Here is a 113,268-nt window from a genome sequence, read left to right as displayed (position 1 = left end):
GCGCTCGCCATAATCATCCGGCGAACCGAGCCTCACCACGCCGACAATCTCGGGAATGATGAACTTCGACACCACCTCGCGGTTGATCGACAGCAGCCGGCGGGCATAGCCGAGCAGCATCTCGCCATCCGTGGTCAGCGACACCGAGCGGGCGTCGCGCGCGAACACCGAGCGGCCAAGAATGTCCTCCAGCTTCTTGATCTGCATGGAGACCGCGGACGGCGTGCGGAAGACGGCATTAGCGGCCGTGGTGAAGCTGCCGGTCTCGGCAATCGCCACGAAAGTGCGCAAAACGTCGAGATCAAGCAGCGGCAGTGGATGATTGAGTGGGGCGTTCATGGGAACTGACCTTCAATTTTTCTGATACAAAGCATCATTCCATTTCGTTTGATTGAACACCGGATTGGGAGGATAGTCAACTCCATCGAGGCAGGTTGCTGCCACAAGCAGCCTCGAAACGACCACGTCACAGACCTGCAATCGACATGAAATGGGGTTGAAACACGCCTCGTGTAAGGCCCCACGCATCAAAGGCCGGAATGTCTCCGGCCCGTCACAAAAGGAGAATGAAATGTCTATCCTGTCGTCCCTCGGTCGCATCGCGACTGAATTCAGCGCGGCCCGCGCCCGCTACCAGACCGAACGCGCCATCCGCTCCCTGCCGATCGAACTGCAGAAGGATATCGGCTGGCCGGAGGCTTCCGACACCAAGTCTGGCATTCGCAACGGCGTTGGATCCTGGGCTGGAGCGAAGTAAACCGTGTGTACCAAATGCTGAAGGCCTGCCGCGTGGACCCAGCCCGGCAGGCCTTCTCTATTTTGCCCAGGCCTTCCACATTTTTGTTTGCATTCAAATGAGTTTGGAAGCCATGTCGCCAACGCATGGCGCATATGAGCAAGCCGCATAGCGGCTCTGATTTCGAATTAATGCCTTGTAAACAATCATAAATTTCGAGCAGATTGCCCAAATTTGTCGCATTCGGTGTCGCATTTCATATCAAGCGCTTCGCTTTTGCGATTTAGTTTCACGCAGCACAAGCCTATATGACCACCAGCAAACGAGCTGCCCCACTCCATCAAGCGAAGGCGACCCGTCTGAGCAACCGATTGGAGATGATCATGAAGCTTTTTGCCCGCCTCTTCGCCCGCCGCGAAATGAACCTGACGACCGCTCTCGAGCGTCAGCGCCTTGCCAACACCATGCCCGGACAGACTGGTGCGATGGCTGCGGCGCGCCTCGGCTTCGTCGCCTGACCATTTTCCGGGGCAGCGCGTCCCTGCCGCTGCTTCAAGACTGTAACGCCGCCTGGCTCCAGCCACGGCGGCGTTTTTGTTTTGCCTTTGCACATTTCGCCTATCGCTTGAACAGTTGATACTGCTCCCTCGGAACATGACTGCATGTTCCCGAGAGCATTGCGGCCAGCAATTGCCCATTTGCGACCCATGTCGCAAATTTTGTCTCGTCAAGGCAGCGTAGCCAATTGACAGCCAAGGTTTTTCCTGATGTCGCTATGCTATTCGCGACATCCTGTTCGCGTCATGGCCAGATGAGGTTCCCGTGAACGCCGTCAAGCATCCGATCAAGCGATCGTTTGTGTTCTTCCTTGTTCCCGATTTCACCATGATCGCTTTTGCGACCGCACTCGACCCGCTGCGCTCCGCCAATCGCATGCTCGGCTACGAGGCCTATCGCTGGCGCCTGGCCAGCATCGACGGCAAGCCGGTGCGCGCCTCGAACGGCGTCGAATGCGCGGTCAACACCTCGCTGGAGGAAGAGCGCAAGAAGATGGCAGGTCCCGACCGGCCGAACATGGCCATCGTCTGCAGCGGCATCAATGTCGAGCGTTACCAGAACAAGTCGGCCTTCGCCTGGCTGCGCGAAGAATATAATCGCGGCGTCGCCGTCGGCGGCCTGTGCACCGGCGCGCATATCCTGGCCGCAGCCGGCTTGTTGTCGAACAAGCGCTGCGCCATCCATTGGGAGAACCTGCCGGGCTTTTCCGAGGCGTTCCCGAAGGCCAATGTCTTTGCCGACCTCTTCGAGATCGACCAGAACATCTACACCTGCGCCGGCGGCACTGCCGCGCTCGACATGATGCTGAAGCTGATCGGCGACGATTTCGATGAGAGCCTGGTCAACCGCGTCTGCGAGCAGGTGCTGACCGATCGCGTGCGCAGCCCGACCGACCGCCAGCGCCTGCCGCTGCGCGCGCGCCTCGGCGTGCAGAACTCGAAAGTGCTGACCATCATTGAGCTGATGGAAGGCAATCTCTCCGAGCCGCTGTCGCTGATCGAGATCGCCGACCATGTCGACCTGTCGCGCCGCCAGATCGAGCGGCTGTTCCGCACCGAGATGGGCAGATCCCCTGCCCGCTACTATCTGGAAATCCGCCTCGACCGCGCCCGGCATCTGCTGATCCAGTCGTCGATGCCGGTGGTCGAGGTGGCGGTAGCCTGCGGCTTCGTCTCGGCCTCGCATTTCTCCAAATGCTACCGGGAGCTCTATGCCCGCTCGCCGCAGCAGGAACGCGTCGACCGGAAGCAGTTGCTGGCAGCCTGATCGCCGGTCAGTTCCCAGCCGGCTGCGCCTGAGCCGTGCGCATCGCCTCGACGCGGATATCCTCGGTCAGCCGCGCCTTCAGGCCTGAGAATTCCGGACTGGTCTTGAGCGTGTAGTGGCGCGGATGCGGCAGGTCGATGGCGACATCCGACTTGACGCGGCCGGGCCGCGCCGTCATCACGATCACACGCGAAGCCATGAAAATCGCTTCCTCGATGTCGTGGGTGACGAATAGCACCGTCTTCTTGCGCCGTTCCCAGATGCCGAGCAGCAGTTCCTGCATCAGCCCGCGTGTCTGATTGTCGAGGGCGCCGAACGGCTCGTCGAGCAGCAATATCTCGGGATCGTTGGCAAGTGCCCGGGCAATCGCCGTGCGCTGCTGCATGCCTCCGGACAGTTGCTTCGGCCAATGGTTCTCGAAGCCCTTGAGCCCGACGAGGTCGACATAGGACGCGACGATCCCGTCCCGCTCCTTTTGCGCCATGCCGCGTTCGCGCAGGCCGAAGGCGATGTTTTCGGCGACCGTCAGCCACGGGAACAGTGTGTAGGACTGAAAGACCATGCCGCGGTCCGGCCCCGGTCGGGTCACCGCCTTGCCGTCGAGCAGCACGCGGCCCTCGCTTGGCGCCTCGAGACCGGCGACGATCCTCAGCAGCGTCGACTTTCCGCAACCGGACGGCCCCAGAATGGTGATGAAATCATTGGCGCCGACCGCCAGGTCGATCGGCATCAGCGCCTTGACCGGCGGTCCACCGCGCACGCCGGCAAAGGTGCGTGAGACGCCCTCGATAAGAAGCTTGCTCACGCCAGGCTCCATGGAAAGAGCCAGCGGTTGAAGGCCTTGAAGGCAAAATCGGACAATAGCCCGATCAGCCCGATGACGATGATGCCGAAGATGATCTGCCCGGTCGCCAGCCGCGACTGGCTGTTGATGATCATGTAGCCGATGCCCGAGGACGAGCCGATCAGTTCGGCGACGATGACATAGGTCCAGGCCCAGCCCAGCACCAGCCGCAACGTCTCGGCGATTTCTGGCGCATTGGCCGGCATGATCACCCGTTTGACGATGCCGTTGTTGGTCGATCCCAGTGTATAGGCGGCCTCGACCAGGTCGCGCCGCGTCGACCCGACCTTGACGGCGACGATCAGGATGATCTGGAACACCGAGCCGACGAAGATGACCAGCAGCTTTTCCAGTTCGCCGATGCCGGCCCACAAGATGAGCAGCGGAATGAAGGCCGAGGCCGGCAGATAGCGGGCGAAGGAGACGAAGGGTTCCAGGAACGCCTCCACCGGCTTCCAGGCGCCCATGGCGATGCCGATCGGCACCGCGACGACCGAGGCCAGCACGAAGCCACCGAAGACGCGCCAGATGGTGATCAGTATGTCGAGCCAGAAACGGTCCTCGACCAGCAGCCGCCAGCCGTCCCGCAGCATCGACAGCGGATCGGCGAGGAAGATGCGGTTGACGTGGCCGCCAAGCGTGATCCAGGCCCAAAAGGCTATGAACAGCACGAAGAAGGAAATGCCGAGCACGGTTCTGATACCCGGCGAGACTGCATGCAAGGGGCGCATATTCAAATCGTCCCCATCTTCAGATCGTCACTTGTCCAGGGGAAAACGGCGGCGCCAGGCGCCGCCGCAGGATGGGCAAAGGCGAGGCTTCAGTTCGACACCGCGCTGGTGTCGGCCAGCGTGGCGACATCTGGCGCTTCCTTGATCAGCCCCATCTGCAGGAGCAGATCGCCGGCCGTCTTGGAAAAGTCCTGGAATTCCTTGGTGAAGAACTGCTTGTTCTCGGCCTTGTCGGCCCATTTCAAGTACTTCGCCGAATCCTCGAATTCCTTGGCCGACTGTTTCACATCAGCGCCCATGATCTCATAGGATTTCTGCGGATCCTTCTTGATCAGGTCGAGCGCGTCGAAATAGCTGTCGGCAAGCGCCTTGGCGGCGTCGGGATTGGCCTTGAGGAATTCGGGCGTGCAGCCGACCGTGTCGAGAACCATTGGGTAGTCGAGCGTTGTCGCCAGTATGTGACCCTGGTCGGCCTTGTCGCGCACCGCCGAAATGAATGGCTCATAGGTGACCGCGGCATCGTTCTGGCCGGCCAGGAAGGCTTGCGCCGCCGCGTCCGGCTCCAGATTGACGACGGTGACGTCCTTGGTCGACATGCCGTTCTTGTTCAGCACCCAGGCGAGCATAAAATAGGGCGATGTACCGGGCGCCGAGGAGGCGACGTTCTTGCCCTTCAGATCGGCGACGGTCTTGATGTCGTTGCGCACGACGATGCCGTCGGCCCCGTAGGATTTGTCGAGCTGGAAGATCTGCTTGGTGGTCACCCCGCTGGCGTTCCACACCAGCCAGGTCTCGACCGTGGTGGCGGCGCATTGCAGGTCGCCGCTGGCAATGGCGAGCGGACGGCTGGCCTGCGGCACCTTCTTCAAGGTCACGTCAAGGCCATGCTTCTCGAAGAGCCCTGCCTGCTTGGCAAGCGTCAGCGGTGCAAAGCCGGTCCAGCCGCTGATGCCGATGGTGACCGATGTGGCGGCCATCACCGGCGCGGACAGACCGGCGGCAAGCGTCAAAGTCGCGGCAAATATGGCGGTCCGGTTCATGTCAGTTCCCCTTTTGTTTCTCTTGAGGGAAATTGTTCACAGACGCCAATCGGCTTGTCAATCAACAGGAACGTGTTCGCCGGCACGGCCAGCGCGGCTACCTTGTTACCGACGCTCGGCCGGGCTGAAGCCGTGCCCGTCAATAGCCGTCGCAGACGCACTCGGCGGACGAGATCTGATCGTTCCAGTCGCCCAACTCGCGGGCCCGGCGCCTGATCTCGATCGAACCGCCGCCCATCCGCGTATCCTCATAGGCTATGAGCGTGCAGCCGCGGCGAACGAACACCGACGACACACGATCGTTCCAGAACTGACCGCCACGAAAACTTACCGAATCATCGGGCGCCATTTCGATGGATCGTCCGCGAAAATTCGCGTGCTCGAACATGACGCAGGCAGGCTGGTCGTTGTATTGGGCGCTGGCGCCGTCGGCAAAAAGCACGGACGCGACAGCTGTCAGGATGGCAAGGCGTTTCATCTCACATTTCCTCGGTTTCGACCGCGGTCCCCCACCGTTGGATAGCGCGGTCCGGACCGTTTGCCAATGCTCCAGCCCGCAGCCCAAGCTAGCGGCTGTCCAGCATCCAGTTGCGGTTGCGCCACATTTTCTCGCCGATCTGGCAGTCGGCGGGGGGCTCGTCCTGCGCCAGCACCACAGGCGGATGATCCGCCTCCTCCGCCGCCCATTGCGGTGACGCCGGACCGGCAAGTTCCAGCACCAGCTTGCGACGTATGGCTTCGGGAAATTGCGTCCAGTCGTTGACGGGGATCATGAAGGCTCCGGGGCCGCCGATGACGCAGTCGCTGTAATAGCGGTCGAGATCGTTGACGTCGTAGGCGCCGGAAAAGCCGCCTCGGGTCATCAGCGGCAGACCGTTTATGATGATGCCTTGCCTGACCACACCATCGCGGGTGAGATTAACCGGCGCGCCCTGATTGTTGGGTCCGTCGCCCGAAATGTCGATGACCCGTTTGGTCCCCTGGTAGCCGCTTTCGGCGAAAAGGTCGCTGCCGAACTCCAGCGCACCGGAGATCGAGGTACGTCGTGCGCTGTTCGGCGGCTGCGCGGACAATTGCGCGACCACCCGCTCCGCATCGGCACGGTTGGCGATCACCGTCCATGGCACGATGACGCGCTGCCATGTGGTGCCGGCCCATTCGACATAGGTGACGGCGATCTTGCCATAGGCGCCATCGGCGATCGCCTGCAGCACATTGTCATGCGTCAGCGCCGCCGCGTAGCCGTGACGCTGGATCTCGAGCTCGTCCGCCGACATCGACAGCGAAACATCGACGGCCAGCACCAGCTCGACATCGACCGGCTCGTCCGCCTGCGTCGCCGGCGCCAGCCAGAGCATCAGCGCCAGCGCAGCACCACTCGACAGGACATGTCTTGCGCAAGAGGAAGCAGACATGCCGCAAGGTTAAGCGAAAATCGCCTGCTGACAAAGGAAAAAGCCCGACCGAAAGCCGGGCTTTTCTTTCACATCTCACCGAGCGCCAAAGGACGGGACTGTGTCGCCTACTTCTTGACGTTTTTCTTTCCGGCCGCGCGTGACACTTTGAACGAAGCGACAGGAGTAGACTCCGTTGGCGCCGGCGCCACGACGCCTTGCGGGGCAGCACCACCGCCGGCACTTCCGGGCGTAACGATGTCAGCGATCCGACGGCTGACATCGCGAGATGCCGTCAGCGAAGACACAGCCTGGGCCCAGAATGGCGCGCCCAGCCCTACCAGCAGGCCGCCGAGCAACAACCACAAGATGCTTACGATCGAAGGACGGGTCCATCTGGTGTCGAAGGCGGTGAATGCGCAGTCCGTGGTGCCGATGACCACGGCGCATTTCTCCAATCCGGAATTGTCCGGCCAACCGACTGCGGCGCCCAACGTCTTCAGTTCTTCCATTTTCGCTTTGGAGTCATCGAGTTCCTTGTCGAGCGCTGAAATAGCCGCTTTCAGGTCGTCGGCACTTCCCGCACCGGCTTGCTGTTTGGCGGCCGCATCCAGTTTCGCCTCCAGCGCGGTATATTGGGAAGCCTTGTCGGCAACCGCCTCCGCGATCTCGGGTGACTTGAGATAGGAGACGGCAAGTTTGTAAGGATGGACGTAGAACATCCATGCCACCGCGAACGCGACGACGACCGAAAACAGCCGCGCCCGGCTTTCGAAATACATGCTGGCTTCCTTGCCGAAGGCCTCGTACTTCTGCGAAATATCCTTGACCACCTCGTCCGTCAGGACGTTCGCGGCACCGACGAGCCGGCTGGAGGCAAGTTTCTGCGTGAACACCTCCACCGGAATGTCAGTCACCACAGCCCAATCGACAAACCAGCGCAGGAAGCGGCTCACAAGTCCGTCGGACGGCTTGCCCTTCTCGGCAACCGCACGGTTCTCCATGATCAAAGCGGCGAATTCCTCAGGAGTCAGCAGCGCTGGCTCACCCGGTTTGGGCGCGGGCAATTTCGGCAGGATGACACGCGAATACAGATTTTTGAGCATGAGCTGCAGGCCGCTGGCTCGCAGCTTCCAGATGCGATGGATCATTTCCACCAGCGTCGACACGATGATTGCAAACATAAGCATCGTCGTGGCGAAAGCCAGCAACGCGGTTAGCCATTGCATGATTGCCCCCCCGAGCAAATATCCGCAGCTCCATGGCTGCGGATTTCGCTAAAAGATTACTCTCTATTTCGGGAAAGACAACAGATTTGAAGTTGCTCAAGAATTCGTGACAAGCCTGTTTCGCGACCTGCCAAAAGAGGTATCTCCTAGAAAACAAAAGCCCGACATTGCCGGGCTTTTGTTTTCATGTGTCCTGCAAGCTGTTTGTCAGCTACGCGGCTTGAGGTTCTCCGGGTCGTAGAGCGGCTTGTAGCCAACGCTTGCGACCTCGACCGGATAGGTCTCGCCGAAATATTCGACATTGAGCTTGCGGCCCTCTTGCGCATACGCCCGCGGCAGATAGGCAAGCGCGATGTTCTTGCCGATGGTCGGGCCATAGGCCACCGAGGTGGTGAAGGAGCGGCGGCCGAGTTCGTCGACCAGCGTCTCACCGGTGGCGGGATCCAGCACCGGCATGGTGCCGACGGGATAACGCGCCACGCCCTTGGAATCGGTGTTTTCGGTCATCACCAGCGTGCACAAAGTCGCCGGCTGATGCTCGCGGGCGCGGTATTCGACATGCTTGGCTTTGCCGCAGAAATCGTTCTCCTTGACCTTTGGGCGCGCGAGATCGGCTTCCAGCAGGTTGTACTCGGTCAAGAGGTCGGCGTTCTGAAGCCGCAGGCTCTTTTCCATGCGCCGCGTGTTGGCATAGGTCTCGACACCGAACGGCATGACGCCGGTCGAGCGCAGCGCGTCCCAGACGGCCAGGCCATCCTCGTAGCGCATATGCAGTTCCCAGCCCTGCTCGCCGACATAGGAGATGCGGAAGGCCGTGACGTCCTTGCCGCCGATCCTGACCGGCTTGATCGCCGCGAACGGGAAATTCTCCGGCGACAGGCCCTCGGGATTCTCGACCACCTTTTGCAAGGTCGTGCGGGCATTCGGCCCCCAGATGCCGATGGTGACGTATTTCTCGGTCACATCGGTGATCGTCGCGTCAAAGCCTTTGTCCTGCGCGGTGCGCTGCATGTAGCGGAAGTCGCGCGGGCCGGCGTCGGCGCCGTCGATGACACGACAGCGATCGGCCATGCGGATCACGGTAAAGTCGGCGCGCACCATGCCTTCCTCGTCGAGGAAGTGGGTGTAGATGCCCTTGCCGATGTTGTTGTCGCCGCCGATCTTGGCTGCGCACAGCCATTCCAGCAGCGCGACATGGTCGGGTCCCTCGACGTCATACATCGAGAAGTGCGACAGGTTGACGATGCCGCAATCCTCGCTCATCGCCAGATGCTCGGCGTTGGAGACGCGCCAGAAATGGCGGTTGTCCCACTCATTCTCACGCACGGGAACCCGGTTGCCATACTTCTCCAGCAGGTGCTCGTTGGCGGCATAGCCGTGGGCGCGCTCCCAGCCGCCCAGTTCCATGAAATAGCCGCCGAGCTCCTTCTCGCGCTCCCAGAACGGCGAGCGCCTGATGTTGCGGCCCTTGGAGAACGGCTCGCGCGGATGCACTGCCGGATTGTAGACCTTCATCGCCGTTTCGGTGCAGCGATCCCAGATGAACTGCTCCTTGGTCTGGTGCGGATAGAAGCGCGCATAGTCGATGGCATGGTGGTCGATCGCCGTGCGGCCGTCGGTCATCCAGTCGGCGATCAGCTTGCCCATGCCGGGGCCGTCCTTCACCCAGATGGCGACGGCATACCAGAGGCCCCTTACCTTCTGGCTTTCGCCCATCGACGGGCCGCCATCGGCAGTCACCTGCAGCAGGCCGTTGAAGGAATGGCTTTCGTTATAACCGAGTTCGCCCAGGATCGGCGTCAGTTCCATGGCGCGTTCGAGCGGCGCCAGGATCTGCTCCATGTCGAGGTCGCGCTGCGACGGCGACAGCCGCGCTTCATGCTTTTCCAGCAGGTCGCGCGGATGGCAAAGGCGCGGATTGTTTTCTTCGTAGTAGCCCCATTCGATCTGGCCGCCCTCGGCGGTCTTGGGGTCGCCGGTGTCGCGCATATAGGCCGAGTTTCCCTGGTCACGCAGCAGCGGCCAGCCGATCTCCTTGCCGGTGCCGGCGAACTCGTTGTACGGGCCGAAGAACGTCAGCGGATGGTCGATCGGCATGACCGGCAGGTCCTCGCCGACCATTTCGGCGATCAGCCGGCCCCAGATGCCAGCGCAGACGATGACATAGTCGGCCTCGATCGTGCCGCGGTCGGTCACCACGGCGCTGATGCGGCCGTCCTTGACCACGAGCGACCTGGCCGGCGTGTTGGCGAAGGATTTCAGCTTACCCGACGCTTCCGCCTGGTCGACCAGCTTGCCGGCGACAGTCTGCGAGCGCGGGATGACGAGGCCGGCATCCGGATCCCACAGGCCGCCCTGCACCATCGCTTCTTCGATGAGCGGGAATTTCTCCTTGATCTCTGCCGGCTCGATCAGGCGCGCGCGTGTGCCAAAAGCCTTTGCCGAGGCGATCTTGCGCTTGATCTCGTCCATGCGGCTGTCGTCGCCAACGCGCGCGACCTCGAGACCGCCGATGCGGGCGTAATGGCCCATCCTCTCGTAGAAATCGATGGAATAAAGCGTCGTCCAGCAGGACAGGAAATCGTGGCTGGTGGTGTAGCAGAAGTCGGAAGCATGCGCGGTCGAGCCGATGTCGGTCGGGATGCCCGACTTGTCGATGCCGACAATATCGTCCCATCCCCGCTCGATCAGGTGATGGGCGATCGATGCGCCGACAATACCGCCAAGGCCAATGATGACGACCTTCGCCTTTTTCGGAAACTCTGCCATTGCCCGCGACTCCAAAGTGATAAAGCGGGCGGACTATAGGGCGGAGCGACGGGCCGGATGAAGCCTGTTTGCGACATTGGCAAAAAGCCGAGCGACCAGATGGCAGAATGCCTCCCTTAGACAGCTCCTGCGCAGAGCCGGACTAGCCATCCTTGCCGGCTTATGGCTAGGCTTTGGCCGCAGCAATCCGGTGCAATCGATATGGCAAGCAAGAACGACGGCCCGCAATCGATCGAGCGCGTGGCGCGCATCCTCGAATGCCTGACGGCGGAGCCCGTCGTCGGCGAGCGGCTGTCCGACATCGCCGACCGTTGCGGCTATGCCAAGCCGATCGCTCACCGGACGCTGAACGCGCTTGTCGATGTCGGCTATGTCGAGCAGGATCCAGAGACGCGCCGCTACCGGCTGGGGTTGGAGATTTTCGCCCTGGCCGCCGCGGCCGGCAGCCGCATCAGCATTCTCCACCTCGCCCAGACCGCGATCGCCCAGCTTGCGGCCAAGCACGGCGACACGTTTTTCCTCTATGTCCGAAACCGCACCAACGCTGTCTGCATAGACCGCATCAGCGGGTCTTTTCCGATCAAGGCGCAAACCATCAATGTCGGCGACCGTGTCCCCCTGGGCGGCAGCGCCGGCAGCCTGGCCATCCTGGCGAGCGTCAAGGAAGACGAGCTCGACCGGCTGATCGACATCAACATGCCGATGCTCGGCCACCTGTCGAAATTCGACCCGTCGCGGCTGCACCAACTCGTGGCTGAAACGCGCGAGCGCGGCTACGCGCTGTATGAAGGTGCGATCGTCCCCGGCATGAGTGCGGCGGCGCTGCCGATCCATGATGGGCAGCGCAATGTCGTCGCCTCGATCAGCATTGTCGCGCTCTCCGATCGGCTCACGCGTCAGCGTCTGCCGCAGATCATCGACGATATGGCGGAGGCCGTCCGCCTGATCGAGCAGCGTGCCGGATACAGCCGGCTCTGAGCAAGGCCAAGATCATGCGCAGCGCGTGCTGAGGCCGCCGTCGACCACCAGCAGATGGCCGGTAATGTAGCGGGCCTCGCGGCTGGCCAGGAACACGCCCGCATTGGCGACATCCCACGCGTCGCCGGTAAACCCCATCGGGCAGAGCGCCGCGCGTTCGCTGGCGGCGGCCTTCTCGTCGCCGCCGTAGCGCTGGGCCAGCTGGTTCTGCACCAGCGAGGTGTGCAGCAACCCAGGCACGATGGCGTTGGCGCGAATGCCACGGGCGGCGTTCTCAAGCGCCAGCTGCACAGTGAACTGGTTGAGTGCCGCCTTCGATGCTGCATAGGCGGCGTAAGCGATGCCGGGGTAGCGGATCGAGCCGACGGTCGAGATGTTGGTTATGACACCCCCGCCCGGCTGCGCGAGCATCTGCCGCAGCGCAAGCCGGCTGGCAAGGAATGGCGCTCGGGCGTTGATCGCGAATGCCCGGTCCCACGTCGCGGTCGTCATCGCATCGATCGCCGCGACGTCGGCGATGCCGACATTGTTGTGCAGGATATCGATCCGGCCGAACGTTTCGAGCACGCACTCGAACACCCTCTCGACTTCCGCCTCGTCATCAGCCCGCGCCTCGATCGCCAGCGCATGGCCGCCGGCAGCCTTTACCAGTGTTGCCGTGGCCTCGGCCCGTTCCCGATAGAGGTCCACCGCGACGACGATGGCACCGGCGAGAGCATAGGCCAGTGCCGCCGCCTGGCCGTTGCTCAGAATGTTGCCGGACGAGCCGGCCCCAAAAACGACGGCTATCGCGCCGACCAGACGGTCGGACTGTTCTGGCGCATGCGCCGGCAACGCTACCTTGCCGGCCAATCGGTCGCGCTGCACCGATCAGTCCCGGCGGCTCAGGAACCGCGCGACCGCGGCGTTGAACGGTTCGGGCCTCTCGAGGAACATGAAATGCGCCCCGCCATCCTCGGCGTTGGTGATGACAAGCTCGACATCGGCGATCTGGCTGGCGATCCAACGCTGTGATCGCACCGAAACGTGGCTGACCATGCCGCCGAAGACCAGCACAGGCCGGTCGATCCGCCTGAAGATATCGCGCCAGTCCAGCGATGCATGATCGATCAGCAGGGAGGCGGCCGCTTGCGGCGTCACGCGCAGGTTCTCGGCAACGATCCAGCGGTGCAAGGCAGGGTCGATTGCCTTGGTGACCATCGAGCCGACAAAAGCCTCGCGCACTGAAGCCCCGTCAGCTCCAACGATCTGGGCGGCAATGGCGCCCAGCGACGTTGCATCGAAGATGGCGCCGGCATCGGCGACCGCTTCGTCGTCCATGCCGGGCTGGTGCATGACCGCCGCCGGCTCGTCGACGAAGATCAGGCTGCGCAGTCTGGCCGTGCCGAAGAGGTCGATATAGCTCCACAGCACCGAAGCGCCCATCGACCAGCCCAATGCCGATAGCGACGCGATCTCCTCATGGTCTAGCAATTCGTGCACATCTCTGGCGAAGCGCGAAACGCGGTAGCCATGGTCGGCATCCGCCGACTGGCCATGACCGCGAAAATCGAGCGCGATAACCCGGTGCGATTTGCTGAAGGTGTCGATCTGGTTGCGAAACATCGCCGCCGATTGCGACCAGCCCGGCAGCAGCAGAAGCGGCGATCCCTCACCTGTAACGCTGTATACCAGATGCGCGCCGTCCGACGTCTGGAACGTCCTGTCCATCATTCCTCCCGAAAATGCTGTCGTCCCGGTGTTGGCCCTGCCCCACGCGCCTCCACGCGTGTCCTGCATCGCGGCCGCCACCGTGGAACTGCAGGTGGCGGAACAAAGCCATTACCAACGTCGCACAGACTTTTTCGTTGAAGAATATCCGGTTACCGATTTGCGCCTCAAGACAGCGAAAATATTTCAGAAACAAGCCAAAAAGTGGCCTGTTTTTCACCTGTCGGGAATACGAATTCTCACAGGCGTAACATGGCCTGAAAGTCATGCTGCCAGCCGGGCCTGTCGGCGCGAAAACCAACGATGCGGCTGCATCGTCGTCCGGTGAGTTACTCGACTCTGGCAGTTGGCTTCAGGCGAAAGCCCAGATGTCCTCGGCCTGGAAGCCGACCTGGTAGCCTGCTGTCTTCAGCTTGACCACGACCTGGCCGATCTCGGTCGCCGGCAACGCACCGACTTCCACCTTGATCATGCCGGGGCGGTAGCGCTTGAGGTCGAGCTGTTCGAAGACGATCCAGTCGGCGCCTTCGCAATCGACAAGAAAGGCATCGATATGGCTGATGCCGTTGCGGTCGAGCAGCGTTTGCAGCGTTTCCGACGGCACTTCGATGTCCTTCAGATGCGGCGCGAATTTGTTGAAATTGGCGTCGGCCTCGCCCCAGGCATTCTTGCCGGACATCAGATTGGTGTCGGTGACCGAGGAGCAGCCGATGAACTCGATCGGCAGCGTGCCGGCCTCGAGCGCGGCGGCATCGAACGTGTGGACGGTGATCGTGCCCTTGGTCCTGGTGACAGCCACCGGCTCGATGATGAAGCGGTCCGTATCGGGATAGTTGGCGCGCAGCCGCTTCTGATTGTAGGGGATCGGCTCGACCAGCATGGCGCGGGCGCCGGCAATCCTGTGCAGCCACGGCGTCACATCGTCGAACAGCGCACCGTCGCAGGCGCCGACATTGACCATCTGGAACGGCTGCCCCGACCCGCCGAAGCGCGCCTTCAGCGCCGCCTTGGCGAGGAACTTCGTACCGCGCAGCGACGGCCCGCGATCGAGCAGGCCGGAGGGAAGGCCGAGCGACAAGGCGATGCGCGCCAGGCTGGAGAGTGAACTCATGGCTTGTCTCCGGGAATGACGTGCAAGGCCGCGCGGTTTTGGCCACGAACCGAGGCCGCCCACAGCGCCATGAACGGCGTTGCCAGCAGCAGGAAGGGCGGGATCAAATGCGGGAAATAGATGCGCGTATCGTGGATCGGAAAGACCGCGAACTTCGCCAGCGCGCCGAGCACCAGCGCCGCGAACAGGATGCCGGCACGGCGGTCGAGGCGGAAGCCGGCGCGGCCGGCGGCGAACCAGCCGGCCAACGCCAGCACCGAGACGCCGACCCAGCTGTTCAAATTGACCGCGCGCAGCAGCGAGGCCGCAAACGCCTTGAGATAGGCGGTGACCGAGAAGGCCGGCTCGAACCCATCCATATTGTAGTGCTGTTCGATGCTGGAGAACCACAGATGCGGCCACCAGCCGGGATGCTGAGCCCAGTGCGAAATGGCGAAATAGGCGACGAAGGACGCAGCAAAGCCGGCCAGCGCGCCCCAGGCCCTCTGCCGGAAGGCGACCAGCAGCACCGCGAATATGGCAAGGAAAACAATATTGTCCGGCCGCACCATGAAGGCGAGAAAGAGCAGGATCGCCGTCGCCACCTCGCGGCCTCTGGTATAGGCAAAAAGCCCGCCGAGCAGCAGCGCCGACGTCAGCATATCCGGTGTCGAGGCGCGCGCCGCATCGCCGAAATCGGCCACTATCAGCACTGCTCCGACCACCGGCGCCAGCGCCAAGGCCTTTTCGGCGCGCAGCCAGAGCAACACAATCGTGCCGAACATGAGCACCGAAAACACCTGCACCAGGTGCATAGCCTGGACCGGCGACATCACCGCGCTCAGCGTCGACAGGATTTCGGCGTAGAGAAATTTTATTCGGTACATGCCGAGCAGCGAATGGAAATCGGCGGCATTCTCCGCCATGTGGCTGCGGAAGCCGCCGCCATCGTCGGTCAGCGCCTTGTAGTCGCCGGCCGACACGCCCGCCTTGACGGTACTGTAGGCATAATCATGCAGCGCCTGCGCATCGGGATAGCTGCCTTCCTCGGATATTGCGAGATAGGGCAGCATGTCCCAATTGGCGTCTGGCATCACCCAGGCTGTGAACGCCGTCAGAAGGATGTAGAGCCCGAACGCCGCCGCGCCGATCGGTGCCGCCAGCCGCGCATAGGTCCCCTCGCCCCACGCCAGACCGGCTTCGTTGAGCCGGTCGAGCGGGTTTTTCGCAAGGGGAGACTTGGTCAGCATCTTTTTGTGCTCAGCGAACTTTCTTTTAGCGGACTTGGCTTTTGACGAAGTCCCTCACGATCGAAACGATGCCGCGTGACAGCAGGCTGTCGAAGGCATCGACGAAGCGGTCGACATGCTCGCGCTGGCAGATCAGCGGCGGCTCGAGTCGGATGACGTTGCGGTTGTATTCGGTGAAGGCGACGAGCACGTCGTAGTCGCGCAGCAAGAGCGCGCCGACAAAACCCGACAGCGAACCCTTCAGCTTGTCGTCGAGCACGCTGACGATGGGCCTGAGCACCATGGGCAAGGTCTGCGAGAAGTCGTGGAACTCCAGGCCGACCATGAAGCCCTTTCCGCGCACATCCTTGATGATCTTCGGGTATTTGTCCTTGAGCGCTTGAAGCCGCTGCAGCAAATAATCGCCGGTCACGGCGGCGTTGTCGATCAGCCCCTCGTCATAGAGCACGTTGAGTGCCTCGATGGACGTGACGCAGGCCTCGCCCATGCCGCCGAAAGTCGCCATGGCATGGATCATCGCTGTCTTCGGCGTGCCATAGGCCTTCATGTAGACCTCGCGCCGCGCGATCATCGCGCCAACCGCCGCCTTGCCGCCACCAAGCGACTTGGCCAGCGCCGTAACGTCGGGAACCACGCCATAATGCTCGAAAGCATAGAAGCGGCCCGAGCGGCCGTAGCCGCACTGCACTTCATCGGCCACCCACAGCACGCCATACTGGTCGCACAGCGCCCGCAGCTTCTGCCAGTACTCGCCTGACGCCTGGATGATGCCGCCGCCGCCCTGGATGGTCTCGAGGACGATGACGCCAACCTCCGGATCGCTGCGAAACAGGCGCTCGACCGCCTCGATGTCGCCGAAGGGAATGCGCACCGTATTGTTCGCCATCTTGAAGTCGGCGCGATAGAGCTGGCCGTCGGTGATGCCAAGCACGCCCTTGGTCTTGCCGTGGAAGGAATTCTCGGCATAGACGATTTTCGGCCGCTTCGGTCCGGCCGCGCGCTCGGCGAGCTTCACCGCCGCTTCCATCGCTTCCGAGCCGGACGAGCCCAAAAACACCATGTCGAGATCGCCGGGCGAGCATTTGGCGATGTTGTGCGCCAGCGCCGCCGCATATTGCGACATGAAGGCGATGGCGATTTCCTGGCGCTTCTCCTCCTGGAATTTTCTGCGCGCTTCCAGAATCCGTGGGTGGTTGTGGCCGAAGGCCAGCGAGCCGAAGCCGCCGAAGAAATCGAGGATCTTGCGGCCGTTCTGGTCGATGTAGAACATGCCCTCGGCACGCTCGATCTTGATCTTGTGGAAGCCGAGCAGCTTCATGAAATGCAGTTGGCCGGGATTGAGATTCGCCTTGAACAGGTCGGTCATGCGGGCGACATCCATCGCCTTGGCCTGCTCGACGCTGATCAAATCGGGCTTGGTGATGGTGGCGGGCGACAGCGCCGGCGCGCTCACCATGGTACGCGCACTCGTCTGTTCTGGCTTGGCCATGACGGTCATTTCAATCTCCTGTCCGCGCCACGACCAGCGTCGTGCGCCATAAAAATGTTTGGCGGGCGCCGCTATTCGGCGGGCACATGTTTGGTGGCGATGGCGTGACCGGCCTTCTTGGCGCGGTATTCGCTGTAGGCGGCGATCAGCATGTCCTCGTCGCGATAGTGCGGCACCCAGCCGAGCTGGCGTTCGGCCTTGGACACGTCGAGCACGCATTCCTCGTCGGCGATCAGATATTGCTCCGGGTCCATGATCGGCATGTTCATCAGATCGAGCAGGTCGAGCGTGCGCTTGACCGCCCAGCCCGGTGTCGGGATCAGGATCGATTTAGAACCGGCGTGCCGGATCAGGTCGCCGAGCAATTTCTTCACCGGCGGCGGGTTCAAAGAGCCGAGATTATAGGCCTCGTTGGGCACGCCGGCCTTCCAGGCCGCGCGGGCAGCTTCCGCGCAATCGAACACGGAGATGAACTGATAGGGGTTCCTGCCCGAGCCGATCATCGGCACCGGAAGATTCCAGTCGATCAGCTTGAACAGTTTTTCGAGAATTCCGAGCCTACCTGGTCCGATGATCAGGCGCGGGCGAAACAGCGAGATCGACATGCCGCGCTTGCGCCATTCGATGGCGAGTTCCTCGGTCTTTTGCTTCGACCAGCCATACTCGCCGAGCGGCGCAACCGAATGCTCCTCGGTCATCGGCTGGGTGACCGTGTGACCGTAGATCATGTCGGTCGTGTAGTGGACGAGTTTTGGTGCACCAGCCTTGTCCATGGCCTGCATGATGTGCTCGGTGCCGTGGAAATTGACCGGGAAGAAGAAGTCGTGCCGCTTGGCGCGCACCTGGATCGGCGAAAGCATCTTGGCCGACAGATTGTAAACCATGTCGTCGGCCTTGAGCCCGACATTGGCGACCGACGCCGGATCGGTGACGTCGCATTGGACGAACCGGACATTGCGGTAGTGCGCAAGGTCGCTCCTAGCGATATCGGCGACGACAACCTCTTCCCCATCCGCCACGAGCTTGGGCGCAAGGTGACGGCCGACGAAACCGTCACCGCCGAAAATCACATGTCTCATCGAACGATCTCGTTTGCTGGGATCTTGTCGGGCGTGATGGAAGCGGTCTGGTCTTCATGCCCTCGCCCACTTTGCGCGATCAGCACGGTGCCGACGCAGATGAAGGCGATGCCGGCGATGCGCCAGCCATTGAGGTCTTCGCGGAACACGAAATAGGCGAAGATGGCGACAGCGACATAGGCGAGGCTGAGGAAGGGATAGGCGAAGGAAAGCTCGACCTTGGACAGCACATAGAGGTGCGAGGCCATGGAGATCACGAAGGTGCACAGGCCAAGGAACACCCAGGGGCTGAAGACGATCTGCAGCAGCTTGACGAGCGGATTGACGCCCTCGAACGAGATCGGCCCAAGCGACATCATGCCTTGCTTCAGCATCAGCTGAGCAGCGGCATTGGTCATGACCGTAAAGAGAATGAAGACGATATATTTCATGCCAACTCACCACCCCGCATCATCTGCTACTACAAAGCTGAAAAGATTTCGTGAACTCACAAGACAATTTTGAGTAAACCTTGCCATTAATCATTTGCTAACCATGACTCATTCCATTTTTATCTATTCGGCCGCCTCGACGCCGCGCCGCCGCAGGTCGATGCCGCCAGCCGTGCGCGCCCAGAAATCGGACATGAAGGCGGGGTCGCGCAGCGCTTCCAGCCTCGGCCAGTCCGCGAAGGAGGCCGCGAAAATTCCAGCACCCATGCGTGCGTCCTTGTAAGGATTGACCGCTCCGCCGGCCGCGATGGTGATGCGGTCGAGCTCGCCAAGCAGGGTGAGCGTCGCCGCTCCTCTGTTGGGGAAATCCAGCGTCAGCGTGTAGCCCGGGCGCGGGAACGACAGCAGCGCCGGCGAGCGGATCGAGCCGAAGCGTTTCAGCACAGTGAGAAAGGAGCCCTGCCCGGCCCGCCGGGCAGCGGCAAGCAATTCGGGCACGACGGTGCGCGCAGCCTCTTCCGGCACCACACTCTGGTGCTGGAACAACCCTTTAGGGCCATAAAGCCGGTTCCAGTCGCGCACGCCATCGAGCGGGAAGAAAAAGGCCTGGTAGCCACTTTGGTGCGGCGCGGTCGCCCGGCCTTTCTTCCACCGGTAGGCGGCATTGAAGGCGGTCAAGAACGGCCGGTTGAGCACATTGAACGGCGGCTGGAACGGCACCGCCAGACTGCCGCCGGCACTCGAGGCCGCATGCGAGCCGTGCTCGGCGTGGTTGCCGGTAAACAGCAGCCCGCGCCCGCCGTTGCGGCCGCCGGCAAGCTGGTCGATCCAGGCGACCGCATATTCATTGGCCTGATCCGCCGCCTCGGCCAGATCGAAGAATTCACGGAGATCGCGAAACGCCGCCGTCTTCCCGACGATGTCGAGCGAAGGCACCCGCATCAGCCGGATCGAGGCCGAGAGGATCAGGCCGGTCAGGCCCATGCCGCCGATGGTCGCCGCAAACAGGCGCCGATTGTCGGCGGCCGAGCAGCGATAGGTCTTTCCATCGGAGCGCAGCAGCGTGAAGCTTTCGACATGGCAGCCGAAGGTGCCGCGCCGGTGATGGTTCTTGCCGTGCACGTCATTGGCGATGGCGCCGCCCAGCGTGACGAATTGTGTGCCCGGAACCACCGCCGGGAAAAAGCCATAGGGTGCTGCGTGCGCGATGATATCGGACAGCAGCACACCGGCATCGGCTTCGAGCACGCCCGTCTCGGCGTTGAAGGAACGGATATGGTTCAGGCTTCGCATGTCGACGACCGCGCCAGCCCGGTTCTGGCAGGAATCGCCATAGGAACGGCCATTGCCATAGGCCAGCAGCGATCCCTCCTTCGCCTCGCCGCCCTTCAGCAGCGCGATGGCATCGGCGGCGTGGATCGCACGCGGCGCCGGCGGTGTGGCAAGGCCAAAGCTGCGAAAATGTTCGGCCATGCCTACCAGCCCCCGATGACCAGCAGCACGGCGCCGATCAGCACCACAATCTGGCTGCGCCAGTCGCGGATGATGAAGACGACCGGATCGTCATGCATCTCGTCGCGGCGCGCCAGGATCCAGACTCGCATGGTGAGGTAGAGCACGATCGGTGGCAGCGGCCAGATCAGCCAGGGATGCGGATAGAGTTCGCGCACCGCGACACTGTCCATGTAGAGCGCCAGAACCAGCGCCGAGGAAAACGCCGAGGCCATGCCGGCCTGGGCGACGATCTCCTGGTCCTCGGTACGATAGCCACGGCCGGCAATGCGTTCGCCAGGTGGAATGGCGGTGGTACGCAGTTCGACGAAGCGCTTCACCAGCGCCAGCGACAGGAAGAAGAAGATCGAGAAGGCGAGCAGCCAGAACGAGACGTCGACGCCGGTCGCAGCAGCACCCGCGATCACACGGATCGAGTAGAGGCCGGCAAGCGTCAGCACATCGACCAGCAGCATGCGCTTGAACGACAGCGAATAGGCCGTGGTGACGACCATGTAGCCGCCAAGCACGGCCAGGAATTCGAGCGATAGAAACAGCCCGGTGCCGACGCCGACCGCCAGCAGCACTGCGATCGCATAGAGGCCAAACGGAATTGACAGCGCGCCGCTGGCAAACGGCCTGTTGCGCTTGGTGAGGTGCTTGCGGTCGAGCGCGAGATCGAAGAAGTCGTTGAGGATATAGATTGCCGAGGCCACCGCGCTGAACGAGACGAACGCCAGCAGGCATTGCCAGATCATGTTGGTGTTGAAGTACTCGTGCGACAGCACCATGGGCACGGCGATCAGCGAATTCTTCAGCCACTGATGCACGCGCAGCATCTTGACGATGGTCCGCAAGGTCGGCTTCGGTGCCGGCATGGTTTCGGCGCCATGCGCCGCCTGCCAGCGCGCGGCATGGCGGTCGGGCGCGACGACGATTGCATTGCGCGCGGCGTCAAAGACCTGGAGATCATGGCGGCTGTTGCCGGCATAGTCGAAACCACCATCGCCATAGGCCGATATCAGCGAGGCGCGCTTCTTGCCGGAGGTGAGATTATCGAGAGCATCGGTGGCCAGCACCCGGTCGAAGATGCCGAGATGGCCGGCTATGGCCTCGGCGAATTTGCGCGGCGTGCCGGTCGCCAGCACGATCTTGCGGCCTTCGGCATGTTCAGTACGAAGCCGGTCGAGCAGCGGCGCGCGATAGGGCAGCGTCGCCGGGTCTATGTCGATGCGCTGCGCGATTGCCTGCTTCAGCCGCGCCGGCCCGCCGGCCGCCCAGAACGGCACCAGGAAGAGATAGAGCGGGTTCTTCTTGAGGAGGAGGAACAAGCCTTCCCACAAAAGGTCGGTCGCGATCAGCGTGCCGTCGAGATCGACCGCAAGCGGTATTGCGTTCCTGTCCGACCGCGCATCCATGTCCGTCCTGCCCTGCCAGCGTATGATCCGGGAAACCGGATTCTGGTTGCGCGCCGCGTTTCGGCGTCTTGAGGCTGGTATAGCGGGGGATGGCGTAGCGAACGTTAAAACGCCTGGTTGCAGACGGCTGCCGCGGCGGTATTTCCGGCGTCATTGTTAAACAACCTCTACCGGAAACGATTAAAGGCCGAGCAAATGCCCGGCCTTTCCAATCATGTCGCCACGATTACTTGATGCGGGCGACGCCGCCCGAAATTTCGACGGTTTCCGAGCCGGTCAGGGCTTCAAGATCACCGTTCGGCAAGGTGACGAAGCAGCCGTTCTGGCAGAACTCGACGGTTTCACCGCCGGCCAGCGCAAGGTCGGTCTTGCTGCCGCCCTCCGTCACGACCAGCGTGCGGGTCTCGGCGTCCTTGTTGACCGCGCTGGCAGCATGAGCCGAGCCGCTCACGGCGAGCAAGGCGACGGCAGCGACGAGAGACTTCCACATTTTGCAATATCGGTGTTCCCACCGCCTCTGTTGCATTTCGCAAGGCATTTTCGCCCTTTGCATGGGAGCTTATATGAGATGGAAGCTGAACCGCAACTGAATGCCGCATTCATGCCGCAATCGGTTTTGGATGGGCTTGAGGCCTACGGATTCCCGATCTAGTCCGGATCGGGCTTCCTGGACTTGCGGGGCTTGGCGGCCCGTTTCGCCTCGGCCGCGGCGTCTGCCTTCGCCTGCTCCTGTTCGGCGAAGTCGGCCTCGATCTTGTCGTCGTCGGTTGGCCAGGCCTTCGCATGTTTGGTCTCGATAACGGCGCGCGGCGTCGAGGGGATCTCGATGTGCTGGTCGCTGAATTTCTCCAGCACGGCAAAGCGGACATCGTTCTGCACGATGTTGCCGTTCATCACGTCGGCCAGGAACACACGGATCTCGAATTCGAGCGCCGCGGGTCCAAAATTGGAAAACAGCACGAAGGGTTCGGGGTTCTTCAGCACCATCGGGTGGCCGCGTGCGATCTCCAGCAGGATGGCGTGAACCTGCTTGACGTCGCTGCCATAGGCGACGCCGACCTTGATGTCGAGGCGGCCGAGCTTGTTGCGGTGCGTCCAGTTGCCGACGGCATTGTTGATCAGGTTCGAATTGGGCAGGATCACCGACTGACGCTGGAAAGTCTCGATCTCGGTGGCGCGCACACTGATCTTCTTGACCGTGCCGCTGACGTCACCGGCGACGATCCAGTCGCCGACCTTGAAGGGCCGCTCGGCCAGAAGGATCAGGCCGGAGACGAAATTCGACACCACATTCTGCAGGCCGAAACCGATACCGAGGGAAAGCGCGCCGGCGACCAGCGCCAGGCTGGAGAGGTCGATGCCCGCCGCTGATATGCCGACAAGCCCCGCCAGCGCCACGCCGGCATAGCCGACCGCCAGCCGGATCGAGTTGCGCACGCCGGTATCGACCTTGCCGCGCGCCATGACGGAGCCGTCGAGCCAGCCCTGGAACCAGCGCGTCAGGAAATAGCCGATGATGAAGACGATGATGCCCGAAAGGATGCCGGTAACCGAAATCGTCACCGAGCCGATATTGATTCCCGTCGCGAGCTTGTAGGCCCAGGCCTGGATGTCGCCGGGCTGGAATCCCCACATCAGCAGGATCAGCGGCAGGAAAACCAGCACGATCAACAGGTTGATGGCAATGCTGACAACGAGGCCGAGCTGGTCGAGCGCTGTGTCTTCGTAACTCGAATTGGTCGACAGCCAGCGCCCGACGGATGTGTTGGCGAAAGCCCCCTCTTCGCCGATCGCGCGCGCCGACAGGAAGCCGATATAGGCGGTGATCAGCGCCGTGCCGGTGACCACGACCTGCAGAGAGACGAACAGGGCAAGGCCAATATAGCCGAGCAAGGCGGCGATGATGGTGAACAGGCCAAGCGCCAGCGCCAGATAGCGCAACCATGCCGGCCACGGCCGCCAGCTTCCATCTCGCGCCTTGAAGGGCCGCAGCATCGCCATCAGGATCAGGATGATGCCGACGACAATGGTGGCGACGAAACTGCGCGCGATGGTCAGCGACAGCGGCGATCCCATCTTGTCGTTGACGACAGACAGGAAAGTATTGACGCTGATGACGACCGCCATGGCGGTGGACAAGCGCACCAGCCAGCGCGCCGGCCCGGTTTCGACCGGGATGAGGCGCCAGTTCGGCAGCCGCGGCTCAAGCGCCGCATTGGTCAGGCGGTTGACGCAGAATATCACCCCGATGGCGGTCGCCAGCGCATTGAGGAACAGGCCAATGTCACCGCGCAGCACATTGTAATAATTGAAAAAGAAGATGGTCGAGCCGAGGAACGAACCGACTGCCAGCGTTGGCAGCAAGGTAGACCAGAAGGCCACCGACAAGCGGCTGAGATAAGACGGATCTTCGTTGGAGGGGTCGGCCTCGAATACGCGCCCGAACAGGCGCCTGCCGCCGACCAGCAGCACCAGCGCCAGCCCGAGCGCCACGAAGGTTGCTGCTAGGATGGCCTGGAACTTGAACTTGAAAGCGAAGCTCAGCCAGGACGACACCGCCTTGTAGAAGTTGGCGTATTCCTCCTGGGCGTCGGAGAAGACCTGCGGGCTCAGCGCATCGGACAGCACGTAGCGCTTGGTCAAAAGATTGCGGAACAGCGCGCTGCGCATGTTGCCGATCTTGTCGATCAATCCGTTGATGCGAATCGACAGGTTCTGCGCGGCGGCGACGACCGCGTTGATCTCGGCCTTTTCCGACGCCAGTGCCTGGCGTTCGCCGGTCACGATGTCGGGCTCCTGCGGCTGGCCCGCCGCCGGCGGTGGACCGAGCACCTCGATGCGATTGTTGATGTCGGTGAGGCGCGACCGGAACGCCAGCGCACTGGTCAATGCCGCCCGCGACAGGTCCTCCAGCTGCAGACGGATATCCACCAGCGAGGCATCATCCTCACCGTCCTGCTGGATTTTCTTCTCGAGATCGTCCGTCTTGGCCGTCAGGCCCTGGATGACTTTCTGCTGATCGGTGATCAAGCCGGCGGAGCCCTGGCCAAGCGCCTGCGCCATTGCCTCGAACGAAGGCGGCGCCGAAATAACCAGCGCGAGGATCAGGATGAGGCGAAGCAATCGAAAAAGCATGATTTGTTGGCGACTCACCGGCGGCAAAGACATTCAAAAAGCCTGTCCTTGATAAAGACGGCCGTATCATGGGGCAAGCCGTCGCATCCCGTCGCGGACCTAAGCGTCGGCCAGTCGAAAGGCCATGGCGCAATATTGGCTTTGCGGGTGCGGCCTGCTCTATAGTCTGCCGCATCGCCCGAACCGGATGACAATGATGGCAGAGTACTCGGCCTTTTCGCTGCTCGCGAACGCGCTCAAGGGAAACAAGGATTGGAAGCCGGCCTGGCGCAAGCCCGACCCGAAGGCTTCCTATGACGTCATCATCATCGGTGGCGGCGGCCACGGGCTGGCGACCGCCTATTATCTCGCCAAGGAACACGGCATCACCAATGTGGCCGTGCTGGAAAAGGGCTGGCTCGGCTCCGGCAATGTCGGCCGCAACACCACGGCGGTGCGCTCGAACTACCTGCTGCCTGCCAACACCCGCTTCTACGAACATTCGATGAAGCTGTGGGAGGGCCTGTCGCACGAACTCAATTACAACGTCATGTTCTCGCAGCGCGGCTGCCTGAACCTGGCGCACACGCCGGCCCAGTTCGACGACTATGCAAGGCGCGGCAACGCCATGCGCCATCTCGGCGTCGACGCCGAACTGATGACGCCGGCACAGATCAAGCGCCTGATCCCGGCGCTCGACATCTCCAGCGATGCACGCTTTCCGGTGGTCGGGGGCCTGATGCAGCGGCGCGCCGGCACCGCCCGCCACGATGCGGTGGCCTGGGGCTACGCGCGCGGCGCCGACCGTCGCGGCGTCGACATCATCGAGAATTGCGAGGTCACCGGCTTCCTGCGCGACGGCGACCGCGTCACCGGCGTCACCACATCGCGCGGCGATATCCGCGCCAGGAAAGTGGCGGTCGCAGTGGCCGGCAGCACCGGCCGCGTCATGCAACTCGTCGGCGTCGAGACGATGCCGATCGAGAGCCACGTGCTGCAGGCCTTCGTGACGGAATCGCTGAAGCCCTTCATCGACACGGTCGTGACCTTCGGCATGGGCCACTTCTATATGTCGCAGTCCGACAAGGGCGGCCTTGTCTATGGCGGCGACATCGACGGCTACAACAGCTACGCCCAGCGCGGCAACCTGCCCATTGTCGACGAGGTGATGAGCGAGATGCTGGCGCTGTTTCCGGGCCTTGCGCGTGTACGCATGCTGCGCTCCTGGGGCGGCGTCTGCGACATGTCGATGGACGGCTCGCCGATCATCACCACCGGCCCCTTGCCCGGCATGTATCTCAATTGCGGCTGGTGCTATGGCGGCTTCAAGGCGACGCCGGCCTCCGGCTGGACCTTTGCCTGGACCATCGCCAAGGATGAGCCGCACGACTTCAACGCACCGTTCACCCTCGACCGCTTCCACCGCGGCCTCGTCATCGACGACAAGGGCCAGGGCGCGAATCCCAGGCTGCATTAGGAATATTCGATGCTCATCACTTGCCCCTATTGCGGCCCGCGCGACGTCATCGAGTTCACCTATCAGGGTGACGGCAACCGCGAACGTCCCGATCCCGCTTCGCAGAATTTCGAGGCGTGGAACGCCTATGTCTATGACCGGCTGAACCCGGCCGGCGACCACAATGAGATCTGGCAGCATTCCGGCGGCTGCCGCGCGCATCTGCGCGTCGTGCGCAACACGCTGACGCATGAGATCTCGAGCGTCGCCTTTGTGCGCGGCGATCATACCTCGGCCGCGCGCCGCAAGGCGGAGGACAAGGCATGAGCCCGCGCCGCACCGATACTGGCGGCCGCATCGACCGGCTGAAGACCATCCGCTTCACCTTCGACGGCGTCGCCTATACCGGCCATGCCGGCGACACGCTGGCGTCCGCACTGCTGGCCAAGGGCGTCACGCTTTTCGGGCGCTCGTTCAAATACCACCGCCCGCGCGGCTTGCTGACCGCGGGCGTGGAGGAGCCCAATGCGCTGGTGACAGTGCTGAAGGGCGAGGTGCGCGAGCCCAACATTGCGGCGACCATGGTTGAGATCCATGACGGGCTGATCGCCATCAGCCAGAACCGCTTCCCGTCGCTGGCCTGGGACATCAACGCCGTCAACCAGCTCGGCGGCAAGATCCTGTCGGCCGGCTTCTACTACAAGACCTTCATGGGGCCGGTTATCGGTCCGCTGAAGGGCACGCGTTTCTGGATGTTCTGCGAGCATTTTATCCGCCGCGCAGCCGGCCTCGGCAGCGCCGGATCGGCGAAGGACACGGCCCGCTACGAACGCATGAACGCCTTTTGCGACGTGCTGGTGGTCGGCTCCGGCCCCGCCGGTCTGATGGCCGCCAAGGCGGCCGCCGATCAGGGCGCCCGCGTCATGCTGGCCGATCTCGAACCGCGTTTCGGCGGCTCGACCAACTGGTCCGGTGAAACCATCGATGGCGCACCGGCCGCCGACTGGGCCCGCCGCACCGTCACCCAGCTTGAAGGCCGCGACAATGTCCGGCTTTTGCCACGCACCACGGTGTGGGGCTATTACGACAACAACACGCTTGCCGCGCTCGAGCGGGTCAGCGACCACAAAGAACAGCCCGCCAAGGGCGAGCCGCGCCATCGCTACTGGGCAATCCGCGCCAAATCCGTGGTTCTGGCCACCGGCGCCTTTGAGCGGCCGCTGGTTTTCCCCGGCAATGACAGGCCGGGCGTGATGCTGGCGCATGCCGCCGAGCGCTACGCCAACGAGTTCGGCGTGCTGCCGGGCGAGCGGATTGCGCTGTTCACCAACAATGACAGCGCCTATCGCGCGGCCGTCGCCTTGAAGAAGGCGGGTGCGGCGATCGTCGCCATCGCCGACGTCCGCTCCGAGGTTTCAGCCGAGATGCGCAAGCTGGCGACGGAAGCCGAGGCCGAGATCCTTGCCGGCCACGCTGTCGTCGCCACCGAGGGCGGCAAGGCGCTGTCCGGCATCAAGGTGCAGCGTTTCGACATGGTCACCGGGGCGCTCACCGGCGATGAACGAAGCATCCATGCCGACTGCCTGTTGATATCGGGCGGCTGGTCGCCGACCATCCATCTGGCCAGCCAGGCCGGCGCCAAAGCGGAATGGAATGCCGCACGGCAGGCTTTCCTGCCGCCGAAGCCGACGCAGCACTGGCCAACACAACAATGGATTGGTGCAGGCGCCTTCACCGGCAGTTTTTCTACCGCCGAGGCGATCGCCGAAGGCCGCGCCGCCGGCCTGGCAGCGGCCGGTGGAACGAGCACCCCGGCGGCATTGCCGACGGTCGACGCTCTACCCGGTGACCCCGATCCGGCGCCGGTCTTCGAGATCAGGGCCAAGGGCAAGAGCTTTGTCGATTTCCAGCATGACGTGACGGCTGAGGATGTCCGCCTGGCGCATCGCGAGGGCTTTGTCTCGGTCGAGCATCTGAAGCGCTACACCACGCTCGGCATGGCGACCGACCAAGGCAAGAGCTCCAATGTTCCCGGCCTTGCCATCATGGCCGAGGCGCTGGGCAAGCCGATCCCGGAAGTCGGCACGACGCGCTTCCGGCCGCCCTTCGCGCCGGTATCGATCGGTTCGCTGGCGGCCGAGCGCTTCGGCGACCTGAAGCCGGAACGGCTGACGCCGATGCATGACTGGCATCTCGCCAATGGCGCGACCATGTATTCCGCCGGCCTCTGGTACCGGCCGATGATCTACGGGCTGTCAGGCGAAACGATCGAGCAGGCCTATGTGCGCGAAGCCAAGGCGACGCGCGAAAGCGCAGGCATTGTCGATGTCTCGACGCTGGGCAAGATCGCCGTGCAAGGCCCCGACGCAGCGGCCTTCCTCGACCGCGTCTACACCAACATGTTTTCGACGCTCGCCGTCGGCAAGGCGCGTTACGGGCTGATGCTGCGCGAGGACGGCTTCGCCTTCGACGACGGCACCACCTGGCGGCTCGGCGAACAGGATTTCCTGATGACCACCACCACCGCCAATGCCGGCAAGGTGATGCAGCATCTGGAATATTTCCTCGACGTCATCTGGCCGGAGTTGAAAGTTCACGTCACTTCGGTGACCGACGAATGGGCGGGTGCCGCGATCGGCGGGCCAAAGGCCAGGCAGATCCTCGCCGCCTGCGTCACCGGCACCGCGGTCGACAATGCGACCTTGCCCTTCATGGGCATCGTGCGTGGCGAGATCGCGGGTGTTCCGGTGATGATCTGCCGGCTGTCCTTCTCCGGTGAAATGGCCTTCGAGGTCTATTCCGGCGCCGGCCATGGCACCCATGTCTGGGAAGCCTTGATCGAAGCCGGCAAGCCGTTCGGACTGGTCACCTACGGGCTCGAGGCGCTCGGCACGATGCGCATCGAAAAAGGCCATGTCACCGGCGCCGAGATCGACGGCCGCACCACGGCGCGCGACCTGCATCTCGACTGGATGCTGTCGAAGAAGAAGCCGTTCATCGGCTCGGCCATGATGGACCGCGAAGGCCTGATCGCATCCGACCGCCTGGAACTGGTCGGCCTGATCGCGCTCGACAACCGGCCGCTCAATGGCGGCGCGCATATTGTCGAGGCGTTGGACGAAGCCAATCCGCACGGCTCGATCGGTCACATCACCGCCTGCTGCTATTCGCCGGCGCTCGGCAAGCACATCGCACTGGCACTGGTCGAGGGCGGCAAGGCCAGGCACGGCACCCGTGCCCATGTCTCCGATCCCTTGCGCAATAGGTTCGGACCGGTCGAGATCGTCTCCAACCATTTCTACGATCCGGAAGGGACCCGCATGCATGGTTGAGCGCCAATCCCCGCTTGAGCCGGAGTTTCATGTCGGCTCGCATGGCAATTTCGAGCATGGCGTCGAGATCCTGCTGACCGAAACGAGGCCGGGCTCGATCGTGCAGCTCGCCGCCTGGCCAGGCGAAGAGAAGAAGCTGATCGCTGCCATCCGCACCGTCACCGGGCTGGCCCTTCCCGACGGCGCCGGCGGCGGCTTGAGCGACGGCGTGAAGTCGGTATTCGGCTTTGCGCCGGGAAAATTCACCGTGGCCGACGAAGCCGAAGGGTTGGCCGCTTCCTTTGCCAAGGCGGTGACGCCGGCCATTGGTACCGTGACGGACCTGTCGCATGGCCGCACCGCCATCCGCATCGCCGGACCCAAAGCGGAGTGGGTGTTGGCGAAATTCTTCGCCATCGACTTCGCGCTTACGGCCTTCCCGGTCGGCGCCGGCCGCTCGACCACCCATCACGACGTCTTCGCCCAGATCCAGCGCACTGGCGCCGACCAGTTCGACATCTACGTCTTCCGCTCCTTCGCGCGTTCGTTCTGGAAGGCGCTCTGCCATGCCAGCGAGGAAGTCGGCTACGAAGTACAATAAGCGTTGCGGCCAGATTGCGGCCCCCGCTGCTTCTGGCCTCAATGCCGGCCGGTTCTGCCGCTAGAGAATCGCGCCGCGGGCGGCCATGGTGGAAAAACGTGGCCGCGAGATCGGCCCAAGGGATAAAAATCCCGTCTCAGACTCGGCACATTCGTTTGGTTCGAACAACCCCATGACCGCAGAACTATCCGCCGGCGCCACCGATCGCGCCGATGTGTCGGCCAGAGCCCTGCTCCTGCTGCCGTTGACGGTCGCCTGCGGTGTGTTCATGACCAGCCTCGACCAGAATGTCGTGGTGACGGCGCTGCCCGGCATCGGCGAAAGCCTCGCCCGCCCGCCGAGCCAGCTTGGCCTGCTGATCACCGTCTATGTCGCCAGCCTGATCATCTCGATGCCGCTCGGCGGCTGGGCCGCCGACCGCTTCGGCCTGCGCAACGTCTACTGTTTTGCCTTGCTGGTGTTCGCCGGCTCGTCAGCTCTGTGCGGACTGTCTGATAACATCTGGACGCTGGTCGGTGCCCGCGCGCTGCAGGGATTTGGCGGGGCGCTGATGGGCACGCTCGGCCAGGTCGTCATCCTGTCGAGCTTCCCGCGCAACCGGACGCTGAAGATCAACATGTATATTTCGGTGGCCAGCCAGACCGGGCCGCTGGTCGGGCCGCTCGTCGGCGGTGCGCTGACCACCTACATTTCCTGGCGCTGGATCTTCTTCATCAATGTGCCGTTCGCGCTGGCGGCAGCGATTCTTGCCGCCTCACTGTTCCCGACAGTGACCAAACCCGTGCGCACGCGCTTCGATTTTCCGGGCTTCCTGCTGGTCGGTAGCGGCATGATCCTTCTTGTCTTCGGCATGGACTCGCTTGCTGCCAAAGATGCCGCCGCCGGCATGATTGCCGGCGAACTGGCGCTGGCGGTCATCATCCTGTCGATTGCCTCGCTCTACTGCCTGCGCGTGCCCAATCCCTTGCTCGAGCTCAAGCTCCTGCGGATCCGCACCTTCCGTATCTCGTTCCTCACCGGCGGCGGGCTGGACACGATCGGGCTGAGCTCCGTCGCCTTCCTGCTGCCGCTGATGTTCCAGCTCGGCTTCGGCATGAGCGCGGTGCAGGCGGGATCGCTGACCTTCGTTGCCGCGCTCGGCTCGGTGATCATGCGTTTCTTCATGCCGCGCGTCCTCAACCAGTTCGGCTTCCGCCGGGTGCTGGTCTTCAACACGCCTGTTGTTGCCGCGCTGGTCGCCGGCTTCGCTTTGATGCAGGCGACGACGCCGGTCTGGATCGTCCTTGGCTATATCTTTGCTTTCGGCGTTTTCCGTTCCATCCAATGGGCCTCGACCGGAAACCTCGCCTATTCCGACATCGCCCCCGAACAGCTCGCCCGCTTCAGCGCCCTCTATTACATCCTTTGGCAGCTCGCGGTCGCGGTCAGCGTCGGCCTGGCAGCGGCCATGCTGTCGTTCCTGGCCGGCGGCGGTCCTGCCGTGACCAATGATTTCCGGATCCTGTTCGCGATCGAGGGCGTCATCACGCTCTGCGCGCTGCTTGCCTATCTAAAGCTGACGCCGCAGGACGGCGCCCACGTCAGCGGGCACGGCATGCAGATGAATACGGAATAGTGCATGTCGCCTATTCGCTGAACGTCACCCACTCTTCGAGCGGCACGCGGTCGGTGCGGAAGGCGTTTTCGGGCTTGGACGTGTCCTCATAGCCCAGCGCCATACCGCAGACGACGATCTCCTCGTCGGGAATGTTGAGCACCGGCCGGATCTGCCGGTGATAGGGCGCGAAGGCGGCCTGCGGGCAGGTGTGCAGGCCCCTGCCCCGCGCCGCGACCATGATGTTCTGCAGGAACATGCCGTAATCGATCCACGAGCCCTGGTTGAGGCGGCGATCGATGGTGAAGATCATGCCGACCGGCGCGTCGAAGAAGACGAAGTTGCGGTCGTGCTGGGCACGCATCTTGTCGACCTCGCGTCGACCGATGCCGAGCGCGCCATAGAGGCCGAAACCGTTGGCGCGTCGCCGCGTCAAATAAGGTTCGAAGAACTGCGTGGGATAATAGCGATACTCGTCCCAGTCGGCCTTTTCAGCGCGGATACCGGAATTCAGGATAGCATCCGATATCTGTTGCTTGGTCTCGCCCTTGGTGACGTAGACCCGCCATGGCTGCATGTTGGTGCCGGACGGAGCGCGTGCCGCAACCGCCAGAATGTCGCGGATGGTGTCGTCGTCGATCATGTCGGGCAAAAACGCGCGCACCGAACGGCGCGACAGGATCGCCTCGTCGACGATCTCGGCCTCATCCGCGATTCGAGCCTTCTTTTCCAACATGGGCCGTCCCTTAGCCTTTGTCTCGATCGGACGTCCCCACTCGCCGCTCGCGGCCGAGCCTTTGCATGAACCGTCAAAATCCTGCAAGCAAATCTTGAGCATCGGTGAAAATCTACTTGATTTTTTCATGAGCTTAACCTCTCATGAAATTCGGATGGAATTTTTCATGAAATGAGCGTTTTGCCTTCCACTACACCGCGAACATTGCAGGGACCTGACGAACGCGTGCTGGCCAGCGATATACGCGCGCTGCGCCGGGCGCGCGGGCTGACGCTCGCCGAGATCGCCCTGAAACTTGGCCGTTCGGTCGGCTGGGTCAGCCAGGTCGAACGCGGCCTGTCGACGCCGTCGCTCGGCGATCTCAGGGCCTTCGCCGAGCTGTTCGGCGTGCCGATCAGCCTGTTCTTCAGCCATGACGTGCCGGTCGAAAGCGAGCGCGGCGTGGTGGTGCGGGCCGGCAGACGCCGCACCCTTGGCACCAGCGAATCCGGCCTGGTGGAAGAACTCCTGTCGCCCGATCTCGGTGGTAGCTTCGAGATGGTGCGCTCGATCTTCGCACCGGGCGCGGAGATGAAGACCCAGCACCTGCGGCCGACCGAGGAAGCCGGCTATCTCGCCTCGGGTGTTTTCGAGATCGAGATAGCGGGCGTCTGGCACCGGCTCGGCGAAGGCGATTCCTTCCGCTTCGAAGGCAAGCCCTATCGCTGGCGCAATCCAGGCACCGAGCCGGCGGTTGTCATCTGGGTGGTTTCACCACCGGTTTATTGAGTCAATTTTGGGAGAAGAAGATGGCGGGGTTGCCGAGCACGGCGCGCGTGGTGATCATCGGAGGTGGCGTCGTCGGCACCTCCTCGCTCTATCATCTCGCCAAGGCGGGCTGGACCGACTGCGTGCTCTTGGAAAAGAACGAGCTGACATCAGGCTCGACCTGGCATGCCGCCGGCAATGTGCCGACCTTCTCCTCGTCCTGGTCGCTGATGAACATGCAGCGCTATTCGACCGAGCTCTACCGTGGCCTCGCCGACGCGGTCGACTATCCCATGAACTACCACGTCACCGGCTCGCTGCGGCTCGCCCATTCCTGGGAGCGCATGCAGGAATTCCAGCGCGCCAAGGGTATGGGCCGCTATCAGGGCATGGATATCGACGTGGTCGGCGTCGACGAGATCAAGCGCCGCTATCCCTTCATCGAGACGCACGACCTGAAAGGCGCGCTCTACGACCCGAGCGACGGCGACATCGACCCGGCGCAGTTGACCCAGGCCCTGGCAAAGGGCGCGCGCGACATGGGCGCCAAGATCATCCGCTTCTGCCCCGTCACCGGCGTGCGCCGCGAAAACGACGAATGGGTGATGGCCACGCCGCAGGGCGAGATCCGCTGCGAGATCGTCGTCAATGCCGCCGGCTACCGGGCCGCCGAAGTGGGCAAAATGTTCGGCCGCGAAGTTCCGATGATGGTGATGAGCCATCAATACATCTTGTTCGAGGAAATCCCCGAGCTGGCCGCCTGGTCGAAGGAACAGGGCAAGAAACTGCCGCTGCTGCGCGATGTCGACACCTCCTACTACCTGCGCCAGGAAAAGACCGGCATGAATCTCGGCCCCTATGAGCGCAATTGCCGCGCGCATTGGGCCACCCCCGGCGATCCGATGCCGGAGGATTTTTCGTTCCAGCTCTTCCCCGACGATCTCGACCGGCTGGAACATTATCTGGCCGACGCCGTCGCCCGCGTGCCGATCCTGGGCACGGCCGGCCTGTCCAAGGTCATCAACGGCCCGATCCCGTATGCGCCGGACGGCAATCCGCTGATCGGCCCGATGCCTGGCGTTCCCAATGCCTTCGAGGCCTGCGTCTTCACCTTCGGCATCGCCCAGGGCGGCGGCGCCGGCAAGGTGCTGGCCGAATGGGTGACGCAGGGCCAGACCGAGTGGGACATGTGGTCCTGCGACCCGCGCCGCTTCACCTCTTTTGCCGCCGCACCCGACTACTGCGTCGCCAAGGGCATGGAAATCTACGGCAATGAATACGCCATCCAGTTCCCGCGCTATGCCTGGCCGGAGGGCCGCGACCGCAAACTGTCGCCGATCCACGATCGCATCAAGGCGTTCGGCGCCCGCTTCGACGCCTACAATGGCTGGGAGCGCGCCACCTGGTACGCGAAGGACGGCGACGACATTTCCGAGGAAGCCACGCTGACCTTCCGGCGCGACGGGCCCTGGCAGCATCGCGTGCGCGAGGAATGCCTGGCGGTGCGTGACGCCGCCGGCATTCTCGACCTCCCGGGCTTCTCGCGCTTCAACCTCGAGGGCCCCGGCGCCGCCGAATGGCTGAGCCTGCAGGTCACCGGCCTGGTGCCGAAGCCCGGCCGCATCGGCCTCGTCTATTTCGCCGACGACAAGGGCCGCATCGTCACAGAAATGTCCGTCGTGCGCCACGACGAGAATGTGATGACGCTGATCACCGCCGCGGTTGCGCAATGGCATGATTTCGAATGGCTGAAATCGCGCATGCCCAAGGACGCGCCATTCAAGCTGATCGACCGGACCGAAGAATTCTCCACCCAGATCCTGGCCGGCCCCAATTCGCGAAAAATCCTCGCCGATGTCTGCGACGCCGACCTCACCCTGCCATGGCTCACGCATCAGGAAACCACCATCGCCGGCCGCTGGGCGAAGCTGGTGCGCGTGTCCTTCGCCGGCGAACTCGGCTGGGAAATCCACACCAGGGTCGACGATACACCCGCCATCTTCGATGCCGTTTGCGCGGCGGGACAACAGCATGGCCTGAAGCCGTTCGGCATGTATGCGCTGGATTCACTGCGGCTCGAAAAGGGCTACCGCACCTGGAAAGGCGATCTCTCGACCGACTATTCCATCCTGCAGGGCGGGCTCGAGCGCTTCGTCAAATGGGAAAAGCCCGACTTCCGTGGCAAGGCAGCGCTGCAGAACGAGAAGCAGCAAGGCGTGAAGAAGCGCTTCGTCACGCTGGTCGTCGAAAACCCCGGCGATTGCGACGCACCCTACATGTCGACGCTGTGGCATGGCGGCCAGATCGTTGGCGAGACCACGTCAGGCGGCTGGGGCCATCGCATCGACAAGTCGATCGCGCTCGGCATGTTGCGCGTGGATTTGACCGAGCCCGGCACATCCGTCGAGGTCGAAATCTTTGGCGACCGTTTCAAGGCGATCGTGCAGAACGACGAACCTTTGTGGGATCCCAGGAACGAAAGACTGCGCGCATGAAGAAAGTCATCCTCACCGACGGTGGCATGGGCCAGGAACTGGTCCGGCGCAGCAAATCCGAGCCGACGCCGTTGTGGTCGGCCAGGGTGCTGATCGACGAACCCGATCTGGTGCGCGACCTCCACGCCGAATTCATCCGCGCCGGCGCCCGCGTCATCACCATCAACACCTATTCGGCGACACCCGAACGCCTGGCGCGCGAAGGCGCCGAGGACCTGTTCAAGCCGCTGCAGAAGCGGGGCATCGAACTGGCCAGGCAAGCTTGCGAGCAAGCCGGGGACGCAGCGATCGCCGGCTGCCTGTCGCCGCTTTTCGGCAGCTACGCCCCGGCGCTGACCATCTCCTACCAGGAGACGCTCGACATCTACCGCCGCATCGTCGCCGAGCAGGCGGACGGCGTCGATCTCTTCCTGTGCGAGACCATGGCCTCGGCCGATGAGGCGCGCGCGGCCGTCACCGCGGCATCGGAAAGCGGCAAGCCCGTCTGGGTGTCCTGGACGCTCGCCGATCACGGCGCGCCGCGGCTGCGCAGCGGCGAAACAATAGCCGCCGCGGCCAGCGCGCTCGATGGCCTGCCGATAGCGGCGCGGCTGCTCAACTGCTGCCGGCCGGAAGCGATCGCCGCCGCCTTGCCTGAACTGATCGATCTGGGCGGCCCGGTCGGCGCCTATGCCAATGGCTTCACCTCCACAGAGGCGCTCAAGCACGGCGGTACCGTCGATGTGCTGCACGCCCGCCACGACCTCGGCCCGGACGCCTATGCCGAGCAGGCGATCGGCTGGGTGGAGGCAGGTGCCGACATCGTCGGCGGCTGCTGCGAAGTCGGACCGCCGCACATTGCCGCGTTGCGCGATCGACTGCAGCAGGATGGTTACGCAATTTCGGGAGTTTTGCATGCCTAGACCATCGTCGCGCATTTCCGGCATCGTCCCGTCGGGCAAGGATGGCTGGGAGGTCCACTCGGCCGCCTGGGCCCGCAAGGCGGCCGGCGAGGACATCATCATGCTGTCGGTCGGCGACCATGATTTCGACACGCCTTCGCAAACCATCGAGGCCTGCGTGGCCGCGGTTCGCGGCAGCAATCACCACTACACGCCGCTGCCCGGCCTGCCGCGCCTGCGGCAGGCGATGGCGGCAGCCTCCAGCGCCTGCACCGGCGTCGAGACGACGCCGGATCAGGTGATCGCCACGCCAGGCGGCCAGGCGGCCCTCTACGCCGCCGTGCAGGCTGTGCTCGACCAGGGCGACCACGCCATCGTCGTTGCTCCCTACTACGCCACCTACCCCAACACGTTCAGCGCTGCCGGCGCCAGTTTCACCGTCGTAGAGACACCGGCCGAGGATGGTTTCCAGCCGCACGCCGACATGATCCGCGCGGCACTCAAGCCCAACACACGCGCCATCCTGATCAACACGCCGAACAACCCGACAGGTGCGGTCTATTCGCGCGAGCGGCTGGAACAGCTGGCCGAAATCTGCCGCGAGCATGACCTCTGGCTGTTGTCGGACGAGGTCTACTGGACGCTGGGCGGCGGCGAGCATATCTCGCCGCGCTCGCTGCCCGGCATGGCCGAGCGCACGCTGGTCATCAATTCCATGTCGAAAAGCCATGGCATGACCGGCTGGCGCATGGGCTGGCTGACCGGCCCGGAAAGCATGATCACGCTGCTGATCAATCTCAATCTGGTGACCACCTATGGCCTGCCGGCCTTCATCTCGGTCGCGTGCGCCGAGGCGCTTGAGAATCATTACGGCGTGAAGGACATCGCCGAGCGCTACGCGGCGCGCCGCACCGTCTTCCTCGATGCCGTGCGCGGCATGAACGACGTCGCCGTGCGCGGCTCCGAAGGCGGCATGTATGTCATGCTCGACATTTCGGCCGTCGAGCCCGACGACGAGAAATTCGCCTTCGCCTTCCTCGACAAGGAGAATGTCGGCGTGATGCCCGGCTCCAGCTTCGGCGAAGCCGCCGCCGGCCACATCCGCATCAGCCTCTGCCAGCCGGAGCCGATTCTCAGAGAAGCCGCACTTCGGCTGCGCCGTTTTGCTTCCAGCTATCGCCGCGAGGCCGCATGACCAAGACCATTCCGACCAAGGCCCGGGCCGTGATCATCGGCGGCGGTGTCTCCGGCTGTTCGGTCGCCTATCATCTGGCCAAGCTCGGCTGGACCGACATCGTGCTCCTGGAACGCAAGCAATTGACATCCGGCACGACATGGCACGCCGCCGGCCTGATCGGCCAGTTGCGCGGCTCGCAGAACATGACGCGGCTGGCGAAATATTCGGCCGACCTCTACGTCAAGCTGGAGGCCGAGACCGAGGTCGGCACCGGCATGCGCCAGGTCGGTTCGATCACCGTCGCGCTGACCGAGGAGCGCAAGCACGAGATCTACCGGCAGGCGTCGCTCGCGCGCGCCTTCGATGTCGATGTGCGCGAGATTTCACCCAATGAAGTCAAAGCGATGTATCCGCACCTGAACGTCTCCGACGTCGTCGGCGCCGTGCATCTGCCGCTCGACGGCCAATGCGATCCGGCCAACATCGCCATGGCGCTGGCCAAGGGTGCCCGCCAGCGCGGCGCCACCATCGTCGAGAATGTGAAGGTCACCAAGGTTCACACCAAAGCCGGGCGCGTCACCGGCGTGTCCTGGGCACAGGGCGAGGACCAAGGCACCATCGAAGCCGACATCGTCGTCAACTGCGCCGGCATGTGGGCGCGTGAGTTGGGGGCCCAGAACGGCGTCACCATCCCGCTGCACGCCTGCGAGCATTTCTATCTCGTCACCGAGCCGATCCCCGGCCTCAGCCGCCTGCCGGTGCTGCGTGTGCCGGACGAGTGCGCCTACTACAAGGAAGACGCCGGCAAGATGATGCTCGGCGCCTTCGAGCCGGTGGCCAAGCCATGGGGCATGGACGGCATCCGCGAGGATTTCTGCTTCGACCAATTGCCGGAGGACATGGACCATTTCGAGCCGATCCTCGAAATGGGCGTCAACCGCATGCCGATGCTGGCCACCGCCGGCATCCACACCTTCTTCAACGGCCCCGAGAGTTTTACGCCCGACGACCGCTACTATCTCGGCGAGGCGCCGGAATTGTCCGGCTATTGGATGGCGACCGGCTACAATTCGATCGGCATCGTCTCCTCCGGGGGCGCCGGCATGGCGCTGGCGCAGTGGATCAATGATGGCGAAGCGCCCTTCGATCTGTGGGAAGTCGACATCCGCCGCGCCCAGCCGTTCCAGAAGAACCGCCGTTATCTCAAGGAGCGCGTCTCAGAAACGCTGGGCCTGCTTTACGCCGACCATTTCCCCTACCGGCAGATGGCGACATCGCGCGGTGTGCGCCGCTCGCCCCTGCACGAGCACCTGAAGGCGCGCGGCGCCGTGTTTGGCGAGGTCGCCGGCTGGGAGCGCGCCAACTGGTTCGCCCGCGAGGGACAGGAGCGCGAATACCGCTATTCCTGGAAGCGGCAGAACTGGTTCGACAACCAGCGCGACGAGCATCTGGCTGTTAGGAACGGCGTCGGCCTGTTCGACATGACCTCGTTCGGCAAGATCCGTGTCGAGGGCCGCGACGCCTGTGCCTTCCTGCAAAGACTATGCGCCAACGACATGGACGTGGCGCCGGGCAAGATCGTCTACACGCAGATGCTCAACCAGCGCGGCGGCATCGAGAGCGACCTCACCGTGTCCAGGCTCTCGGATACGGCCTACTTCCTCGTCGTTCCAGGCGCCACGCTGCAACGCGATCTGGCGTGGCTGCGCCGGCATGTCGGCGAGGATTTCGTCGTCATTACAGATGTCACGGCGGCCGAAAGCGTGCTCTGCCTGATGGGGCCGGATGCGCGAAAGCTGATCCAGAGGGTCAGCCCCAACGACTTCTCCAACGAGAACAATCCCTTCGGCACGTTCCAGGAGATCGAGATCGGCATGGGGCTGGCCCGTGCCCACCGCGTCACCTATGTCGGCGAACTCGGCTGGGAGCTCTATGTCTCGACCGACCAGGCGGCGCATGTCTTCGAGGCGATCGACGAGGCCGGCGCCGATGTCGGCTTGAAGCTCTGCGGCCTGCACACGCTGGATTCCTGCCGCATCGAAAAGGCCTTTCGGCATTTCGGCCACGACATCACCGACGAGGACAATGTACTGGAAGCCGGCCTCGGCTTCGCGGTGAAGACGGCCAAGGGCGACTTCATCGGCCGCGATGCCGTGCTGAAGAAGAAAGAGGCCGGATTGAACCGCCGGCTGGTGCAGTTCCGGCTCAGGGATCCGCAGCCCCTGCTCTTCCACAATGAGGCGATCCTGCGTGACGGCAGGATCGTCGGCCCGATCACCTCAGGCAATTACGGCCATCATCTCGGCGGCGCCATCGGGCTGGGCTATGTGCCGTGCCAAGGCGAGAGCGAGGCCGATGTGCTGGCATCGTCCTACGAGATCGAGATCGCCGGCGAGCGGTTCGCGGCGGAAGCGTCGTTGAAGCCGATGTATGATCCGAAGGCGGAACGGACGAAGATGTAGCGCCTCTTCCCTTCTCCCCTTGTGGGAGAAGGTGGATCGGCGCGTAGCGCCGAGACGGATGAGGGGTGCGTGACGAAGCGCGGTGTGAAAAGATCGAAGGGTCTGAAGCACTTATTTCTGCAAAGCAGAGATCCTTCACACACCCCTCATCCGACCTCGCTTCGCGAGGCCACCTTCTCCCACAAGGGGAGAAGGGAGAGTCGCGCATCCCCTAAAACCTTTCCAGCTTCGTCCGCACCTTCGTCAGAAACGCCGCCCGCGTCTTTGGCGTCGAGGCATCCATCAGATAATGCGCCAGGAAGAACGTCTTGCAGCGTCTCGCGCACAGCGCCCGCATGCCGCGCAGCAATGTCTTGCGCCCCGGCTGGCCGACGACGACGCTCCACCAGGTCGGCGCACCGCAGGTGGTGATGACGCCAACCTTGGTGACATGCGTCATCAGCGACTTGATCCGCCCCTTGCCCGCCGGCAGCTTGAAGGCGACGTCGGTGGCCCACACCCGGTCGAGCCAGCCCTTCAGCATCGCCGGCAGCCCGTACCACCACGTCGGATAGACGAACAGGATCGCTTCAGCCCAGCCGAGCAGTTCGAAATGCGGCTTCAGCGCCGGGTCCTGCGGTGCCTGATTGTTGTAAGTGCGCCGCTCGTCGCAGCCCATCACCGGGTCGAATTTCTCGGCATAGAGGTCGAGCAGCCGGACCTGCCAGCCCTTCGCCTTCAGCACCTCGATGGCGGTGTCGCGGATCGACGCACAGAAGCTTTCGGGCACAGGATGGCAATAGACCACGAGGACCCGCATCAGAACGCATCCATGCTCGCAGCGACCTTCGACATGAAGGATTTTCGCGTTTGGTCGGTCGACAGGTTCATCGCGTAGTGCGCGAGATAAGTCACCGGCGCGCCCGGCTTTACGGTGGCGCGCAGCATGCGCTTGATCAGCCTGCGTGGCGGATCACCCATCACCATGGCGCGGAACCGGCTGCCGCCATAGGTGGTGACGGCCGCAACCTTCCTGATGTTGTGCAGCGAGGGCTGCACCTTGCCGTCAACCAGCCTGAACGACACGCCGGGCAGGAAGACACGATCGAAGAAACCTTTCAGGATTGCCGGGAAACCGTAGTTCCAGACCGGATAGGAAAGCACCAGCGCCTCGGCACGCAGCAGGCGCTCGACATAGGTCGCCGCGGGATCGGCGGTGCCGCGCGGGTTGTGATAGTCCAGCCTCTCCTGGCGCATCAGCCGCGGGTCAAAATCCTCGGCATAGAGGTCACAGTCATCGATCGTATGGCCCGCCGCCGTCAGCCGCTCGACGATCAACCGGTGCAGGCCGGCATTGAAGCTGGTCTCGACCGGGTGCGCGTAGAGGACGAGGATGTTCATCAGCCTGCCTTTTGCAGTCCCTTGAACAGAAAAGTCCGTCCGGAACGGTAGTCATAGTCCGGATTTTCCCAGGCGATCATCTTGCCGGGATTGAGCAGCCCCTGCGGATCCGTCTCGCGCTTGAAGGCAAGTTGCACCGCGTCCGTCTGCTTCATGCCGCCCTCTTCCAACGTGTAGCGGTGTGGGTTGAAGATCGGGCAGCCATTCTCCTCATGCAGGTGCACGATCTCATCCAAACGCGCCTCGGTGGTGAACTTCACCAAGGGCAGGCCAAAGCAGGTGATGTTGCCGTCCAGCCGGACGAATTCGAGATGCGAGAAGACCTCGCCGGGAAACATCGCATCCATCTTCTCGACCAGCGCCAGCTGGTTGGGGAACGGATAGAGCGACTGCAGATAGGTGATGTCGGGATCGACGCGCAGTGCCCTGAGCGTGGTGTGGTTCCAGGCCAGCTCATAGGCCGGCGGCAGGCCCTTTTTCTCCTCGGGCGTCGCGGTGGCGGCATTGAAGATCACCTCGCCGCCGGCGCGCCGGGTGAAGGCGAGGAACGCATCCAGCCCATGCTGCGCCACCATGACGACGCAGATGCTTTGCCCCTCCCTGAAAAATTTCTGGTGCCGCTTGAAATAGAGCTGCGGCACGGGCGCGGCGATCGGCGTGATCAGCTTGGTCAGGATGCCGTCCTGGCAGGCCAGCGCATTGCCGTAGCGCGCCGCGTCCATGAAGGCATCGAAGCCGACGATGACATCGATCCACTCATAGGCCGCGGTCAGCGGCATCTCGACTTCGGTGATGATGCCATTGGTACCATAGGCGTGAGTGACCTTGTGCAGATCCTCGCCGGTGAGTTCCAGCGCCTTCGGCTCGGCCTCCATCGTCACCACGCGCAGCCGCAGCACATTGCCGAAATCGCGCAACCCGCCGAAATTGATCGAGCCGACGCCACCCGAACCGCCGGCGATGAAACCGCCGATCGAGGCGGTGTTGTAGGTCGACGGCGACAGCCGCAGTTCCTGCCCGGAATGCGCGCGTGTCGCCTTGTCGATATCGGCCAGCACCGCGCCCGGCCCGGTCACCACGCGCCCAGGTGCGATCGATTTGATCTCGTTCATTTCGGCGAGGTTGAGCACCACGCCGCCCGACAACGGCATCGCCTGACCGTAATTACCGGTGCCGCTGCCGCGCGGCGTCACTGGCACGCCGTGCCGGTGACAGGCGGCGAGCACACGGATCAGCTCGGCTTCGGTCTTCGGCGTCACGATCAGGTCGCCGGTGACATGGTCGAGCTGCTGTTTCAGCACCGGGCTGTACCAGTAGAAGTCGCGGCTCTTCTGCTGGACGATGGCCGGATTGTCGTCGAGCTTTATCCCCTCGAGATCGCGTTTGAGCGCCGAAACATCCATCATTCCACCATCAGTTCGTCGAGTTCGGCATAGTCGGGCAATTGCCGGTCGATCGCGCGGCCGCCGCGCACGACAATGCGATCCGATTCGGGCCGCGACAGCAATTCCGTCCAGCTTCGACCTTTGAACAGGATGAAATCGGCACCACCGCCGGCGGCAAGCGTGCCAAAACCATCGAGCCGCATCACCTTGGCCGGCGTGGCAGTGACCGCTTGCGGCCAGTCAGCGACCGGATGATCGAAATGCAGGATGCGTGTCGCCATGCGGTAGACCTCCAGCATGTCGAGATCGCCATAGGCATAGAAGGGGTCACGCGTGTTGTCGGAAGCCACCGCAACCGGAATGCCCCTCGCCTTCATCTCGTGCAGCAGCGTCACGCCGCGCCAGCGCGGCGTGGTCTGGTCCCCGCGCCGGTCCTGCAGATAGAGATTGCACATCGGCAGCGACACCACCGCCAGCCCGGCCTTCGCCACCTTGTCCAGCGTGTCCAGCACTTCGAGGTCGGGCTGCCGCGCCAGCGAGCAACAATGGCCGACGAGGATGTTGCCCTCGAAGCCGCTCCAGAGCGCGGCCTCCGCGATCTTCTTCAGCGAGATCGCGGCAATGTCGTCGGTCTCATCGGCATGGAAATCAAGGTCGAGCCCATGCTTGATCGCCTGCGCGAAGACGTGGTCGAGCAGCTCTTCCAGGTCCGGCACCATATAGGTGACGACGCCGAGCACGCCCTTGGCGGCGGCGACTCGTCTCGCCAGCCTGTCGAACCATTTCTTGTCGCGCACGCCCTCGATGCCGAGCAGGCAGGCGCCCTGCAATTCGATGCGGCCGCGCCAGGCTTCGCGCATCGTCTCGAACACCGGCCAGGAGATTTCCTCTTGCGGCGCGACACTGTCGAGATGGGTACGCAGCGCCCTGGTGCCATGCGCGTAGGCCGAGCGCAGCGAGAAATCCATGCGTTTGGCCAGATCCTCGGCGCTCCAGCGCGCGACGCGGTCGGCGCCGGCGGCATTGAGCGCGCCCATGAAGGTGCCGTCGGGATTGGGCTTTCGCGGCCAGATATGGCCCTTGTCGATATGGGTATGGCAGTCGACGAAGCACGGCAGCACGATACGACCGGCAAGGTCGATAGCCTCCGCCGGCGCCTTCGATTTGCCATGCGCCGCAATGCTGGAGATCTTGCCGTCGGCAATAGCAATGTCGGCTAGCGTGAAACCGTCATTGTCGTAGGCGGCAGTAAGGTCCGATGTCAGCGATCTATGAACGCGGGCGTTGGCGAGCGGGTATGAAGCTGAGTTCGGAATCAAGGCACTACCGCTCCTGCTTCAGCGCGCTTTCGTGCCAGCGCCGCAGAATGAGATGCGAAATCAGCGACAGCACGAGGAAGATCAGGATACCGGTCAGCGAGATCAGGAACAGCGCCGCGAACAACCGTGGCGCGTTGAGGCGGTAGCCGGCCTCGATGATGCGCGAGGCGAGTCCCGACGACTGGCCGGTGGCGCCGGCGACGAACTCGGCCACCACCGCGCCGATCAGCGACAGGCCGCCGGCGATCTTCAGCCCGCCGAGGAAATACGGCATCGCTGCCGGCAGCCTGAGATAGCGCAATTGCTGCCAGCGCGTCGCGCCGTTGAGCTTGAACAGGTCGCGCAGATTGCGATCGACCGAATTCAGGCCAAGCGTGGTGTTGGACAGGATCGGGAAGAAGGCGACGATCCAGGCGCACAGCAGGAGCTTGGTGGTCTGGTTGTTCACATAGATGTTGATCAGCGGAAAGATCGCCACGATCGGCGTCACCTGCAGCACGATGGCGAACGGGAAGAACGACATCTCCACCCATTTCGATTGCGCAAACAGCACCGACAGGCCGACGCCGCCGATGACGGCCAAGGCCAGGCTGAGGAAGGTGATGCGCAAGGTGACCAGCAGCGAGGAGAACAAAAGGCCGGCATCGTTGTAGAGTGTCTGCAGCACCACGCCGGGGCGCGGCAGGATGTATTGCGGGATCTCGTTCCACACGCAGATGCGGTCCCACAGCCAGATCGCCAGGATCATGATCGCCAGCGGCAGCACCCAGCGGCCGATCCGCTCGAACCGCTCCTGGCGCACACGGCGCGCTTCCTCGGGATCGAGCGTCAACGTGCCGTCAATGACCGTCATGATGCGAGCCCGCTGTTGAATTGATGGCATTGACCAGCACGTCGGAAGCCTGACGGCAAAGGGCTGCATAGTCGGGCGAGGTGCGAAACACCTCGTCGCGCGGATAGGAGGCCTCGATAGCGAGTTCGTCGAACACCCTGCCCGGCCGCGCCGCCATGACGACGACGCGGTTGGAAAGGAACACGCTCTCGAACACGCTGTGGGTGACGAAGACGACGGTGAAGCGTTCGTCCTGCCAAAGCTCCAGCAGGTCGTTGTTGAGCTTGAAGCGGGTGATCTCGTCGAGGGCCGCGAACGGTTCGTCCATCAACAGCACGCGCGGCTTGGTGACCATGGCCCGCGCGATCGAAACACGCATCTTCATGCCGCCCGATAATTCGCGCGGCACGGCGTCCTCGAAACCGGTCAGGTGCACCCGCGCGAGCATCTCCGTTATCGCCGGTGCGGCCTTGGCACGGGAAATGCCTTTCAGCCTGAGCGGCAGCCAGACATTGTCGAAGACGCTGGCCCAGGGCAACAGCGTCGGCTCCTGGAAGACGAAGCCGATGTTGGCGCGGTCGAGCGAGCCGCCGCCGCGCCAGTCGAGCACGCCGGAAGTCGGCGTCGACAGGCCGGCGATCAGCCGCAGCGCCGTCGACTTGCCGCAGCCCGACGGCCCGAGCAGGCTGAGAAAATCGCCTTCCCGGATCGTCAGGTCGACAGCGCTCAGCGCCGTCACGCCGTTGGAAAACACCTTGCCGACGCCGCGCAGCGCCAGCAAGGTCGGAGCGACGTCCGATGCCGGCGCTCGCGCCACTTTTTCCCCTATCATGCCCAGGCCGGCCTATTTCTTCAGGTCGAGCCCGACGCCCTTGTTGACGAAGGCCAGCGTGTAGGCCTTCGAAATGTCGATGCCTTCCGGCGTGACCTTGGCCTTGACCATCTTGTCGTAGAAGCTCTTGATCCGCGCGTCGGTCATGGCGCCGATGCCGAGCTTCTCGGTATCGCCCGAATCGGCAAGGCCGAACTTCTTCATCTGATCGATGGAGAAAGCGATCTGCTCGTCGCTCATGTCAGGATTGTCTTTCTTGATCATGTCGTTGGCCGCCTTGTTGTCGCCGTAGAGGTACTTGTACCAGCCCTTGGCCGAGCCATCGACGAAGCACTGGACCACCTCCGGCTTCTTGTCGATCGTGTCCTGCATCACCTCGATCGTCGTCGAGTAGGTATCCCAGCCATAGTCGGCGAGCAGGAACTGGTTCGGCACGAAGCCGCCTTCCTTCTTGACCGCGAACGGCTCGGAGGTGACGTAGCCCTGCTGGATCGACTTCTTGTTGGCGAGGAACGGAGCGGTGTTGTAGGTGTAGGGCGCGCGCTTGGCAGCGTCGAAGCCAAGTGCGGTGACCATCCACTGGAAGAAGGTCTGCACGCCTTCGTCACCCAGGATATACTGGTCGGCGTTCTTCAGGTCCTCCCATTTGTCCAGCCCCTCACCGGGATGAGACATGATGACCTGCGGATCTTTCTGGAAATCGGCGGCCACCACGCGCATCGGAATGCCTTGCTGGACGGCATCGAAGGCCGACAGCAGATTGCCGCCCATGTAGAAATCGATCTTGCCGGCCAAAAGCATCGGCCGGCCGCTGACCTGCGGGCCGCCCTGCATGATGGTGACGTCGAGGCCGCAGGCGGCATAAGTGCCGTCCGCCACGGCCTGGTAGTAGCCGCCATGTTCCGGTTCGGCCAGCCAGTTGGTGCCGAAGGTCACTTTTTCATTCGCCGCGGCCCCCAGCGTGCTGGCCGCCAGCAAGGCCACCACCGCCACCGAGATCTTCTGTTTTGCGTACATCGACAACCACCCTCTGTTTGCTCCGGCGCCACGCGCCAGGCTCGACACCAAAGATTCAAGAAGCAAGACACATGCCACCGGCGGCTCGCGCCGGGACCCGCCCGCCTGCACCACAGCCATCTGCGAAAGCCGGAAAGGTCGTGCTGCACCGGAGGCATCGTGCCTATTTTTTGAACGCCTGTCCACAATCGCACCAGTGCCATGCACGGCCATCTTGAAGCTGTAGTGAATACGGCCTTAGGCTGACGACATTCAGGAGATTGCCATGTTCAGATTCCTCACCCCGAAGTCGATCAAGCCGCCCTTTGCCCGCTACAGCCACGGCGTCGAGGTGCCGGCGGGCAAGCGGCTGGTGCTGTGCTCCGGCCAGGTCGCTATCACGGCGGACGACCAGATCCCCGAGGACGCCGGCGCCCAGGCCGAGCTCTGCTTCCGCAACATCGAGGCGATCCTTGCGGAGGCCGGGTTGCAACTCGGGGATATCGTGCGCATCAACGCCTACGTTACCGACCGCGCGCATCTGCGGGCCTATATGGATGTCCGCGACCGGCTGTTTTCGAGCCCGGCACCCGCCTCGACACTGATGATCGTCAGCGGATTTGCCCGACCCGAATTCAAGGTCGAGGTCGAAGTCATCGCTGCCGGGTGATCGACAGGAAGCCTGGACCGCGTTAGGTCTGGCCGACCATTGAAGAGGCATGACATGACCGCAGCCAAAAGACGCGTCTGGTGGGGGGACTACCGGACCACCGAATACGCCTCGATCGATCCGGAGGCGACGATCGCCGTTCTGCCGGTGGCGGCGATCGAGCAGCATGGACCGCATCTGCCTGTCTCGACCGACACCTCGATCATGAACGGCATGCTCGATACCGTGATCGCCCGCCTGCCCGACGATCTCGACATCCGCATCCTGCCGGTCCAGGCGGTCGGCAAGTCGAACGAACATCTGCATGCACCGGGCACCCTCACTTTGCCGGCAACGACGCTGGTCGAAGCCTGGACCGAACTTGGCATTTCGATCGCACGCGCCGGTGTGCGCAAGCTCATCGTCGTCAACTCGCATGGCGGCAATGAAGAGATCATAGGCATCATCACGCGCGAATTGCGCGTGCGCGAAAAGATGCTGGCGGTGAAGACCAGCTGGCAGCGCTTTGGCCGTCCGGCAGGCATGTACACCGAACTCGAGGACCGTCACGGCATCCATGGCGGCGATGTCGAGACCTCGCTGATGCTGCATTTCCGGCCCGACCTTGTCGACATGGCCAAGGCGGACAATTTCGTTTCCAATGTCGCCAGGGCCGAGACGGAATTTTCGCTGCTGCGCCACACCGGCACCCACGCCTTTGCCTGGATCGCTGGCGATCTCAACCCGAACGGCGTGGTCGGCGACGCCAGCATCGCCACGGCGGAAAAGGGCCGGCTGACCGCGGAGCATCAGGCCGACGGTTTCATCAGCCTGCTCAGGGATGTGCGCAAGGCGAAGCTCGTCGACTGGCTGAAGTAGCGGCATAGCCGCAATCGCGCCTTCGAAAAAGCTCCCAATATGAGGTTTGACATCATACTGGACGGGATATGGAGGCCGATATGGCAACAATGAACATATCATTGCCCGATCCGATGAAGGATTGGGTTGAGGCGCAAACTGAAACCGGTCGCTACGCCAACGCGAGCGACTATGTGCGCGATTTGATCCGTCGGGATCAGGAGCGCAACGACAAGATTGCCGCCATGCAGCGCTTTGCCGATAACGGATTGAAGAGTGGCGTCGGCTATCGATCCAGTGACGCGCTTTTTACTGAGGCGGTCAAACGCGCTGGAAAGTCACCCGGCAACGGGTAGTGGGATTTCGCCTTTCTTTAGCCGCGGAAGAGGACATCGACGTGTCCATTGTCCGGGTACGCCACGGGCACGAAGATTGGGCGAATGAAGGCACTCGATAGTCCTGCAACGATGTATGGGCACAGCTAGCTCTCGATCTTCAGCCCAAACGGCGTGCCCTCAAACGCATCCGCCCCGCGCCCGATCGACTGGATCGCCTCGATCATGCGGCCATTGCGATCAAGCAGCGCGTCGGCCACGGCAATGAGCCGAGAGTTGGGTGTCGCCGAGGGCGACAGCGCCCGCAACGTCCGGGCCAGTTCGGCCTCGTCGCGTTTTGGCGCCAATGCGGCGGCGATGATGTAGGCCGATGCCGTGGAGCGGCTGATGCCGGCATAGCAATGCACGACCATCGGCTTCGTCCGGTCCCAGCGGCGCGCGAAATCGAGCACCTCGCGGACATGCTCCTCGCCCGGCATGGTCATGCCGTCCTGCGCCACCGCGATGTCGTGCATGACCAGATGCAAGTGGTTTTCCCTCGCTATCGAGGCCGGACGCGTCACATCGGTTCCGACGGAGAGCAGCGACAGCATGCGATCGGCGCCGGTCCTGGCCACCGTTTCCTCGATTTTCGCCAGCGAGCAGACATGGATCATTGTTTTGAACCTTTTTGTCGATCCTCGCGCCGCGTCGCCCATTCGGCAAGTGCCGATTCGAGCCGCTGCCATTCCTCCTCACTCCCCGGCAGGCCGGCGCGCAGGACATGCGGCCGGTCATAGAAATGCCGAAGCAGGACGCCGCGCTCGCCAAGCGCTGAAAACAGGCCAGCTGCATCCGGCAGGCTGAGATAGCGGAACAGCGTGGTGCCGCCTGCGACAGGCACGCCGAAGCGTCCGAACAGTCCGTCGAGCCGCCCGGCTGCCTCGGCAAGCGATGCCTGCATCGCGTCCTGCCAGCCGATATCGGCAAGCGCGCGAATGCCATATTCCAGCGCCGGGCCGGCGACGGCCCACGGCCCGAATTGCGTTTCCAGCAATTCCACCGTCGCTGCATCGGAAAGCGCGAAGCCAAGCCGCAGGCCGGCCAGCCCAAAGAACTTGCCGAACGAGCGTAGCACGACGAGGCCGCCTCGATCGGCATCGCCGGCGAGACTGTGCTGGCGCGGGCCGACATCCATGAAGGCCTCGTCGACGACCAGCAGCCCGCCTCTGGCGCGCAGCCCGGCGGCCAATGCCAGCAGCCGGTCGCGCTCGATGACGCGACCATCGGGATTGTTCGGATTGACGATGATGGCAAGGTCGGCGTCCGCCAGTGCGGCAAAATCGCTGACTTCGCTCACCTGATGCCCGGCGATCGCCGCTGCCCGCGCATGTTCGGCATAGGTCGGCCCCAGCACCAATGCCTTGCCGGGCCTGACCAGCGAGGCCACGCGCGGCAGCAGGATCTGCGTGCCGGGCGCCGCGACCACATTGGCCGGCGACGGCGCGCCATAGGTGCTGGCCGCGATCTCTGTCAGTTCGCGCGCCCGCCCGGCTTCCGGCAATCGCCACAGCGTGGTGGCGGGCAGGTCGAAAAGCGGGTAGGAGTGCGGGTTGATACCGGTCGAAAGGTCGACGAAAGGCTGAGGGGCGTCGGGGAAAAGCGCCCTCGCCCGGCCAAGACTTCCACCATGGTCCACCGCTCCTTCAAGAAGCTTCATGTCAGTCCTGATCGCTTTCCTGTCACTGGCCGTCGAATTTGTCCTGGGTTACCCGGACTGGCTCTTCCGCGCCATCGGCCATCCGGTGACGTGGTTCGGCAGGCTGATATCCTTTCTCGATCGCAGGCTCAACCGCGCCACGGATCCCGACGCGCTGCGTCGCCAACGCGGTGTCCAGGCGCTGCTGGTCATCGTGCTGGTGCCGGCGGTGATCGGCCTTGGCGTGCAGCTTGTCCTGCTCTGGTTCGTCCCCCTGGGGTTTTTCATCGCCGCCCTTCTGGCGACATCGCTGCTGTCGCAGAAGAGCCTCTACGAACATGTCGAGGCCGTGGCCGATGCGCTCGACAGCGCCGGCCTCGCCATGGGCCGTGTCGCCGTCTCGCGCATCGTCGGCCGCGATCCCGAAGCGCTCGACAGGGCCGCCGTCTGCCGTGCGGCAATCGAAAGCCTGGCCGAGAATTTTTCCGACGGCATTGTCGCCCCGGCCTTCTGGACCGGTGTCGGCGGGCTCGCCGGCGGCGCCGCCTACAAGGCCGCCAACACCGCCGATTCGATGATCGGCCACCGCACCCCGCGCCATGAGGCGTTCGGCTGGGCTGCGGCGCGCTTCGACGACTGGATCAACCTGCCCGCATCGCGGCTGACGGCGCTGCTGATCGTGCTGGCGGCTTTCCTGGTCAAGGGCGCCGATCCCGGCAGTGCCTGGCAGGCGGTGCGGCGCGATGCAAAAAAACACCGCTCGCCCAATGCCGGCTGGCCGGAAGCGGCCATGGCCGGCGCGCTCGGCCTGGCGCTTGCCGGGCCACGCAGCTATGGCGGTATCGTGGTCGACGATGTCTTCATGGGTGAAGGCGGCCGCCGCGACGTCGACAGCGACGACATCAGGCAGGCGCTGAAACTCTACCGCGTCGCCGATTATCTGCTGATCGTGCTGTTCGGGTTGGGCTCGGTCGTCGTCATTCTGGCGTGACCTCACCCTCCCCCTTGTGGGGAGGGTCGGCGCGTAGCGCCGGGGTGGGGGTGCGGCGCCAAGGCCCCCACCCCGCTCCGCTTCGCGGATCGACCCTCCCCACAAGGGGGAGGGTAAAAGACTCAAAACTCGATCCCCTGCTGCGCCTTCACGCCTGCTGAAAAATGGTGCTTGGTTACGCCCATCTCGGTGACCAGATCGGCGGCCTCGACCAATGCCGGCTTGGCATTACGGCCGGTGACGACGACATGCAGGCCCTCGCGGCGGCCCTTCAGCGCTGCAACCACCTTCTCAAGATCGAGATAATCGTAGCGCAGCGCGATGTTGAGTTCGTCGAGCACGACAAGACTGATCGAGGGATCGGCGATCAACTCCAGTGCCTTGGCCCAGGCGGCCTCGGCCGCCGCGATATCGCGCTTCAGATCCTGCGTCTCCCAGGTGAAACCTTCGCCCATCGCGTGCCAGACAACGCGGTCGCCGAAGGCGGCGAACGCATCCTTCTCGCCGGTGTGCCATTTGCCCTTGATGAACTGCACGACGCCGACGCGCTTGCCGTAGCCGAGCATGCGCAGCGCCAGGCCGAAGGCAGCCGTGGTCTTACCCTTGCCCGGGCCGGTGTTGACGATCAGCAGTCCTTTTTCGATCGTCTTGGCCGCCACCTCGGCGTCCTGAACCGCCTTGCGCTTGGCCATTTTGGCGCGATGGCGTTCTTCGTCCTTATTGTCGATGTCGGTCATGTCACTTCACCTTGAGCGGCAGCCCCGCCACCATGAGCAGCACCGTATCGGCGATCGCCGCGACCTGCTGGTTGAGCCGGCCGGCGTCATCGCGAAAACGGCGCGCCAGGGCATTGTCCGGCACGATGCCTTGCCCGACTTCGTTGGATACCACGAACCAGGGCCCGCGCGGCCGCGACAGCACATCCGCCAGCCGCCGGCACTCGGCGCTAACGTCGTGATCGGCCAGCATGTGATTGGTCAGCCACAGCGTCAGGCAGTCGACAAGCACCGGCTGGTTATCGGGCAAGGCCTCAAGCGCGCCGGTGAGGTCGAGCGGTGCGTCGACTGTTATCCAGCCCTCGCCGCGCCGCGAGCGGTGCAATGCGATGCGTTCGCACATCTCGTCGTCATAGGCTTGCGCCGTGGCGATATAGGACCATGGCGCGGGCGACGCCGTCGCCAGGGTTTCGGCGTGCGCGCTCTTGCCGGAGCGCGCACCGCCGATGATGAAGGTCAGCGAGCTTCGATCAGGCAAAGCTGTCGCGCAGGCTGGTCGCGGTGCCGGTGAAGTGTCCGCGCACCACGCCGACGACGGCGCCGAGCACCAGCCAGAACACCAGATTGGTCAGCGTCACCGCCACCACGAACTGGTGGTGCAGGCCTTCCGGGATCGGCGTCTCGAAGCTGTCGGGCTGCGGCGCGCCGACGATGTGCGGGGCAACGATCAGCGCCACGCCAAGGATGGCCAGCGGCAGCGACTTGCGGAACGCGATCAGGCCAAGCCCGCTTGCCGTCGCGACCACGGTTGCCACCCACCAGATCTGGCGCTGCGTCAGGTCGGCCGCCGGCATGGCCGGCAATTCCGGCGGCAGGCCGAGGCCGGGCGCCAGCGTGAACACGGCAAAGCCGGCAAGCCCCCAGAACACGCCCTGGCGCCAATTGCCGATGCCGCCGGCGAATTCCGAAACCGCGACGAGGATCAGCGCAAAGCCGATGCCGGTGACGACGTTGGACATGACGTTGAAGGCAAAGCGCTCGAAGCCGTCGGCCGGTGCCCAGCCCTCGTCTTCGGCCGGAGCGGCGGCTGCGGCCGGAGCCGGGGTGGCGGCGCTCATGGTGTTCGATGCCGCCGGTGCGGCGGAACTCATGGCGTTGCCGCTGGCAGCATTGGCCGGCGCCGCGGGTGCGGCGGCATGGTCATGGCTGTGGCCGCCTTCGGCCTGCTCGTAGACTTCCGCCTTAAGGATCAGCGGCACGGTGGCATAGGCCTGCATGCAGGCAAGGACGACGCCGGCCACGAGCCCTGCGATCGCCGCGATGAACACGACGTTGCGAAACAGATTCATGATGTCAGATCCTCGTCAGTGGCAGGGAAACGCCATCGAATGCCGGTTGTCATGACCGGCATTGTGGACCGCATCGATATGCGAGAAGCCGACAAAGCCGATGATGAACGTGCCGAGCAGCGCGGCAAGCGCCAGCTGCATGAAGCGCGACTGCGAGGAGACGGAGGCGCCGAGGGAGACGGAAGCGGTATTCATATCTTGTCCTTTCACCCTCCACCCGAGGGCCTGTCAGTTTTGCCGTCGTCGGCAGGTCTCCTGGCTCACGGATCAGCGCCCTTCCCCACCTTCCCGAAGACGAATCTTCAGTGGCATATGGAGAGGACTACCGCACACAGTTGCGGGGGCAGCCACGGCATTGGGCAAGAATTTCGCCCGCACCGCATTCCCTCTTGGCTCCAAAACGGAACCGACGACTGCATGACTATAGGGAAAATCGCGACACGCGGCAAACCAAATTCCGCCGGCAAACAGCGCGATTGCGCCATGCCGTTTCCAGGCGCGACAATTGACAATTCTCCTGGCCGGGTGTCGGCTGACCGCTTCACAGGAAGCCAGCCATGCAGCCCACTGCCAGCGAGCGCGCCCCTTACAATGGCCTGACCCGGGCCGAATCGACCCTGCCCTCGTCGGCCTATTGGGATGAAGCGGCGTACCAGCTCGACCTCGACGCCATCTGGTACAGAAACTGGCTGCTCGTCTGCCGCGAGGCCGATCTGGCAAAGCCGCTGGCCTTCCGCCGATTCCGCATCGGCACGCAGGACATCATCGTGCTGCGCGACGACACCGGCGCTTTGCGTGCCTTCCACAACACCTGCCGCCATCGTGGCTCGCAGCTTTGCCAGGAGAGCGAGGGCCGGCTGAAGGCGCGGCTGATCACCTGCCCCTACCATGCCTGGTCCTATTCGCTGCGCGGCGACCTCGTGCGCGTGCCATCTAAATCGCTGCCTGACGGATTCGACAAGGCCGACCATCCGCTCTACCGCGTCGCGCTCTCGGTGTGGCGCGGCTTCGTCTTCATCAATCTGCAGGAGGATGCGGCGGGCTCCGCGCAGGCCTCCTTCGACCCGGCCTCCGGCGATCTCGGCAACTGGCCGCTGGAAACGCTGGTATCGGGCCATGTGCTGCGCAAGGTGATGCACTGCAACTGGAAGATCTTTTGGGAAAACTTCAACGAGTGCCTGCACTGCCCGGGCGTGCACAAGGATCTGTCGCGGCTGGTGCCGATCTATGGCCGCGGCCTGATGAGCCGGCATGACGACCCCGAATGGACGCGCCACGCCGACAATGACGCGCCGGAGTTTTCCGGTGGCCTGCGCGACGGCGCCGAGACCTGGTCGCGCGACGGCCAGACGCATGGGCCGATCTTCTCAAGCCTGACGCCGGCCGAACGCGCCGCCGGGCAGACCTACGCCACCAGCCTTCCCTCGATGTTCATCGTCGGTCATGTCGACTACGTCAGGACCGTGCGCCTGGTGCCGCTTGGTCCCGAACAGACCGAGCTTGTTGCCGAATGGCTGTTCGCGCCCGAGGCGCTGGCCGCGACCGACATCGATAACATCGTCGCCTTCGGCACACAGGTGCTGGAAGAGGACGCGGCGATCTGCGAGGTCAACCAGAGAGGCCTGCATTCGATGCGCCACGCCGCCGGCGTGCTGATGCCCGAGGAGTACGACCTGCACCGCTTCCACAACTGGGTGCGCGAGCGCCACGCTGCACTTACTGCCTGATCCTCAAAGCGACTTCGGCAGGTAGCGCCACGTGACAAACCCGCAAACCGCCGCCAGCAGACCGAGCGTGACGAACACCGAGCCCAGTCCAAAGAAAGCCAGCACCACCGAATAGACCAGCGGCGGCGTCAGCTCGGAAAAATCGAGATAGGTGCGGTAGACCGCTGCCATCTGCGCCCGCTCATAGGAGCGCACCGAGCGCATGAAGGCGGTCGAGCCCAGCGCATCGAGCGCGATGGTGAAGAAGGCGCCGCACAGCAGGAAAGCGCCGGTGAGCAACGGCACACTCTCGCCCACCGTACCTGCTGCCAGGAGCATCGCCGACATGGCGAAATAGGCGAAAGTCATGGTCTTGCGGCCGCCAAAGCGTTTTCCGGCCTTGCCCCAGAAGATCGCCATGAACAAAAGCGCGTTGCCGGCCGAGACCAGCAGGCCGCCGGCCAGCTTGCCCTCTCCGGTGATCACCATGAACAGCGGCCCGTAGACGAAGAACGTCGTCCAGAAGCAGGAGCGGCCGAAGGCGATCAGCCAGGCAAGCCTCAATCGGGGCTGCGCGATGAAGCGGCCGATATTGGCGAGCGGATTGGCCGGCCGTGTCTTGCCGGGCCGGATCGACGGGTTGTCGCCCAGCCGATAGGTCCAGAACAGCGCCAAGAGCGCCAGCGCGAACACCGCCACCGCACCGTGCGCGGCATAGATACCGAAGCGCGTGTAGAGGAAGATGCCGAGCGTCGGCCCGCCGGTCCAGGCAAGCATCGACCACGCCATGCGCAACGATTCGGCCTGCATGAAGTCGGTCTTGCGGATGTGGTCCATGATGTAGAGGTTGAGCGTGATCGAAAGCGCGCTGGCGCCCATCACCCGACACAGCATGCCCGCCAATTGCCCGGCAAGCGTGTGGGTAACGAAAAACAGCGAGCCGATGGCGAGCAGGCAGGCGCCCGCCGTGTAGACCCAGCGCCGGGCAAAGCGGCGGATCAGCATCGGCATGAACAAGGTCACCGACAGGCCGAGCAGCGCCACGATGGTGTAGAGGATCGAGACGATCTGCTCATTGTGCAGGATTTCGTAGGCCTGGATCGGGATGACGCTCGACACCGTGGCGCGGGCGAAGGATTCGACCGCGTAGAGCGAGGCGAAGGTGCGCGCATCCGCGGCCTTGAGAGCCGGAAGCCAGATCGGATGGCGCACATGAGTGGACATTGCTTCCCCAAAGCAGAATCATCGGCCAAATCTGCCGTGGTCATTCCCGGACGATTAAGAGGAAACCGACGCGTAACCGGCCAAAAGCGAAGCCGGTCAAAGGCTTCCCGGCTCTGGCCTAAAGCGCCGCTTGATCCGATGCCTCGGCCTTCTTCTGTCCCGCCCAACCGTGATAGTCCTCAGGCGGGGCTGAATCAGAACGCGAGACCATGACCATCCACACGCCGACCGCACCCGTTCCGGAGCCATCCAAGCGCATCGTCGCCATCGACATCGTGCGCGGCATCGCGCTGCTGGCCATGGCGAGCTACCATTTCACCTGGGATCTGGAATTCTTCGGCTACACCGACCCCGGCCTCACCGCCTTCGGCTGGTGGAAGATCTACGCACGCTGCATCGCCTCGACCTTCCTGTTCCTGGTCGGCGTCAGCCTGTACCTGGCGCACGGCCAGCAGATCCGCTGGAACGGTTTCTGGAAACGTTTCGCCATGGTTGCCGGTGCGGCGATCGCCATTTCGGTGGTCACCCGCATCGCCACGCCGGACGGCTTCATCTTCTTCGGCATCCTGCACGAGATCGCGCTCGCCAGCCTGCTCGGCCTCGCCCTCCTGCGGCTGCCGGCCCTGCTGACGCTTGTCGTTGCCGCGCTCGTCATCGCGGCGCCCGTCTATCTGCGCTTCGAGGCCCTGGATCACCCCTGGCTGTGGTGGATAGGCCTGTCGGCGATCAATCCACGCTCCAACGACTACGTGCCGTTGTTTCCATGGTTCGGCGCGGTGCTTGTCGGCATCGGCGTGGCGAAACTCGCTTCCGCGTCCGGTGTAAGAGCGCGGCTGGCAAGCCTGGTGCCCGGCCGCTGGGCCAATCCGCTGCTCTTCATCGGCCGCCACAGCCTGGCTTTCTACCTCATCCACCAGCCGTTGCTGATCGGCTGCGTCTGGCTTTTTTCGCAAATCATGCCGGCCCAGGTCGACACCCCACAGGTCAATTTCCTGAAAACCTGCCAGCGCTCGTGCGAGCAGACGCGCAACGCAACCTTCTGCACCAGCTATTGCGGTTGCATGCTGACGACGATCGAGGGCGAGGCCACGCTTGATCGGCTCGAGAACAACGACCAGAGTGCGGAATTCCGGGCGCATCTGGGCGATCTGGCCGCCAGTTGCACGGCCCAGACCGAAGACAAGATGGACGAGGGAGGAACGCAATGACCGAAACCCAGCCGAAGCCCGGGGTGATCCCATGGCCGCCGGTGATCTACACCGCGGCGATCGCCATCAGCATCATCCTCGGCATGCTCTATCCCCTGCCCTGGATCGGAGACCTTCTGGGCGACCTGCTGTTCGCCGCCGGCTGGGTGGCGCTGTTCGGCGTCGCCGCACTCTGGTTCACCGCCATCCGCACCATGATGCGGGCCAGGACCACCCTCAATCCCAACGCAGTGCCCGACCACCTCGTCACCACAGGACCCTTCGGCATCACCCGCAACCCGATGTATCTGGCCAACACGCTGCTGTTGATCGGCGTCGCCTTTGTCTCGGGGATCGTCTGGTTCCTGCCGCTGGCGTTCATCGCCGCCTTCGTCACGCAGAAGGTCGCCATCGAGCGTGAGGAAAAGGTGCTGGCGGCGAAATTCGGCAAGAAATACCGCGACTACGCCAAACGCGTGCGGCGCTGGATTTGAACAGCGTTACGTGTTGACGCCAAGCTCCACCAGCCGCTCGACGCAGGACTCCTCGGCCTGGTCAAGCTCGGCCAGCGTCTCCTCGAGGTCGCGGCGCTTCTGGCGCAGATCCTCGCGCTTTTCCTCGATGCGCTTGATCATCAGCTTGAGCTGGCCGACCTCGCCCGGCGGCTCCTTGTACATCTGGATGATTTCGCGGATTTCGTTGATCGAGAAGCCGAGCCGCTTTCCCCGCATGATCTGCCGGATGAGATGGCGGTCGGACGGGCGAAACAGCCGTGTACGGCCACGCCGCACCGGCTGCACCAGCCCCTCATCCTCATAGAAACGCAGCGTCCGCGTCGACACGTCGAATTCGCGGGTCAGCTCGGTGATCGAATAATATTCCCGCATTGTCGCTCCACGCCGGAAGCCTGGGCAACGCCACGCGGCGTCGCCTTCTGTCCCGAACCAAACCCTTGCCTGTCGGAATCGACATGGCCCCCGCGCGAGCCTCGCACGGCATTTACGTAAAAGTCAATTGAGGCCACTCACGGGTAGTGTCTCAGTTTGAAATTTCACCGCCGCTACGATCTCTCCGATATTCCGAAGCCATCCCGTAACGGAAGCGTATGCCATCGATTGCGAGCCTCTTTGATGTCGCAGACAAAATCGGCTCCGCAGTTGGAGCGGGCTCGTAGCGGATTCGAAGCACAATCGAAACCTTGGCTGGCGGGGTTTCTGGATATCTCTGGCGAAATTGATCGCTTGTTGCAATCTGCAAGTAGGAGTCCACTCTCGCCGATATGCTTTCGAGATGCGCAGCTATCGCCTCGTCATCTGTCCAAGGCAACGTATCAGTGATGACGAACCGCAGACCATTATTTCCCAAACGAACTTCCAAATCGTTCGAAAAGTCATCACTGATAGCAAAACTCTCGTTGTTCATTATCCTTCAATCGTTTTTTGTAAGGCCCGCGTTTGCCCGGCTTCGGCGCAACGACGTCCATCTTCTCGCAAAGGTCTTCCATCGACCAGAGAGTTTTCGATACGCCAGAGGCGCGGATTGGCCCGTCGGGCAAATTTCAAACTGAGACACTACCCACTCACGCGACGCCGAACCACCAGGTGGCAAGGCCGAGGAAGGCGAAGAAGCCGACAACGTCGGTGACCGTGGTGACGAAGACGGCAGAAGCCACCGCCGGATCGATCTTGAACCGGTCGAGCAGCAGCGGGATCAGAATGCCGGCAAGTGCGGCGACGAACATGTTGATGATCATCGCCGCCGCGATGATGCCGCCCAGATTGCGATCGTGGAACCAGGCCGCGGCGACAATGCCGATCAGGATGGCGAAGATGATGCCGTTGATGAAGCCGACGCCCATTTCGCGACGGATGATGCGGCCGGCATTGTAGATGTCGATATCCTTGGTCGCCAACGCCCGCACGGTAACGGTCATGGTCTGCGAACCGGCATTGCCGCCCATGCCGGCGACGATCGGCATCAGCACCGCAAGCGCCACGATATGCTCGATCGTGCGGTCGAACAGGCTGATCACCGACGCCGCCAGGAATGCAGTCAACAGATTGATCAGCAGCCAGGGAACGCGCGAGCGCGAGGTCGAAAATATGCTGTCGGAAAGCTCTTCGTCGCCGACGCCGCCCATGCGCAGCAGATCTTCCTCGGCCTCCTGCTGGATGACGTCGACGACATCGTCGATGGTCAGCACGCCGACCAGGTGCTCGTTCTCGTCAACGACGGCGGCCGACAAGAGGTCGTACTGTTCGAATTCGCGCGCCGCTTCTTCCTGGTCCATCGTCGCCGGAATGGCGTGCCGCGTCTCGTGCATGATCTCTCCGACCTTGACCGTGCGCTTGGTGCGCAGGATCTGGTCGAGATCGATGGCGCCGAGCAGCTTGAAGGTCGGGTCGATGACGAAGATCTGACTGAAGCGCTCAGGCAGGTTCCTGTCCTCGCGCATGTAGTCGATGGTCTGGCCGATGGTCCAAAACGGCGGCACCGCGACGAACTCGGTCTGCATGCGCCGCCCGGCGGTCTCTTCCGGATAGTCGAGCGAGCGGCGCAGCCTGATCCGTTCGGTGAACGGCAGTTGCGACAGGATCTCGTCCTGGTCTTCCTTTTCGAGGTCTTCGAGAATGTAGACCGCATCGTCGGAATCAAGTGCCTGCACCGCCTGCGCGATCTGCGCATTGGGCAGATTGTCGACGATCTCCATGCGGATCGCCTCGTCGACCTCGGTCAGCGCGGAAAAGTCGAAATCGGCGCCCAGCAGCTCGACCAGGGCCCGCCGCTGTTCGGGATGCAGCGCCTCGATCAGGTCGCCAAGTTCCGACTGGTGCAGATGGTCGACTTCATGCTTGAGGGCCAACGTATCGCGGTCGGCGATCGCAGCCCCGATCTGGGCAAGGAAGGATGAAAGGACCGCACCGTCCTCGCCATAGATGTCGGCGTGGGCGTCGTCAGCCGCCTTGGCGGAGATCGTCTGCTTGTCCTCCACCAGCGCCTCCCGCCATCCCGGAAAAATTGTGTCTCAGGTCTAGAGCATCGGACCTTAAAGCGGAAATCGGTTTCGCGGAAATCCGACGCATCTCGCGTGCAGGCGCGATTCGATTTGAGAACTTATCGCTCTAAGGCACGGAATATCAAACGAAACGCGTGTTCCACGCCACCCCGGCGAGCGTATCGCGGATGCCTGACCGGCAATGCCTCTCCCATCAAAAACCAGCCAATCCCGGCTTCAGACGGCGCGACAGCCGATGTCGCTGGGGAAAGAGCACCCCAGCGCGGTTGGGGCAGAATTGTCATGATACGGGTCCAGGCCTGAAGCCTGGCCTCGGAGTTGCGGCACAACCAGCCCAGGACAAAAACGGCCCTTGAACAGCAAGCCCGGGAAAACGAGCAAGGCAATTGGCGACCGGCGCATGCGCATCGTCGTCGCCGAGCGCAATCCGTTCGTCATATCGGCGCTGCGCGAAATGCTGGAATGCGACGGCCGCTTCGACTTGTTGAGCAGCGTGCAAAGCGGCAAGCAATTCCTCGACCTGGCGGCGAAGGGCGGCTTCGACGTCGCAATCATCGGCTGGAAGCTTGCCGACATGGACGGCGCCGATGTGCTGGCCGAGGTCCAGAGCCGCAAGCTCGATGTCCGCATCACCGTCTTTTCCAACGACCACGACATCGGCATCCTGAAGCAATGCGTGCGGCTCGGCGCGCAGGGTTACTGTTTCCAGTTCGACGACCCGGCCATCATCTTCGACACGATCCTGGCCGTCGCGCATGGCCGCATCTGCATCCCCTATATCGACATCAACAAGGTCAACGACACGCCGCTCGCGCAGCTCACGGTGCGTGAGCGCGAGCTGCTGGCGGTGCTTTCCGACGGCTGGACCAATCTGCAGATCGCGACAAGGACCGGCATTTCCGAGAACACAGTGAAATACCACCTCAAGAATCTCTACGACAAGCTCGACGTGCGCAACCGGGCGATGGCCGTCGCGCTCTATGCGCGCGAGAGGCGTACCCAGAAGCAGCCTTTAGGGTAGGCCGACCGGGTAGGCCCGCCCCACCCGCGCGCGGCGAGATCTTACCCGCCAAGGTGTTGTTGGCTTTAGCCGTCGAAACGAAACTCCCCCCACCGCTTTGCTGGATCAGGAGGAGTTCGCATCATGGCCGGTTTCACCCATCTTTTCATTCCCGGACCGACCAACATTCCCGAACAGGTCCGGCAGGCGATGAACCTGCCGATGGAGGACATGCGCGCCGCGTCCTTCCCCGATCTCACTCTGCCGCTGTTCGAGGACATCAAGGCGGTTTTCAAGAACGAGACCGGCCGCGTCTTCATCTACCCCTCCTCCGGCACCGGTGCCTGGGAAGCGGCGATGACCAATGTGCTCAGCCCCGGCGACCGCGTGCTGATGTCGCGCTTCGGCCAGTTCTCGCATCTGTGGGTCGACATGGCCGAGCGCCTCGGCCTCGAGGTCGACGTCATCGACTGCGAATGGGGAACCGGCGTGCCGCTCGAGCTCTATGCCGAGCGGCTGAAGGCGGACAAGACGCACCGCATCAAGGCCGTCTTCTGCACGCAAAACGAAACGGCGACGGGCGTGACCAGCGACGTGGCCGGCTGCCGCGCCGCGCTCGACGACGCCAACCACCCTGCCCTTCTCTTCGTCGACGGCGTGTCGTCGATCGGCTCGATCGATTTCCGTCAGGAGGAATGGGGCGTCGACTGCGCCGTCAGCGGCTCGCAGAAGGGTTTCATGCTGCCCGCCGGCCTTGGTTTCCTATCGGTCAGCAAGAAGGCGCTTGTAGCTTCCAGGACCGCCACCCACAGGCGCTGCTTCTTCTCCTTCGAAGACATGATCCGCGCCAATGATGCCGGCTACTTTCCCTACACGCCGGCGACGCAGCTGCTGCGCGGCCTGCGCGCCTCGCTCGACCTGATCGCCGAGGAAGGGCTGGACAACATCTTTGCCCGCCACCATCGCCTGGCCGAAGGCGTGCGCAAGGCGGTCGACGCCTGGGGCCTGAAGCTCTGTGCCAAGGCGCCGAAATGGCATTCCGATACGGTCAGCGCCATCCTGGTGCCGGAAGGCATCGACAGCACCGACATCGTCAAGCGCGCCTACCGTACCTACCAGACCTCGCTCGGCGGCGGTCTCAACAAGGTGATGGGCAAGGTCTTCCGCATCGGCCATCTCGGCTGGTTGAACGAGGTGATGGTGCTGTCCTCGCTGTCGGCTGCCGAAATGGCGCTGCTCGACTGCGGCGTGCGGCTGGCGCCAGGTTCCGGCGTCGGCGCCGCCATCCAGCATTTCCGCGCCTCGGCCGCCGTGCCGGTCGCCGAAGCCGCCTGAGGGAGCCGACGATGAGCCACACCATCAACCACCTCAAGAAACTCCGCCTGCAGCGCAGCGAGCTGGCGGTTCCCGGCTCCAGCCCGGAGATGATCGACAAGGCGGCGAACAGCGCCGCCGACTTCATCTTCCTCGACATCGAGGACGCCGTCGCCCCGCCCGACAAGGAACGCGCCCGCAAGAACATCATCCAGGCGCTCAACGACATTGACTGGCGCGCCAAGGGCAAGACCGTCTCGGTGCGCATCAATGGGCTGGACACCCATTACATGTACCGCGACGTGATCGACGTCATGGAACAGGCCGGCGACCGGCTGGACACCATTTTGGTGCCGAAGGTCGGCGTGCCGGCCGATCTCTACATGGTCGAGGCCATGGTCAACCAGATCGAGATGGCCAAGGGTTTCAAAACCCGCGTCGGCCTCGAAGCGCTGATCGAGACGGCTCTCGGCATGGCCAATGTCGAGGCGATTGCCGCGACGCCAGGCCGGCTGGAAGCCATGCATTTCGGCGTCGCCGACTATGCGGCGAGCTGCAAGGCGCGTACCGTCAACATTGGCGGCCTCAACCCCGACTATCCCGGCGACCAGTGGCATTTCGCGCTGTCGCGCATGACCGTCGCCTGCCGCGCCTACGGCCTGCGCGCCATTGACGGGCCGTTCGGCGATTTCTCCGATCCCGAGGGCTACATCGCCGGCGCCAGGCGCGCCGCCGCCCTTGGCATCGAAGGCAAATGGGCGATCCACCCTTCGCAGATCGCGCTCGCCAACGACGTGTTCTCGCCGCCGGAAAAAGAGGTGATACGCGCCAGGCGCATCCTCGAAGTGCTGAAGGAGGCCGAGGCTCAGGGCAAGGGCGCGGCCGCCCTCGACGGCAAGATGATCGACGCCGCGTCGGAGCGCATGGCGCGCAATGTTCTGGTGGTCAACGAAGCCATCGAACGCGCCGGCCAGCTTGGTCAACGAGAGCCGCGCGTCGCCGCGCATTGAAAGTTACGGGAGGACAAGATGGACATCCACGAATATCAGGCCAAGGAACTGCTCGCCCGCCACGGCGTGCATGTGCCGCGCGGCGGGCTTGCCTACAGCCCCGAGCAGGCCACCTACAGGGCGCGCGAGATCGGCGGCAGCAAATGGGTCTTGAAGGCGCAGGTGCACTCCGGCGCCCGAGGCAAGGCCGGCGGCATCAAGCTCTGCGCCAATGACGAGGAAATCTCCAACGCCGCCGAAGCCATGCTCGGCCGCAAGCTGGTGACCCAGCAGACCGGCCCGCGCGGCAAGCTGATTTCGCGCCTCTATCTCGAGGAAGCCGTCGACATCGCGCAGGAGCTCTATGTCGGCTTCGTGCTCGACCGCAAGGAAGAGCGCGTCATGATCGTGGCCTCGGCTGCCGGCGGCATGGAGATCGAGGACATTGTCGAGAAAGAACCCAATTCCATCCTGCGCACATCGGTCGATCCCGGCGTCGGCATGCAGCGCTTTCAGGCCCGCGAGATCGCCTTCGGCCTCGGCCTCGACCACAATCTGATCGGCAAGGCGACCGAAACCATCTTCAGCTGCTACCAGGTGTTCCGCGACTACGACGCCTCTATGCTGGAGATCAATCCGCTGGTGGTGACGCGCGACGGCAATCTGATCGCGCTCGACGCCAAGATGTCGTTCGACGAGAACGCGCTGTTCCGCCGCCCGGAAATCTCCGAGCTGCGCGACAAAAGCCAGGAAGATCCGCGCGAAACCTTCGCCAGCGACCGCGGCCTCTCCTATGTCGGCCTCGACGGCAATATCGGCTGCATCATCAACGGCGCCGGTCTGGCCATGGCGACCATGGACATGATCAAGATCGCCGGCGGCGAACCGGCCAACTTCCTCGACATTGGCGGCGGCGCCTCGCCCGAGCGGGTGGCGAAGTCCTTCCGCGCCGTGCTCGGCGACAAGAATGTCGAGACCATCCTGGTCAACATCTTTGCCGGCATCAACCGCTGCGACTGGGTCGCCGAAGGCGTGATCAAGGCGATACGCGAAGTCGGCGTCAACGTACCGCTGGTGGTGCGGCTCTCCGGCACCAAGGCCGAAGAAGGCCGCCGCATCCTGGCCGATTCCGGCGAGGCGGTGATTGTTGCCGACACGCTGGCCGAAGCCGCCGAAAAAGCCGTCGCCGCCTGGCGCGCGGCCGCCAAGAAGAAAAAAGCAGCCTGAGGGAGGTCGAAAAAATGGCAATTCTGCTCAACCGCAGCACCCGGGTCATCGTCCAGGGTTTCACCGGCAAGATCGGCAGCTTTCACGCCGAGGACATGAAACGCTACGGCACCAAGCTGGTCGGCGGCGTCACGCCCGGCAAGGGCGGCCAGAAGCATCTCGGCCTGCCCGTCTTCAACACGGTCAAGGGCGCGGTGCGCGAGACCCGCGCGGAGGCCAGCATCGTCTTCGTGCCGCCGCCCTTCGCCGCCGATTCGATCATGGAAGCGGCGGATGCCGGCATAAAACTCTGTGTCTGCATCACCGACGGCATCCCCTCGCAGGACATGATGCAGGTCAAACGCTACATGCTGCGCTACCGCTACGAAGACCGCATGCGGCTGATCGGCCCGAACTGCGCCGGCGTCATCACGCCGGGACAGGCGCTGATGGGCATCATGCCCGGCAGCATCTACCTGCCTGGCCGCGTCGGCATCGTCGGCCGCTCAGGCACGCTCGGCTACGAAGCCGCCTCGCAGATGAAGGCGCTCGGCATCGGCGTGTCGACCAGCGTCGGCATTGGCGGCGATCCAATCAACGGCTCGTCCTTCAAGGACATGCTGAAGCTGTTCGAGCAGGATGACGAGACCGACGCCGTGGTGATGATCGGCGAGATCGGCGGACCACAAGAAGCCGAAGCCGCGATCTGGGCGCGTGACAACATGCGCAAGCCCCTGATCGCCTACATTGCCGGCCTCTCCGCCCCGAAAGGCCGTCGCATGGGCCATGCCGGCGCCATCATCTCGGCTTTCGGCGAGTCGGCGCAAGAGAAGGTCGAAATCCTGAAAGAGGCCGGTGTCGTCATCGTGCCGACGCCGTCGTCGTTCGGCGAGGTCGTGGCGGATACGCTGGCGCGGATGAAGAAGGCGGCGTGATGGCCGACCGGGCGAAGGCCGCATAGCGCAAGACGTGACGTCTGTGCCAGCGGCACTGAAGCCGCTGGAAGACGTCGTGCTGTTGCCACATCTCGGCAGTGCGACCGAGGAAATGCGGGTGGCGATCGGCATGAAGGTGGTGGTGAACCCGACCGCCTTCTTCGAGGGTCGCCCGGTCGCCGATCGGCTCGCCCGACAGCCGGCGCCGCCCTCGATTCAGGGCGCGGCTATAGCAGCAATCGATGCCGACAGATCGGGAAAGCAGTTTGGAACAGAGCAGAGGCATCAACTTTCGTGAGGACGAGCGCAGCCTTTTGTTGCGCCTGCTGCTGCAGGTCGCAAGCGCGCGTGAGCCCGAGATCGCCGCCGTCCTGACCGGACGCAGGTCGCTTGTCTCCCTCGCCGCGGAGCAGCGCATCCCGGCGCTTCAGGCGAGCGGCGTATGGTTCCAGTTGCTGGCGATAGCAGACGAGTTGCTTGCCATGCGGGCGCGTCGCGAACTCGAACAAGGCGCGGGTGCCGACGAAGTGCCGGGTTCCTTCGCCAGCGTGATCGCGCAGATGGCAGCCAACGGCCACTCGGCGCAGCAAGTCCAGGCGACGCTCAATGAGCTTTGCGTCGGCCCGACCATGACCGCGCACCCGACGGAGGCCAAACGCGTCACGGTGCTGGAGATCCACCGCCGTATCTATCGTAAGCTGACCGAGCTCGATCAGCCGCGCTGGGCGCCGCGCGAACGCGACCTGTTGATCGCCGATCTGGAAAGCGAGATCGAGCTTCTGTGGATGACGGGCGAGTTGCGACTCGAGCGCCCGACTGTCGAACGCGAAATCGCCTGGGGGCTGCATTTCTTTCGCGAGGTCATCTTCGAGGCAACGCCGCAGCTCTACGGCAAGCTTCAAGGCGCCTTCGAGCGTCACTATCCGGGAGAGCCGATCAGAATTCCCTCCTTCATGCGCTATGCCTCGTGGATCGGCGGCGATCGCGATGGCAATCCCAATGTGACGGCCGCGGTCACTGCCCATGCCATGACCGAATACCGCGATACCGCCACAGGCTGGTATCTGACGCAGGTGCAGCGGCTGGTGACGGTGCTCAGCGCCAGCTCGAATGTCGTCACCCTGCCGGCCAGCTTCAAACCGGTGCTGCAAACCGCGCTCGATAAAAGCGGACAGGCGCGCATGATCGCCGCCCGCAACCCTGATGAACCGCTTCGCCAGTTCGCTTCGGCCTTGCTTGCCCGGCTGGAGGCCACGCGAAACGGCGGTACGGCGGCGTACCACTTGGCAGAGGCGTTTCGTGCTGATCTGAACGGCCTGTCTTGTGTCCTCTCAGCAATCGGAGGAAGCGCGGTAGCCAAGCGTTTCGTCCAGCCTCTGCTCTGGCAGGTCGGAAGCTTCGGCTTCCGTACGGTCTCGCTCGACATCCGGCAGAACTCCACGGTGGTCAACCGGGTGTTGGCCGAGTTGTTTGCGCTGACAGATCCCATCGATCCGGTCGCGGTTGGTACTCCGCAATGGTCGGCGCGCATTCGCGCAGCCATCAGCCAGGGCGAGCGGCTGGAGATCGACGCAGGCCGGCTCTCGCCTGAAGCAGGTGAACTGCTTTCGACATTCTCCGTCATCCGCGACCATACATCCGGCTTGGATGCCGAGGCTGTCGGCTCTTTCATCCTCAGCATGACCCGCTCGGCCGACGATCTCCTGGCGGTCTATCTGCTGGCGCAATATTGCGGACTTTCAACCTCGCCCGGTGGCGGCGGCACAATCAGGCTGCGGATCGTGCCATTGTTCGAGACCATCGCTGATCTACAGGCCGCCCCTGGCATCCTGAATGATTTGCTCGCCGTTTCGCTGGTGAGGCGCACGGTGCGAGATTTCGGCGCGCGCCAGGAGATCATGCTTGGCTATTCAGATTCCAACAAGGACGGCGGCTTCCTCGCGTCCAATTGGGAACTGGCAAAAGCGCAAAAGCGCCTCGCTGTCGTCGGGCACAAGCACAAGGTCAGGATCAGTTTCTTCCACGGTCGCGGCGGCTCTGTCAGCCGTGGCGGCGCGCCGACCGGCCGGGCGATCGCGGCGCAGCCCGAAGCCACTGTCGCTGGAACCATGCGGGTGACCGAGCAGGGCGAGGTCGTATCGTCTAAATTCGCCAATCGCGGCACCGGGCTCAACCAGCTCGAGATTCTCGCCGCCGGCGTGCTGGCCCACAGTGTCGGATCGCCCGGTGATGTCGAGGCGAAGGAAACGCCGGAGTTCAACGAAGCGCTGGAAGCGCTGGCAGGCATGTCGCAGGCATCCTATGCCGGGCTGATGGCTGAGCCTGGCTTCCTCGACTATTTCAACCAGGCGAGCCCGGTCGCGGAACTGGCACTCCTCAAAATGGGTTCACGGCCGGAGCGCCGTTTCGGCGCCAGCGGTATTGCAGACCTGCGCGCCATTCCATGGGTGTTCGCCTGGAGCCAGAACCGTCATCTGTTGACCGGTTGGTATGGCATCGGCAGCGCGCTCAGCGCTTTCGTCGCGGTGCGCGGCGAGGCCGGGCGCGAGCTTCTGGCGCGCATGTTCGAGCACTCGCGCTTCTTCCGCCTGATCGTCGACGAGGCGGAAAAGACGCTTTACCAGTCCGACATGGAGATCGCTCAGCTCTACGCCCGCCTGGTGTCCGACAGCGATGCGGCCCGGCGGATCTACGCCCGCATCGCCGCCGAATACGAGCTGACGCGGCGCCTGATTGGTGACCTCACGGGAGGCGATCTCTCAGCGCGCTTTCCAATGTTCAAGCGGCGCTTCGACAATCTGCGGCGACAGATGGATGATATTCACCGGCTGCAGGTCGATCTGTTGCGTGAAGTTCGGACAAACACCGGGACAGTGGATCAAAAGCGAGCCACTGACGCTCTGCTCGTATCGATCAATTGCATCTCGGCCGGCCTTGGGTGGACGGGATAGGCTCGGGTTTTGCCAAGCCGTGGTCGTTCAAGGCACCTACAGCGCATCGCTTTCGGCGGCAAAGGGCTGGCGCATGAGGGAGAGCCGGCGATCGGCGATCACCCTTGCCGGGCGCCGCTCGCCGTGAATTGAAACCTCCAGCGCCGTGCCGGGCGGGCCAAGCCCCAGCGGCGGCAGCGCCAATGCTATGTCATGGCCAAACGCGGTGGGAGTAACCTGCCGCCTGAAGCGTCATCATGAGCTCAGTGCGCATTCGCGTAACAAGCTTGTGATTTTCGCATCAAGATCGCGAGCGACGGCAAGAGCCTCCAAACTGCAATAAGGGAGCAGACAACTCTCCATTTTGTCGTAGGAGACATGCACGCCATCGGAACGTTCATCAACAAGGACTGTGACTGGCGCGTAAGATCCAGCATCGGGAACGTGCCTGACCATTTCTTTCATGATGAGTGGATTGCCCACCAGGAACCGCATGCTCTTGGGAGTCTCGGTTCCAGTTTCGCGGCGCAGAATGGCGCCCAGGTCGAATTCCGCGAAGAGCATGAGACCTGTGCGGCCGAGGCCGCTTTGCACGACGCGCTCCAATTCCGGAAAGGAACTTGCGGCCCTCGTCGCCTTGAAAAATTCGACTATGTCAGGTTGCCCGACCGCTGACTTGAGCGCGGCCACAACGGCGTCGAATGGTTTGGAACACGTCAGGCTGAAACGCTCAACCTCGACCTTTGCGATTGTCATTTCTTTCTCCGCAACAGCTCTCATGAATTAAAGGCGCGGCCGATTGCGCCGGATTATGCCACCGCCGATTACGCTTCCAGGAAGGTCCGGACGTGGCTGACGAACAATTCGTGGTGCTGAAACAGGGCGCCGTGGCCGGAATCGGGATAGAGGACCAGCTGGGCGTTGCTTAGAGCCTTGAACATTGCGTAGGCGTTGTCCGCCGGCAGCATGGTGTCGTGGCTGCCGCTGACCACAAGGGTGGGCTGGTGGATGGCGCGCAGAATGGCGTGCTCGGGATCAGGAGTGGCGCACCAGGTAATAAGCGCCTTGGCCTGCGGATCGGTTACCGTGCTGCCGTTATCGGTATCCCGGTCTTCCTTACGCACCTTCGCCCGGTTCAGGAACGCCAGGCCGGCCGACTGGCTGGCGGACGACTTCGTGAAGAACAGCGGCAGGCGGGGGTCCGGCGCCTCCGTTTGGGAAAACGCGTCCTGCAAAACCGCCAATAGGTGTTCCTCTCCGCCTTTCGGAGCGGTGCCGACGAGGATGAGCTTGCGGACCAGCGTTCCGTGCTCGGCGGCGATCTGCTGCGCGATGAAGCCGCCGAGGGAAAAGCCCAGCAGGTCGACTTCGGAGAGGCCGAGCAGTTCGATAAAGGCGACCGCGTCCCGGGCCATCGCCGCGATATTGTCGGGCGTTTGGCCTGTCGAGCGGCCGACCCCGGCGTTATCGAAAGCGATCACCGGTCGATCGGTGGCCAGGACATTCACGACGGCGGGGTCCCAGGCGTCGATGTTGCCCGAGAAATGCTGCAGGAGAACCAGCGGCGTTCCGGTCGATGGGCCGAGGCGGCGATAGGCGAAGCGGATTCCGCTGCCTTCGATGTAAAGGGTGGGCGCCGTTTCTAGTGTGGTGGCGTCCTGGCTCAAGGTGTCGAGTTCAGTCATGTCATCCTCCGGGTGCTTGGCATTGGATAATCGAGTGGGAGTAGCTGGCGCGGTTTTTTGGCTAGGTTTGAGCCGCTCGCGGTCCAACGCATTCCGTAGTCCGCCGAGCGGGGTGGTGCTCCCGGCACGAAAGTGCCGGGAGCGGTATCGTCACTTCACGAGTGCGGCCTTTTCAATCACCGCGGCGACTTCCTTCGCGTGGACGACCAGGGAGGCATGGCTGCCGGCGACCTCCGTCGTCTGGGCCTTCATCCTGTTGGCGAAGATCTTCTGGACCTCGGGTGCGATGACCTTGTCCTTCGTGCTGATCACATAGAACGTCGGCTTGTCGCGCCAGGCTGCCTTATCGACTGGTGCCTCGAACGCCATGTGGTTCAACGGGAGCTGATGATTTGCCAAGGATTCGGCGATCTCCGGAGGAAGGTCGGCCGCGACTGCCGAAGGAAACACTTTGGGATCGATGTAGAGGTTGCCTTTTTCGTCGGGGTGAATCGCCGCGGCGCCTTCGGTTGCCGGACCGCTCTTGGCTAAGCTCGCCAGAGATTCTCCCACGTCGGGCGCGAATGCGGAGACGTAGACGAGCGCCGAGACGTTGGGATCGTCACCTGCTTGCGTGATGACCACACCGCCCCAGGAGTGGCCAACAAGAACGGTCTTGCCTTTCTGTTTGGCGAGCGCCTGTTTGGTGGCATCGACGTCCGCTGCGAGGGAGGTGAGCGGGTTTTCGACGAGCGTTACGTTGTAGCCCTTCTTCGTGAGGATATCGGCAACCGGCTTCCAACTCGTCTGGTCGACGAAAGCGCCATGGACGAGCACGATATTGTGGGCCGCCCCCTTGGGCAGTTGAGCTGATTGGGCGGGGGCGGCAATTGTTGCTCCGGCCATGAGGATGGTGGCGACGGAGAGTAGAAGATTTCGCATTGATTGCTCCTGTTGAGAAGACGGACGACGGGGGTCCGAGGAAGGGCAGGCGTGTCGGCAACAGTCGCGGCTCTCCCATCCGCCGTTCGGGTGATGGTTGCCGCGCGACCTGTTGGCTCGACTTGCGATCAACTAGTACGTGGAGTGTTTGGACGTTAGGCCTCAATCGTCCGAATATTGTGTCTGACCGTCCGTCGTATTAACATCGGGACGATGGACATCCTCGCTGAAGTGCTCGATCGCGTTCGCCTGGGCGGAACCTTGCTGTTCCACTTCGAGCTCGGTCATCCCTGGAATGTCGCGTTGCCGAGGCGCCCCTATGCCCTGTTCCACTATCTCAGCCGTGGCTCGGCTACCCTCGCGCTCGAAAAGGGACAAGAACTCCACATGAGCGAGGGCGACTTTGTCGTCGTCACGCGTGGCGAGCCCCATGTGATCTACTCGGATAGCCGGACGGAGCCGTTGCCGATTGTCGACATTGATCGGCTGGCCGGACGTCTTGGCCTCATTCGTCACGGAGGCGGCGAGCAGCCGCTCGCGACGATGATCTGTGGTAATTTCACTGTGGCGCGGCCGTCGCGCGGCAGCGTTTTGGAATTGCTTCCACCCCTGCTTCTCCTGAAGCCGACGGAAGACGGCGGATGGCTCGAGGCGATTCTGCAACGCATGGTGAGCGAGGCGGCGTTCGAGCGTCCCGGACAAGGCGTCGCGCTGTCACGTCTGACTGAAGTGCTCTTCGTTGAGGTGTTGCGAAGCTGGATCAAGTCGCTCGGCCCCGGAGAAGGTGGGTGGCTGGGGGCGATGGCGGACCCGCACATAGGACCGGCCCTTCAGTTGATCCACGAACGACCGGATCGGCCCTGGACGCTTGGCGAGCTCGGGCAAAGCGTGGGGCTTGGCCGGTCGGCGTTTTCGGCTCGCTTCACGAGGCTCGTTGGCGAGCCCATGTACCGTTATCTGATCTCACGCCGGATGTCGGAGGCCGCATTTCTGCTCGAGACAAGCGACGAGGCGATTGCACGGATTGCGACCCGTGTCGGCTACGAGACCCCGGCCGCGTTTTCGAAGCTGTTCCATCGACATCATGGGCTATCGCCTGGCCGCTACCGAGCATTTCGCCGCTCTGACGGTGGCCGGAAGCAAGGGAACGATCTGGAAGCAGAAGTCGTCGATTGACCTCCCGCGCTTGTCGTCGCGCGACAAGATCAGGCCAAGATTGCGCAACAAAACTTAACATCACTTCACGCATGCAGCCATCTTCGCCTGAAATAGTCCGAGCATCGGGGGCTCTTACTGCCCCGCTGCTCTGGAGCATGCATGTTCAAAATGGTTTCTGGACTCTTCGCCGGCCGGGCCTCCCTCGCGGCGATGGCAATCCTGTTTTCAACGGAGATCGTGCAGGCGGCGGACGCCATTGCCGTCGATACCGCCACCGATACCGGGGATTCGACCCCGCCGCCCGATCCTTCGCGCTTCGGACGCTTCGAACAGAAACTGGCCGACTGGCATGTCGTCCTGGGCGGCGGCGCCATCATCGTCCCCAAATATGAGGGCAGCAACGAGTTCAAGGTCATGCCGGTGCCTTTCATATCGGCGACATTCCTCGACACGGTGAGAATCGACCCGACGGGCGCCAACATCGCCCTCTATGAGCAAGGACCGTTCGAATTCAGCGCGCGCCTTGGCTATGACATGGGCCGCAAGGAAGACGATTCCGATCATTTGCGCGGCCTGGGGGATGTCGACATCGGCGCCATCGTCGGCGCCAAGGCGGCGATGAAGTTCGGCCCGGCCGAAATCTTCGCGCAGCTGGACAAGACCATTGGCGGCAGCGAGGGGATGGAGGGTACGCTTGGCATCGAGGTGACCCAGCCTCTGTCCCCGTCATGGATGGTCGGCGCCGGCGCATCGGTCGTCTTCGCCGACGAGAAATACATGCAGGCCTATTTCGGCGTCACGCCGGAACAATCGGCTCGCTCGGGGCTGGCCCAATACAACGCCGGCGCGGGGTTGAAGCGCGCCGATTTTTCGATTTCCGCCACATATATGCTCAATCACAACTGGATGGTGCGTGGCCAGGCGGGGGTCGGCATTCTTATGGGGGACGCTGCCGACAGCCCTGTTGTCGTCGGCAAGGTCCAGCCCTCGGGGATGCTTCTCGTCGGATATCGGTTTTGATGCCCACACATAATGCAATGCAGGCCGCGGTAAGCTCCAGCCGGATCGATCTGAACGCCGAGTTCAAATCGCCGAGGCAAGGCCCGCACATCCTCATTGTCGAAGACGATATCGAGATCGCGCGCATGCTGGGCGAGACGCTCGCGGAAAACGGCATGATCGTGGAAGTCGCCAGCAATGGCGTGCGGATGAACGCCGCGCTTCGCAACCAGAAATTCGATCTGATCGTGCTCGATATCATGCTGCCTGGCGAGAACGGCCTCAGCATCTGCCGCCGGCTTCGCACGCAAACGAACGTTCCGATCCTGATGCTGACCGCCCTTGGCGAGGAAATCGATCGTATCTTCGGGCTGGAGATCGGCGCCGACGACTACGTGACCAAACCGTTCAGCGCGCGCGAACTGACGGCAAGAATAAGGGCGTTGCTGCGCCGCACGGCCTACGCTCCCGACGAACGCGACCGCACGAAGGTGCTTCGGTTCAACGGCTGGCGCCTCGATCCCGTTCGCCGGCAATTGCATGATCCCAGCAATGCGCGGGTTGCGACCACGACGCATGAATTCGATCTGCTGCTGGCGTTCTGCCGCAATGCAGGCCGGGTTCTGTCGCGCGAGGAGCTTCTGAGCGTCACCCATGCCGGGCTTGCCGGCCCGATCGAGCGAAGCGTCGACGTCCATGTCAGCCGGATCCGCCAGAAGATCGAAAAGGATGCGCGCGATCCGGTTCTTCTCAAGACTGTGCGGCTGGGTGGTTACATCTTCACTGCCACGGTGGAGGAAGCGTGAGGGATCTGGTCCGCCGCTTCCTGCCGCAGTCGGTGCGCGGGCAGTTCGCGGCGATCATTTTCATGGCCGTGATCGTGATCATGTCCGCCGGATCGGCCTTCGAAGGTTTGATCGAGAATGTCGACCTCCCCGTCGTGGAAGATAGCGCCAGGCGGGCTGCAACTGTCGCTGCCTTGTTGCGCCAAACACCAACTGAGGCCCGCGGCGCTGTTCTGGCCGCGGCAACGCGCGCCGGCTTTGATTTCAAGATCCTGCCCAGGCAACAGATCAGCAATATTCCGGATTCCTATCTGCAATGGCGAAGCATCACATGGCTTCTCCAGATCGAGAGCAGCTCGATCGCTGGACGCTGGATAAGGATCGGCGGCCAATACGCGTTTGTTATCGATCTGGACCAGCAGAGCGTCCTGGCGCATTTCGGCATGCCCGATTCCTGGCTGACATCAGGCTTCGTCCGCGTCTCGTTCTACAGGTTCATGGCTTTCATCGCCTTGCCCGTGCTGATCTGGCTGTTTGCGGTCTGGGCCGTGACGGAGCCGTTGAAGCGCATCTCGGCGGCAGTGGGAGAGGCCGAGATCGAGAATGGCAACGAGCTTTTCGCCGAACGCGGCTCCATCGAAATGATCGGCCTGGCACGCGCGCTGAACAGGATGAGAACGCGTATCCGCACCATGATCGAGAACCGCACGCGCATGCTGCGCAGCGTCAGCCATGATCTGCGCACACCCTTGACGCGGCTTCGGCTTCGCGCCGAGCGCATGGATGACGGCCCCGTTCGAACCGCCATATTGTCCGATATCAGGCACATCGAAGATCTGATCGACGAGACTCTGACCTATCTGCGCAACGACGTCTCGACGGAAAAGCTGCAGCGGGCCGATATAGCCAGCGTGCTGCAAACTGTCTGCGCCGAATTCTCCGATGTCGGGTTTTCGGTTTCCTATTCAGGGCCGGACAGGCTTCCGGGCTGGTGCAAGCCCAACGCGCTGGCGCGCGCCATCACCAATCTGTGCGACAACGGGGTCAAATTCGCCGGCAACGTCACCGTCGCATTGACACAGACCGACACGGCGGCGCGCATCGCGGTGGGCGACGACGGACCAGGCATTTCGATGACGGCACGCTCCCGCGTTTTCGAACCCTTCTTCAAGGAGGATATGTCACGCGGCGTTGCCTCGAAGCACGGTTTCGGCCTGGGCCTCTCGATCGTGGCTGACATCATCCAGGGCCATGGCGGCAAAATCGAGTTGCACGACAACCAGCCAACCGGCCTCGTCGTGACCGTCGATCTGCCGAATGGACCCGAGGTCCAGCCGCAATAGAGCGGCCGGCGCTATACTCAGGGTCTGATGATCGCCGGAGGTTACTTCAAGGCGTCCGAAGGCTTGCTTCAGGAATTTTGGTGCGGTCGAGAAGACTCGAACTTCCACGGGTTGCCCCACAGCGACCTCAACGCTGCGCGTCTACCAATTCCGCCACGACCGCACGTGGTAGGAGCCGGAACCGACCGGCTCGCGGCGTGTAGCAAATCGTTTCCGGCGAAACAAGTGCGCCGCACGCAATAATATCCAGCGATTGGCACAATGGTCCACAGGATTGGAAAACACCGCCTGAACTGGACGTTTGCGCGCGATATCGCCATATGGTGTGCACAAGCGAAAAAACGAAAACCCATGACTGAACGCAGCCAGATCGCCACGTCGTTCCTGCCGCTCCCCGGTTCGGCACCGGTCGAGTGGCGCATTGAGCCTGGCCTCACGGCCTATCCCGATGCGCTGGCCTTCATGGAAGCCCGCGCCGAGGCGATCCGCAGCGGAGCCGCCGGCGAAATGGTCTGGCTGGTCGAACATCCCCCGCTCTACACCGCCGGCACCAGCGCCCGCATCGAGGACCTGATCGATCCTGATCGCTTTCCGGTCTTTTCGGCCGGGCGCGGCGGCGAATACACCTATCATGGACCCGGCCAGCGGGTCGCCTATGTCATGCTCGACCTGAAGCGGCGGCGCGAGGATGTGCGCGCCTTCGTCGCCGCGCTCGAACAGTGGATCATCGGCACGCTCGCCACCTTCAACGTGCGCGGCGAACGGCGCGAGGACCGGGTTGGCGTCTGGGTGGTGCGGCCCGATCGCCCTGCCCTGCCGGACGGCTCGCCGGCCGAAGACAAGATCGCGGCAATCGGCATAAGGCTGCGGCGCTGGGTGAGCTTTCACGGCATCGCCATCAATGTCGAGCCGGAGCTCGAGCATTTCGGCGGCATCGTGCCCTGCGGTGTGCAGGACCACGGCGTCACCAGCCTCGTCGACCTCGGCCTGCCCGTAACAATGGCCGACCTTGATCTGGCGCTGAAATCAGCCTTTGAGGATGTGTTCGGTGCAGCGACCGCCTTGCCTATCCAAGCGACACGCAAGGCCGGCTGAACCTTTCGGGCTCAACACGAGCTCAAAGCAATTGCGCCGACGCCCACAACACACCGCAGCCATGAATGGTGAACACCGCCAGCAGCGCGCCGGCGATGGCGAAGCGGTCAATGGTGCGGATTGGCTCCAACTCGTAGCGCGGCTTCACGCCGCTGCCGACAGTGAGCAGGCTGAGGATCGAAAAGACCGCTCCCGCCACGATTAGAAAGCCGGAGGAGAAGCCTGCCTGTCGGCCGAGTGCCAGGAAGACGGAAAGCAGGAAGAACGAGGCCAGCGCCAGCACGACCGGCCCCGGGCAGATCTGGCGCAGAACCTGGCCGCCATCGAACTTCCACACCGGCACCAGATTGGCGATGTTGAACAGGGCCGCACAGCCTGCCAGCGCCGCCAGCAGCGCGGCTGCGGCCTTGTGCCCCTCGTTGCCGGCAAACGTGCTGGCAGCAATGACAATCGGCACCAGGAAGGCGGAAAAACCCGCCCCCATCAGCGCCACGAAGGCCACTTCGAAACGGCTGTTATAGGGCCGGCCGCCAATGGCGATGCCGCCGAGCAGCGGAATGAAGATCATCCGCGCCCTGCGATGGCCCATCAGCCGGAACGCCGCCATATGGCCGAGCTCGTGCAGGGCCACGACCGAGGTGAGGATCGCGGCCAGCGCCAAGCCGCCGAGATGGAGACCGAAGAACGGCCACAGGATCAATGCCGACAGCACGGCAAAGCCGACCTGGCTCAGCGGATGCTCGAACCAGCCGCCCTTGCGGTACTGTCCGGTTACCGCCCAGCGCTGCAGCTTGGACAGCTCGCGGCGCATGGCGAAGTACCGAAACACCAGAAAGGCAACGCCGCGGTAACGATCCGTCTGGCTGAGCGTCACCCGCGTGCCGCTGCCTTCGGAGACGAGCTCGGCGGTTTCGCGATAGTCTTTCCAGAACGAGCCATCGAGCGCGGTATCCTCGAGGACGCGCATGGCGAAGCGGCTGCCCTCGACGACGTCTTCAAACCGCGCCCTGCGTTCGATCGGCTTGCCGTCGCGGCCTTCCCACGACAGCATGATGCGGGACACGCCCTCCCCGTCCAGCGGCTGGGCCGACAGGATCTCGCCGGACCAGCCGGCATCGCTGCCAAGCGGCCACAGCGCCTGCCAGAGGCGCTGGCGGTCCATCGCAATCGCGCGGCTCATCCTGACCGTGCGCAAACCAAGCGGCACGGTCATCAAGAGAAAGATCAGCCCGAGATTGCTGGCCACCAGAATGGCCGTGACGATGGGCGACACCTGGACATTGCTCCTGCCTTAGAGGAGCTACCCTAGCGTCGCGGCGGCAAGAAAGGTTTAACGGCGGAGCGGTTTTCGCCCGCCGGAAACCAAGGCGGCGAGAGCCGCCAAATCACATGGCGCCGATCCAGATCGCCATGGAAATGAGGAATGTGCTCATGCAAACCAGCGAGATGACATCCTGAACCAGATCGGTCATAACTCTCTCCTGTTGTTGATATGTTCGCAATTTGTTCTAATTTTGTTTCAATGTCAACGCCCGCAGAGATATGGTGATAGGACGGGAATTTGGGACGGTTAGTAAAAGGTTAACCGCTCGCTGGGAGGCGAGTGAAGCTGCTATTGACCTCACGAGGCAGGCCATCCCCGAGCAGCGCCGCGAAGGTTACGATTGCGGGCATCCACAGACTTCCCGGTTGAAGCCTTGCTCGCACCGGTATGAACCGCCATGCGGGCAGCCGAAGATCAATGAATAGACGGTCGCCAGGATGACTACCAAGAAGAGCAATGCCGCAACCCCGAGAATGATCTTTTTCACGGCGGCCTCCGACCAGCGAGTGCCCACACAATATCACGCCTAAGCGGTTCCGCGGGCCGGTTGCACGAGGGTCTGGTGTGGTGGACCTGCTCTCCGCCATCCAACCCCAACGCCCCGCCCGAGAACGGCGCCGACCTTCGGTCGCTTGTTCATCTCCCCCGCGATTTTGGGGGAGGACAATGCATCCTTCTCATGAAAGTACCCTCGTCATTGGCAAATTTCTCGTGATATTTCGCCAATGGCTGAGGGGAGTACCCGTGATGGCGTGGCGGATTTGCGGAGTTTTGGCGATAGGCCTGATCCAGGCCGCGTTCCTTATCAGCACTTCGGACGCAAAGGCCGCCAACGCTGACGTGGAGCGCTGCATTCATTCGAAGACACCGAACGACAGGTTGCGTTATTGCTCGATTGCATTGAGAGGCAGACCTAGCGGAGAGATGACCGATCGCCTTCTTCTTCGAAGGGGCAACGCGCTGATGCAACTCGGAATATTCTCCGAAGCCGTCAAGGATTTCTCGCGCCTCATCGTGGCGCATCCGACCGTGGCTGGCTATGTCGACAATCGCACGGTCGCCCTGCGATCCCTCGGCCTTTTTCAAGAGGCTCTCGCGGACGCCAACCGCGCGGTACACTTGGCGCCGCACAAAGCCTTTGTCTATCACAGCCGAGGGCTTGTTTTTGAAGACCTGAAACAGTTTGCTGCAGCTTTGAGCGATTTCGACCAGGCAATTTCCCTCAACCCCAACAATCCGGGGTTCATCGTTGAGCGTGCGAGAATCAAGGCGGAAGCCGGCCGTACAAGTGAGGCCATCGAGGACCTTTCTCGCGCCATTGCCCAAGACCCCGGCAATCTGCCCGCCCTCAAGCAGCGCGGTATGACGCACCTCGCCCTTGGTGATCCCAACGCCGCGGCAGGCGATCTTCTCGCCTACAGCCGGGCGGTTCCCAACGATCCGGAAGTCGCGACTGCGATTGCCACCATTAAGCCTGCCGCAGGCAGGAAGCCTTCAACGCCTTGATGCGAGCCGCTGCGACCAGCCAGGACGCCATAAGGCCTATGCCATTTGAAGGGGCTGGCGCAGCCAATTGCCGCTGCCCCATATGAGCGACAGGCTACTGCCAGCCAAGGCACAATATTTCCTCCGCCCCATGGCGCCGGCTTCGATCACCCGCGCAAGGCAGCACAAGACCTGTCAGGCCATCTTTGCCATTATCTTGGCCATATCTGCCGTGTCGAACGCCCTCAGTGTCTGAGTTCTGATGTTGCCCAGCGATGCGATCGACAGGGCTAGTGCCGTCGCAGCAATGTCGTCGTCCGCTTCGGCAATCGCTACGACATCATGCTGGCCAAGCGTCCACAACAGGGTGTGAACCTTGACACCGCTCTTGCCGGCCATCGCCTTGAAGGCCTCAGCACGCTTCTGCGTATCCTTTATGGTCTTGATACCTTGATCTGTGAAATTCGACAGCAGTACGTAGTAAGCCATTCGTTCCTCCCACAGTAGGGAGCGGGCGGGCACTCACGGCGCGTCCGCCGTCTCCCGGAGCCTACGATAACACGAGACGGGTGTGCGAACCACAGGCGGCCAGACGCGCCATAGCGCAGCCTACAAAGGGACAACCTTGCCGTCGGCGAGCGTAACGCGCCGGTCCATGCGCGATGCCAGCTCGTGGTTGTGGGTGGCGATCAGCGCCGCGAGGCCCGATTGCTTGACCAGCGCGCCCAGCGCCTCGAAGACATAGGAGGCGGTGACCGGGTCGAGATTGCCGGTCGGCTCGTCGGCCAGCAACACCAGCGGGGCGTTGGCGACGGCGCGGGCAATGGCGACGCGCTGTTGCTCGCCGCCGGAGAGTTCGGACGGCCGGTGCGAGGCGCGCTTGCCGATCTGCATGTAGTCGAGCAGTTGCGCGGCGCGCTCGGCCGCTTCCTTGCGCGGCAGGCCCTTGATCAGCTGCGGCATCATGATGTTTTCCAGCGCGGAAAACTCCGGCAGCAGGTGATGGAACTGGTAGACGAAGCCGACATCGTTGCGGCGGATCGACGTGCGCTCGTCGTCGGACAGCCGCCCGCAGGCCCGGCCGGACAGGATCACGTCGCCGGCGTCGGGGCGTTCCAGCAGGCCAGCCGTGTGCAGCAGCGTCGACTTGCCGGTGCCGGACGGCGCCACCAGCGCCACCATCTCGCCGCGCTTCAACGAAAAATCGGCGCCGTTCAGGATGGTGAGCTTGCGCGGCCCCTGGACATAGTGCCGCTCGACGCTCTTCAGTTCGATAATGACCTCGGCCACTATTCGTACCTCAAGGCTTCGACCGGATCGAGGCGGGCTGCCCGCCATGCCGGAAACACCGTCGCCAGGAAGGACAGGCCGAGCGCCATGATGATGACATAGGTCGTCTCGCGCGGATCCATCTTGGCCGGCAGTTGGCTGAGGAAATAGAGCTCCGGGTTGAACAGCACCTTGCCGGTCATCCAGGAGAAGAACTGGCGGATCGATTCGATGTTGGTGCAGATGACCACGCCGAGCAGCACGCCGGCGAGCGTACCCGTCACCCCGATCGCCGCCCCTGTCATCAGGAAGATGCGCAGGATCGCCCCGCGCGAGGCGCCCATGGTGCGCAGGATGGCAATGTCGTGCCCCTTGTCCTTCACCAGCATGATCAGTCCGGAAATGATGTTGAGCGCCGCCACCAGCACGATCAGCGTCAGGATCATGAACATGACGTTGCGTTCGACCTGCAGGGCGGAAAAGAAGGTCTCGTTGCGCTGGCGCCAGTCGACCATGTCGATGGGCCGTTGCGCCGCCTCCTCCACCTTCGGTTTCAGCGCGTCGACATTGTCGGGATTGTCGACATAGATCTCGATCGTCTGCGCGCGGCCATCCATGTTGAAATAGAGCTGCGCTTCGGAGAACGGCATGTAGACGATGGAAGTGTCATATTCCGACATGCCGACTTCGAAGATCGCCGAAATCTTGTAGCCCTTCATACGCGGCGTCGTGCCAATCGGCGTGACGTCGCCATCAGGAGAGATCAGCGTAATGGTGTCGCCGAGCGTCAGGCCGAGATTCTCGGCCATGCGCTTGCCGATGGCGACGCCCTCACCCGAGTCGAAACCGGCGAGCGAACCCTGCTTGATGTTGTTGGCGACGATGGCGATCTTGCCGAGGTCTTCGCCGCGTATCCCGCGCACGAGCGCGCCCGTGCCGCCGCCGACATTGCCTTGCGCCAGCACCTGGCCGTCGATCAGCGGGATGGCGTATTTGACGCCGGGCACGCCATTGATGCGGCCGGCGACCTGGGCGTAGTCCTCAAGCGGCGAATCGAGCGGCTGAACGATCAGATGGCCGTTGACGCCGAGGATGCGCGTCAACAGCTCGGCGCGGAACCCGTTCATCACGGCCATGACGACGATCAGCGTCGCCACCCCTAACATGATGCCGAGGAAGGAGATCGAGGCGATGACTGAGATCACCGTCTCCTTGCGCCGCGAACGCAGATAGCGCCAGGCAACTGTGCGCTCGAAGAAGGAGAACGGGCCGGCGCCCGCCGATCTTGTCGCCGCCGCCTCGCTCATGCGGCGACACCGAAGCGTTTTTTCGCATCGGCGATCGGCAGCGTCACGCGCTCGCCGGTCTTGCGATTCTTGATCTCGACCTCGCCGGCAGCCACGCCGCGCGGCCCGACGATCACTTGCCAAGGCAGCCCGATCAGGTCGGCGGTGGCGAACTTGCCGCCCGGCCGCTGGTCGGTGTCGTCGTAAAGCACATCCTTGCCGGCGGCGGTGAACGCGGCATTAAGCTCATCGCTGACGCGGTCGCAGTCGGCGTCGCCCACTTTCATGTTGATCAGGCCGATGTCGAACGGCGCCACGGCGTCCGGCCAGATGATGCCGTTCTCGTCGTGGCTGGCTTCGATGATCGCGGCGACCAGCCGCGACGGGCCGATGCCGTAGGAACCGCCGGAGGCGAAATGATCCTTGCCGTCAGGTCCGGTCACCTTGGCACCCATCGGCTTGGAGTACTTCTCGCCGAAATGGAAGATGTGGCCAACCTCGATGCCGCGTGCCGAAACCTTGTCGCTCTCGGGGACCTTTTCCCAGGCCGCCTCGTCATGCATCTCGTCGGTGGCGGCGTATGGCGTCGTCCACGTCTTGACGATATCGGATATCTCGCCGTCATTGGCGAAGTCGGTATTGGCGTCGGGCACGGCAAGCGAAAGATAGTCGCGATGGCAGAAAACCTGGCTCTCGCCGGTATCGGCCAGGATGATGAATTCGTGGCTGAGGTCACCGCCGATCGGCCCGGTGTCGGCGCGCATCGGAATCGCCTGCAGGCCCATGCGCGTGAACGTCCTGAGGTAGGAGACGAACATCCTGTTGTAGGCAGCCCTCGCGCCCTCGAAATCGAGGTCGAAGGAATAGGCGTCCTTCATCAGGAACTCGCGCGAACGCATGACGCCGAAGCGCGGCCGCACCTCATCGCGGAACTTCCACTGGATGTGGTAGAGGTTCAGCGGCAAATCCTTGTAGGACTTCACATAGGCGCGGAAAATCTCGGTGACCATTTCCTCGTTGGTCGGACCGTAGAGCATGTCGCGATCCTGGCGATCCTTGATGCGCAGCATCTCCTTGCCATAGTCGTTGTAGCGGCCGCTTTCGCGCCACAGATCGGCCGACTGGATGGTCGGCATCAGGATTTCCAGCGCACCGGCGCGGTTCTGCTCCTCGCGGATGATCTGGCAGACCTTGTCCAGCACCCGCTTGCCAAGTGGCAGCCAGGAGAAGCTGCCCTGCCCCTGCTGGCGGATCATGCCGGCACGCAGCATCAGCCGGTGCGAGACGATCTCGGCCTCACGCGGATTTTCTTTGAGGATGGGCAGGAAATAGCGCGACAAACGCATGGACTGGTCCGTGAATGAGAACGGCCACGCCAGAATCGGCGCGACGCAGGCTTGCTTGACCCGGCTTCATAGCCATTTCATGGCGGAATGGAAACCCGGACATGGCGGCACATCAGCGCGTTACGGCCCGGAATCCTTCGGTTTCCAGGATCAGCCGCGCCGGCGATTGAGCATAGCGAACGTCTTCGGACTTGGCCGCCAATTCTTTGCGCGCGTCAATTCAGGACATGCCGCAAAGGCTCTGTGGTCGTTTCGAAAGCAAAGCATGCCATACTATTGTGCAGTGCAGCACGAGAATGCCTGTTTCGAGGCAAAATTCTTCGTGACATTTTCATTCGGCTTAGGCTAGTGTGCCGCGATAACCGAGAGGGCGGAGAAAAATCTGCTCTCCTACGCGGTCAAAGTCTTGGGAGGATGCGATCTAGGCGCGGTTATTCGCTGCCGCCGGAAACCGGAAACAGATCGGACGCGTTTAATTGCAAGGCCTCGTGCCTTGCATTTTTTTTGTGCAATCATCTGGTTAGCGCGGCGAGTTGCCACGATGCATGACCTTGCGTCAACAGGCGTACGGTCGCCGGATGTGACGGCAATCCGATCCCCTTCCGCGGCGCTCCGATGCGGCAAGAGCGCCCTCGCCGAGCGATCTACTTTGCCGGGGTCTGGCCGAAATCCGGCACGATGTGGGGGATGTCGTTGAGGCTGTATCCCAGCCCGTGCGTCAGGCCATAGAAAATGCCCATCAGAATCGCCGTGGCGATGGTCGTGCGGATCACTGCGCGCAGCATATGCGGTCCGCGCGGCGCGCTTGGAACCGTGCCCAGCGTCACGTCATGATCGTCATCCTGTGTGCGGACGCTGAACGGCAGCACGGCAAACAGCACCACCCACCAGGTCGCGAAAAACAGGGCGGTGAACGAAACCCAGCTCATGATTGCTCCAGTTCGATCAGCGTGCCGAAGAAATCCTTCGGATGCAGGAACAGCACCGGCTTGCCATGCGCGCCGATCTTGGGATTGCCGTCGCCCAGCACGCGGGCACCGGCGGCCTTGAGCTGATCGCGCGCGGCCAGGATGTCGTCGACCTCGTAGCAGAGATGATGCATGCCGCCGGACGGGCTCTTCGCCAGGAAAGCGGCGATCGGCGAGCCCTCGCCCAACGGTTCCAGCAATTCGATCTTGGTGTTGCCGACATTGACGAACACCACGGTGACACCATGCTCCGGCAAAGCCTGCGGCTCCGTCACTTCGGCGCCAAGCGTGTTGCGGTAAGCAGCAACGGCGGCGGCCAGATCCGGCACCGCAAGCGCGACATGGTTCAGCCGTCCGAGCATGTCCGACCTATCTCTCCTCTGTCCAATGGCTCGCGTCATACGTCAAATCGGCTGAGATCAACAGCCATCCACGAGGCGCGCACTGTCGCACTTTGGTGACATCCTCCCGAATCACGATCGAGGCTGGTCCGACCGGCAACCGCAAAGTACAAACGGCAATGTCTTGCATCCGCCCCACCCGCGCCCGCGTTTTCACCTTCGATCTCGGTTCATTCAAGATTGCTGCCTTGCTTGACGCCGTCGATATCAGAGACAATCTTGCATCGGCCTTCGCGACCGGACAGTTGCCAGCCGCCGTGCTCGAACTCGCGGTTTCGAACTTCATCGACCAGGATCGATACGAGCATTGTTTCATCCCGACGCTGATCGACACCGGAGCCCAAAAGGTCCTGTTCGACACCGGATGCGGAGATGCAGACAGTTCACTGCTGGACTGTTTGCGGGACCTTGGGCTTGGGCCTGATGATATCGATGTGGTGGTCATCACGCACGGCCACCCGGACCATATCGGCGGGCTCGTCAGGAATGGCGAACCCGTTTTCTCCCGGGCACGCTATGTATTCGGCGCGGCTGAATTCGCTTTCTGGACCGAGGGAACCGCGGTCCGCGAGGCCAGATTGGCCAACCGCGATCTGTTCAGGCAGATCTGTACCGGGCTGGCCGGCCGGGCAACTTTCGTGGCGCCCGGAAACGAGGTTCTGCCGGGCATCACCGCCATCGACGCGTCAGGCCATTCCCCTGGTCTCCTGGCGTTTCTCGTCGAAAGCGACGGCCAGAAATTGCTGATCTGGTCGGACGCCTTCCTGCACTATGTCGTGTCCATCCAGCAGCCGGAATGGCATGCCGATTTCGATGACGACAAGGAACAGGCGGTCGAGACCCGCAAGCGCCTGCTGAAGATGGCCGCCGAACAGCGCCTGCTGGTGGCCGGCCACCACATGCCATTTCCGGGCCTGGGCCACATCGAGTCGGAGAACGGTTCTTTTCGCTGGCTTCCGGTCAGCTATCAGCTGAACGTCTAGCTCTCGCCCTCACCTGGTGACGAACACCGTCACCAGCGGCTTCTTGCCCCAGGCTTCATTGGCGGCGCCGCGCACCGCGCGACGCACTGCTTCCTGCACGAGGTCGAGGTCCTTTCGCCGCTGGCGGGGAATCGAGTCCACCGCACCGACGGCCGCGTCGATCATCAGGTCCTCAAGAGTCTCGCCGCTGGCATCCGCCTCGGCGACGCCGATGGCGACCAGGTCGGGGTCGCCGGCGAGCTCGTATTTGTCGTCGAGCACGACATTGACCGCGACATGGCCGGCAAAGGACAGTTTGCGCCGGTCGCGAATGCCCATCGCCTGGTCGGTGCCGATCAGGTTGCCGTCCTTGTAGATGCGGCCGAACGGCACCTGGTCGATGATGGTGGCGGGGCCGGGAGCAAGTCGCAGCATATCGCCGTCGCGCACCTGCGCCACTTGGCCGATGCCGGAGGTCGACATCAGCGAGCCCTGTGCCACCAGATGCGCCGCCTCGCCATGCACGGGAACACCGATCTGCGGCCGCACCCATTCATACATCTTGCGCAACTCGCTGCGCCGGGGATGGCCGGAGACATGCACCAGCGCGTCGCCATCCTCGATGATCTTGATGCCGAGATCAATCAAGCGGTTCTTGATCTCGAGGATCGCCTTCTCATTGCCGGGAATGGTGCGCGAGGAAAACACCACCGTGTCACCCGCCGTCAGCGACACCGACTTCATCTCTTCGCGCGACAGCTTCGCCAGCGCCGCCAGCGGCTCGCCTTGGCTGCCGGTGCAGATGATGACCAGGTTCTCGCGCGGGATGAAGCCGAAATCCTCCTCGGCGATGAATTCCGGCAGGCCGTCCATATAGCCAAGCTCGTCGGCGACATCGATGACCCGCTTCAGCGAGCGGCCAAGCACCAGGCATTGACGGCCGGCATCGCGCGCCGCCTTGGCGATGGAGACGATACGCCCGACATTGGAGGAGAAGGTGGTGACGGCGACGCGGCCCTTGGCGGCCTGGATGACGCCCTTGAGGCCCTCGCCGACGGCAACTTCCGAAGGCGATTCGCCTTCGCGCAAGGCATTGGTCGAATCGCAGATCAGCGCCAGCACGCCCTTGTCGCCATAGGCCCGGAAACGCGCCTCGTCTGTCTTGGGTCCGATCGTCGGCTCAGGATCGATCTTCCAGTCGCCAGTGTGGATGACGGTGCCGGCCGGCGAGGTGATCGCCAGCGACATCGGCTCAGGAATAGAGTGCGCCACTGGAATGGCTTCGATCTCGAAGGGGCCGACGGTGAATTTCTCGCCCGCCCGGTAGATCGTCAGCGGGATTTTCGGTGCGCCCTGCTCGCCTTGCCGCTTGGCTTCCAGCAGCCCGGCGCTGAACGGCGTCATCCACACAGGCGCCTTCAGCTTCGGCCAGGTGTCGAGCAGCGCGCCGTAATGGTCTTCATGCGCGTGGGTGATGATGATGCCGCGCAGATTGGCGAGATTCTCCTCGATGAAGCGCGTATCGGGCAGGATCAGGTCTACGCCCGGATGCGCCGCGTCGGGAAAGGTGACACCGACATCGATGACGATCCATTCGCGCGCGCTCGGCGGGCCGTAGCCGTAGAGGGCGAAGTTCATGCCGATCTCGCCGACGCCGCCGAGCGGCACGAAGACGAGTTCGGCGTTTTCCGCTTTCGCCATGATTTTTCCCTTCCTGGCCATCAGGCCAAGCCCATTATACCCGTGCGGACGCCACAGCGCCGAAATGCACATCGCCGGCGGCGATCGTCAGGACAGTCCCCTCATCGTCGCGGATCACGAAACGGCAGTCCTCGTCAATGGTCTCGAACACGCCACGCACCACATTACCGTCAATTCTGACGGCAACCTCGCCGCCAAGCCCCGCCGCGCGCGCCAGCCAGCGCCGCCTGACCGCGGCAAGACCGCGCCCTTCATCCCACAGGCGGGCATTCTCGCTCCAGGCATCCGACAGCGCCAGGAACAGCGTTTCGGCATCGCATGTCGCGCCCAGAGTTCGCAGCGATGTCGCGGGATAAGGCAAATCCGTTGGATGCGCCACCACATTGACGCCGATGCCGACCGCGACCGCGAAGCGACCGCCATCCAGTATCGCCGACTCCAGCAGGATGCCGGCGAGCTTGGCGCCGGAAGCAAGCACGTCGTTCGGCCATTTCAGCTCGAAACGGTTTTGTCCCTGGCTTGCGCCATCCAGTCCGATGGCGATCCTGCCCTTTGGCACAACCGCGTCGAGCGCATCGGCAAGCGACAGGCCGGCGACAAAACCCAGCGTCGCGGCCAGGCGAAGCTCACCGCCGGTGACGACGAGCAAGGTCGCCGCCAGATTGCCTTCGGGCGACACCCAGGCGCGGCCGCGCCGGCCACGCCCGCTTTCCTGTTTTTTGGAAACGACCCATAGCCTGCCCGGGTCGCCTGCCCTTGCGTGGTCCAGCGCCACCGTGTTGGTGGAACCGATACTGTCATGGGCCTCAAGCCGGAACCCTTCCGACGCCGAGGTTGGAGCCAGCCGAAATGCCATCCCGTCAGAAAAATGTCTTGGCGGCGGCTTCGGCATAGGTACCGATCGGCCCGCCGATCAGCACATAGAACAGCACGAAGGCGCCGGAGACGCCGAGCACGAGGCGCAGTTCACTGGCCATCGGTACGAAGCCGCCGACCGGTTCATCAAACCACATGATCTTGATGATGCGCAGATAGTAATAGGCACCCACCACCGAGGCCAGCACGCCAATGATCGCCAGCGCGTAGAGGTTGGCGTTGATGGCTGCGAGGAAGACATACCACTTCCCCCAGAAGCCGGCGAGCGGCGGGATGCCGGCCAGCGAGAACATCAGGATGGTGAGAATCGTCGCCATGATCGGATTGGTCAAGGCAAGTCCGGCCAGGTCGCTGATCTGTTCGACATTGCCTTCCTTGCGCCGCATGGCGAGGATGAAGGCGAAGGTGCCGAGCGTCATCACCAGATAGATCAGCATGTAGATGGCAACACCACGCACGCCGGCCTGGCTGTTGGCGGCAAGGCCGACCAGCGCGTAGCCCATATGGCCGATCGAGGAATAGGCCATCAGGCGCTTGATGTTGGTCTGGCCGATCGCGGCAAAGGCGCCGAGCGCCATCGAGGCGATCGAGATGAAGACGATGATCTGCTGCCAGTCGGCGGCGATCGGCTTGAACGCGCCCATGGTGACGCGCACGATCAGCGCCATCGCCGCCATCTTCGGTGCCGCTGCAAGGAAAGCCGTCACTGGCGTCGGCGCGCCCTCATAGACGTCGGGCGTCCACATATGGAACGGCACCGCCGAGATCTTGAAGGCAAGACCGGCCAGCACGAAGACCAGGCCGACAACAAGGCCGAGCTGGCGCTCGCCGCTGCCAAGTGCTGAGGCGATTTCCTGGAAGCCGGTGTTGCCGGTGTAGCCATAGACCAGGCTGATGCCATAAAGCAGCATGCCCGACGACAGCGCGCCAAGGACGAAGTATTTCAGGCCGGCTTCAGTCGAACGCAGATTGTCGCGGTTGATCGCCGCCAGCACGTAGATTGCCAGCGACTGCAGTTCGAGCCCGAGATAGAGCCCGATCATGCCGTTGGCCGAGATCATCAGCATCATGCCCAGCGTGCACAGCAGGATCAGCACCGGATATTCGAACTTGTCGAAATGCTCCGCCTTGGCAAAGCGCATCGACATGACCAGCGTCACCGCCGAGCCGACCAGCGCCAGCACCTTCATGAAGCGGGAGAACGGATCCTGGATAAAGGCATTGCCATAGGCGCTGCCCAGCCCGGTGGAAAAGATCAGCCAGGCGCCGGCGACCACCAGCACGGCCACGGCAAGGCCGGTCACGGTGTTGGCGGTGTTGGCGCGCGAATAGGCGCCAACCATCAGCAGCGCGAGCGCGCCGATGGCAAGGATCAGCTCGGGCGTCGAGAGCGACAGGCTGGAGAGAAGGTCCGGCGTCATGGTTCGCAAAACCTCTGGTCAGTTCGCCGCCGCGGTCTGCGCGGCGCCGATGGATGCGGTGACATTGGTGACGAGCGACTTGACCGATTGGGCCGTCGCATCGAAGACGGGAGCGGGATAGACGCCGAAGAAGATGACCAGCACGACCAGCGGGTAGATGATCGCCTTCTCGCGCGCCGACAGGTCGAGCAGCCCCTTCAGGCTGTCCTTGGTCAGCGCGCCGAAGATCACCCGGCGGTAGAGCCAGAGCGCGTAGGCCGCCGACAGGATGACGCCGGTGGCGGCGAAGAATGCCACCCAGGTGTTGACCCGGAACACGCCGAGCATGGTCAGGAACTCGCCGACGAAGCCTGACGTGCCCGGCAGGCCGACATTGGCCATGGTGAAGACCATGAACACGGTGGCGTATTTCGGCATGTTGTTGACCAGGCCGCCATAGGCCGCGATCTCACGCGTATGCATGCGGTCGTAGATGACGCCGACGCACAGGAACAGCGCGCCGGAGACGAGGCCGTGGCTGAGCATCTGGAAGATCGCGCCCTGCACGCCTTCCTGGTTCATGGCGAAGATGCCCATGGTGACGAAGCCCATATGGGCGACAGACGAATAGGCGATCAGCTTCTTCATATCCTCCTGCATCAGCGCCACCAGCGAGGTGTAGATGATGGCGACGACCGACAGCGTGAACACCAGCGGCGCGAACATTTCGGACGCCAACGGGAACATCGGCAGCGAGAAGCGCAGGAAGCCGTACCCGCCCATCTTCAGGAGGATGGCAGCCAGGATCACGGAGCCGGCTGTCGGCGCCTCGACGTGGGCGTCCGGCAGCCAGGTATGGACCGGCCACATCGGCATCTTCACCGCGAAGGAGGCGAAGAAAGCGAGCCATAGCCATGTCTGCATGTTGGCCGGGAAGCTGTGCGTCAACAGCGTCGGGATGTCGGTCGTGCCGGACTGATAGAACATCGCCATGATGGCAAGCAGCATCAGCACCGAACCGGCAAGCGTATAGAGGAAGAACTTGAACGAGGCATAGACGCGCCGCTTGCCGCCCCAGACGCCGATGATGATGAACATCGGGATCAGGCCGGCTTCGAAGAAAACGTAGAACAGCACGATGTCCAGTGCGCAGAACACGCCGATCATCAGCGTCTCGAGCAGCAGGAAGGCGATCATGTAGGCCTTGACGCGCTTCTCGATCGCTTCCCACGACGCCAGGATGCAGAGCGGCATCAGGAAGGTCGTCAGGATGACGAACAACATGGAAATGCCGTCGACACCCATATGGTAGGAAATGCCGGAGTCGAGCCAGGCGTATTTCTCGACGAACTGGAAGCCGGCCTGCGAATTGTCGAAGCCGGTCCAGATAAACAGCGAGATGATGAAGGTGAACGTCGTCGTCAACAACGCGATGGCGCGGATGTTGCGGCGCGCGTTTTCGCTGTCATCCCTGATGAACAGGATCAGCAGCACACCCACCAGCGGCAGGAAGGTGACCAGCGAGAGAAGATTGGACCAGGCGGTCATCAGAGCATCATCCAGGTGACGAGTGCGGCAACGCCGATCAGCATGGCGAAGGCATAGTGATAGAGGTAGCCGGTCTGCAGCTTGACCACGCGGTTGGTAACATCGACGACGCGCGCCGAAATGCCGTCCGGCCCGAGCCCGTCGATAATGGTGCCGTCACCGGTCTTCCACAGGAAATGGCCGAGGCGCTTGGCCGGGCCAACGAACAGGAAGTCGTAAAGCTCGTCGAAATACCACTTGTTGAGCAGGAAGGCGTAGAGCCCGCGATTCTGCTTCGCAAGGGTCACCGGCATTTCCGGCGAGCGGATGTAGAACTTCCAGGCCAGCGCGAAGCCGATCAGCATGGCGATGAACGGCGACAGCTCGACCCACAGCGGCAGTTCTTCGATGTCGTGCAGGATGTGGTTGTCCGGCAGTGTGAACAGCGACGCCTTCCAGAACTCGGCATAGCCTTCGCCGATAAACGAATTGTGGAAGATGATGCCGGCAAACAGCGCCCCGGCGGCCAGGATGAACAGCGGCACCAGCATCACCGGCGGCGATTCATGCACATGATGCATCACCTCATGGCTCGCCCGCGGCTCGCCGTGGAAGGTCATGAAGATCAGCCGCCAGGAATAGAAGGAGGTGAAGCAGGCGGCGATGACCAGCAGGATGAAGGCAAAGCCGGCGACCGAGTTATGTCCGGCAAAGGCGCTTTCGATGATCGCGTCCTTGGAGAAGAAGCCGGCGGTGCCGATGACGGTCACCGGAATGCCGACGCCTGTCAGCGCCAGCGTGCCGATCACCATCATCCAGTAGGTGGTCGGGATAAGCTTCCGTAGGCCACCCATCTTGCGCATGTCCTGCTCATCGGAGACGGCATGGATGACCGAGCCCGAGCCGAGGAACAGCAGCGCCTTGAAGAAGGCGTGCGTGAACAGATGGAAGATCGCCGCGCCATAGGCGCCGACGCCGAGCGCCACGAACATGTAGCCGAGCTGCGAGCAGGTCGAATAGGCGATGACGCGTTTGATGTCGTTTTGCACGAGACCGACGGTCGCCGCGAAGAAGGCGGTGAAGGCACCGATGAAGGTGACAACTGTCAGCGCCGAATGCGACAATTCGAACAGCGGCGACAGCCGTGCCAGCATGAACACGCCCGCCGTCACCATGGTGGCGGCATGGATGAGCGCCGAGACCGGCGTCGGGCCTTCCATGGCGTCCGGCAGCCAGGTGTGCAGCGGCACCTGCGCCGACTTGCCCATGGCACCCATGAACAGCAACAGGCACACGACGGTCATCGCCGTCTGCTTGTCCAGCGCATGGCCAAGGAAGGTCAGCACGGCCGCCCCTTGCGGCGCGCCTTCGGCCGGAATGAACGTCGCCGCGTTGGCGAAGATGGTGCCGAGATTGACCGAGCCGAACAGCACGAACACGCCGAAAATGCCCAGCGCGAAACCGAAATCACCGACACGGTTGACGACGAAGGCCTTGATCGCCGCGGCATTGGCCGACGGCTTCTTGTACCAGAAGCCGATCAGCAGGTAGGACGCCAGACCCACGCCTTCCCAGCCGAAGAACATCTGCACCAGATTGTCGGCGGTCACCAGCATCAGCATGGCGAAGGTGAACAGCGACAGATAGGCGAAGAAGCGCGGCCGGTTCGGATCGTGGTGCATGTAGCCGATCGAATAGATGTGGACCAGCGCCGAGACGGTGTTGACCACCACCAGCATCACCACCGTCAGCGTATCGATCCGCAATGCCCAGGAGACGTCCAGCCCGCCGGACTGGATCCAGTGCAGCACCGGCACGGTAAACACCTCGCCATGGCCGAAGCCGACGCTGAAGAAAGCAACCCACGACAGCACAGCCGAAAACACCAGGAAGCCGGAGGTGATGTATTCGGACGCCTTGGCGCCGAGCGACGTGCCGAACAGGCCGACGATCAGGAAGCCGAGCAGTGGAAGGAAGACGATGGCCTGATACATGGTGGTTCCGTCAACCCTTCATCTGGTTCACGTCTTCGACCGCGATCGAGCCGCGGTTGCGGAAGAAGACGACGAGAATGGCAAGTCCGATGGCAGCCTCGGCGGCAGCGACCGTCAGCACGAACAGCGCGAACACCTGGCCGACGAGGTCATGCAGCGCCGCCGAAAAGGCGACGAAATTGATGTTGACCGCGAGCAGGATGAGCTCGACCGACATCAGGATGACGATGATGTTCCTGCGGTTCAGGAAGATGCCGAACACGCCGAGCGTGAACAGGATCGCCGATACGGTCAGATAATGCGCGATGCCGACGACCATCTCAGACTCCTTCGCCCGACTTGACCTTGCGGATTTCCATGCCGGTGGCCGGCGTGCGGCCGACCTGGGCTGCGATCGACTGCCGCTTGACCCCTTCCTTGTGGCGCAGCGTCAGCACGATGGCGCCGATCATGGCGACCAGCAGGATGAGGCCCGAAATCTGGAAGTAGTAGAGGTAGTCGGTATAGAGGATGTCGCCGAGTGCGGCCGTGTTCGAGCGCGCGGCGAGATCGGGAATAGGCTTCGAAACCGTCGCGGCCAGCTTCGGTGCGAATGTGTAGCCGCCCAGCACCACGATCAGCTCCGCCGCCAGGATCAGCCCGACCAGCGCGCCGATCGGCGCGTATTGCAGGGCGCCTTCCTTCATCTCGGCGAAATCGACGTCGAGCATCATGACGACGAACAGGAACAGCACCATGACCGCGCCGACATAGACGACGAGCAGGATCATCGCCAGGAACTCGGCGCCGGTCAGCATGAACAGGCCGGCGGCGTTGAAGAAGGTCAGGATCAGGAACAGCACCGAATGCACGGGGTTGCGCGACGAAATGACCATGAACGCCGACGCCACGGCGACAAAGGCGAAGAGGTAGAAGAAGGCCGCCTCTAGTCCACTCAGCATTGGGGTTCCCCCGGGTTCCTGTCCAAACAGGACGTTCGTCCTGTTTGATTTCTGCGACCGCCTCCGGTCGTCAAGTTGCGTGTTCCTATCGCATGTTCCGATCGGGTTGAAAGACCCGATCGAAAGAAACATGCGACACTCTTTTCATCCGGAGGATGATCTGGTCCGAAAAGTCTGCAACTTTTCGGGGTCATCCTCTGGACGAGGCCCCTCGCCCCGTCCATGCGTCAAATATCAGCGGTACGGCGCATCCAGCGAGATGTTGCGCGCCAGTTCGCGCTCCCACCGGTCGCCATTCGCCAGCAGCTTGTCCTTGTCGTAGTAGAGTTCCTCGCGCGTCTCCGTCGCGAACTCGAAATTCGGCCCCTCCACGATGGCGTCGACCGGGCAGGCTTCCTGGCAGAAGCCACAATAGATGCACTTCACCATGTCGATGTCATAACGCACCGTGCGGCGCGTGCCGTCATTGCGGCGCGGGCCGGCCTCGATGGTGATGGCCTGCGCCGGGCAGATTGCTTCGCACAATTTGCAGGCGATGCAGCGTTCCTCGCCATTGGGATAACGGCGCAGTGCATGCTCGCCCCGGAAGCGCGGGCTGGTAGGCCCCTTCTCGTGCGGATAGTTGATCGTCTCCTTCGGCGCGAAGAACTGGCGCATCGACAGGAAGAAGGCGCTGACGAAATCCTGCAGCAGCAGCGATTTGGCGGCTTGGCCGAGAGCGGACATCACGCAAACCCCGTGATCTTGAGGAAGGCTGCGGTGGCGACCACCATGAACAGCGAGATCGGCAGGAACACTTTCCAGCCCAGCCGCATCAGCTGGTCGTAGCGGTAGCGCGGCACGAAGGCCTTCACCATGGAGATGCCGAAGAACACGAAGCACACCTTCAGCACGAACCAGATGACGCCGGGCACCCAGGTGAAGGGCGCGAAGTCGAAGGGCGGCAGCCAGCCGCCGAGGAACAGGATGGTGGCCAGCGCGCACATCAGGACGATGGCGACATATTCGCCGAGGAAGAACAGCAGGAACGGCGTCGACGAATATTCGACCATGTGGCCGGCGACCAGCTCCGATTCGGCTTCCACCAGATCGAAAGGCGGCCGGTTCGTCTCGGCCAGCGCCGAAATGAAGAAGATGATGAACATCGGGAACAGCGCCAGCCAGTTCCAGTCGAGGAACGTGTTGGGCAGGCCAAGCCGCGTACCAAGCCCACCCTGCTGCGACAGCACGATATCGCTGAGGTTGAGCGAACCGGCGGTGAGCAGCACGGTAACGATGACGAAGCCGATCGAGACTTCGTAGGACACCATCTGCGCCGCCGAACGCAGCGCGCCGAGGAACGGATATTTCGAGTTGGACGCCCAGCCGCCCATGATCACGCCATAGACCTCGAGCGAGGAGATGGCGAAGACATAGAGGATGCCGACATTGACGTTGGCGATCGCCCAACCCTGGTTGACCGGAATGACCGCCCAGGCCGAGATCGCCAGCACCGCCGACACCAGCGGCGCCAGCAGGAAAACGCCCTTGTTGGCGCCGGACGGGATGACCGGTTCCTTGAAGACGAATTTCAACAGATCGGCGAAAGCCTGCAGCGTGCCCCAGGGGCCGACGACATTCGGGCCACGGCGCAACTGCACCGCCGCCCAGATCTTGCGATCGGCGTAGAGGATGTAGGCGACGAAGACCAGCAGCACCACGATCAGCACGACCGACTTCAAGAGGATCAGCAGCGCCGGCAGCACGTAGAAGGAGAAGAAGGTGTCCATGCTTATTCCGCCGCCTGCTTGAGGCCGCTCTTGGCCAGTGCCGAGCATTCCGCCATCACGGCGGACGCCCGCGCGATCGGGTTGGTCAGGTAGAAATCCTTGACCGGCGAGGTGAAGGTGCCCTTGTTCAGCCGCCCGCCAAGCTTCGCCACATTGGCGATATCCTCGGCATTGCCGGCCGCGACCTGATCGATGCGGGCCAGATGCGGGTATTCACCATAGAGCTTCGCGCGCAGCTGCGGCAGCGAGTCGAATGGCAGCTTCTTGCCCAGCACGTCGGACAGGGCGCGCAATATCGCCCAATCCTCGCGGGCATCGCCCGGTGCGAAGCCGGCCCGGTTGGTCTGCTGCACGCGCCCTTCGGTGTTGACGTAGGTGCCAGACTTTTCCGTGTAGGCAGCAGCCGGCAGGATGACGTTGGCGCGGTGTGCGCCCTGGTCGCCATGCGTGCCGATATAGACGACGAAGGCGCCGCCGGTCTTGCCCATGTCGATCTCGTCGGCGCCGAGCAGGAACAGCACGTCCGTCTCGCCCAGCATGCCGGCGACATCCTTGCCGCCCTCGCCCGGCACGAAGCCGAGATCGAGGCCGCCGACTCTGGCCGCCGCATTGTGCAGCACAGCAAAGCCGTTCCAGTCGGCGCGGGCGGCGTTGACAGAAGCAGCGAGCTTCGCCGCCTGGCCAAGCACCGCCGCGCCATCGGCGCGCGCCAGAGCGCCCTGGCCGACGATGATCAGCGGGTGCGTCGCCTTCTTCAGCGTCTGGAAGAACTTGCCATTGCCGTCGGCCAGATCCTTCAGCGAATCCGGTCCGGCGCCCAGCAATTCGTACTCGTAGCGCGTATCGCCGACATCGCCGATGACGCCGACCGGCAGATTGCCGACCCGCCAGCGCTTGCGGATGCGCGCATTGAGCACCGAAGCTTCATAGCGCGGGTTGGCGCCGATGATCAGCACCGCGTCGGCCTGCTCGATGCCTTCGATGGTCGGATTGAAGATGTAGCTGGCGCGGCCGAGCGACGGATCGAGTGCGGCGCCATCCTGGCGGCAGTCGGTGTTCTTCGAACCGAGCGAAGCCATCAGCTGCTTCAGCGCGTAGATTTCTTCCACCGCAGCGAGATCGCCTGATATGGCGCCGATCTTCTCAGGCGCGGCCTTCGACACCGCGTCCTTGATCGCGGCAAACGCCTCGGCCCAACTCGCCGGAACCAGCTTGCCGTCCTTGCGCACATAGGGGCGGTCAAGGCGCTGCGTGCGCAGCCCGTCCCAGATGAAGCGGGTCTTGTCGGAAATCCACTCCTCGTTCACCTGCTCGTTGACGCGCGGCAGGATGCGCATCACTTCGCGACCACGGCTATCGACGCGGATCGCCGAGCCGACAGCGTCCATCACGTCGATGGATTCGGTCTTGGTCAGCTCCCACGGCCGCGCCTGGAAGGCAAACGGCTTGGAGGTCAGCGCACCGACGGGGCAGAGATCGATGACATTGCCCTGCAATTCCGAAGTCATCGCGCTTTCGAGATAGGTGGTGATCTCGGCATCCTCGCCACGGCCGATCAGGCCGAGTTCGGAAATGCCGGCGACTTCCGTGGTGAAGCGGACGCAGCGCGTGCAATGGATGCAGCGGTTCATCACCGTCTTGACCAGCGGGCCGATATACTTGTCTTCGACCGCGCGCTTGTTCTCGTGATAGCGCGAGGAATCGACGCCGAAGGCCATCGCCTGGTCCTGCAGGTCGCACTCGCCACCCTGGTCGCAGATCGGGCAATCCAGCGGATGGTTGATCAGCAGGAACTCCATCACGCCTTCCCGGGCCTTCTTGACCATCGGCGTGTTGGTGAAGATTTCCGGCGGCTCGCCATTGGGGCCGGGGCGCAAGTCGCGCACGCCCATGGCGCAGGAGGCCTGCGGCTTGGGCGGCCCGCCCTTCACCTCGATCAGGCACATGCGGCAATTGCCGGCGATCGACAGCCGCTCATGGAAGCAGAAGCGCGGCACTTCCGCGCCCGCGTCTTCCGCCGCCTGCAGCAGCGTGTAGTGGTCGGGTACAGTGATCTCTTTCCCGTCGACCTTGAGCTTTGCCATATCGCTTCAGACCCCTGCGGATTTCCCGCAATCTCATTTCCCGGGCGCGGCAGACGCAGCGTCCGGCATTTCATTCACTTCTTCACAGCCAGCACAGCCGCCTGGGCGGTCCAGTCGTCGCGGCCGATGCGGCCGTTGAACGACAGATAGTCGTCGACCCAGGCGATCTCCTGAGGTGACCACGCGGCGATCTGGGCATATGTCCAGATACCGAGCCCGTTCAGCACCTTTTCCAGCTTCGGGCCGATGCCCGAAATCGCCTTGAGGTCCGACGGTTTCGCCGGCTTGTCGATAGCCTTGGGCTGGCGGAAATCCTCAGGCAGCAGCACATCGGCGGCCTCGCCCGTTGCCGGAGCGACATTCACCGCCGGCGCCGTGGTGGCGGCTTCCTTGGCAGCGATGTCCGTGACCTCCTGCGCGAAGGACTGCGCCTCGGCAATCAGGGTCTTGGTCGTCGCCCGCGCCTTGATGGACGACGTGTCCTCGAATTGCTCGACGCGCGCCTCGAAATCCTCGATCAGCGGCTGCATCAGGCGCTGCGATGCCTCGGCGGCTCCTGTGAGCGCGCCCAGCCAGACGCCGAAGGCGTGGTTGGCGAGCCCGATGCCAAGCGCCGACATCGCCGCCGCACCCGCGACAGGATGCACGAAAAGGTTGACGGCGCTGGCCATCTCCTTCGGCATCATCCTGGTCAGGTCCTGGTTCATCTTCTCGATCTGGTCCAAATTGGGCATCATTGGGTAGGGTGTCGAATACGCCGCCATAGAGTTCTCCTGGTCGTTTCTTCGTTCGCCCCGCCCCGTTATTCCCAAACTCACAAATTCGTCTATTCGGCCGCCACCATCACCGGTTCGGCCCGGTGCGCGTTGCGCGAAAACTCGTCGATGCGGCGCTCCACCTCGCCACGGAAATGCCGCATCAGGCCCTGGATCGGCCATGCCGCGGCATCGCCCAGCGCGCAGATCGTGTGGCCCTCGACCTGCTTGGTGACGTCGAGCAACATGTCGATCTCGCGCTTCTGCGCCTCGCCGCGCACCAGCCGTTCCATCACCCGCCACATCCAGCCGGTGCCTTCGCGGCACGGCGTGCACTGGCCGCAGCTCTCATGCTTGTAGAAATAGGACAGCCGCGCGATCGCCTTCACGACATCGGTCGACTTGTCCATGACGATGACGGCCGCTGTGCCGAGGCCGGATTTGAGGTCGCGCAACGCGTCGAAATCCATCGGCGTGTCGATGATCTGCTCTGCCGGCACCAGCGGCACCGAGGCGCCGCCCGGAATGACCGCGAGCAGATTGTCCCAGCCGCCGCGGATGCCGCCGCAATGCGTCTCGATCAGTTCGCGGAACGGGATCGACATCGCCTCTTCGACGGTGCACGGGTTGTTGACGTGGCCCGACACGCAGAACAGCTTGGTGCCGACATTGTTGGGCCGGCCGAAGGACGAGAACCAGGCCGCGCCACGGCGCAGGATGGTCGGCGCCACCGCGATCGACTCGACATTGTTCACGGTTGTCGGACAACCGTACAGCCCAACATTGGCCGGGAATGGTGGCTTCAGCCTGGGCTGGCCCTTCTTGCCTTCGAGGCTCTCCAGCAGCGCCGTCTCCTCGCCGCAAATATAGGCGCCGGCGCCATGATGCATGTAGACGTCGAAATCGTAGCCTGACGTGTTGCCCTTGCCGATCAGTTTGGCCTCATAGGCCTCCTCGATGGCGCGCTGCAGCGCCTCGCGCTCGCGGATGAATTCGCCGCGTACGTAGATGTAGGCGGCAACCGCGCCCATGGCGAAACCGGCGAGCAAGGCGCCCTCGACCAGCGTGTGCGGATCGTTGCGCAGGATGTCGCGGTCCTTGCAGGTGCCGGGTTCGGATTCGTCGGCATTGATGACCAGATAGCTCGGCCGGCCGTCGCTCTGCTTGGGCATGAACGACCATTTGAGGCCGGTCGGGAAGCCGGCGCCGCCACGGCCGCGCAGGCCCGACGCCTTCATCTCGTTGACGATCCATTCGCGCCCCTTGGCGACGATGCCGGGCGTGTTGTCCCAGGCGCCGCGCGCCATCGCGCCAGCCAGCGACTTGTCGAAGAGGCCGTAGATGTTGGTGAAGATGCGGTCTTTGTCCTGAAGCATTTTTCGTCCCTCAGACCGGCTTCTTGCCGAAAACGCGGATGTATTCGGCGACACCGCCCTTGGCGAGCGCCTTGGCCTGCTTGACCCAGTCGTCACGGTCGATACGGCCGTGGAAGGAGAGATAGCCATCCACCCAATCGCGCTCGGCCTTCTTCCAGGAAGCGACCTGCGCGAAGGTGAAAATACCCAGCGTATGCAGGACGCCCTCGATCTTCGGGCCGACGCCGGAGATGAGCTTGAGATCGTCGACCGCGGCCGGCCTGTCGATGCCGGCCGGACGGTTCTTGTCCTCCAGCGACGGTTTCGCCGGCTTTGCGGCCGGCGCCTTGGTTTCCGGCGCCTTGAAGGCAGTGGCCGGTTCAGCCTTTGCCGTCGGCCCGTTGCGCTGCTTGGAGACCTTCTCGACTTCCGGCGCTGCCATGTTGGCGTTGGCGGCCGAATGCAGCGGCGCCGAAACGCTCGCCGCCTTCTCCGCCGCCGGCGCCACCTTGGTCTTTGACGGTGTCTTCAACGCCGGGCTGGTTTCAGGCGCATCGGTCTTCGGCTTGCTGGCATTGGACGGTGCGACGGGAGCGGCAGCGGGTGCCGGAACGGGCGCGGCAATGATCGCGCCGGGTGCCGCCTTGGCGGCCTTTGCAGCCTCCCTGGCCTCCCTGTCACGGGTCGACTTGAGGATCGCCTTTTCGCTCTTCAGCGTCGTCAGGCCGGAGGCCGGCTCCGAGCCGGTACGACCGTTCTGCGGTCCCGGCGCCACCGAGGCGCCCTTGCCCGCGTCATAGAGATCGATGATTTCGGCCAGCCGTTCTGGCGTCAGATCCTCGAACGTATCCTTGAACACCATGACCATCGGCGCGTTGACGCAGGCGCCGAGGCACTCGACCTCTTCCCACGACAAGGTGCCCTTGTCGTTGGTGTGGAACTGGTCGTGATGGATTTTCGAACGGCAGACATCCATCAGCGCTTCCGAGCCGCGCAGCATGCAGGGCGTGGTGCCGCAGACCTGGATGTGGGCGCGGGTGCCGACGGGATTGAGCTGGTACTGCGTGTAGAAAGTAGCGACCTCGAGCCCGCGAATCCTGGGCATGCCGAGCATGTCGGAAATCGTCTCGATCGCCGCCTTGGTGACCCAGCCTTCCTGCTCCTGCGCGATCATCAGCAAGGGAATGATCGCCGACTGCTCGCGGCCTTTCGGGTACTTCTTGATCCATTGCTTCGCCGCTGCCGCGTTCGCCCTGTTGAAGGCGAAGGAGGCTGGCTGGACGCTGGCTTCTGCGAGACGGCGGACTGACATTTAGCGATCGACCTCACCAAACACGATGTCGAGGGAGCCAAGAACGGCGGTGACGTCGGCCAGCATGTGGCCGCGGCAGAGGAAATCCATGGCTTGCAGATGCGCAAAACCAGGCGCGCGCAGCTTGCAGCGGTAGGGCTTGTTGGTGCCGTCAGAGACGAGATAGACGCCGAACTCGCCCTTCGGCGCCTCGACGGCCGCATAGACCTCGCCGGCCGGCACGCGATAGCCCTCGGTGTAGAGCTTGAAGTGATGGATCAGCGCTTCCATCGACCGCTTCATTGCCTGGCGCTTCGGCGGCACGACCTTGCCGTCCAAGTTCGATACCGGGCCGGTGCTTTCCTTGCCGAGCAAGAGATCGACGCACTGGCGCATGATCCGGGCCGACTGGCGCATCTCTTCCATGCGCACGAGGTAACGGTCGTAGCAGTCACCGTTCTTGCCGATCGGAATATCGAAATCCATTTCCGAATAGCATTCATAGGGTTGCGACTTGCGCAGGTCCCATGGCGCGCCCGAACCGCGCACCATGACGCCGGAAAAGCCCCAGGCCCAGGCGTCGGCCAGCGAAACAATGCCGATATCGACATTGCGCTGCTTGAAGATGCGGTTGCCGGTCAGAAGACGATCGAGGTCGTCGATCGACTTCAGGAACGGGTCGATCCACTTGCCGATGTCCTCGACCAGCTGGCGCGGCAGGTCCTGGTGGACGCCGCCGGGCCGGAAATAGGCGGCATGCATGCGCGAGCCGGAGGCGCGCTCATAAAACACCATCAGCTTTTCGCGCTCGACGAAGCCCCACAGCGGCGGCGTCAGCGCGCCGACGTCCATAGCCTGCGTCGTCACATTGAGGATGTGCGACATGATGCGGCCGATCTCGCAATAAAGCACGCGGATCAGCTGGCCGCGCCTCGGCACCTCGATACCGAGCAGGCGCTCGGCGGCGAGTGCAAAGGCATGCTCCTGGTTCATCGGCGCGCAATAATCGAGCCGATCGAGATAAGGCACCGCCTGCAAATAGGTCTTGGCCTCGATCAGCTTCTCGGTGCCGCGATGCAGCAGGCCGATATGCGGATCGACGCGATCGACGACTTCGCCGTCAAGCTCCAGCACGAGGCGCAAAACGCCATGCGCCGCAGGGTGTTGCGGCCCGAAATTGATGTTGAAATTGCGGACGGAGGTTTCAGCCATTCTGGCGCCTCAATTCGTCTTGGCTTTTTCGTCCCCGGGCAGCACATAGTCCGTGCCTTCCCAAGGGGAAAGAAAATCGAAATTGCGGAATTCCTGCTTGAGTTCCACCGGCTCGTAGATGACGCGCTTGGCTTCGTCGTCGTAACGCACCTCGACGAAGCCGGTCAGCGGGAAATCCTTGCGCAGCGGGTGGCCTTCGAAACCGTAATCGGTCAGCAGGCGACGCAGATCCGGATGGCCCGAAAACAGCACGCCATAGAGATCGTAGGTCTCGCGCTCGAACCAGTCGGCGCCCGGGAAAACGCCGGTGATGGACGGCACCATCGTCTCTTCGTCGGCCTGCACTTTCACGCGAATGCGCACATTCTGCTTCGGCGAAAGCAGATGGTAGACAACGTCGAAGCGCTTGGCGCGCGACGGATAATCGGCGCCGCAGACATCGATGATCGAGATGAACTGGCAGCGCGCATCGTCGCGCAGAAACGTCACCACTTCGATGAGGTTGCCCGGCTCGACATGGATGGTGAGCTCGCCATAGGCAATGTCAGCGTCATTGACGCGACCGATCAGCTTTTCGCCGAGATAGGTCGACAGTTCGCTAAGGGATGCGGCCATGGATTTACCGTTCGATCGTGCCGGTGCGGCGGATTTTCTTCTGCAGGAGAAGAATGCCGTAGAGCAAAGCTTCGGCGCTCGGCGGGCAGCCGGGCACATAGATGTCGACTGGCACGACGCGGTCGCAGCCGCGCACCACCGAATAGGAATAGTGGTAATAGCCGCCGCCATTGGCGCACGAGCCCATCGAGATGACGTAGCGCGGCTCCGGCATCTGGTCGTAGACCTTGCGCAACGCCGGCGCCATCTTGTTGGTCAGCGTGCCGGCGACGATCATGATGTCGGACTGACGCGGCGAGGCGCGCGGCGCCACACCGAAGCGCTCCGAATCGTAGCGCGGCATCGAGGTGTGAATCATCTCGACGGCGCAGCACGCCAGACCGAAAGTCATAAACATCAGCGAGCCGCTGCGCGCCCAGGTGATCAGCGCCTCCGTCGAGGTGACCAGGAAACCCTTGTCGGCAAGCTCATTGTTGATTTCAAGGAAGAAGGGATCGTCCTCCCCCACCGGCCTCCCAGTGTTGGGATCGATAATGCCCTTCGGCTTCGGCGCGACGAGGGTGCCTGAACTGTCGTTCAATCCCATTCCAGCGCTCCTTTTTTCCATTCATAGGCAAAGCCGATGGTCAGCACTGCCAAAAACACCATCATCGACCAGAAACCCAGCATGCCGATCTTCGTGAAGGACACCGCCCAGGGAAACAGGAAGGCCACTTCGAGGTCGAAGATGATGAACAGGATCGACACCAGGTAGAAGCGGATGTCGAATTTCATGCGGGCGTCGTCGAACGAATTGAAACCGCACTCGTAGGCGGAAAGCTTTTCGGGATCGGGATTGCGGTAGGCCACCAGGAACGGAGCGGCCAGCAGCGCCAGGCCGACGACCAGCGCCACGCCGATGAACAGGACGATGGGCAGGTACGAACTGAGGAGTGCGTTCATGCAGCGGCTTTCCGTTGGCGCCAATCCACTTTGATTACAGCACCGGACCTTAATGCGGAAGCGTGACAGATTAACCGCTGAACCGTTTTAAGGGGCCTATGCTGCAACGCGGCGAGGGTTAGCGCAGCACTTCCAGCGAAGCAAGTCAAACCTTGTTCAAAAGCCCGACCTGGACGGCATATCCGGAGAAACTGGTCCGATCCGCTCTTGTTTGATTTCCTTCGCTTTTTACTCCACTTTTCTCTCCTGACAGGGTTGCCGCCAAAACCCTGCTAGCATGGGCCGGAATCACCCATCGGACTCTCGACCTGGACGCCCTTAGAGTGACAGCTGCATGAAGGAAAAGATCTCGCTTGCCATGGCACGGCGCATCGCGCTCGCCGCTCAAGGATTTCTCGATCCGCGCCCAAATGGCACACCTGACCGCCGCCACCTCGCCCGCGTGCTCTCCCGCACCGGCCTGCTGCAGATCGATTCCGTCAGCGCGGTAGTGCGCGCTCACTATATGCCGCTCTATTCGCGGCTTGGCCCCTACCCGCTCGCCTTACTCGACAATGCCGCGGTGACCCGCAAGCGCACGGTGTTCGAATACTGGGCGCACGAGGCCTCCTTCCTGCCGGTCGAAACCTACCCGCTGATGCGCTGGCGCATGCAGCGCGCCGAGCAAGGCGACGAGATGTATCTGGGCCTGGCCAAATGGGGCCGCGAGCACGCCGCCTATATAGAAGAGATTTATCGCGCGGTCGCCGAGCGCGGCCCGATCGCCGCCTCCGCGCTCGAAGGCCAGAAGGGTTCGGGCGGCTGGTGGGGCTGGAGCCATGCCAAACATGCCTTCGAATGGCTGTTCTGGGCCGGGCGCATCACCACGGCGCACCGCCGCGGCTTCGAGCGCTTCTATGATTTGCCCGAGCGCGTCCTGCCGCAGGCGATCCTCGATCTGCCGGTGCCCGCCCCGGAGGACGCGCATCGCGAATTGCTGCGCATTTCCGCCCGCGCCCACGGCATCGCGACATCAGGCGATTTGCGCGACTATTTCCGCTTGTCGCCGGCCGACATGAAGGGCCGGTTGGAGGAACTGGTCGAGTTGGGCGAGCTCGTGCCGGTGCGAGTCGAAGGCTGGGACAAGCCGGCTTACCTTCACAAGGACGCGCGCCTGCCCCGGAAAATCGAGGCGCGCGCCTTGCTGGCGCCGTTCGACCCGGTGGTGTTCGAACGATCGCGCTCGGAGCGGCTGTTCGATTTCCACTACCGCATCGAGATCTACACGCCAGCTGAGAAGCGCCAATACGGCTATTACGTCCTGCCGTTCCTGTTCGGCGACCGGATCGTCGCGCGCGTCGACCTCAAGGCAGACCGGCCAGCCAGCGTCCTGCGCGTCCATGCCGCCTACCCTGAGCCCAACGCACCGCCTGAAACCGCTGCGCAGCTCTTTGAGGAACTGAAGCAGATGCAGGGCTGGCTCGGCCTTGAACGCATGGAAGTGACGCCGGCCGGCGATCTGGGCCCGGCGCTGGCCGACATCGCCGTGTCGTAGCCGCGCGTTGACACCGCTGCCTGCAAAAGCCTAAATCCGGTTCAGACGGTCCCTTGCCCGCAACGGCAGGGGCTAAGAGGGAATGCGGTGCGGGATGAAAATCTCAAATCCGCGGCTGTCCCCGCAACTGTAAGCGAAGAGCCAAGGCCGAAAGCCACTGGGAGTTTCCCGGGAAGGCGGCACCCAAGGCGATGACCCGCGAGCCAGGAGACCTGCCGTCTGCGACAGAAGAATCCGATCGCCCGGCGGGTTTCCGGGCAAGGAGCCCGGCTTTTTGGACCAGAACAGCAGTTTTTCGGCTGGCACAGCGGATATCTCGTCCGCCGACAGCGAAGCCTTGGCCGGCATCACGGTCATCGTCTGCGCCTCCTGTCGCGACGAGACCGGCTCCGACGCCCATCCCCGCGCCGGCGAACTGTTGGCCGAGGACACGCGCCGTGCAGCGTCTGACGACCATATCCGAGTGCGCACGGTCGAGTGCCTTGGCAATTGCAAGCGCCGGCTGAGCGCGGCGATCCTGCGCGACGGCTGCTGGAGCTATGTGTTCGGCGACCTGACCGCGGCCAGCGGCGCCGACCTCGTCACCGGCGCCAAACTCTTCGCCACCTCGACCGACGGCCTCATCCCCTGGCGTGGCCGGCCCGATTCCCTCAAGCGCGGCCTCGTTGCCCGCATTCCACCTCTCGACCTGTTGAAGGATTGATCATGAGCGCTTCCGTCTCCCGTGTCCCCTGCACCGTCGTCACCGGCTTCCTTGGCGCCGGCAAGACGACGCTGGTCCGCCATCTCCTGGAAAACGCCGGCGGCAAGCGCATCGCGATCATCGTCAACGAGTTCGGCGACATCGGCATCGACGGCGAAATCCTGAAAGGCTGCGGCATCGACACCTGCCCCGAGGAAAACATCGTCGAGCTGGCCAATGGCTGCATCTGCTGCACAGTGGCCGACGATTTCGTGCCGGCGCTCGACCAGATCCTGTCGCTCAACCCCAAGGTCGACCATATCCTGATCGAAACCTCGGGCCTCGCTCTGCCCAAGCCGCTGGTCCAGGCGTTCCAGTGGCCGACAGTGAAGAGCCGCGTGACCGTCGACGGAGTCATCGCCGTGGTCGATGGCCCGGCGCTGGCCGAAGGTCGTGTCGCCAACGATATGGACGCGCTGCAGGCGCAGAGGACTGCTGACGACAGCCTCGACCATGACGACCCGGTCGAGGAAGTGTTCGAGGACCAGATCGCCTGCGCCGATCTGATCATCCTGTCGAAAAGCGACCTGATGGACGCCGCCGGCTCGGCCCGCGCCAACGCCATCATTGGCGAGCACTCCGCCCGCGCCGTGAGGATCGTGCCGACGTCGCATGGCAAGGTCGATCCTTCCGTACTGCTCGGACTCGGTCTCGCGGTCGAGGACGACATCGAAAACCGCAAGTCGCATCATGACGGCGCCTTCGACCACGAGCATGACGACTTCGACACCTTCATCGTCGACATTGCCTCGGTCGCCAATCCGGACGAACTGGCAAAGCGCGTCGCCACCGCCGCCGAACAGGAAAACGTGCTGCGCGTGAAAGGCTTCGTCGAGGTCGGCGGCAAGCCGATGCGGCTCCTGCTGCAGGCTGTCGGCCCACGCGTCAATCATTACTATGACCGCGCCTGGACCGCCGAGGACGACCGCCGCTCGCGCCTGGTCGTCATCGGCCTCAAGGGGCTGAACCGCCCGGCAATCGAGCGTATACTCGCCGGCTGATTTTTAGACACGGGCCGCGATGCATATCCTCACCACGACCTCCGCCTCGCTCGACGATCTCGCCGAGCCGGTCGATCTGCGGCAGACGCCGGCGGATATCGTGGCCTTGTCCTTCACCGACAGCGACCTCGCCGGCCTGGCGGCCGCGTGGAAGGCCGACGCCGGCCGGTTGCCCTCGATGAGGCTGGCCGCTCTGCGCGACCTGCGCCATCCCATGTCCGTCGACCTCTGGATCGACAGCGTCGCCCGCCACGCCAAGATCATCCTGGTGCGCATCCTCGGCGGCTACGACTGGTGGCGCTATGGCTGCGACCAGTTGGCCTCGATCGCCCGCGAACGCGGCATAAAACTGGCGCTGCTTCCCGGTGAAAGCCACGACGAGGATATCAGGCTGATCGAAGCCTCGACGCTGCCGCGCCAGGAATTGGACACGCTGCTCAGCTATTTCCGCGAGGGCGGGCCGGCCAATTTGGGCGCGCTGGTGCTGCGGCTGGCGGGGTTGGTTGGACAGGACGCGGCCGTTGTTGAGCCGGTGGCGGTGCCAAAGGCCGGCTACTACGAGCCAGGCCGCGGCGTTGTCCCCCTCCCCCTCGAGCGAGAGGGAAAGGTCGTACCCATTCTCTTCTACCGCTCGATGCTGCTGGCCGCCGATGTCGCGCCGATCGACGCCCTTTTTGAAGCGCTGCGGCAGCGCGGCATGGCGCCTGTCCCCATCTTCGTATCCAGCCTGAAAGACCCGGCGTCCCTAGCCTTCGTCGAAACAGCCCACGCTACGCTCAAACCCGCCGCCATCATCACCGCGACCGCTTTCGCCTCCGGCGCCGAACCGGGCGTTGAAACCCTGTTCGACCGCGCTGGCGTTCCCGTCTTCCAGGTCATCGTCGCCACCACCCGCCGCGACGTCTGGGAAAACAACCAGCGCGGCCTGGCCCCCGCCGACCTCGCCATGCATGTCGTGCTGCCCGAACTGGACGGCCGCATCCTTGCCGGCGCCATTTCCTTCAAGGGCGAAAGCGATGTCGATCCGGCACTTGGCCATCGTGCCTTCGCCAACCGGCCGGAACCGGATCGCGTGGCGCAGGTGGCGGAGCGTGTGGTCGCCTTCATCAAGCTGCAGGAGACGCCCCGTGCCGCGCGCAAGCTGGCTATCCTGATCCCGGATTACCCGAGTGCGCCTGGCAGGACTGGCTATGCGGTCGGCCTGGATGTCCCGTCGAGCGTGCTGGCCATGCTGCATGACCTGAAGGAGCAGGGTTATGTGGTTGGGGGGATTCCGCAAACGGCGCGTGGGTTGCTGGAGATGCTGGATGCGGGCGGTCAGGGGTTGGGGCTGGATGACTATTTAGACTTATCGAAAGAGGTGCCCGCTGAGGCTATGACTGCCGTTGAGGCGGCGTGGGGGAAAGCAGAAGAGACAGGTTTGCGCGAGGCCCCCCTCTCTGTCCTGCCGGACATCTCCCCCTCAAGGGGGGAGATCATGCCGTTGTCACCGCCCTCGCCAGTAGCGACCGTTGCAGAGGGAGATCCGGCGCCCGAACTGCCAATCTCCCCCCTTGAGGGGGGTGAGGAGTGGTCCGCGCAGCGGACGGAAAGCCAATTGCTTGGCTTTCCGAGCGACGAACGCCCGGAGCGACAGCGAAGGGCCGGGTCCGGCAGGACAGAGGGGGGTGTTCAAGCGCCGACCTCGCCGCACTTCCCCTTCCGCGCCGCGACCTTCGGCAACATCACCGTGGCGCTGGCTCCCGATCGCGGCCGCTCCGCCGATCGCCGCGCCGACTACCACGACCCGACCCTCCCGCCGCGCCACGCCCTGATCGCCTTCGGCCTGTGGCTGCGCAAATTGCTCGGCGTCCACGCCCTGATCCATGTCGGCGCGCACGGCACGCTGGAATGGCTGCCCGGCAAGACGGTTGCGCTGTCGCAAACCTGCTTTCCCGAGATCGTCACCGGCGCACTGCCCGTCATCTACCCCTTCATCGTCTCCAACCCCGGCGAGGCGGCACAGGCCAAGCGGCGCATTGCCGCCGTCACCCTTGGCCATCTGCCGCCGCCGCTCACCGGTGCGGGACTGGACGAAGACCAGCACAAACTCGAGCGCCTGGTCGACGAATACGCCCAGGCCGACGGCCTCGACCGCCGCCGCCGTGACCGCCTGGCAAAACTGATCGTCGACACCGCCCAAAAAACCGGCCTCGCCGCCGAGGCCGGCGTCGCCAGGACCGATGCGCCCGACGAGGCGCTGCGCCGCATCGACGCCTGGCTCTGCGACCTCAAGGATTTCGCCATCAAGGACGGGCTGCACATCTATGGCCGCGCGCCCGAGGACGAACCCGACGCCATGCGTCGCCAAAGTGCCGAGGCTGAAAAGGCCGCGCTGCTTGCCGCGCTCGATGGCCGTCACGTCAAGGCCGGCCCGGCCGGCGCGCCGGCGCGCGGACGCTCCGATGTCCTGCCCACCGGGCGTAATTTGTTCACATCAGACCCGCGCACCATGCCGACGCCGACCGCCTACGATCTGGGCAAGGCGGCGGCGGAAGAAGTGGTGCGCGGCTATCTGCAGTCGCATGGCGACTGGCCGCGTTCGCTGGTCATCGATCTCTGGGGCTCGGCCTCGCTGCGCACCGGCGGCGAGGAGATCGCGCAAGGCTTGGCGCTGATGGGCTGCCGGCCGCAATGGGACGCCGCCACCGGCCGCATCACCGGCATCGAGGTGCTGCCGCCGGCGACGCTCGGCCGCCCGCGCGTCGACGTCACCTGGCGCATATCGGGCCTGTTCCGCGACATGTTCCCGACCCAGATCGCGCTGATCGACGCCGCCGCCAATGCCGTTGCCGCTCGCGATGAAGACGATTCGGAAAACCCGCTCGCCGCCCGGACCCGAGCGGATGGCAAGATCAGCCCGCGCATCTTCGGCACCTCGCCCGGCACTTACGGCGCCGGCGTCGAGGATCTTTTGTCCAGTGGCGACTGGGCGGCGCGCGAAGAAATCGGCCGGGCCTATCTCGACGCCACTTCGCACGCCTATGGCGGTGCCGGCGGCGAAGGCATCTCGGCGCCCGGCGCGTTCGAAACCCGCATCGCCGAGGCCGATCTTCTCGTCCACACCGGCGACGATCCCGGCCGCGACATCCTCGAAGGCTCCGCCGACGTCGCCTTCATCGGCGGTTTTTCGGCCGCGCTTGCAGCACTTGGCCGGAATGCCGACGTCATCGTGCTCGACACGACAGACCCGCAAAAGCCAAAGCCACGCTCGATCGGTGAGGCCGTATCGCGGGTGGTGCGCGCCCGCGCCGTCAATGCCCGCTTCATTTCAGGCCAGATGCGGCACGGCCCGCGCGGCGCCTCGGAATTCGCTGAGACCGTCGACCGGCTGGTTGGCTTCGCCGAAACCACCCATGCCATTTCAGGCGCACTGATCGAGGCCGTGCACGACGCCTATGTCGGCGACGCGGAAGTTCGCGCCTTCATCCTGCGAGAGAATCCGGCGGCGGCCAAGGTCATCGCCGAGCGCTTCCTGTCGGCGCGCCGGCGTGGCCTGTGGCATCCCTTGCGCAATTCCATCGACGACGATCTCGCCGCGCTGATTGCCGAGGCCGAGGCGCTGGGAGTGGCGGCATGAACGCCTTCTCGCGCCGCGGCGCCTGCCCGGCCTTGTCGGCACCGATGCAGACCGGCGACGGGCTGTTGGTGCGGCTCAATCCGATCTCGGGAGGATTGTCGCCCAAGCTTCTGATCGGACTGGCCGAATCCGCCTTGCGGCATGGCAACGGCATCATGGAGGTAACCGCGCGTGGCAGCTTACAGATACGTGGGCTGACAGCGGAGAGCGCCGCACTGCTGGCGGCGGAAGTCGATGCGCTGGGCATTGCGGTGCGGACTGGCGTGCCGGTGGAGACAGGGCCGCTCGCGGGCATCGACCCGCAAGAGATCGCCGGTGCGCGGCCGCTGGCTGAGCGGATCAGGGTGGCGCTCGAGGACGCCGGACTGACGCTAAGGCTGGGGCCGAAGGTGTCAGTGGTTGTCGACGGTGGCGGGCAACTGACGCTGGATGCCGTGACGGCCGATGTGCGGCTGAAGGCGGTGCAGAGCGATGCCGGGGTTCGGTGGCAGGTGTCTGTTGCGGGTGATGGGCAGAGCGCAAGATCGCTGGTCGCGGCGGAAGCCGACGCCGCGCGCGATGTTGCCATCGCAGTGCTGAGGATGGTGGCCGAGAAAGGCCGTGAGGCTCACGCAAGGGATTTGTCCGAGAGGCAGTTGGTGTCTCTGTCGGGCTGGCTATGCTCGACAGGTTTGCGCGAGGCCCCCCTCTCTGTCCTGCCGGACATCTCCCCCTCAAGGGGGGAGATCGGCAGCCCGGCCGCCAGCTCTCTTCTAACAACGTTGGAGATTGGCGAAAGCCGAGAAGACAGCGTGATCTCCCCCCCTGAGGGGGAGATGTCCGGCAGGACAGAGGGGGGGGCCTCGCGCAAACCTATTGGCCTTTTCCCTTTAGCCTATGAAACTTTCGCGCTCGGCATCGGCCTCCCCTACGGCAGCATGCCAGCCGACAAACTCATCGCCCTCGCGCAAAGCGCCCTCGCCCTCGGCACCACCGAAATCCGCCTCGCCCCGGGCCGCGCCCTGCTCTTCCTCGGCCAACCATCCGCCGCCAACCAGTCTCTCCAGCACACCGCCGCCGCCCTCGGCTTCGTCACCGCCCCCACCGATCCGCGCACCCGCATCGCCGCCTGCCCCGGCGCGCCGGCCTGCGCTTCCGGCCGCATTGCGACGCGCAACATCGCCGAGACCATCGCCGCCGAAAACGCCGATATTCTCGACTTCACCCTGCACATTTCCGGCTGCGCCAAGGGCTGCGCGCATCCCGGTCCGGCGGCGCTCACAATCGTCGGCGGCGAAAATGGAGCCGGACTTGTCGTGAACGCGACGGCAAAGGCCCTTCCTGCCGGCTACAGGCCGGGCTATGACGCCGCGCGCGGCTTCAGTCGCGTCGCAGCAGTGATCCGCAGCGCACGATTTCAGGGCGAGACCGCCGCCGCTTGCCTGATAAGGCTCGGGCCGGCGGCAATCGCCGAGACTTACCAACAGGCGCAAACTGAAAAACGGAAATGACCATGGCCGCCTACGACTACATCCACGACGGCACGGCGATCTACGAGCGCTCCTTCGCCATCATCCGCGCCGAGGCGGACCTGTCTCGCTTCTCCGAAGCCGAGGCCGATGTAGCCATCCGCATGATCCATGCCTGCGGCCAGGTCGAAGCATCGAGCCATTTCGTTTTTTCGCCCGACTTCGTCGCCGCCGCGCGCAAGGCCCTTGCCGCCGGCGCGCCGATCTTCTGCGATGCGGAGATGGTCTCGCATGGCGTCACCCGCGCCCGGCTGCCGGCCGGCAACGAGGTGATCTGCACGCTGCGCGACCCGCGCACGCACGACATTGCCAAGGCGATCGGCAACACCCGCTCGGCGGCCGCCATAGACCTGTGGGGCGAGCGCATGGCCGGTTCGGTCGTCGCCATCGGCAATGCGCCGACGGCACTGTTCTATCTCCTGGAGAAGCTGCGCGACGGCGCGCCGAAGCCGGCGGCCATCATCGGCATGC

The 113,268-nt window shown here is 63.4% G+C and carries 107 protein-coding genes, 1 tRNA gene, 1 pseudogene and 2 riboswitches (2 of these 111 running past the window's edge); of the genes and pseudogenes, 42 read left to right on the top strand and 67 right to left on the bottom strand.

Translation table 11 applies throughout. The features are described from left to right. On the bottom strand, positions 1–339 hold the 5' portion of the coding sequence (locus JN279_RS19925; RefSeq protein ID WP_010910020.1) for a LysR substrate-binding domain-containing protein. Its footprint begins 561 nt before the window's first position; only the first 339 of its 900 coding nucleotides appear in the window; the start codon lies at positions 337–339; its stop codon lies beyond the left edge, outside the window. Positions 340–571: 232 nt separating this feature from the next. Between JN279_RS19925 and JN279_RS19920 the strand changes: the two genes are divergently transcribed. From JN279_RS19920 to JN279_RS19915, 3 genes are all read left to right on the top strand, one after another. Next, complete coding sequence (locus tag JN279_RS19920; RefSeq protein ID WP_027051330.1) at positions 572–757, top strand: hypothetical protein; 186 nt, start codon at positions 572–574, stop codon at positions 755–757. A gap of 362 nt (positions 758–1,119) precedes the next feature. Then, positions 1,120–1,254: a hypothetical protein gene (locus JN279_RS38715; protein ID WP_013894968.1), complete on the top strand. Its 135-nt coding sequence runs from the start codon at positions 1,120–1,122 to the stop codon at positions 1,252–1,254. Between the two features lie 367 nt (positions 1,255–1,621). Continuing rightward, positions 1,622–2,560, top strand: a complete 939-nt coding sequence (locus tag JN279_RS19915) for a GlxA family transcriptional regulator (protein WP_348647147.1) — start codon at positions 1,622–1,624, stop codon at positions 2,558–2,560. Positions 2,561–2,567: 7 nt separating this feature from the next. Here the strand turns inward: JN279_RS19915 and JN279_RS19910 are convergent, their stop codons facing one another. The 7 genes from JN279_RS19910 to JN279_RS19880 form a co-directional block, all read right to left on the bottom strand. Then, a complete protein-coding gene (locus JN279_RS19910; protein WP_096457449.1) occupies positions 2,568–3,365 on the bottom strand; it encodes an ABC transporter ATP-binding protein in 798 nt (265 codons plus the stop codon). After that, on the bottom strand, positions 3,362–4,135 hold the full coding sequence (locus JN279_RS19905) for an ABC transporter permease (protein WP_096447016.1): 774 nt from the start codon (positions 4,133–4,135) through the stop codon (positions 3,362–3,364). The genes JN279_RS19910 and JN279_RS19905 overlap by 4 nt, the downstream gene beginning before the upstream one ends. Positions 4,136–4,224: 89 nt before the next feature. Then, complete coding sequence (locus JN279_RS19900) at positions 4,225–5,175, bottom strand: ABC transporter substrate-binding protein (protein WP_096447018.1); 951 nt, start codon at positions 5,173–5,175, stop codon at positions 4,225–4,227. A 139-nt stretch (positions 5,176–5,314) separates the two neighbouring features. Next, complete coding sequence (locus JN279_RS19895; protein ID WP_096447019.1) at positions 5,315–5,653, bottom strand: peptidase inhibitor family I36 protein; 339 nt, start codon at positions 5,651–5,653, stop codon at positions 5,315–5,317. Between the two features lie 88 nt (positions 5,654–5,741). Continuing rightward, complete coding sequence (locus JN279_RS19890; RefSeq protein WP_202350047.1) at positions 5,742–6,590, bottom strand: DUF1194 domain-containing protein; 849 nt, start codon at positions 6,588–6,590, stop codon at positions 5,742–5,744. Positions 6,591–6,697: 107 nt separating this feature from the next. After that, the gene (locus JN279_RS19885; protein ID WP_202350046.1) at positions 6,698–7,780 is read right to left on the bottom strand and encodes a hypothetical protein; all 1,083 of its coding nucleotides are present in this window, start codon (positions 7,778–7,780) and stop codon (positions 6,698–6,700) included. 225 nt (positions 7,781–8,005) lie between these two features. Beyond that, complete coding sequence (locus JN279_RS19880; protein ID WP_202350045.1) at positions 8,006–10,567, bottom strand: GcvT family protein; 2,562 nt, start codon at positions 10,565–10,567, stop codon at positions 8,006–8,008. Between the two features lie 201 nt (positions 10,568–10,768). On the opposite strand from JN279_RS19880, the gene JN279_RS19875 reads away from it, so the two are divergent. Next, on the top strand, positions 10,769–11,545 hold the full coding sequence (locus JN279_RS19875; protein WP_202350044.1) for an IclR family transcriptional regulator: 777 nt from the start codon (positions 10,769–10,771) through the stop codon (positions 11,543–11,545). A 12-nt stretch (positions 11,546–11,557) separates the two neighbouring features. On the opposite strand, the gene JN279_RS19870 is transcribed toward JN279_RS19875, so the two are convergent. The 11 genes from JN279_RS19870 to JN279_RS19820 all read right to left on the bottom strand — a co-directional run bounded on the left by JN279_RS19870 (position 11,558) and on the right by JN279_RS19820 (position 24,638). Next, the gene (locus JN279_RS19870; protein WP_244734041.1) at positions 11,558–12,412 is read right to left on the bottom strand and encodes an SDR family NAD(P)-dependent oxidoreductase; all 855 of its coding nucleotides are present in this window, start codon (positions 12,410–12,412) and stop codon (positions 11,558–11,560) included. 3 nt (positions 12,413–12,415) lie between these two features. Further along, a complete protein-coding gene (locus JN279_RS19865; protein WP_202350043.1) occupies positions 12,416–13,255 on the bottom strand; it encodes an alpha/beta fold hydrolase in 840 nt (279 codons plus the stop codon). 352 nt (positions 13,256–13,607) lie between these two features. Continuing rightward, positions 13,608–14,366 (bottom strand): FkbM family methyltransferase, encoded by a 759-nt coding sequence (locus JN279_RS19860; protein ID WP_202350042.1) that lies wholly within the window; start codon positions 14,364–14,366, stop codon positions 13,608–13,610. Then, positions 14,363–15,595, bottom strand: coding sequence for a glycosyltransferase 87 family protein (locus JN279_RS19855; protein WP_202350041.1), 1,233 nt, complete (start codon positions 15,593–15,595; stop codon positions 14,363–14,365). Before JN279_RS19855 ends, JN279_RS19860 begins: the two co-directional genes overlap by 4 nt. Positions 15,596–15,620: 25 nt before the next feature. Further along, positions 15,621–17,051 (bottom strand): aspartate aminotransferase family protein, encoded by a 1,431-nt coding sequence (locus JN279_RS19850; protein WP_446720424.1) that lies wholly within the window; start codon positions 17,049–17,051, stop codon positions 15,621–15,623. Between the two features lie 104 nt (positions 17,052–17,155). Next, a complete protein-coding gene (locus JN279_RS19845; RefSeq protein ID WP_202350039.1) occupies positions 17,156–18,163 on the bottom strand; it encodes an NAD-dependent epimerase/dehydratase family protein in 1,008 nt (335 codons plus the stop codon). Further along, the gene (locus JN279_RS19840; RefSeq protein ID WP_095199774.1) at positions 18,160–18,594 is read right to left on the bottom strand and encodes an EamA family transporter; all 435 of its coding nucleotides are present in this window, start codon (positions 18,592–18,594) and stop codon (positions 18,160–18,162) included. Before JN279_RS19840 ends, JN279_RS19845 begins: the two co-directional genes overlap by 4 nt. 123 nt (positions 18,595–18,717) lie before the next feature. Next, positions 18,718–20,067 carry an FAD-binding oxidoreductase gene (locus tag JN279_RS19835; protein WP_202350038.1) on the bottom strand — a complete coding sequence of 450 codons (1,350 nt, stop codon included), beginning with the start codon at positions 20,065–20,067 and terminating at the stop codon, positions 18,718–18,720. A 2-nt stretch (positions 20,068–20,069) separates the two neighbouring features. Then, a complete protein-coding gene (locus JN279_RS19830; protein WP_202350037.1) occupies positions 20,070–21,503 on the bottom strand; it encodes a UbiA family prenyltransferase in 1,434 nt (477 codons plus the stop codon). Between the two features lie 226 nt (positions 21,504–21,729). Then, positions 21,730–21,993 (bottom strand): hypothetical protein, encoded by a 264-nt coding sequence (locus JN279_RS19825; RefSeq protein ID WP_032930670.1) that lies wholly within the window; start codon positions 21,991–21,993, stop codon positions 21,730–21,732. Positions 21,994–22,151: 158 nt separating this feature from the next. Beyond that, positions 22,152–24,638 (bottom strand): mechanosensitive ion channel family protein, encoded by a 2,487-nt coding sequence (locus JN279_RS19820; RefSeq protein ID WP_202350036.1) that lies wholly within the window; start codon positions 24,636–24,638, stop codon positions 22,152–22,154. A gap of 196 nt (positions 24,639–24,834) precedes the next feature. On the opposite strand from JN279_RS19820, the gene JN279_RS19815 reads away from it, so the two are divergent. From JN279_RS19815 to JN279_RS19795, 5 genes are all read left to right on the top strand, one after another. Then, complete coding sequence (locus tag JN279_RS19815) at positions 24,835–26,094, top strand: sarcosine oxidase subunit beta (protein ID WP_202350035.1); 1,260 nt, start codon at positions 24,835–24,837, stop codon at positions 26,092–26,094. A 9-nt stretch (positions 26,095–26,103) separates the two neighbouring features. After that, the gene (locus tag JN279_RS19810; RefSeq protein WP_202350034.1) at positions 26,104–26,400 is read left to right on the top strand and encodes a sarcosine oxidase subunit delta; all 297 of its coding nucleotides are present in this window, start codon (positions 26,104–26,106) and stop codon (positions 26,398–26,400) included. Beyond that, positions 26,397–29,405, top strand: a complete 3,009-nt coding sequence (locus tag JN279_RS19805) for a sarcosine oxidase subunit alpha (protein WP_202350033.1) — start codon at positions 26,397–26,399, stop codon at positions 29,403–29,405. The genes JN279_RS19810 and JN279_RS19805 overlap by 4 nt, the downstream gene beginning before the upstream one ends. Beyond that, entirely contained in the window at positions 29,398–29,985 is a 588-nt protein-coding gene (locus JN279_RS19800) for a sarcosine oxidase subunit gamma (RefSeq protein ID WP_096447056.1), read from the top strand. The genes JN279_RS19805 and JN279_RS19800 overlap by 8 nt, the downstream gene beginning before the upstream one ends. A 172-nt stretch (positions 29,986–30,157) precedes the next feature. After that, entirely contained in the window at positions 30,158–31,600 is a 1,443-nt protein-coding gene (locus tag JN279_RS19795) for an MFS transporter (RefSeq protein WP_202350032.1), read from the top strand. A 10-nt stretch (positions 31,601–31,610) separates the two neighbouring features. Here JN279_RS19795 and JN279_RS19790 read toward each other — a convergent pair whose 3' ends face one another. Beyond that, positions 31,611–32,315 (bottom strand): nitroreductase, encoded by a 705-nt coding sequence (locus tag JN279_RS19790; protein ID WP_202350031.1) that lies wholly within the window; start codon positions 32,313–32,315, stop codon positions 31,611–31,613. Positions 32,316–32,486: 171 nt separating this feature from the next. On the opposite strand from JN279_RS19790, the gene JN279_RS19785 reads away from it, so the two are divergent. Genes JN279_RS19785 through JN279_RS19765 form a run of 5 tightly spaced genes read left to right on the top strand, consistent with a single transcriptional unit; the run spans position 32,487 to position 40,077 of the window. Further along, positions 32,487–33,083: a helix-turn-helix domain-containing protein gene (locus JN279_RS19785; protein WP_202350030.1), complete on the top strand. Its 597-nt coding sequence runs from the start codon at positions 32,487–32,489 to the stop codon at positions 33,081–33,083. 20 nt (positions 33,084–33,103) lie between these two features. Then, positions 33,104–35,557 carry a GcvT family protein gene (locus tag JN279_RS19780; RefSeq protein WP_096447064.1) on the top strand — a complete coding sequence of 818 codons (2,454 nt, stop codon included), beginning with the start codon at positions 33,104–33,106 and terminating at the stop codon, positions 35,555–35,557. Beyond that, on the top strand, positions 35,554–36,459 hold the full coding sequence (locus JN279_RS19775; protein WP_096447066.1) for a homocysteine S-methyltransferase family protein: 906 nt from the start codon (positions 35,554–35,556) through the stop codon (positions 36,457–36,459). The genes JN279_RS19780 and JN279_RS19775 overlap by 4 nt, the downstream gene beginning before the upstream one ends. Then, positions 36,452–37,633 (top strand): pyridoxal phosphate-dependent aminotransferase, encoded by a 1,182-nt coding sequence (locus JN279_RS19770; protein ID WP_096447068.1) that lies wholly within the window; start codon positions 36,452–36,454, stop codon positions 37,631–37,633. Before JN279_RS19775 ends, JN279_RS19770 begins: the two co-directional genes overlap by 8 nt. Continuing rightward, on the top strand, positions 37,630–40,077 hold the full coding sequence (locus tag JN279_RS19765; protein WP_096447070.1) for a GcvT family protein: 2,448 nt from the start codon (positions 37,630–37,632) through the stop codon (positions 40,075–40,077). The genes JN279_RS19770 and JN279_RS19765 overlap by 4 nt, the downstream gene beginning before the upstream one ends. A 211-nt stretch (positions 40,078–40,288) precedes the next feature. Here the strand turns inward: JN279_RS19765 and JN279_RS19760 are convergent, their stop codons facing one another. The 7 genes from JN279_RS19760 to JN279_RS19730 are packed head-to-tail and all read right to left on the bottom strand — an operon-like array spanning position 40,289 to position 46,842. After that, the gene (locus tag JN279_RS19760; RefSeq protein WP_096447072.1) at positions 40,289–40,876 is read right to left on the bottom strand and encodes an NAD(P)H-dependent oxidoreductase; all 588 of its coding nucleotides are present in this window, start codon (positions 40,874–40,876) and stop codon (positions 40,289–40,291) included. Continuing rightward, entirely contained in the window at positions 40,876–41,457 is a 582-nt protein-coding gene (locus JN279_RS19755) for an NAD(P)H-dependent oxidoreductase (protein ID WP_202350029.1), read from the bottom strand. Before JN279_RS19755 ends, JN279_RS19760 begins: the two co-directional genes overlap by 1 nt. After that, entirely contained in the window at positions 41,457–42,860 is a 1,404-nt protein-coding gene (locus tag JN279_RS19750; RefSeq protein WP_096447076.1) for an FAD-binding oxidoreductase, read from the bottom strand. The genes JN279_RS19755 and JN279_RS19750 overlap by 1 nt, the downstream gene beginning before the upstream one ends. Beyond that, positions 42,860–44,161: a cytosine deaminase gene (locus JN279_RS19745; protein ID WP_096447078.1), complete on the bottom strand. Its 1,302-nt coding sequence runs from the start codon at positions 44,159–44,161 to the stop codon at positions 42,860–42,862. The genes JN279_RS19750 and JN279_RS19745 overlap by 1 nt, the downstream gene beginning before the upstream one ends. 4 nt (positions 44,162–44,165) lie before the next feature. Next, positions 44,166–45,014: an ABC transporter permease gene (locus JN279_RS19740; RefSeq protein WP_096447080.1), complete on the bottom strand. Its 849-nt coding sequence runs from the start codon at positions 45,012–45,014 to the stop codon at positions 44,166–44,168. Next, positions 45,001–45,825, bottom strand: coding sequence for an ABC transporter ATP-binding protein (locus JN279_RS19735; protein ID WP_096447082.1), 825 nt, complete (start codon positions 45,823–45,825; stop codon positions 45,001–45,003). Before JN279_RS19735 ends, JN279_RS19740 begins: the two co-directional genes overlap by 14 nt. A gap of 12 nt (positions 45,826–45,837) precedes the next feature. Next, entirely contained in the window at positions 45,838–46,842 is a 1,005-nt protein-coding gene (locus tag JN279_RS19730) for an ABC transporter substrate-binding protein (RefSeq protein WP_096447084.1), read from the bottom strand. A gap of 265 nt (positions 46,843–47,107) precedes the next feature. Here JN279_RS19730 and JN279_RS19725 point away from each other — a divergent pair, with 265 nt between their 5' ends. The 3 genes from JN279_RS19725 to JN279_RS19715 all read left to right on the top strand — a co-directional run bounded on the left by JN279_RS19725 (position 47,108) and on the right by JN279_RS19715 (position 48,684). Next, positions 47,108–47,491 carry a RidA family protein gene (locus JN279_RS19725; protein WP_096447086.1) on the top strand — a complete coding sequence of 128 codons (384 nt, stop codon included), beginning with the start codon at positions 47,108–47,110 and terminating at the stop codon, positions 47,489–47,491. A gap of 54 nt (positions 47,492–47,545) precedes the next feature. Then, positions 47,546–48,349, top strand: coding sequence for a creatininase family protein (locus JN279_RS19720; protein ID WP_096447088.1), 804 nt, complete (start codon positions 47,546–47,548; stop codon positions 48,347–48,349). A gap of 80 nt (positions 48,350–48,429) precedes the next feature. Further along, positions 48,430–48,684 (top strand): type II toxin-antitoxin system ParD family antitoxin, encoded by a 255-nt coding sequence (locus JN279_RS19715; protein WP_096457455.1) that lies wholly within the window; start codon positions 48,430–48,432, stop codon positions 48,682–48,684. Positions 48,685–48,809: 125 nt separating this feature from the next. Here JN279_RS19715 and JN279_RS19710 read toward each other — a convergent pair whose 3' ends face one another. Both JN279_RS19710 and cobD read right to left on the bottom strand, forming a co-directional pair. Continuing rightward, positions 48,810–49,319 (bottom strand): tyrosine phosphatase family protein, encoded by a 510-nt coding sequence (locus JN279_RS19710; protein ID WP_202350028.1) that lies wholly within the window; start codon positions 49,317–49,319, stop codon positions 48,810–48,812. After that, a complete protein-coding gene (gene cobD, locus JN279_RS19705) occupies positions 49,316–50,362 on the bottom strand; it encodes a threonine-phosphate decarboxylase CobD (protein ID WP_202350027.1) in 1,047 nt (348 codons plus the stop codon). The genes JN279_RS19710 and cobD overlap by 4 nt, the downstream gene beginning before the upstream one ends. Here cobD and cbiB point away from each other — a divergent pair. Then, positions 50,361–51,332, top strand: a complete 972-nt coding sequence (gene cbiB / locus JN279_RS19700; protein ID WP_202350026.1) for an adenosylcobinamide-phosphate synthase CbiB — start codon at positions 50,361–50,363, stop codon at positions 51,330–51,332. The two genes, cobD and cbiB, sit on opposite strands and share 2 nt — an antisense overlap. Before the next feature lie 122 nt (positions 51,333–51,454). On the opposite strand, the gene cobO is transcribed toward cbiB, so the two are convergent. Genes cobO through JN279_RS19680 form a run of 4 tightly spaced genes read right to left on the bottom strand, consistent with a single transcriptional unit; the run spans position 51,455 to position 53,592 of the window. Next, complete coding sequence (cobO, locus tag JN279_RS19695) at positions 51,455–52,069, bottom strand: cob(I)yrinic acid a,c-diamide adenosyltransferase (RefSeq protein WP_202350025.1); 615 nt, start codon at positions 52,067–52,069, stop codon at positions 51,455–51,457. A 1-nt stretch (position 52,070) separates the two neighbouring features. After that, a complete protein-coding gene (gene cobU / locus JN279_RS19690; RefSeq protein WP_202350024.1) occupies positions 52,071–52,586 on the bottom strand; it encodes a bifunctional adenosylcobinamide kinase/adenosylcobinamide-phosphate guanylyltransferase in 516 nt (171 codons plus the stop codon). Further along, positions 52,579–53,397 (bottom strand): CbtA family protein, encoded by an 819-nt coding sequence (locus tag JN279_RS19685; RefSeq protein WP_202350023.1) that lies wholly within the window; start codon positions 53,395–53,397, stop codon positions 52,579–52,581. Before JN279_RS19685 ends, cobU begins: the two co-directional genes overlap by 8 nt. 15 nt (positions 53,398–53,412) lie before the next feature. Further along, positions 53,413–53,592 carry a CbtB domain-containing protein gene (locus JN279_RS19680; protein ID WP_027051280.1) on the bottom strand — a complete coding sequence of 60 codons (180 nt, stop codon included), beginning with the start codon at positions 53,590–53,592 and terminating at the stop codon, positions 53,413–53,415. A gap of 33 nt (positions 53,593–53,625) precedes the next feature. Next, a riboswitch (cobalamin riboswitch) is annotated at positions 53,626–53,823 on the bottom strand. A gap of 131 nt (positions 53,824–53,954) precedes the next feature. Here JN279_RS19680 and JN279_RS19675 point away from each other — a divergent pair. Beyond that, positions 53,955–55,124, top strand: coding sequence for an aromatic ring-hydroxylating oxygenase subunit alpha (locus tag JN279_RS19675; RefSeq protein ID WP_202350022.1), 1,170 nt, complete (start codon positions 53,955–53,957; stop codon positions 55,122–55,124). Positions 55,125–55,127: 3 nt separating this feature from the next. Here the strand turns inward: JN279_RS19675 and JN279_RS19670 are convergent, their stop codons facing one another. Next, positions 55,128–56,327 carry an MFS transporter gene (locus JN279_RS19670; RefSeq protein ID WP_096447106.1) on the bottom strand — a complete coding sequence of 400 codons (1,200 nt, stop codon included), beginning with the start codon at positions 56,325–56,327 and terminating at the stop codon, positions 55,128–55,130. A 209-nt stretch (positions 56,328–56,536) separates the two neighbouring features. Here JN279_RS19670 and JN279_RS19665 point away from each other — a divergent pair, with 209 nt between their 5' ends. Both JN279_RS19665 and JN279_RS19660 read left to right on the top strand, forming a co-directional pair. Continuing rightward, on the top strand, positions 56,537–57,535 hold the full coding sequence (locus JN279_RS19665) for a heparan-alpha-glucosaminide N-acetyltransferase (protein ID WP_096447108.1): 999 nt from the start codon (positions 56,537–56,539) through the stop codon (positions 57,533–57,535). Beyond that, the gene (locus tag JN279_RS19660) at positions 57,532–58,008 is read left to right on the top strand and encodes a methyltransferase family protein (protein WP_096447110.1); all 477 of its coding nucleotides are present in this window, start codon (positions 57,532–57,534) and stop codon (positions 58,006–58,008) included. The genes JN279_RS19665 and JN279_RS19660 overlap by 4 nt, the downstream gene beginning before the upstream one ends. Positions 58,009–58,014: 6 nt before the next feature. On the opposite strand, the gene JN279_RS19655 is transcribed toward JN279_RS19660, so the two are convergent. The 3 genes from JN279_RS19655 to mgtE all read right to left on the bottom strand — a co-directional run bounded on the left by JN279_RS19655 (position 58,015) and on the right by mgtE (position 60,506). Continuing rightward, positions 58,015–58,401: a MerR family transcriptional regulator gene (locus tag JN279_RS19655; protein WP_006203215.1), complete on the bottom strand. Its 387-nt coding sequence runs from the start codon at positions 58,399–58,401 to the stop codon at positions 58,015–58,017. Between the two features lie 151 nt (positions 58,402–58,552). Continuing rightward, entirely contained in the window at positions 58,553–58,936 is a 384-nt protein-coding gene (locus tag JN279_RS19650; RefSeq protein WP_202350021.1) for a DUF6572 domain-containing protein, read from the bottom strand. 157 nt (positions 58,937–59,093) lie between these two features. Continuing rightward, positions 59,094–60,506, bottom strand: coding sequence for a magnesium transporter (mgtE, locus tag JN279_RS19645; RefSeq protein ID WP_202350020.1), 1,413 nt, complete (start codon positions 60,504–60,506; stop codon positions 59,094–59,096). 424 nt (positions 60,507–60,930) lie between these two features. Between mgtE and JN279_RS19640 the strand changes: the two genes are divergently transcribed. The 7 genes and pseudogenes from JN279_RS19640 to JN279_RS19610 all read left to right on the top strand — a co-directional run bounded on the left by JN279_RS19640 (position 60,931) and on the right by JN279_RS19610 (position 68,925). Continuing rightward, positions 60,931–61,551 carry a LuxR C-terminal-related transcriptional regulator gene (locus JN279_RS19640; RefSeq protein WP_202353765.1) on the top strand — a complete coding sequence of 207 codons (621 nt, stop codon included), beginning with the start codon at positions 60,931–60,933 and terminating at the stop codon, positions 61,549–61,551. Positions 61,552–61,674: 123 nt separating this feature from the next. Then, positions 61,675–62,865 (top strand): aminotransferase class V-fold PLP-dependent enzyme, encoded by a 1,191-nt coding sequence (locus JN279_RS19635; protein WP_202350019.1) that lies wholly within the window; start codon positions 61,675–61,677, stop codon positions 62,863–62,865. Positions 62,866–62,876: 11 nt separating this feature from the next. Then, entirely contained in the window at positions 62,877–63,854 is a 978-nt protein-coding gene (locus tag JN279_RS19630) for an HpcH/HpaI aldolase/citrate lyase family protein (protein ID WP_202350018.1), read from the top strand. 18 nt (positions 63,855–63,872) lie between these two features. Then, entirely contained in the window at positions 63,873–65,060 is a 1,188-nt protein-coding gene (locus tag JN279_RS19625) for a malate--CoA ligase subunit beta (protein WP_095204071.1), read from the top strand. A 14-nt stretch (positions 65,061–65,074) separates the two neighbouring features. Beyond that, positions 65,075–65,974 (top strand): succinate--CoA ligase subunit alpha, encoded by a 900-nt coding sequence (gene sucD / locus JN279_RS19620; RefSeq protein WP_096447120.1) that lies wholly within the window; start codon positions 65,075–65,077, stop codon positions 65,972–65,974. Positions 65,975–66,017: 43 nt separating this feature from the next. Further along, positions 66,018–66,167: pseudogene (locus JN279_RS38940) on the top strand (D-glycerate dehydrogenase); the annotation flags it as partial. A 73-nt stretch (positions 66,168–66,240) separates the two neighbouring features. Further along, on the top strand, positions 66,241–68,925 hold the full coding sequence (locus JN279_RS19610) for a phosphoenolpyruvate carboxylase (RefSeq protein WP_096447122.1): 2,685 nt from the start codon (positions 66,241–66,243) through the stop codon (positions 68,923–68,925). 36 nt (positions 68,926–68,961) lie between these two features. On the opposite strand, the gene JN279_RS19605 is transcribed toward JN279_RS19610, so the two are convergent. The 4 genes from JN279_RS19605 to JN279_RS19590 all read right to left on the bottom strand — a co-directional run bounded on the left by JN279_RS19605 (position 68,962) and on the right by JN279_RS19590 (position 71,510). Further along, positions 68,962–69,108 (bottom strand): hypothetical protein, encoded by a 147-nt coding sequence (locus JN279_RS19605; protein ID WP_202350017.1) that lies wholly within the window; start codon positions 69,106–69,108, stop codon positions 68,962–68,964. A 51-nt stretch (positions 69,109–69,159) separates the two neighbouring features. Continuing rightward, positions 69,160–69,660 (bottom strand): DUF302 domain-containing protein, encoded by a 501-nt coding sequence (locus JN279_RS19600; protein WP_096447124.1) that lies wholly within the window; start codon positions 69,658–69,660, stop codon positions 69,160–69,162. A gap of 68 nt (positions 69,661–69,728) precedes the next feature. After that, positions 69,729–70,589 (bottom strand): alpha/beta fold hydrolase, encoded by an 861-nt coding sequence (locus tag JN279_RS19595; RefSeq protein ID WP_202350016.1) that lies wholly within the window; start codon positions 70,587–70,589, stop codon positions 69,729–69,731. 150 nt (positions 70,590–70,739) lie between these two features. Then, positions 70,740–71,510, bottom strand: coding sequence for an alpha/beta hydrolase (locus JN279_RS19590; RefSeq protein ID WP_202350015.1), 771 nt, complete (start codon positions 71,508–71,510; stop codon positions 70,740–70,742). Between the two features lie 213 nt (positions 71,511–71,723). Between JN279_RS19590 and JN279_RS19585 the strand changes: the two genes are divergently transcribed. From JN279_RS19585 to JN279_RS19570, 4 genes are all read left to right on the top strand, one after another. Continuing rightward, positions 71,724–72,686, top strand: coding sequence for an AraC family transcriptional regulator (locus JN279_RS19585; RefSeq protein WP_202350014.1), 963 nt, complete (start codon positions 71,724–71,726; stop codon positions 72,684–72,686). A 141-nt stretch (positions 72,687–72,827) separates the two neighbouring features. After that, the gene (locus tag JN279_RS19580; RefSeq protein WP_202350013.1) at positions 72,828–73,688 is read left to right on the top strand and encodes a MipA/OmpV family protein; all 861 of its coding nucleotides are present in this window, start codon (positions 72,828–72,830) and stop codon (positions 73,686–73,688) included. Positions 73,689–73,705: 17 nt separating this feature from the next. Further along, the gene (locus tag JN279_RS19575) at positions 73,706–74,473 is read left to right on the top strand and encodes a response regulator (RefSeq protein ID WP_202353764.1); all 768 of its coding nucleotides are present in this window, start codon (positions 73,706–73,708) and stop codon (positions 74,471–74,473) included. Further along, a complete protein-coding gene (locus tag JN279_RS19570; RefSeq protein WP_202350012.1) occupies positions 74,470–75,795 on the top strand; it encodes a sensor histidine kinase in 1,326 nt (441 codons plus the stop codon). The genes JN279_RS19575 and JN279_RS19570 overlap by 4 nt, the downstream gene beginning before the upstream one ends. A gap of 78 nt (positions 75,796–75,873) precedes the next feature. On the opposite strand, the gene JN279_RS19565 is transcribed toward JN279_RS19570, so the two are convergent. Continuing rightward, positions 75,874–75,958, bottom strand: a tRNA-Leu gene (locus JN279_RS19565). Positions 75,959–76,146: 188 nt separating this feature from the next. Here JN279_RS19565 and lipB point away from each other — a divergent pair. Next, a complete protein-coding gene (gene lipB / locus JN279_RS19560) occupies positions 76,147–76,890 on the top strand; it encodes a lipoyl(octanoyl) transferase LipB (protein ID WP_202350011.1) in 744 nt (247 codons plus the stop codon). A gap of 22 nt (positions 76,891–76,912) precedes the next feature. Here lipB and JN279_RS19555 read toward each other — a convergent pair whose 3' ends face one another. After that, entirely contained in the window at positions 76,913–78,163 is a 1,251-nt protein-coding gene (locus JN279_RS19555; RefSeq protein ID WP_202350010.1) for a site-2 protease family protein, read from the bottom strand. 385 nt (positions 78,164–78,548) lie between these two features. Further along, positions 78,549–78,701, bottom strand: coding sequence for a hypothetical protein (locus tag JN279_RS19550; protein WP_202350009.1), 153 nt, complete (start codon positions 78,699–78,701; stop codon positions 78,549–78,551). A 260-nt stretch (positions 78,702–78,961) separates the two neighbouring features. On the opposite strand from JN279_RS19550, the gene JN279_RS19545 reads away from it, so the two are divergent. Next, complete coding sequence (locus JN279_RS19545; protein WP_202350008.1) at positions 78,962–79,720, top strand: tetratricopeptide repeat protein; 759 nt, start codon at positions 78,962–78,964, stop codon at positions 79,718–79,720. A gap of 174 nt (positions 79,721–79,894) precedes the next feature. Here the strand turns inward: JN279_RS19545 and JN279_RS19540 are convergent, their stop codons facing one another. From JN279_RS19540 to proS, 4 genes are all read right to left on the bottom strand, one after another. Further along, entirely contained in the window at positions 79,895–80,188 is a 294-nt protein-coding gene (locus JN279_RS19540; protein WP_096447146.1) for a GYD domain-containing protein, read from the bottom strand. Between the two features lie 120 nt (positions 80,189–80,308). Continuing rightward, positions 80,309–80,992 (bottom strand): ABC transporter ATP-binding protein, encoded by a 684-nt coding sequence (locus JN279_RS19535; protein WP_202353763.1) that lies wholly within the window; start codon positions 80,990–80,992, stop codon positions 80,309–80,311. Further along, a complete protein-coding gene (locus tag JN279_RS19530; RefSeq protein ID WP_183460549.1) occupies positions 80,989–82,275 on the bottom strand; it encodes a lipoprotein-releasing ABC transporter permease subunit in 1,287 nt (428 codons plus the stop codon). Before JN279_RS19530 ends, JN279_RS19535 begins: the two co-directional genes overlap by 4 nt. Continuing rightward, positions 82,272–83,600 carry a proline--tRNA ligase gene (gene proS / locus JN279_RS19525; RefSeq protein ID WP_096447152.1) on the bottom strand — a complete coding sequence of 443 codons (1,329 nt, stop codon included), beginning with the start codon at positions 83,598–83,600 and terminating at the stop codon, positions 82,272–82,274. The genes JN279_RS19530 and proS overlap by 4 nt, the downstream gene beginning before the upstream one ends. Here proS and JN279_RS19520 point away from each other — a divergent pair. Beyond that, complete coding sequence (locus tag JN279_RS19520) at positions 83,599–83,949, top strand: hypothetical protein (RefSeq protein WP_096447154.1); 351 nt, start codon at positions 83,599–83,601, stop codon at positions 83,947–83,949. The genes proS and JN279_RS19520 overlap by 2 nt on opposite strands. A gap of 295 nt (positions 83,950–84,244) precedes the next feature. On the opposite strand, the gene JN279_RS19515 is transcribed toward JN279_RS19520, so the two are convergent. Both JN279_RS19515 and mce read right to left on the bottom strand, forming a co-directional pair. Next, positions 84,245–84,529, bottom strand: a complete 285-nt coding sequence (locus JN279_RS19515) for a DUF1467 family protein (protein ID WP_010910093.1) — start codon at positions 84,527–84,529, stop codon at positions 84,245–84,247. Then, positions 84,526–84,930: a methylmalonyl-CoA epimerase gene (gene mce, locus JN279_RS19510; protein ID WP_202350007.1), complete on the bottom strand. Its 405-nt coding sequence runs from the start codon at positions 84,928–84,930 to the stop codon at positions 84,526–84,528. Before mce ends, JN279_RS19515 begins: the two co-directional genes overlap by 4 nt. 227 nt (positions 84,931–85,157) lie before the next feature. Between mce and JN279_RS19505 the strand changes: the two genes are divergently transcribed. After that, the gene (locus tag JN279_RS19505) at positions 85,158–85,952 is read left to right on the top strand and encodes an MBL fold metallo-hydrolase (protein ID WP_244734036.1); all 795 of its coding nucleotides are present in this window, start codon (positions 85,158–85,160) and stop codon (positions 85,950–85,952) included. 9 nt (positions 85,953–85,961) lie between these two features. Here JN279_RS19505 and JN279_RS19500 read toward each other — a convergent pair whose 3' ends face one another. The 17 genes from JN279_RS19500 to JN279_RS19420 form a co-directional block, all read right to left on the bottom strand. After that, the gene (locus JN279_RS19500) at positions 85,962–87,632 is read right to left on the bottom strand and encodes a ribonuclease J (RefSeq protein ID WP_096447160.1); all 1,671 of its coding nucleotides are present in this window, start codon (positions 87,630–87,632) and stop codon (positions 85,962–85,964) included. A 34-nt stretch (positions 87,633–87,666) separates the two neighbouring features. Continuing rightward, positions 87,667–88,488: a biotin--[acetyl-CoA-carboxylase] ligase gene (locus JN279_RS19495; RefSeq protein WP_202350005.1), complete on the bottom strand. Its 822-nt coding sequence runs from the start codon at positions 88,486–88,488 to the stop codon at positions 87,667–87,669. Positions 88,489–88,492: 4 nt separating this feature from the next. Further along, a complete protein-coding gene (gene nuoN, locus JN279_RS19490; RefSeq protein WP_202350004.1) occupies positions 88,493–89,929 on the bottom strand; it encodes an NADH-quinone oxidoreductase subunit NuoN in 1,437 nt (478 codons plus the stop codon). An 18-nt stretch (positions 89,930–89,947) separates the two neighbouring features. Further along, on the bottom strand, positions 89,948–91,456 hold the full coding sequence (locus JN279_RS19485) for an NADH-quinone oxidoreductase subunit M (protein WP_202350003.1): 1,509 nt from the start codon (positions 91,454–91,456) through the stop codon (positions 89,948–89,950). Beyond that, complete coding sequence (nuoL, locus tag JN279_RS19480) at positions 91,456–93,429, bottom strand: NADH-quinone oxidoreductase subunit L (protein ID WP_202350002.1); 1,974 nt, start codon at positions 93,427–93,429, stop codon at positions 91,456–91,458. The genes JN279_RS19485 and nuoL overlap by 1 nt, the downstream gene beginning before the upstream one ends. 10 nt (positions 93,430–93,439) lie before the next feature. Continuing rightward, a complete protein-coding gene (gene nuoK, locus JN279_RS19475) occupies positions 93,440–93,748 on the bottom strand; it encodes an NADH-quinone oxidoreductase subunit NuoK (protein WP_095809415.1) in 309 nt (102 codons plus the stop codon). A 1-nt stretch (position 93,749) separates the two neighbouring features. Next, positions 93,750–94,370, bottom strand: coding sequence for an NADH-quinone oxidoreductase subunit J (locus JN279_RS19470; protein ID WP_095204088.1), 621 nt, complete (start codon positions 94,368–94,370; stop codon positions 93,750–93,752). Positions 94,371–94,604: 234 nt separating this feature from the next. Next, on the bottom strand, positions 94,605–95,096 hold the full coding sequence (nuoI, locus tag JN279_RS19465; RefSeq protein WP_096447170.1) for an NADH-quinone oxidoreductase subunit NuoI: 492 nt from the start codon (positions 95,094–95,096) through the stop codon (positions 94,605–94,607). After that, complete coding sequence (nuoH, locus tag JN279_RS19460) at positions 95,096–96,139, bottom strand: NADH-quinone oxidoreductase subunit NuoH (protein WP_064988281.1); 1,044 nt, start codon at positions 96,137–96,139, stop codon at positions 95,096–95,098. Before nuoH ends, nuoI begins: the two co-directional genes overlap by 1 nt. 2 nt (positions 96,140–96,141) lie before the next feature. Continuing rightward, a complete protein-coding gene (gene nuoG / locus JN279_RS19455) occupies positions 96,142–98,223 on the bottom strand; it encodes an NADH-quinone oxidoreductase subunit NuoG (protein WP_096447172.1) in 2,082 nt (693 codons plus the stop codon). A gap of 74 nt (positions 98,224–98,297) precedes the next feature. Continuing rightward, a complete protein-coding gene (locus tag JN279_RS19450; protein WP_096447174.1) occupies positions 98,298–98,987 on the bottom strand; it encodes an NADH-ubiquinone dehydrogenase in 690 nt (229 codons plus the stop codon). Between the two features lie 62 nt (positions 98,988–99,049). Further along, positions 99,050–100,354: an NADH-quinone oxidoreductase subunit NuoF gene (nuoF, locus tag JN279_RS19445; protein WP_095204093.1), complete on the bottom strand. Its 1,305-nt coding sequence runs from the start codon at positions 100,352–100,354 to the stop codon at positions 99,050–99,052. 10 nt (positions 100,355–100,364) lie between these two features. After that, positions 100,365–101,645: an NADH-quinone oxidoreductase subunit E gene (locus JN279_RS19440; protein WP_096447176.1), complete on the bottom strand. Its 1,281-nt coding sequence runs from the start codon at positions 101,643–101,645 to the stop codon at positions 100,365–100,367. Continuing rightward, positions 101,646–102,836 carry an NADH-quinone oxidoreductase subunit D gene (locus JN279_RS19435; protein ID WP_096447178.1) on the bottom strand — a complete coding sequence of 397 codons (1,191 nt, stop codon included), beginning with the start codon at positions 102,834–102,836 and terminating at the stop codon, positions 101,646–101,648. It abuts the gene before it with no gap. 9 nt (positions 102,837–102,845) lie between these two features. Then, complete coding sequence (locus tag JN279_RS19430; RefSeq protein ID WP_096447180.1) at positions 102,846–103,451, bottom strand: NADH-quinone oxidoreductase subunit C; 606 nt, start codon at positions 103,449–103,451, stop codon at positions 102,846–102,848. A gap of 4 nt (positions 103,452–103,455) precedes the next feature. After that, complete coding sequence (locus JN279_RS19425; RefSeq protein WP_015317338.1) at positions 103,456–104,037, bottom strand: NuoB/complex I 20 kDa subunit family protein; 582 nt, start codon at positions 104,035–104,037, stop codon at positions 103,456–103,458. After that, complete coding sequence (locus JN279_RS19420; RefSeq protein WP_095204098.1) at positions 104,028–104,393, bottom strand: NADH-quinone oxidoreductase subunit A; 366 nt, start codon at positions 104,391–104,393, stop codon at positions 104,028–104,030. Before JN279_RS19420 ends, JN279_RS19425 begins: the two co-directional genes overlap by 10 nt. 334 nt (positions 104,394–104,727) lie before the next feature. Here JN279_RS19420 and JN279_RS19415 point away from each other — a divergent pair, with 334 nt between their 5' ends. The 6 genes from JN279_RS19415 to JN279_RS19390 all read left to right on the top strand — a co-directional run. Next, the gene (locus JN279_RS19415; RefSeq protein ID WP_096447182.1) at positions 104,728–105,927 is read left to right on the top strand and encodes a winged helix-turn-helix domain-containing protein; all 1,200 of its coding nucleotides are present in this window, start codon (positions 104,728–104,730) and stop codon (positions 105,925–105,927) included. Between the two features lie 29 nt (positions 105,928–105,956). Beyond that, positions 105,957–106,161: riboswitch (cobalamin riboswitch) on the top strand. Positions 106,162–106,201: 40 nt separating this feature from the next. Next, the gene (locus tag JN279_RS19410; protein WP_096447184.1) at positions 106,202–106,630 is read left to right on the top strand and encodes a DUF1636 family protein; all 429 of its coding nucleotides are present in this window, start codon (positions 106,202–106,204) and stop codon (positions 106,628–106,630) included. 2 nt (positions 106,631–106,632) lie between these two features. After that, positions 106,633–107,670 carry a cobalamin biosynthesis protein CobW gene (gene cobW / locus JN279_RS19405; protein WP_096447186.1) on the top strand — a complete coding sequence of 346 codons (1,038 nt, stop codon included), beginning with the start codon at positions 106,633–106,635 and terminating at the stop codon, positions 107,668–107,670. 19 nt (positions 107,671–107,689) lie between these two features. Then, on the top strand, positions 107,690–111,289 hold the full coding sequence (locus JN279_RS19400; protein WP_202350001.1) for a cobaltochelatase subunit CobN: 3,600 nt from the start codon (positions 107,690–107,692) through the stop codon (positions 111,287–111,289). Next, positions 111,286–112,779 (top strand): precorrin-3B synthase, encoded by a 1,494-nt coding sequence (gene cobG, locus JN279_RS19395; protein ID WP_096447190.1) that lies wholly within the window; start codon positions 111,286–111,288, stop codon positions 112,777–112,779. The genes JN279_RS19400 and cobG overlap by 4 nt, the downstream gene beginning before the upstream one ends. A 2-nt stretch (positions 112,780–112,781) precedes the next feature. Then, positions 112,782–113,268, top strand: the 5' portion of a protein-coding gene (locus tag JN279_RS19390; protein WP_096447192.1) for a precorrin-8X methylmutase. 146 nt of this gene lie beyond the right edge of the window; 487 of the gene's 633 nt are visible here — the first part of the coding sequence; its start codon is at positions 112,782–112,784; its stop codon lies off the right edge, out of view.

This window comes from Mesorhizobium sp. 113-1-2, assembly GCF_016756475.1.
Taxonomy (GTDB): domain Bacteria; phylum Pseudomonadota; class Alphaproteobacteria; order Rhizobiales; family Rhizobiaceae; genus Mesorhizobium; species Mesorhizobium loti_C.
The sequence above is the reverse complement of the archived record's forward strand: the minus strand, read 5'-3'. Positions and strand labels throughout refer to the sequence as shown.

Coding starts and splice junctions, on each gene's coding strand:
- JN279_RS19920 (WP_027051330.1), top strand. CDS start 572: ATGTCTATCCTGTCGTCCCTCGGTCGCATCGCGACTGAATTCAGCGCG.
- JN279_RS38715 (WP_013894968.1), top strand. CDS start 1,120: ATGAAGCTTTTTGCCCGCCTCTTCGCCCGCCGCGAAATGAACCTGACG.
- JN279_RS19915 (WP_348647147.1), top strand. CDS start 1,622: ATGATCGCTTTTGCGACCGCACTCGACCCGCTGCGCTCCGCCAATCGC.
- JN279_RS19905 (WP_096447016.1), bottom strand. CDS start 4,135: ATGCGCCCCTTGCATGCAGTCTCGCCGGGTATCAGAACCGTGCTCGGC.
- JN279_RS19900 (WP_096447018.1), bottom strand. CDS start 5,175: ATGAACCGGACCGCCATATTTGCCGCGACTTTGACGCTTGCCGCCGGT.
- JN279_RS19895 (WP_096447019.1), bottom strand. CDS start 5,653: ATGAAACGCCTTGCCATCCTGACAGCTGTCGCGTCCGTGCTTTTTGCC.
- JN279_RS19890 (WP_202350047.1), bottom strand. CDS start 6,590: ATGTCTGCTTCCTCTTGCGCAAGACATGTCCTGTCGAGTGGTGCTGCG.
- JN279_RS19880 (WP_202350045.1), bottom strand. CDS start 10,567: ATGGCAGAGTTTCCGAAAAAGGCGAAGGTCGTCATCATTGGCCTTGGC.
- JN279_RS19875 (WP_202350044.1), top strand. CDS start 10,769: ATGGCAAGCAAGAACGACGGCCCGCAATCGATCGAGCGCGTGGCGCGC.
- JN279_RS19865 (WP_202350043.1), bottom strand. CDS start 13,255: ATGGACAGGACGTTCCAGACGTCGGACGGCGCGCATCTGGTATACAGC.
- JN279_RS19860 (WP_202350042.1), bottom strand. CDS start 14,366: ATGAGTTCACTCTCCAGCCTGGCGCGCATCGCCTTGTCGCTCGGCCTT.
- JN279_RS19855 (WP_202350041.1), bottom strand. CDS start 15,595: ATGCTGACCAAGTCTCCCCTTGCGAAAAACCCGCTCGACCGGCTCAAC.
- JN279_RS19850 (WP_446720424.1), bottom strand. CDS start 17,051: ATGGTGAGCGCGCCGGCGCTGTCGCCCGCCACCATCACCAAGCCCGAT.
- JN279_RS19845 (WP_202350039.1), bottom strand. CDS start 18,163: ATGAGACATGTGATTTTCGGCGGTGACGGTTTCGTCGGCCGTCACCTT.
- JN279_RS19840 (WP_095199774.1), bottom strand. CDS start 18,594: ATGAAATATATCGTCTTCATTCTCTTTACGGTCATGACCAATGCCGCT.
- JN279_RS19835 (WP_202350038.1), bottom strand. CDS start 20,067: ATGGCCGAACATTTTCGCAGCTTTGGCCTTGCCACACCGCCGGCGCCG.
- JN279_RS19830 (WP_202350037.1), bottom strand. CDS start 21,503: ATGGATGCGCGGTCGGACAGGAACGCAATACCGCTTGCGGTCGATCTC.
- JN279_RS19825 (WP_032930670.1), bottom strand. CDS start 21,993: ATGTGGAAGTCTCTCGTCGCTGCCGTCGCCTTGCTCGCCGTGAGCGGC.
- JN279_RS19820 (WP_202350036.1), bottom strand. CDS start 24,638: ATGCTTTTTCGATTGCTTCGCCTCATCCTGATCCTCGCGCTGGTTATT.
- JN279_RS19815 (WP_202350035.1), top strand. CDS start 24,835: ATGGCAGAGTACTCGGCCTTTTCGCTGCTCGCGAACGCGCTCAAGGGA.
- JN279_RS19810 (WP_202350034.1), top strand. CDS start 26,104: ATGCTCATCACTTGCCCCTATTGCGGCCCGCGCGACGTCATCGAGTTC.
- JN279_RS19805 (WP_202350033.1), top strand. CDS start 26,397: ATGAGCCCGCGCCGCACCGATACTGGCGGCCGCATCGACCGGCTGAAG.
- JN279_RS19800 (WP_096447056.1), top strand. CDS start 29,398: ATGGTTGAGCGCCAATCCCCGCTTGAGCCGGAGTTTCATGTCGGCTCG.
- JN279_RS19795 (WP_202350032.1), top strand. CDS start 30,158: ATGACCGCAGAACTATCCGCCGGCGCCACCGATCGCGCCGATGTGTCG.
- JN279_RS19790 (WP_202350031.1), bottom strand. CDS start 32,315: ATGTTGGAAAAGAAGGCTCGAATCGCGGATGAGGCCGAGATCGTCGAC.
- JN279_RS19785 (WP_202350030.1), top strand. CDS start 32,487: ATGAGCGTTTTGCCTTCCACTACACCGCGAACATTGCAGGGACCTGAC.
- JN279_RS19780 (WP_096447064.1), top strand. CDS start 33,104: ATGGCGGGGTTGCCGAGCACGGCGCGCGTGGTGATCATCGGAGGTGGC.
- JN279_RS19775 (WP_096447066.1), top strand. CDS start 35,554: ATGAAGAAAGTCATCCTCACCGACGGTGGCATGGGCCAGGAACTGGTC.
- JN279_RS19770 (WP_096447068.1), top strand. CDS start 36,452: ATGCCTAGACCATCGTCGCGCATTTCCGGCATCGTCCCGTCGGGCAAG.
- JN279_RS19765 (WP_096447070.1), top strand. CDS start 37,630: ATGACCAAGACCATTCCGACCAAGGCCCGGGCCGTGATCATCGGCGGC.
- JN279_RS19760 (WP_096447072.1), bottom strand. CDS start 40,876: ATGCGGGTCCTCGTGGTCTATTGCCATCCTGTGCCCGAAAGCTTCTGT.
- JN279_RS19755 (WP_202350029.1), bottom strand. CDS start 41,457: ATGAACATCCTCGTCCTCTACGCGCACCCGGTCGAGACCAGCTTCAAT.
- JN279_RS19750 (WP_096447076.1), bottom strand. CDS start 42,860: ATGGATGTTTCGGCGCTCAAACGCGATCTCGAGGGGATAAAGCTCGAC.
- JN279_RS19740 (WP_096447080.1), bottom strand. CDS start 45,014: ATGACGGTCATTGACGGCACGTTGACGCTCGATCCCGAGGAAGCGCGC.
- JN279_RS19735 (WP_096447082.1), bottom strand. CDS start 45,825: ATGATAGGGGAAAAAGTGGCGCGAGCGCCGGCATCGGACGTCGCTCCG.
- JN279_RS19730 (WP_096447084.1), bottom strand. CDS start 46,842: ATGTACGCAAAACAGAAGATCTCGGTGGCGGTGGTGGCCTTGCTGGCG.
- JN279_RS19725 (WP_096447086.1), top strand. CDS start 47,108: ATGTTCAGATTCCTCACCCCGAAGTCGATCAAGCCGCCCTTTGCCCGC.
- JN279_RS19720 (WP_096447088.1), top strand. CDS start 47,546: ATGACCGCAGCCAAAAGACGCGTCTGGTGGGGGGACTACCGGACCACC.
- JN279_RS19715 (WP_096457455.1), top strand. CDS start 48,430: ATGGCAACAATGAACATATCATTGCCCGATCCGATGAAGGATTGGGTT.
- JN279_RS19710 (WP_202350028.1), bottom strand. CDS start 49,319: ATGATCCATGTCTGCTCGCTGGCGAAAATCGAGGAAACGGTGGCCAGG.
- cbiB (WP_202350026.1), top strand. CDS start 50,361: ATGTCAGTCCTGATCGCTTTCCTGTCACTGGCCGTCGAATTTGTCCTG.
- cobD (WP_202350027.1), bottom strand. CDS start 50,362: ATGAAGCTTCTTGAAGGAGCGGTGGACCATGGTGGAAGTCTTGGCCGG.
- cobO (WP_202350025.1), bottom strand. CDS start 52,069: ATGACCGACATCGACAATAAGGACGAAGAACGCCATCGCGCCAAAATG.
- JN279_RS19685 (WP_202350023.1), bottom strand. CDS start 53,397: ATGAATCTGTTTCGCAACGTCGTGTTCATCGCGGCGATCGCAGGGCTC.
- JN279_RS19680 (WP_027051280.1), bottom strand. CDS start 53,592: ATGAATACCGCTTCCGTCTCCCTCGGCGCCTCCGTCTCCTCGCAGTCG.
- JN279_RS19675 (WP_202350022.1), top strand. CDS start 53,955: ATGCAGCCCACTGCCAGCGAGCGCGCCCCTTACAATGGCCTGACCCGG.
- JN279_RS19670 (WP_096447106.1), bottom strand. CDS start 56,327: ATGTCCACTCATGTGCGCCATCCGATCTGGCTTCCGGCTCTCAAGGCC.
- JN279_RS19665 (WP_096447108.1), top strand. CDS start 56,537: ATGACCATCCACACGCCGACCGCACCCGTTCCGGAGCCATCCAAGCGC.
- JN279_RS19660 (WP_096447110.1), top strand. CDS start 57,532: ATGACCGAAACCCAGCCGAAGCCCGGGGTGATCCCATGGCCGCCGGTG.
- JN279_RS19655 (WP_006203215.1), bottom strand. CDS start 58,401: ATGCGGGAATATTATTCGATCACCGAGCTGACCCGCGAATTCGACGTG.
- JN279_RS19650 (WP_202350021.1), bottom strand. CDS start 58,936: ATGAACAACGAGAGTTTTGCTATCAGTGATGACTTTTCGAACGATTTG.
- JN279_RS19640 (WP_202353765.1), top strand. CDS start 60,931: ATGCGCATCGTCGTCGCCGAGCGCAATCCGTTCGTCATATCGGCGCTG.
- JN279_RS19635 (WP_202350019.1), top strand. CDS start 61,675: ATGGCCGGTTTCACCCATCTTTTCATTCCCGGACCGACCAACATTCCC.
- JN279_RS19630 (WP_202350018.1), top strand. CDS start 62,877: ATGAGCCACACCATCAACCACCTCAAGAAACTCCGCCTGCAGCGCAGC.
- JN279_RS19625 (WP_095204071.1), top strand. CDS start 63,873: ATGGACATCCACGAATATCAGGCCAAGGAACTGCTCGCCCGCCACGGC.
- sucD (WP_096447120.1), top strand. CDS start 65,075: ATGGCAATTCTGCTCAACCGCAGCACCCGGGTCATCGTCCAGGGTTTC.
- JN279_RS19600 (WP_096447124.1), bottom strand. CDS start 69,660: ATGACAATCGCAAAGGTCGAGGTTGAGCGTTTCAGCCTGACGTGTTCC.
- JN279_RS19595 (WP_202350016.1), bottom strand. CDS start 70,589: ATGACTGAACTCGACACCTTGAGCCAGGACGCCACCACACTAGAAACG.
- JN279_RS19590 (WP_202350015.1), bottom strand. CDS start 71,510: ATGCGAAATCTTCTACTCTCCGTCGCCACCATCCTCATGGCCGGAGCA.
- JN279_RS19585 (WP_202350014.1), top strand. CDS start 71,724: ATGGACATCCTCGCTGAAGTGCTCGATCGCGTTCGCCTGGGCGGAACC.
- JN279_RS19580 (WP_202350013.1), top strand. CDS start 72,828: ATGTTCAAAATGGTTTCTGGACTCTTCGCCGGCCGGGCCTCCCTCGCG.
- JN279_RS19575 (WP_202353764.1), top strand. CDS start 73,706: ATGCAGGCCGCGGTAAGCTCCAGCCGGATCGATCTGAACGCCGAGTTC.
- lipB (WP_202350011.1), top strand. CDS start 76,147: ATGACTGAACGCAGCCAGATCGCCACGTCGTTCCTGCCGCTCCCCGGT.
- JN279_RS19545 (WP_202350008.1), top strand. CDS start 78,962: ATGGCGTGGCGGATTTGCGGAGTTTTGGCGATAGGCCTGATCCAGGCC.
- JN279_RS19540 (WP_096447146.1), bottom strand. CDS start 80,188: ATGGCTTACTACGTACTGCTGTCGAATTTCACAGATCAAGGTATCAAG.
- JN279_RS19530 (WP_183460549.1), bottom strand. CDS start 82,275: ATGAGCGAGGCGGCGGCGACAAGATCGGCGGGCGCCGGCCCGTTCTCC.
- JN279_RS19520 (WP_096447154.1), top strand. CDS start 83,599: ATGGACTGGTCCGTGAATGAGAACGGCCACGCCAGAATCGGCGCGACG.
- proS (WP_096447152.1), bottom strand. CDS start 83,600: ATGCGTTTGTCGCGCTATTTCCTGCCCATCCTCAAAGAAAATCCGCGT.
- JN279_RS19515 (WP_010910093.1), bottom strand. CDS start 84,529: ATGAGCTGGGTTTCGTTCACCGCCCTGTTTTTCGCGACCTGGTGGGTG.
- mce (WP_202350007.1), bottom strand. CDS start 84,930: ATGCTCGGACGGCTGAACCATGTCGCGCTTGCGGTGCCGGATCTGGCC.
- JN279_RS19500 (WP_096447160.1), bottom strand. CDS start 87,632: ATGGCGAAAGCGGAAAACGCCGAACTCGTCTTCGTGCCGCTCGGCGGC.
- JN279_RS19495 (WP_202350005.1), bottom strand. CDS start 88,488: ATGGCATTTCGGCTGGCTCCAACCTCGGCGTCGGAAGGGTTCCGGCTT.
- nuoN (WP_202350004.1), bottom strand. CDS start 89,929: ATGACGCCGGACCTTCTCTCCAGCCTGTCGCTCTCGACGCCCGAGCTG.
- JN279_RS19485 (WP_202350003.1), bottom strand. CDS start 91,456: ATGACCGCCTGGTCCAATCTTCTCTCGCTGGTCACCTTCCTGCCGCTG.
- nuoL (WP_202350002.1), bottom strand. CDS start 93,429: ATGTATCAGGCCATCGTCTTCCTTCCACTGCTCGGCTTCCTGATCGTC.
- nuoK (WP_095809415.1), bottom strand. CDS start 93,748: ATGGTCGTCGGCATCGCGCATTATCTGACCGTATCGGCGATCCTGTTC.
- JN279_RS19470 (WP_095204088.1), bottom strand. CDS start 94,370: ATGCTGAGTGGACTAGAGGCGGCCTTCTTCTACCTCTTCGCCTTTGTC.
- nuoI (WP_096447170.1), bottom strand. CDS start 95,096: ATGTCCGCTCTCGGCCAAGCCGCCAAATCGCTGCTGCTGCAGGATTTC.
- nuoH (WP_064988281.1), bottom strand. CDS start 96,139: ATGGACACCTTCTTCTCCTTCTACGTGCTGCCGGCGCTGCTGATCCTC.
- nuoG (WP_096447172.1), bottom strand. CDS start 98,223: ATGGCAAAGCTCAAGGTCGACGGGAAAGAGATCACTGTACCCGACCAC.
- JN279_RS19450 (WP_096447174.1), bottom strand. CDS start 98,987: ATGGCGGCGTATTCGACACCCTACCCAATGATGCCCAATTTGGACCAG.
- nuoF (WP_095204093.1), bottom strand. CDS start 100,354: ATGCTTCAGGACAAAGACCGCATCTTCACCAACATCTACGGCCTCTTC.
- JN279_RS19440 (WP_096447176.1), bottom strand. CDS start 101,645: ATGTCAGTCCGCCGTCTCGCAGAAGCCAGCGTCCAGCCAGCCTCCTTC.
- JN279_RS19435 (WP_096447178.1), bottom strand. CDS start 102,836: ATGGCTGAAACCTCCGTCCGCAATTTCAACATCAATTTCGGGCCGCAA.
- JN279_RS19430 (WP_096447180.1), bottom strand. CDS start 103,451: ATGGCCGCATCCCTTAGCGAACTGTCGACCTATCTCGGCGAAAAGCTG.
- JN279_RS19425 (WP_015317338.1), bottom strand. CDS start 104,037: ATGGGATTGAACGACAGTTCAGGCACCCTCGTCGCGCCGAAGCCGAAG.
- JN279_RS19420 (WP_095204098.1), bottom strand. CDS start 104,393: ATGAACGCACTCCTCAGTTCGTACCTGCCCATCGTCCTGTTCATCGGC.
- JN279_RS19415 (WP_096447182.1), top strand. CDS start 104,728: ATGAAGGAAAAGATCTCGCTTGCCATGGCACGGCGCATCGCGCTCGCC.
- cobW (WP_096447186.1), top strand. CDS start 106,633: ATGAGCGCTTCCGTCTCCCGTGTCCCCTGCACCGTCGTCACCGGCTTC.
- JN279_RS19400 (WP_202350001.1), top strand. CDS start 107,690: ATGCATATCCTCACCACGACCTCCGCCTCGCTCGACGATCTCGCCGAG.
- cobG (WP_096447190.1), top strand. CDS start 111,286: ATGAACGCCTTCTCGCGCCGCGGCGCCTGCCCGGCCTTGTCGGCACCG.